Origin of the sequence: Streptomyces sp. NPDC049585, from assembly GCF_040675615.1 — a bacterium.
Classification (GTDB): domain Bacteria; phylum Actinomycetota; class Actinomycetes; order Streptomycetales; family Streptomycetaceae; genus Streptomyces; species Streptomyces luteosporeus.
This window is the reverse complement of the sequence record NZ_JBFAPE010000001.1, coordinates 394,506-491,302: the sequence shown is the minus strand read 5'-3', so window position 1 is coordinate 491,302 and position 96,797 is coordinate 394,506. Positions and strand designations below refer to the sequence as shown.

The following is a 96,797-nucleotide window of genomic DNA, read 5'->3' as shown; positions in this document are numbered from 1 at the left end:
GCATAGACCGCCACACTGGCGATCCCCGCATCCCGGCACGCACGAGCGACACGGACAGCGATTTCGCCACGGTTGGCGATGAGCACCTTGCGCACGATGGCTCCCTCCTTGAAACAAGGTGAGTTTAGGTACTGGCGACACTCTGTGCCGACCCGAGTTCCGGGGTGACCTTGCCCACACGGAGCGTGAAAAGGGAGCCGTGCCCGGGCCCAAGTCCCCAGATCATCCACGGTACGCCCGGTCCGTCGGAGCGTCGGTCGCGCCTCGGTGTGGTCAAGCTCTCGGGAGCGGGCCGGGAGTGGCACCGCCGAATTTTTGTGGAGTCCCTACGAACGGGTGACGCAAAGTTTGCGGTCCGTCCCGCACGGTAGGGGCGCTTTCCTCAGGTCTACCCGTCAGTAGAGGGGCTGATGTCCGCCGCATTCGGAAACCTCGCCACTTCCACCGCCACCTGGCGCAGCGCCTCGGCGACCGCCGGCCCGCGCCGGCGGAAGTCGGCGAGCGGCAGCGCCGCCGAGACGGCGGTGAGCACACCGCGTACCGGCACCCGTACGGCCACGCAGGCCACGCCCGCCGCACTCTCCTCGATCTCCACCGCCACCCCCTCCCGTCGCACGCCCGCGAGCTGCGCGTCCAGGTGCTCGGGGGAGGTGATCGTCCGCGGAGTGAGCGCCCGCATGCCCGCCGCGTCCAGATAGCGGTGCCGGGCGGCCCGCGGCAGCGCCGCGAGCAGCACCTTGCCGTGCGCCGTGGCATGCGCGGCGTCGTCCTGACCGGTGCGGAAGCCGCCGGTGGGCGGGTCGGCGGCGGTCGCGCCCGCGAGGACGGCGATATCGCCGTCACGGTAGGCGCTGTAGTACGTGTCCGCCCCGGACGTGCGGCGCGCCCGCACCAGCAACTCCTGCACCTCGTTGCCCAGACGCATCTGGCGCTGGAAGGAGCGGTGCAGCTCGGGCGTCCGGTAGCCCAGCACGTACCCGGCGGGCGTACGGACGAGGTGACCCCGGGCCGTCAGGGCGCCCAGCAGCTCGTACGCCGTGGACAGGCCGCAGCCCAGCCGCCGGGCGAGGGCCTTGGCCGGTACGGGACCGGGCGAGGCGGCGACGGCGTCCAGGAGGTCCAGGGCGCGGTCCACGGACTGCGGCATGACGGGCGGGGCTCCTTGCTGTACGGGGTCGGTTGTTCGGTGGCGGGGATCAACTGAGGCCACCGGGGCGGGAGTAGGCACCGGTGGTGCAGTGCATCGTGACCGATATTCCCCGACATCGTTGATGAAGTCATGATCAAGCGCATTGCTGCCGCTGCCGTTCTGGCCGGCGCCGCACTTTCCGTGTCCTCCGTCGCCACCGCCTCCGCCGAGCCCGCCGCGCCCACGCCGGTGGCCCCGCCGCCGTCCTCCAGCGCCGGGCCCATGACGGTGACCGCCCCGTCCCAGGGGACCCCGGCCAAGCCGGTGCCGAAGGCGTCCAAGGCGCCCAAGGACTCGAAGGGCTCGAAGGGCACGAAGGGAGCGCCCCACAAGGGCGCACCGGCGAAGGCCGCCCCGGCCAAGGGCGCCCCTGCGAAGGCTGCCCCCGCGAAGGCCGGCTCGGCGAAGAGCGGCTCAGCCGGGAGGGCGGCCCCCGCGCCGGCCGTCCGCGGCGAGTCCGCGCCGGCCGGTGCCCCGGACATGTCCAAGCCGCCCGCCGGCATCCCCACCGAGGAGGAGATGGCCCCCTCGCAGGACCAGAGCATCTACCCCGGTGCCGTCAGCCAGCTCGGCAAGCTCAAGAAGCTCCGGGAGCTCAAGCAACTCGGCAAGGTGACCAGCGCGCTGCCGCTGTAGACCGTCACGCCCACAGGTCCGTGATGCCGACGCCGAGGTCCGCGAGCAGCCGCCGCAGCAGCGGGAGCGACAGGCCGATGACGTTCCCGGGGTCGCCGTCGATGCCCTCGACGAACGGAGCCGAACGGCCGTCCAGGGTGAAGGCACCCGCCACGTGCAGCGGCTCGCCCGAGGCCACATAGGCGGCGACCTCGGCGTCGGACGGCTCGCCGAAGCGGACCGTCGTCGAGGCGGTCGCCGAGGCGCGGCGACCGGAGGCCGTGTCGATCACGCAGTGGCCGGTGCGCAGGACGCCGGCGCGGCCGCGCATCGCCTTCCAGCGGGCGGTGGCCTCCTCGGCGTCGGCGGGCTTGCCGAGGGCCTGCCCGTCGAGCTCCAGTACGGAGTCGCAGCCCACGACCAGCGCCCCCGCCGCCGCGGGCATCGCGGCCACGGCCGCGGCCTTGGCCTCGGCGAGCACGAGGGCCAGCTCGGCGGGGGTGGGCGCGTCGAGCGCGTCCTCGTCCACACCGCTGACGATCACCTCGGGGGCCAGTCCTGCTTGGCGCAGGAGGCCCAGCCGGGCGGGGGACTGCGAGGCGAGGACGAGGCGGCGGATGCGGTTGCTCATGGGGTCAGCGTATTTGGTTCGTCGTATTTGGTTCGTCCTCGAACGCCGGACGGGCTGCCATGCAGCCCGTCCGGCGTTCGAGGGCACCGGCTACCGCGCCAGCACCGCCTGCATGACCTTCTTCGCTATCGGGCCCGCCAGCTTGCCGCCGGAGATCTCGTCGTCCGGGACGCTGTCGTCCGGGTCGACCATGACCGCCACCGCCACCGGCGAGCCCTCGTCCGTCTTGGCGTAGGAGATGAACCACGCCAGGTTCTTCTGGTCCTTGCCGCGCTCCGCGGTGCCCGTCTTGCCGCCGACCGTGACGCCGTCGATCAGGGCGGCCTTGCCGGTGCCCTTGGTGGCGGTGTCCTCCATCATCTGCTGCACCTTCTTGGCGACGTCGGGGGATGTGGCCTGCGAGAGCTGTTCGGGCCGGTGCTTCTCGATCGTCCTGAGGTCGGGGCCGCGCAGTTCCTCGACCATGTACGGCTTCATGAGCTTGCCGTCGTTGGCGATGGCGGCCGTCATCATGGCGACCTGCAGCGGGGTGGCGGTCAGGCTGCCCTGGCCGATGCCGGCCATGGCGGTCTGGGACTTGTTGATGTCCTTGGGGAAGACGGACTTGCTGGCCCGCACGGGGGTGAAGACCTCGTCGTTGAAGCCGAACTTCTCTGCCGTGGCGCGCATCTTGTCGCGGCCCAGGTCCGAGCTGACCTTGCCGTACACCGTGTTGCAGGAGTTCTGCATGGCGACGTTGAGGGAGGCGTTGCGGCAGGGGGCGTTGGGGTTCTGGTTGGGCAGCTTGGTGACCGTGCCGGGCATGATCCAGGGGTCGGGGGAGTCGGTGGCCGCGTTGACGTCGGTGTAGAGGCCGTTCTCCAGGGCCGCGGCCGCCGTCACGATCTTGAACGTGGAGCCCGGCGGGTACGTCTCGCGCAGGGCCCGGTTGTTCATGGGCTTGCTCTTGTCGTTCTCCAGGGCCTTCCAGGCCTCCTGGTCCGTCTTCGAGCTGCCGGCGAAGACCGAGGGGTCGTACGACGGGGTCGAGGCCAGCGCCAGGATCCTGCCGGTCCGCGGGTCGAGGGCGACGACGGCGCCCGTCCGGTCGCCCAGCCCCTCGTACGCGGCCTTCTGCGCCTTGGGGTCGATGGTCGTCACCACGTCGCCGCCCCGCCGCTGCTTGCCGGTGAGCATGTCCGCGGTGCGCTGCAGGAAGAGCCGGTCGTCGGTGCCGCTGAGCAGCTTGTTGTTGACGCCTTCGAGGAAGGTGCTGCCGTAGCTCTGCGACGAGTAGCCGGTGACGGGCGCGTACATCTTGCCGTCGGTGAACGTGCGCTTGTACTTGAGGTCACCGCCGGTCCCGGCCGAGCCCGTGATCGGCCGGCCCCCGACGATGATGTTGCCGCGCGGCTGGGAGAAGCTCGCGATGGCGACCCGCCGGTTCTTCTCGTGCGACGACAGCTCCTCGCCGCGCACGAACTGCACCCAGGTCGCCCGCACCAGCAGCGCGAGCACGAGCACTCCTGTGAAGACCGCTATGTGGCGTACAGGCTTGTTCATGTACGTCATGACGGAAATCGGACGAATACGGTTGCGGCCTGGCCAGACCTATGAGGCCACTGTGACGCCCGTTGCGACCTCACGGCCTCAAAGTCTCAAGACCTCACGGCCTCAAGCCCTCAATACACTCCCAGCACCAGGAACAGCACCACCATCCCCACCGCCAGCACCACGCCCGCCCGCCGGAGCATGGCCTGCGCCTCGCGCAGTTCCTCGGGCGGTTCGTCGGACGGGTCGGACCAGAGCATGACCTCCATGCTCCGACCGGAAGGCGCGCGGCGCCTGAGTACGCGTACTCAGGCGCCGCGGTCGAAGCGGGAACCCGCCGGTCAGGCGGGCCAGTACGTGGTGCGCCAGGCACCCGGCCCCGGGCGCGGCGCACGCCGCGCCGCGGCGAGGCGGGCCGGGCCCGACCACTGCGTCAGGGCGGGGGCGTCCGGCGGGGCGGCCGCGCCCGCCGCCGCCCGCGCCTGGACCACCGCCAGTGCGGCGGCCAGCTCCTCCGGCGTCGGATTGCCCCGTACGACCTTGATCACTGCACCCTCCCTCGGGCCTCGATGCGGATCCGGATGCGGATCTAGAGCGGAATGTTCCCGTGCTTCTTCGGCGGCAGCGCCTCGCGCTTGTCGCGCAGGGCGCGCAGCCCCCGCACGATGTGGCGGCGGGTGTCCGACGGCATGATCACCGCGTCCACGTAGCCGCGCTCGGCCGCCACGTACGGGTTGAGCAGCGTGTCCTCGTACTCCGCGAGCAGCTCCGCGCGCAGCGTCTCCTGCTCGTCGGGCGAGGCGGCCGCCGCCAGCGAGCGGCGGTGCAGGATGTTCACCGCGCCCTGCGCGCCCATGACCGCGATCTGCGCGGTCGGCCAGGCCAGGTTGAGGTCGGCGCCCAGGTGCTTGGAGCCCATGACGTCGTACGCGCCGCCGAACGCCTTGCGAGTGATCACCGTGATCAGCGGGACCGTGGCCTCCGCGTACGCGTAGATCAGCTTCGCGCCGCGCCGGATGATGCCGTTGTACTCCTGGTCGGTGCCCGGCAGGAAGCCCGGGACGTCGACGAAGGTGAGCACCGGGATGTTGAACGCGTCGCACGTGCGCACGAAGCGCGCGGCCTTCTCGCTCGCGGCGATGTCCAGGCAGCCCGCGAACTGCATCGGCTGGTTGGCGACGACGCCCACCGGCCGGCCCTCGACCCGGCCGAAACCGGTGACGATGTTCGGGGCGAACAGCGCCTGCGTCTCCAGGAACTCGCCGTCGTCCAGCACGTGCTCGATGACGGTGTGCATGTCGTACGGCTGGTTCGCCGAGTCCGGGATCAGCCCGTCCAGCTCCCGGTCGGCGTCCGTGAGCTCCGTGTCCGCCTCCTCGGGGAAGGCCGGCGGCTCGGAGAGGTTGTTCGACGGCAGGTACGACAGCAGCGCCTTGACGTACTCGATGGCGTCCTTCTCGTCGCCCGCCATGTGGTGCGCCACGCCCGAGGTGGCGTTGTGCGTGCGCGCGCCGCCCAGCTCCTCGAAGCCCACGTCCTCGCCGGTGACCGTCTTGATGACGTCCGGGCCGGTGATGAACATGTGCGAGGTCTGGTCGACCATGACCGTGAAGTCCGTGATCGCCGGCGAGTACACCGCACCGCCCGCGCACGGCCCGACGATCAGCGAGATCTGCGGGATGACACCCGAGGCGTGCGTGTTGCGGCGGAAGATCTCGCCGTACATGCCCAGGGAGGCCACGCCCTCCTGGATGCGGGCACCGCCCGAGTCGTTGATGCCGATGACCGGGCAGCCCGTCTTCAGGGCGAAGTCCATCACCTTGACGATCTTCTGGCCGAACACCTCGCCGAGCGCGCCGCCGAAGACCGTGAAGTCCTGCGAGAACACCGCCACCGGGCGGCCGTCCACCGTGCCGTACCCGGTGACGACGCCGTCGCCGTACGGGCGGTTGGCGTCCATGCCGAAGTTCGTCGACCGGTGCCGGGCGAACTCGTCGAGCTCCACGAACGAGCCCTCGTCCAGCAGCAGATCGACCCGCTCGCGCGCCGTCAGCTTGCCCTTGGCGTGCTGCTTCTCCACCGCCCGGGCCGAGCCGGCGTGCGTCGCCTCCTCGATCCGGCGCTGCAGATCCGCGAGCTTGCCCGCGGTGGTGTGGATGTCGAATCCATTGACGTCAGTCTCGGACACGGGATGCGGCTCCTGCTCGTCCGGAGGGAGGGTTACCGGGTCGTAGCGTAACGGCGGGACTCCACCGCGGCACTGCGTCCTTGGCCACACCGATTCCTCCCCGCTCGCCTCCTATGGTGGGTCTCATGACCCCCTCCGACGCCCCCCGGGGCCGCTGGTCCGACCTCGAACGGCCCCCGCTCAACGCCACCGCCCTGCGCCGGGCCCTGCTCCGCCCCGGCGGCCTGTGGACCTCCCTCGACGTCGTCGAGCGCACCGGCTCCACCAACAGCGACCTCGTCGCCGCCGACGGCCCCGAGGGCGCCGTCCTCGTCGCCGAGGAACAGTCCGCCGGCCGCGGCCGCCTCGACCGCACCTGGAGCGCCCCGCCCCGCTCCGGCCTCTTTTTCTCCGTACGCCTGACCCCCGGCCCCGGCGTCCCCGCCGACCGCTGGGGCTGGCTGCCCCTGCTCGCCGGCGTCGCCACCGCCACCGCCCTCGCCCGCGTCGCCGGCGTCGACACCGCCCTGAAGTGGCCCAACGACCTGCTGGTCACCGTCGGCGACGAGGAGCGCAAGACCGGCGGCATCCTCGCCGAGCGCACCGGCGACAGCGTTGTCGTCGGCATCGGCCTCAACGTCACCCTGCGCGCCGACGAGCTGCCCGTACCCACCGCCGGTTCCCTCGCCCTCGCCGGCGCCGAGGTCCTCGACCGCGACACCATCCTGCGCGCCGTGCTGCGCTCCCTGGAGGAGTGGTACGGCACCTGGCGCGCCGCCGCCGGCGACCCCGCCGCCAGCCGCCTGCAGGAGGCCTACGCCGCCGGATGCGCCACCCTCGGCCGCACCGTGCGCGCCGAACTCCCCGGCGGCACCGACCTCGTCGGCGAGGCCGTCGCCGTCGACGGCGACGGCCGCCTCGTGCTCGCCACCGCCGACGGCGTCCAGGAACCGGTGGGGGCGGGTGACATCGTCCATTTGCGGTCCGCCGCCTCGTAAACGTCGTAAAGAGTGAGCACTGACCCGTGGGGAGAGTGAGCTACGGCACACCTGACGTATCGTTGTGCGCGGAACCTAAGCGAGCAGCGATCGGCAGGGCAGTGCGCACGGATCGGACAGGGGGCGGGCGGTGACCGCCGACGACGGGGGCACCTCCCGTGCCGTCAAGGCCACGGGGGAGGACGACGCCGCGCACGGCGCGGCGACCGGCAGCGGGCACGGCCGCTTGGGCGGGACGCACGGCAACCACGACAACGGCCACGCCGAGGAGGGCGACCCCCTCGCGCTCCGGCTCGAATCCCTCATCCTCGGCGCCGAGCGCCGCTACACCCCCTTCCAGGCCGCCCGCGCCGCCGGCGTCTCCATGGACCTCGCCGCCCGGTTCTGGCGCGCCATGGGCTTCGCCGACATCGGCCAGGCCAAGGCCCTCACCGAGGCCGACGTCCTGGCCCTGCGCCGGCTCGCCGGCCTCGTCGAGGCCGGGCTGCTCAGCGAGCCCATGGCCGTCCAGGTGGCCCGCTCCACCGGCCAGACCACGGCCCGGCTCGCCGACTGGCAGATCGACTCCTTCCTCGAAGGCCTGACCGAACCTCAGGAAGGCCTCAGCCGAGCCGAGATCACCTACCCGCTCGTCGAGCTGCTCCTGCCCGAGCTGGAGGAATTCCTCATCTACGTCTGGCGGCGGCAGCTCGCCGCCGCCACCGGGCGCGTGGCCCAGGTCGCCGACGACGCCGAAATGGTCGACCGGCGCCTGGCCGTCGGCTTCGCCGACCTCGTCGGCTTCACCCGGCTCACCCGGCGACTGGAGGAGGAGGAGCTCGGCGAGCTCGTCGAGGCCTTCGAGACCACCGCCGCCGACCTCGTCGCCGCCCACGGCGGCCGGCTCATCAAGACCCTCGGCGACGAGGTCCTCTTCGCCGCCGACGACGCCGGCACGGCCGCCGAGATCGGCGTACGGCTCATCGAGACCCTCTCCCACGACGACACCATGCCGGAGCTGCGCGTCGGCATCGCCTTCGGCACGGTCACCACCCGCATGGGAGACGTCTTCGGCACCACGGTCAACCTCGCCAGCCGCCTGACCTCGATAGCACCGAAGGACGCGGTGCTCGTCGACGCGGCCTTCGCAGAGGAACTCTCCCGCAGCGGGGACGCGCCGACGTCGGAGGCGGAGGTGCCGGAAGAGGAACGCGCGAAGTACCGCTTCGCGCTACAACCGATGTGGCAGCGCCCGGTGCGAGGCCTCGGCATGGTCGAACCCTGGCTCCTCACGCGCCGGGCGTAGCGCCTGCGGCGCGCTGTGCGCCTGCGGCGCGGGGTGGCGCGGCCCGGTGGGCCGGTTTGTGCCCGCGCCACCGTGCCCCGAAGGGGCGCGCGGAAGTGCCGATCTGCGGCTGCCGCCGCGTGGGCGCGACAAGCCACGACGCACCCGCGGACGGAGTGCCGGGGCGGCATCTCGGCTGCCGGCCGTCGGTGGCCGATCGCGCAGTTCCCCGCGCCCCTGACGGGGCACTGCATGCCGCCCCGAACCATCCGCCGGCCCGCACACGCCCGTCCCGGCCCCCGCCCGCACCACGGCGCCCCGTGAGGGGCGCGGGGAACTGCATGACGAGCCACGACGCACCCGCAGTCGAAGACGGGTATGGCCACCCGCGGAGCGGCCCGGCATGATCGGGGGCACCATCGCCCCGACACCGAAAGGGTGACCCCCGTGAGTGAACGCCGCTTCGGCGAGTGGATCGCCGTCCGCCGCCACGACGACGGCCACGTCGCCGAGCTCGTCCTCGACCGTCCCAAGGCCATGAACGCCGTCTCCACCGAGATGGGCCGCCTGATCGGCGAGGCCACCGCGGCCCTGGCCGCCGACCGGGACGTCCGCGTCGTGGTCCTGACCTCCACCCACGAGCGTGCCTTCTGCGTCGGCGCGGACCTCAAGGAGCGCAACTCCTTCACCGACGCCGACCTCGTCCGCCAGCGCCCCCACGCCCGTGCCTGCTACACCGGCGTGCTGGAGCTGCCCATGCCGACGATCGCCGCCGTGCACGGCTTCGCCCTGGGCGGCGGCTACGAGCTGGCGCTGTCGTGCGACGTCATCGTGGCCGACCGCACCGCGGTCGTCGGCCTGCCGGAGGTGTCGGTCGGCGTCATTCCCGGCGGCGGGGGTACCCAGCTGCTGCCGCGCCGCGTCGGCGCGGCCCGCGCCGCGGAGCTGATCTTCAGTGCCCGCCGCGTGGAGGCCCCCGAGGCAAAGGAATTGGGCCTGATCGACCAGCTCGTGGACGAGGGCCGGGACCGTGACGAGGCCCTCGCGCTCGCCTCCCGCATGGCCCGTAACTCGCCCGTGGGGCTGCGCGCCGCCAAGCGGGCGCTGCGCCTGGGCCACGGCCTGGACCTGCGGGCGGGGCTGGAGGTGGAGGATTCCGCCTGGCGTTCGGTGGCCTTCTCCGGCGACCGTGCCGAGGGCGTGGCGGCGTTCAACGAGAAGCGCCCGCCGAACTGGCCGGGCGAGTAGCACCCGGCGTTCTTACCCTGGAATGCGGGACGTGCGGGACGTGCGGGACGTGCGGGACGCGAGTGCGTGGGATGTGAGGCTCGGGTGGCTGGTGCCGGGGAGTTCGACGACCGCCTGCGCGCCGTGGTGGAGCTGGCGCAGGCGATGGCGGCGGCCCCCACCCCGCTCGAGAGCGTCGAGGCCGCGGCGGAGGGTGCCCGCCGGGCGCTGGGCGGCACGTTCGCGGCCGTGTCGGTGTGGGAGCGGGAGCGGGGGCGGCTGCGGGTCCTGGCCAACGCCGGTGAGCTCGCCGAGGAGGAGGAACGTTTCCCCCGCGACGAGTCGTACCCCGTCGACGTCTTCCCGGAGATCGCCGAGTTCCTGCACGAGAACTGGCTGGGCGGCCAGCCGCACGCCTGGGTGGAGACCGCCCGCGCCGAGGAGGAGGCCGGGCCGCCCTCCCAGCGGGTCGCCGCCCTGCGCCGGCGCGGCCGCGGCTCCTGCGTGGTCGCCCCGATCGTGCTGCACGGCCGGGCCTGGGGCGAGCTGTACGTGGCGCGGTCGGTGCGGGCGCCGGTCTTCGGCCCGGGCGACGCCGACTTCGCGACCGTCCTCGCAGCTGTCGCGGCCTCCGGCATAGCGCAGAACGAGCGGCTGGAGGAGGTACGGCGGCTGGCCTTCACCGACCCCCTCACCGGCCTGGCCAACCGCCGGGCCGTGGACACGCGGCTGGACGAGGCCCTCGAGCGGCACCAGCGCGACGGCACGGTGGTCAGCCTCATGGTGTGCGACCTCAACGGCCTCAAGCGCGTCAACGACACCCTCGGGCACGCGGTGGGCGACCGGCTCCTGGAGCGGTTCGGCTCCGTGCTCTCGCTGTGCGGCGCCAAGCTGCCGGGGGCCCTGGCGGCCCGGCTGGGCGGGGACGAGTTCTGTCTGCTGGCGGTGGGTCCGACGGCGGACGAGGTCGTCCGGGTGGCGGACGAACTGTGCCGCCGGGCGGGGGAGTTGGAGCTGGGGGAGGGTGTCGCCTGCGGCGTCGCCTCCACCGGCGACCCCATCGGGCCCGTCCGCTCGGCGCGTCGGCTCTTCCGCCTGGCGGACGCCGCGCAGTACCGGGCGAAGGCCGCCCGCGCGCCCAAGCCGGTCGTCGCCGGCCGCGAGGGCGGTGGCCCGGGCCGGGAGGACCCGGTGGTGCGGCTGGCGAACCGGCCGCCGGAGCGCCCGCAGGCCGGCGAGCGCCGCCGCTTCCGCGGCCGCGGCGACCGGGACTGAGCCGGTCGCGCTCCGCATTCGCAGTCGGTCGCGCTCCGGCCTCGCAGCCGGTCGCGCTGCGTACCGGAATGGTTGCCGCCCGGACGACTAGTGACAGCTAGCGATTCAGTCTCTAGGGTGCCTGAATATGGATATGCACACTGTGGTGGTGGGGACGTCCGGCACGACCGCCGAGGACGTCCTCGCCGTGGCCCGCGGGGGTGCCCGCGTCGTCGTCTCGGAAGAGGCCCTCGCGGCCGTGGCGCGCTCGCGGCAGGTCATCGACGACCTCGCGGCCAAGCCCGACCCCGTCTACGGCGTCTCCACGGGCTTCGGCGCCCTCGCCGTCCGGCACATCAGCCCCGACCTCCGTACCCAGCTCCAGCGCAACATCGTGCGCTCGCACGCCGCCGGCATGGGCCCGCGCGTCGAGCGCGAAGTGGTGCGGGCCCTGATGTTCCTGCGGCTGAAGACCCTCGCCTCGGGCCACACGGGTGTGCGGCCGGTCGTCGTCGAGACCATGGCCGCGATCCTGAACGCCGGCATCACCCCCGCCGTCCACGAGTACGGCTCCCTGGGCTGCTCCGGCGACCTCGCCCCGCTCTCCCACTGCGCCCTCACCCTGATGGGCGAGGGCGACGCCGAGGGCCCCGACGGCACCCTGCGCCCGGCCGCCCACCTGCTGGCCGAGCACGGCATCGAGCCCGTCGTCCTGCGCGAGAAGGAGGGCCTCGCCCTCCTCAACGGCACCGACGGCATGCTCGGCATGCTCGTCATGGCCTGCTCCGACCTCGCGCGCCTGTTCACCTCCGCCGACATCACCGCCGCCCTGTCGCTGGAGGCACTCCTCGGCTCGGAGAAGGTGCTCGCCCCCGAGCTGCACGCCATCCGCCCGCACCCCGGCCAGTCGGCCAGCGCCGCCAACATGCTGCGGGTGCTCGACGGCTCCGGCCTCACCGGCCACCACCAGGACGAGGCGCCGCGCGTGCAGGACGCGTACTCGGTGCGCTGCGCGCCCCAGGTCGCCGGCGCGGGCCGCGACACGCTGGCGCACGCCCGGCTCGTGGCCGACCGCGAGCTCGCCGCCGCCGTCGACAACCCCGTCGTCCTGCCCGACGGCCGGGTGGAGTCCAACGGCAACTTCCACGGCGCCCCCGTCGCGTACGTCCTGGACTTCCTCGCCATCGCCGCCGCCGACCTGGCCTCCATCGCCGAGCGCCGCACCGACCGGCTGCTGGACAAGAACCGCTCCCACGGGCTGCCGGCCTTCCTCGCGGGCGACGCCGGCGTCGACTCCGGGCTGATGATCGCCCAGTACACCCAGGCCGCCCTGGTCAGCGAGCTCAAGCGGCTCGCCGTGCCGGCCTCGGTGGACTCCATCCCCTCCTCCGCCATGCAGGAGGACCACGTCTCCATGGGCTGGTCGGCGGCGCGCAAGCTGCGCACGGCGATCGACGCGCTGACCAAGGTCGTCGCGGTGGAACTGGTCGCGGCCACGCGGGCCGTCGAGCTGCGAGGGCTGTCCGCGGCCGCCCCCGCCGCGCGCGCCGTGGTGCAGGCCGCGCGGGCCGCGGGCGTCGAGGGCCCGGGCGAGGACCGCTTCCTCGCCCCCGACCTCGCGGCGGCCGAGGCCTTCGTCCGCAGCGGCGCCCTGGTCGCCTCCGTCGAACCGGTGACCGGCCCCCTCGCCTGACGACGCGCCGTCTGCGGGCCGCCGGTGGCCGATCGCACCCACGCGGCGGCAGCCGCAGATCGGCACTGCCCGGCGCCCCGCCAGGGGCGCGGGGAACTGCGCGACGAGCCACGATGCGCCCGCAGGCGGAGTGCTGCCTCGTGCGGGCGGTCGGTGGCCGATCGCGCCCACTGCCCCGCGCCCCTTAAGGGCGCTACGCGCCGTCGCGGTTCCGGTGCCCCGTCAGGGGCGCGGGGAACTGCGCGACAAGCCACGACGCGCCCGCAGGTGGGGTGGGTCCCGCGCCCCTACAGGGCGCTGCGGCGGGACGTCCGTACCGCGGTCGTGACCAGGGCGCCACCCGCCGTGACGAACGCGATGCCGCCGATGACGTACGGCGTGGTGTCCACGCCCCCGGTGTCGGCAAGGGCCACCTGCGGCTGCGCCCCCTGCGCCTCCCGCGCGGCCCGCGGCGGGTGCTCGGGCGTGGCGTCCGCGGTCGGTACGAACCACAGGGCGCTCAGCACCGTACCGGCGACGACGGCAGTGATCAGCGGACGGCGTGCGGTCACGGGGAATCTCCCTGGGCGCGGCGGAGATTGACGGGGGATCGGCGGGGCCGATCGGCGGGCGCTGACAGGATGTTAGTGAGAGCGCGCCCGCCGGGAAAGCCGCGTGCGCCATCGGCCCCGTATTCCCCCATCCGTCCCTGCCGCGTTTGTCAAGAGCCGGGTTGCACCGACCTCCCCCCGAGGGGCTTTACTGGCGTGGTCTTCCCCACACATGGCCGAGCGCTGGAACGGCTGGGGCTCCACAGGCGTTCCCTGAGTAGTAGCCGGGATACGTGTAGCCCCATGAGCCCCACGACCGGCTCGGGGGATTCCGGGGTCCAGGAGCAATGGAGAAGCGTGTGATGACGTACGGCAAGCGCCGCAAGGGCCTGGCGGCCGCGGCCGCTGTGCTCGGCGGCGTACTGACTCTGGCCGCGTGCAACGGCGACGGCGGTGACGACGCCAAGGGCGGGGGCGACGGCAAGGGGGCGTCGCAGGGCCAGATCGATGCCGCTGCCGCCAAGGAGGCATCCAAGGCGCAGATCACGATCACGCCGAAGAGCGGTGTCACCGACGCCGGCATCACGCCCGAGGCCGTGAAGGTCACCGTCCGTGACGGTGAGCTCACGAGCGTCAAGATGACGACGGAGAAGGGCACACCCGTCGAGGGGACGATCTCCTCGGACAAGAAGTCCTGGAAGCCGAACGGCCAGCTCGAGCGCTCGACCAAGTACAAGGTCGTGGCCGAGGCCAAGGACTCCAAGGGCCGCAAGGCCACGGAGAACTCCTCCTTCTCCACGGTCTCGCCCCAGAACAGCTTCATCGGCTCCTTCACGCCGGAGGACGGCTCGACCGTCGGCGTGGGCATGCCCGTGTCGATCAACTTCAACAAGCCCATCAAGGACCGCAAGTCCGTCCAGTCCCATGTTCAGGTCACCAGCAGCAGCGGCCAGCAGGTCGTGGGTCACTGGTTCAACGACCAGCGCCTGGACTTCCGTCCGCAGGAGTACTGGAAGGCCGGTTCGGACGTCACCCTGAAGATGGATCTCGACGGCGTCGAGGGCGCCCCGGGCATCAAGGGCGTCCAGAAGAAGACCATCAACTTCAAGATCGGCCGCAGCCAGATCTCGACCGTCGACGCCAAGACCCACAAGATGACCGTCACGCGCGACGGCCAGGTGGTCAAGACCATCCCGATCTCGGCCGGCAGCTCGAAGAACCCGACCTACAACGGCAAGATGGTCATCTCCGAGAAGTTCGTCGAGACCCGCATGGACGGCTCCACCGTCGGCTTCTCCAAGTCCGACGGCAAGGGCGAGTACGACATCAAGGACGTCCCGCACGCCATGCGGCTGTCCACCTCCGGCACGTTCATCCACGGCAACTACTGGGGCGGCGGCGTCTTCGGCGTCACCAACACCAGCCACGGCTGCATCGGCCTGGAGGACAAGCAGGGCGCCGACGACCCCAACACGCCGGGCGCCTGGTTCTTCAGCCAGTCGATCGTCGGTGACGTCGTCGAGGTGAAGAACTCCGACGACAAGACCATCTCCCCGGACAACGGCCTCAACGGCTGGAACATGGACTGGCAGCAGTGGGTCGCCGGCAGCGCCACCGGCGCCTGACCGACCCCGGCACCACCACACCCCCAAGGGCCCTCCCGGCATCGCCGGGAGGGCCCTTGGGGTATCACCGGCCGATCAGCCGTACCAGGTGACGTTGCAGATGTAGACGCAGTGATGGCGGGGGACGGCCAGGAAGCTGATGAAGCCGCGGCCGGCAAGAATGTCGAATTCCCTCAGCCCGCCTTCCCGGTCGGTGGGCCGGCCGACGCGCATCGCCTCCTGCCCCAGTGACGCGAGCTCCGTCGCCAGCCGTTCCACTTCGGCCACGACACCCGGCGGCAACTTCGCCGTGACGTACTCTTCGCCGGGGTTGTAGTCCCACGTCCAGTCCGTCACAGGCCGGCCTCGGCTTCGGCGGCTTCGTGGATCCGCCTGATCTCGTCGATGGCCTCCGCCGGATCCTGCGTTCCCTCGTCCACCAAGCGCTCCAGCTCGCGCAGGCGGGCCGCACGCTGTGGATGACGTTCGATGGCGACGAAGACCGCCCATGAGTGGACGAACGCCCGAAGAGGAGCCAGGTTCTGGCTTTGCTGGGCATGCGTGGTCGCCTCGAAGAGGTGCTGTGTGAGCGCGGGAATCCGGCTCGGTGCGATCCGGGCGACAGCGGTCCGCAGGGCCTCCGGCGTCAGCTCGGGCATCGGGATCAACGGCCCGTACGGGCCGTCGGGCTGCGCACTCACGATGACCTCCGATGGATCGAAGCAGTTCCCACCACCGTACCCGCAGGGCCCCTCGTGACTTGGGCGTAACGGGCGCGCGTGCGTGCGGTGCGTGGGACGCTTGAGCGCACGCCGCATGCCGCATGCGCGTGTCGGGGTTCGGGAGAGCGGGGAGAGCCGTATGAGCAGCGGCCAGGGGTTGCCGCCGGAGAAGGAGTGCGACGACTGCGGGGGCGAGGGCAGCGTCGTGTGGGAGACGTACGACGGGGGCCGTGTGACGACCTCGTGCAGCTCCTGCGGCGGTACGGGCACGGTGCTCGCATGAGCCTGTTCCCCGCGCAGACCTACGCCGCCGAGCTGCCGCCCGAGCGGGTGCCGCTGGGGCAGGCGGCCTGCCCCAAGTGCGAGGTGCGGCCCATCAAGCTCGCCGGGGTGCGCAGCTGGCTGTGCCTGCACTGCTATGCCGCCGAGTGCCGGGAGCTGGCCCGGCAGGCCGGCCGGGGCCAGAAGTACGCGGCGGCGATCGTCGCCGGGCCGGAGTGCCCGGTGTGCGGGGGCAGCGAGGTCGACGCCAACGGGCGGCTGTGGTGGTGCCGGCCCTGCGAGCTGGTGCAGCGGGTGCGCGACTGAGGCACACGGTTTCGGCCGCCCGTCCGCGCGTACGAGAAAATGGAATCTCCTGCCCCACAAGGAGAAACCGGAGAACCCCGTGCACAGCACCGAGTCGCCCCTGGAGACCGTCGCGGCCGCCGTACGGGGACTGCGAACGGTCCGCGGGGACGCGCTCGACGACGCGGTGTACGCGGCCGCGTCCGTCCTCGCCGCCGCCCCCGCCGGCTACGAGGCCGTCAGCGCCGCCGTCGTCCGGCACGCCTCGGCCACCCTGCGCCGCTGCTGGGAGCACGGCTGGCAGCCCGCCGACGTCCTGCGCGTCGTACGGCGCGAACTGACCCCCACCGACGTGCGCTTCGCCGTCGACCTCGTCGCCGCCGAGGCCCGGCGCTACGCGCCCGACACCCTCGGCGCCCGCTGGTCCGCCCAGCTGGAGGAGCTCACCGAACCGGTGTGGTGGGACACCGACGACACCTTCCTCGACGGCTTCGCGCGCCGCGAGCGGCTGAGCCGCTTCGAGACCGCCGCCTGCGCGCTGGGCACCCTGCGCCTGATCGACGGGCTGCCCCGCCTCGGCGCCGTCGGCCCCCTGCCCGGCCACGCCGGCCGCCCCCGCCCCGGCGCAGCCGCCGCCGCGCCGCCGCGCATGCTCGGCCGGGTGCGGGCACTGCTGGCCAAGGCCGAGTCGACGCAGTTCCCCGAGGAGGCGGAGGCGCTGTCCGCCAAGGCGCAGGAGCTCATGGCGCGCCACTCGATCGACGAGGCCCTGCTGGCCGCCGGCACCTCCGCCACGGCGGACGACGGCCCCGGCGCCTGCCGCATCGGCATCGACGGCCCGTACGAGTCGGCGAAGGCACTGCTCCTCGACGCGGTGGCCGCCGCCAACCACTGCCAGGCGGTGTGGTCGAGCGAGTACGGCTTCTCCACCGTCGTCGGCTTCGACGCCGACCTCGAACTCGTCGAACTCCTCTACACCTCCCTGCTGGTGCAGGCCACCACCGCCATGAACCGCGAGGCCGACCGCCACCACGCCCGCGGCCGCGCCCGCCGCACCCGCGACTTCCGCGAGTCCTTCCTGATCGCCTACGCGGGCCGCATCGGCGACCGCCTGGCGGCGGCCGTCCGCGACGTCGCCGTCCAGGAGGCCCGCCCCGAGGTGCTCCCCGTCCTCGCCGCCCGGGACGTCGCCGTCGGCGAGACGGCGGGCCGCCTCTTCCCCGAGACGACGTCGTACCGGCTGCGCGGCCGCGACCTGGACGGCTGGGAACGCGGCACCGCCGCAGCCGACGCCGCCCGCCTGGCCCGCGGGGGCGCGTAGCAGGCGCAGCGACGGCCGAGCTGCGCGCACCGGGGGATCGGCGCAAGCTGAAAACATGGCTGTGGCGAGCGGCTTTCTCGACTACGCGAAGGTCCTGGCATGGCCGGTCGTGGTCGTGGGTATCGTCTGGATCTTTCGCCGGGAGTTCGTCACGCTCCTCGGAAGGCTGGAGGCGTTCGAGGGCTTCGGTTTCCGTGCCAAGTTCAAAGCGCTGGACGAGCAGCGCCGGCAGGCCACGAAGAGGCTGAAGAAGAAACAGGAAGCGGAGGCGAGGAGAGGGCCGTCCGAGCCGCTCGGGAAAGAGGCTGTTCCGTCTTCGCCCCCGCCGCCTCCCGCACCTGCTCCTCCTCCGACGGTCCCCTCTCCTGCCGGTCCGCCTCCGGCTCCCGAGCCGGCTCCGTCCTTCGAACGAAGCCCCGCTCTCGAACGAGCCGAAGCGCTGGCCTCCGTGGACCCGCTCGGAGCCGTGCGTACGGCTTGGGCGTACGTGCAGGAAGCCGCCCGCCGGCTGCTCGGCGACAACGAGATGTCCCTGCCGCCCGGTTTCGAGGACAGGATGGAAGTGCCGCTCGCGATGGCCGGTCTCTCCCGCGACAGCGCGGATCTCTACGCTCAGCTGCGCCGACTGGGACAGTTGTCGGAATACCGCGCCGACTTGGACGGGACGACTGCCAGGGAATACATCGAAAGCTGCGAGGTCCTGCTCAAGGAGCTCGCCGCCACCGAACCTCAGCACCCTCCCGGTGCCTGAGCCGCGCGTGGCATCGACCGTCCACCGAGTGGCGGGGGAGCCTCCCCCCTCGGTCACGCCGGTCACGCCGATCGTGCCGGTTGCCGAGGCCCGGTGACAGGCGCAGCCTGGAAGTAGGCGGGCGTCGTGGGGAGCTCACCATGAACACAGACCCGGTCCAGGACTCGCTGAATGCGATAGCGGCGGCGATGAGGATCGTGCCCGAAGAACCTGGTCGACCCAGGCCGGGGGAACCCCTTCACTTTCACGTCACCCCACCGGTGCCCCCGGACCTCGAAACGGTGGTCACGGGGGCGCTTTCACTCGTTCCCGGAGACCTTTCCCTCACTGCGCTGGACAAGAAGGTGTCCTTCGGCAACCCGGCGTTGGCCATCCCTCCGGACCTGAGCGGGAACCTCGACATAGCCGGAGGACTCCCCCTGCCCCCGGGGACGCGTGCGGGGAATACCGCCGGAGTCATCGCCCAAGCCGCAGGCAAGCTGCCCAGCATCACGGGCAGTCTGCCCCTGCAGGTCGATGTTCCCCTCACGGTGGAGGTCGTCTGGTCACTGTTCGTGCTGCGTCAAGGGCGGAAAACTCCGGCAGTCGAGAATCGCGACTTCGCCGCACCACTGGGACTGCGTAACACCTCACTGGAGGTGCTTCTCGCCCCGCCGTTCTACGAACTCACCCAGGCCACGTTGCTGAGTCCGCCCTTCTTCACCTACAGCATCAGAGCAACAGTGACCCTCACGGCCAACGTTCCGGTGAGGGGCCCCGTTTCCAGTCAGCCCACAGCGCTGCCGGACATCTCGCTGGCCGTGCCGGGAATCGGGATACCGACGGTGTCCGTGTTCTTCCGGCACTCCGACTACCAGCCGTACGACCCTCCACCTACCGACAACCCCGGTTGGGCCTTCGTCGTCCTCCCGACCGACACCCCCCTGGTCGGCTCCCCGACGGGAAGCCTTCCACGTGACGACCTGCTCTCAACCATCAGCCGCTTCGCCGACCCATTGCAGCCCCTCGCAGCTGTCATACCTTCCGTGGCCCTCATGCTCGGCGGATTCGGCCTGCTCGCCGGCGCCCTCAGACGCTTCGTCCCTGACAGCGGCAACGAGGAGGAGCCCCGGGTCGGCCTGTGGATCCGCGATCGGATCGACGACCTGAATGACGAGGACCCGCTGGATTTCGGCATCTACCAGGGGATCAGCTCCCTGATCCTGGTGTCGGCGGGGCGTGACCTGGAAGTCTTCAACGAGGGAAAGGGCAGCTTCCGGGTGTTCACGTCGGGGCAGGGCATCGCGGCGATCAGGGACCTCAACGGAAAGACTCCGATTGCCGACCCCGCCTTCACCGCAAGCACCGGCATAGCGGTTACTCAGGACCCGGATGACAAGTTCAATGATCGAACGAAGGGGTTCCGGTACAGCTGAGGGGGGTTCCGGAAAACTTGGGGAAAAGATGACCAGATCTATTGTAGTGGCAGGAGACTCTCTCGCGGATTGGATGATTGCGCAAAGCAGAGAGAGTGAGCCGCGCAGAACCATGGGGTCCAAGTGGACAAAGAAGGTGGTCAGCCAACACGAGATCCCGGGTGGGGCGCGGCTGCTTGCTGAGCTCATAAAAACCATGACCAATCGTCGAAGGTTCGGACTGCGAGGGCGTTACTGGCGGAAGGTGGTCAGTAGTGCAGGGGCGCTCAGTCATCACCACGCAATTTTGTCGGAATTTCCCGAATCGTCCGAGGTGGTGGATTTTAAAGAAAAAGGAAACTTCCGTTGGCGTATTTCAGAGAACATGGGCATTCAGAAGGCGAGTCATGAGGAGTGTTTCTCAAGGCGTCGAGGCGGTGGGGCCTGTCGTGTGCGTCAAGACGACCGAAACGCGGAACTAGTGGTCCTTGTTGATTCCGGGCTTGGATACTACGAAAAACACGATGCCCCGAAGGCGGTAGTCCGCACAGGTCAGACCCCGTGGATTGTTGTCAAACTTGGCGGCACTGGATTGCTTGACCGGAGCTGCAACTTGTGGATACGCGACCTCCCACGCCACCGCGACAGAGTGGTGGTCGTGACAACAGCCGACGATTTGCGGCAGGCGGCGGGAGTCGAGATCAGCAAGGGTACTGCATGGGAACTGGCGGCGGCTGACTGCGCACGTCTGCTGCGGCGAAAGGAGCGTCTTAATCAGTTCCGATTCGTGCTCGTATCGTTCGGTCCTGCCGGCGTTGTGTTGTTTGACCGAGAAAAAATGGGTGCTGGAAGTGATTGTTTGCTCGTCTTTGACTCCGGCAGGGTGGAAGGCGCGCCGGATTTTTGGCTCAATGGAAAAATGTGGGGGTACACCTCCGTTCTGACGACTGCACTAGTTTATGAAATCATAAGGGATCTGCAGGGCGGTGAAAATATAACCGGGGACACCGCTGAGCATGCCGTCAGGCGCGGCCTGACTGCAATGAAGGCGCTCTACGACGAGGGCTTCGGTCGTGTCGTCACCAACGGCAAAGAGAAGAAGCGCTCGATTCCGGTTTTCCCTTATCGGTCTGTGAGGGAGGCGATAGAAGGAAACCCTAGGGAGTTTGCGAAGGCCGTGATAGAGGCGGAAGAACCGGCAGCGCGAACCCTGGGCCTCCGGCCTTCTTGGGCGATAGCGCAAAGCGAAGATCCTCATGAAGTCGCCCGCAACATCGTAAACCTAGGTATCGAAAAAGCGCTTGAGGGTGTACCCCGGCTGAGATGCGATTCCATCGTCACGGTGGATCGCCGTGAAATTGAAAGCTTCCAGTCCGTCAGGGCGCTGGTCAGGGAATATGCAGAGAAAAGGGTGACGCGGGCGCAGCGATATTGGGAGAAAAGTGTCGCGACTCCGACTCCCCTCTCGATAGCCATATTTGGTGCGCCCGGCTCGGGTAAGTCGACTGCTGTCCAAGGGGTCATCGGATCCGTGAGGATTCCGGAAAAAGATTTCCAGTTCGAAGAGTTCAACCTATCGCAGTTCCGCGGTACCACGGAACTTGTTGGCGCCTTTCATCGGATACGCGACGATCAACTGCGTGGGAAAATGCCAGTGGTGCTCTGGGATGAATTCGATACTACTTTCGATGGTGGTGCGCTCGGATGGCTCCGCTACTTCCTGTCTCCCATGCAGGACGGAGTCTTCCAGGAAGGGCAGGACCTGCATCCGACCGGGAGGGCGGTCTTCGTATTCGCAGGAGGTGTCTCCACGAGTCTTGAGAACTTCAAGTCTCTGCCTAATTATGTCCAATTCAAGGGGCCGGATTTCCTGAGCAGAGTCCGGGGGATCATGGAACTTCAGGGGATAGACGAATCATATGGCGATAGTCAGTGGGTGATCAGGAGGGCTATTCTTCTCAGGGGGATTTTGGAGAAGGAGACTCGCATATTTGAAGACGGTGCTTTCGGTGAAGACGCCATCGACCCCCAGGTCGTCAACGCCTTCCTGGGGGTTTCGAGCTTCAACCACGGTGTCCGCTCGATGAAGGCCATTGTGCAGAACAGTTCCCTCCTGGGGGAGCACTACTTCGGCAGGTCGGCTCTCCCCAGCGAAACACAGCTTGCTCTGCACGTTAATGCAGTGGCTTTCTATAATGCCATGGACAAATGATGTTGGCGTCCATGTCGAATCGGCGGTGCTGGCGGTCACTGCACCTCGAAGAGCCGGTCCGGCTGGCCGTCTGCCTTTGATGCAGACGGCCAGCATTGAACGGGTGCCATACAAAGGGGCAAGGGGCCCTGCATCAGCCGCCGCAGGTGTCCAGCATGTCGACGAGAGCCTCCTGCTCGGGCTTGGTGACGTTCAGGTCGTACGTGTGCTTCACGTGCGTCCAGGCCCGGGCGTACGTGCACCAGTAGGACTTCAGCGGCGGCTTCCACTGGTCCGGGCTCTGGTCGCCCTTCTGCCGGTTCGAGGCGGCGGAGACCGCCACGAGCTGGGGGCTGTCCAGGTCGTTCGCGAACCGCTTGCGCCGCGGGGTGTCCCACTTGTCGGCCCCGCTGCGCCAGGCGTTGGCGAGCGGGACGACGTGGTCGATGTCGAGCTGCCCGGCGACGGCGAACTGTTTCCCGTCGTACGGGCTGACCCAGCTGCCGGCGACCGCCCGGCACTGCGCGTCGGTACGCACGTCCCTGCCGTCGCGGGCCAGCACCGTCTCGCGGGTGTCGCACTGCCCCTGCTGGGTGGCCCAGTGCGGGAACTTGGCCCGGCTGTAGCCGGTCATGGAGTGCGGGGCCTCGACGTCGAGCTCGGCGAGCTCGTCGCGGGCGACGTCCGCGGAGGGCGGTTCGGGCAGGTCGAACCGGGCGGCGGCCGGGGCGGCCCGGGCAGCCGTGGCGGGGGAGACGAGGGCGGAGGACAGGCACAAGGCCGCTGCGGCGATGACACGGGCCGGGCCCCTGCCCATGAGGAAACGTTTGGTCATGCCGCAACGGCTACCGGTTCCGCCTCGTGCACCGACGGAATGTCACTCAAAGGAAGACGCGTCTTGAATGGCCTGTTGACCCCCTGAGCCGGGTGGGCGAATTGGAGTGCCGACGGAATACCGGAGGGGGCGCCGGGGGAGTCACCACCGGTCGGCTCCAGAAGGGTGGTTGAGTGGCAATGCACGCGACGATCGGTGACCGGGTCCGCATCAAGGGCCGCAACGTGGGGATGAGGGAACAGGTCGGCGAGGTCGTCGAGGTGCGGGGGAGGAACGGCGAGCCGCCGTACCTGGTGCGCTTCGTGGACGGCCGCGAGACGCTGATCTACCCCGGCCCGGACTGCGTCATCGAACCGGGCGTCCTGGAGAACTGACGGGACCCACGGGGGTTGTCCCCACCCCCGGGCGGCGGTTCACCGGATGGGCGCCGAGGCCGTGCGACCCCGAGGATCTACGGAAGACATCGACTTTCCGGGATTGCGGAATTGCGGGATCGCGGGATCAGGGGGGAACGGCCATGGAGACGGTGAACCGTCGTACGGTGCTGGGCGGTGCGGTGGCGGCCGCGGCGGGAATCGTGTGGGGCGGTACGGGGTGGGCCGCCGCAGCGCCCCGCCCCGTACCCGCTTCCCCACCCGACCTGATCGCACTGCGGCGCGACCTGCACGCCCACCCCGAGGCGCCGGGCCAGGAGGCGCGTACGGCCGCGGTGGTCGCCGGCCGCCTGCGGGCGGCCGGGCTGGCCGTCACCACGGACGTGGGCGGCCACGGCGTCGTCGCCGTCCTGCACGGCACCCGCCCGGGCCGCACGGTGGCGTACCGCGCGGACATGGACGCCGTACCGCCGCAGGACATCGTCGGCGGCGGCACCGCCCCCGCCCACCTCTGCGGCCACGACCTCCACACCACGGTGGCCGTCGGCGTCGCCGAGGCCCTCGCACGACAGCGGCACCGGCACGGGCTGAGCGGAAACGTCGTCTTCCTCTTCCAGCCCGCGGAGGAGGCCCTGGCCGGGGCCCGCGCCCTGCTGGACGCGGGTGTGCTGGAACGGCACGGCGTCGAGGAGATCCATGCCCTGCACTGCGGGCCCTTCCCCGTCGGGCGGTTCGCGGTGACGCCCGGCTACGGGCTGCCCGGCCAGGACCGCGGCGAGATACGGCTGACCGGCCCGGACGCCCCGGACGCCGCCCGCCGCCTGGCCGCCGACATCGCCGCGCTCGCCACCGTGACCCCACCGCAGACCCCGGCCGAGCTGGAGAGGATGGTCGCCGACGTCCAGACCCCGAACGGGCCCCTCGCCCGCTTCGTGGCCGTCCGGGCCAGGGCCGAGGACGCCACCGTCCGGGTGTCCTTCCGCTGCTGGCCGCAGGAACGGTACGTCGAGATCCGCGAGCACATCCGCCGCCTGGCCGGCGCGTACGCGGGAGCCTCCGTCACCTTCCCCGCCGCGCCCTTCCCGGCCATGGTCTGCCCGGAGCCCGAGGCCCGCGCCCTCGCCCGCCACCTGCGCGGCGCCCTCGGCCGGCAGGCGGTCACCGAACTCCACGCCGCCTTCCCCTTCAACGGCGAGGACTTCGCCCTCTACCTCGACCGCGTCCCCGGCACGTACACCTTCCTCGGCGTCCGCACCCCCGGCGCCCCGGTCACCACCGCCTACCCGCACTACCCCGGCTTCACCCCGGACGAGCGCGCCATCGGCACGGGCGTGCGCGCGATGACGGGCTGGATCACGGAACGGGTCGCAGGTGGCACGGGTGTCACGACTGTCACAGGTGTCGCAGGTGGCTCATGTCGTTGAACATCACGACGGAGGACGGCCGCCCCGGCGCGTAACGGATGACGGTCAGCGCGGCGTTGCCGTGGTTCAGGCCCAGCCAGCGCCACGCGGGGGCGTCCAGGGCATCCCGTACGAGCCAGCCGATGAGGAAGTTGTGGGTGACGACCAGCTCGTGCCGCTCCTCGCCCCCGGCCACCGGCCCCGTGAACCGCTCCAACGCCCGCTGCGCCAGCCCGGGGCCGTGCTGCCGGTCCTCAGCGGTGGACTGGGAGAGGAAGTCCAGCAGGTGGTCGGCACAGTCGGCCGGCAACTCCTCCCGGCCCGGGAAGTACGGCACGTAGTCGCCGGCGACCTCGTCGGCCCTGACGACGGCACCCTCCAGGTGCTCACCGATCACCCGCGCGGTCTGCTCGGCCCGGGCCAGCGGCCCGTGATGCACCACCGACAGGGGCACGCCCGCCAACCGCCGCCCGACGAGCTCGGCCTGCCGACGTCCCTTCTCCGACAACCCGCTCTCGTCCGGCAACGCCTCGCCGTGCCGGACGAGGTAGAGGTGGCGAGTGGCGGTGCCGGTGCCGGTGGTCTTCGTCGTGGCCGTCATGCCCGGGGTGACGCCACGGTGATTGATCTTGGTTCCTGGCTGGGAAGATCGGTGGATGAGCCAGCAGGAGTGGGACCGGTTGACCGCGTCGGAGCAGGCCTTCATGGTCAACACGTACGAGAGCGACGTCCTGGCGGGCGTGTGGGGCGACCTCGACGAGGCCGACCAGGCACTGCCGGCCGGGCACGAGCGCGTGACGGGGATCCTGCTCTCGCTCGTCGACCGCGGCTGGGTCGAGGTCCGCCGGGGCGCAGAACGGATACCGCGCGACCGGCTTGCGTCCGTCCTCGCGGAACCGGCGGAGTGGGAGTACCCGGAGGACGACTGGAGCAGTGCGCTGACCCTGGTCACGACGGACGCGGGGCGGAGGATCACCCACCGCAGCGAGTAGCGGTGAGCAGCGCAGAGGGCGGCGGTCGTGCGACCGCCGCCCGTGAGCGTGAGCGTGAGCGTGAGCGTGGGCGTGGGCGTGAGCCGGGTGCTCTACTCCGCGTCGATCGGGCGCACGAACTCCAGCGTGAACGTCTCCTGGAATTCCGGCTTGGGCGGCACGATCTCGATCTGCGCGCCCCGGTGCCCGGCGCGCAGGGCGAGGCCCTTGTCCGAGAGGATCTTGACACCGCCGATGACCCGCTCGAAGGTGAACTTCGCCCACTCGTCGCGCGGGACGCTGTTCACGTACAGCTTGTCCTCGGCGATCACCAGCCCCGCCGTCTCGTGCTCGGCGAGACGGATCACGTACGGAGCCCCGGGCACCTGCTCGGCGGGCTCGATGAGCCACTCCTGCTCGATCGGGAGCGGGTTGAAACGGTCGGTGATGACGGGAGCGCCGTGCTTGACCGCGTGCTCGGTGGCCGTCACCAGGCTGCTCGGACCGATGATGTGGGCGTGGATCTTGTAGATGCCAGGCTTCACCGGGATCGGAGGCATGCGCGAACGTTCCTCTCACTCGGTCCACTTCCCCGGCGGCGAACCACCACCGGGCGCCTCCACCATCGGGGAGCGCCCGGCCACGACACAGGGCAGGAAACCGCCAAGTCGAGGACGGCGCGGACCGCTCGATCGCAGGAGCGAATACCGCGGCGTAGGTGGCGTCGGTACGTTCGGCTCAGGGAGCGATCGGCAGCTGCCGCTTGTGCTCGGTGAGCCGGTAACGGCGGACGATGGCCTCGAACGCGGCCTCGGCGACCGGCGCGCCCTCCAGGAAGTCGTCGATGTCGTCGTACGTGACACCGAGCGCCACCTCGTCCGGCTTCCCCGGATCCAGCGTTTCCAGGTCGGCGGTAGGGGTCTTCTCGGTCAGCGACGCCGGCGCGCCCAGGACGCGCGACACGGCCCGTACGCGCCGCTTCGTCAGCCCCGTGAGCGGAACCACATCCGCCGCGCCGTCCCCGAACTTCGTGAAGAAGCCGGACACCGCCTCGGCCGCGTGATCGGTCCCCACGACCAGCCCGTCGTGCGCACCCGCAACGGCGTACTGCGCGATCATGCGCTGCCGGGCCTTGATGTTGCCGTGCACGAAGTCCTGGTGGTGCGCGTCACGGAACACCGTACCGGCGGCCACCGCCGCCTCCAGCGCGGCGTCGCTGGCAGGCTTCACGTCCACGGTCAGAACGCGGTCGGCCCGGATGAATTCGAGCGCCAGCTGCGCGTCCTTCTCGTCGGCCTGCACCCCGTACGGCAGCCGCATCGCGAAGAACGTCGCCTCGCGTCCGGTGGCCCGCACCCGCTCGACGGCGAGCTGGCACAGCCGCCCGGCGGTGGTGGAATCCACCCCGCCACTGATGCCCAGCACCAGGGAACGCAGCCCGGAGGAGATCAGCTGGTCGGCGAGGAAGGCCACCCGCCGCTCGACCTCCTGCTGCGCGTCGAAGGACGCGCTCACCTGGAGATCCCGGGCGATCTCCTGCTGCAGGGATATGGGCGTCGCCAGAGCCTGGTCGGTCACGGTTGCTGCTCCTTGGTAAGGCGGGCGCGTAGCGCGTAAAGGGGCCGCAAGCACTCTAAGCGAGCGGGGGCGGGTGCCTGTCCGTGGGCTTTGTCCGTGGGCTGGTGCGGGTCAGAGCTTTGGCTGGCTACGAGGGGAGGGGTGGGGGGCGCGGGCCGGTTCCCGGTCTGCGGGTGGGCTTGGTGTTGGCCGCCGTTCTCGTGCCGTCGCGGATGCGGGTGCGTGAGGAGACCGCGCCCTGGCGTCGTGGCTGAGGGGGAGCTGGCTGCTGCCGCGATGTGGCTTGCGCCGGTGGAGACGCTCCGCTCGTGTCACCCGCGATGGGGCTGGGCGTCCGGCTGCGGGCCGTCCGTGGTGACCGCAGAAACCTTCATCGATGGGTGGGGATGAGGGGTGGAACGACTGGTTCGTGTGATCCGCACTGCCTGAGCGCCCCCGTGTGGCTACTTTGAGTAGTAGCGATGGGAAGGGGTGGCTCAATGACGGTGGAGTCCCAGCCGCCGATCGGCTGGCGGTACTGCGGGGACCAGCTGAAGCGGTGGCGGCAGCGGGCGGGGATTTCGAGGGAGGAGCTCGCGAAGGAGGCGTGCGTCGGTGTCGAGCTGATCAAGTCGATCGAGCAGGGGCGGCGAAGGGCCAGCCTGAGGATCCTGCAGATCGCGGACCAGCTGTGCGGCGCGGGCGGGTTGCTGGAGGCGGCCTACCAGTACCTGAAGCCGGAAGAGCCGCGGTCCACGTTTCATGACTTCTTCCGGTACGAAAGGGAGGCTATCGCCTTCAGCTCTGGGGAGCCCATGTTCATTCCGGGGCTGTTGCAGACCGAAGAAACCATGCGCGCGTTGTTCAACGCGGCCTGGCCGCCTGTGGACGACGCAACGGTTGAGGAACGGGTTGCCATCCGACTTTCGCGGCAGGCGCTCCTCGATAAGCAGGCAGTGGCGTTCTCCTTCGTGATCGGTGAACTGCCTCTGCGCTATGGGATTCTCGAGGGTGAGGCCCAGAAGCGGCAGCTGCTGCACCTCTTGGAGATGGGACAGCGGCGGAACGTCACGACGCAGATCATGCCGCTGGACCGGTACAAGGACGGGCTCGACAGGGCGGTCACGGTGCTGGAGCTGCCGCGGCACGAGCGGATCGCCTACGAGGAGGGGCATGCCTGGAGTGCGCTGATCGGCGACCCGGCTAAGGTGAGCATGTATGCGCAGTGGCAAGCGCTTGTAGGCCAGTTGGCGCTGCCGCCGCGAGAGTCTGCGTGTTTCATCCGAGAACTCGCGGAGGAGTTGTGAGCACCCTTATGTGGTTCAAGTCCAGCTACAGCACGTCGGAAGGGAATGCCTGCGTAGAGGTGCGCTCCGCCCCCCGGCACATACGTGTCCGTGATTCGAAGCGAATACCGGGCCCGGAGGTGAGTGTTTCTGCTGCCTCGTGGGCGGCGTTCCTGACTGCGGTCACCCGCCACCATCTGCAGCCGGACGCTCAGCCACATCACACCTGACACGAGCGGAGCGTCTCCACCGGCGTCAGCCACATCGCGGCAGCAGCCAGCTCCCCCTCAGCCACGATCAAAGGGCGCGATCTCCCCACGCACCCGCATCCGCGACGGCACGAGAACGGCGGCCAACACCCCACCCACCCGCAGACCGCAAACACACCCCGGCCCCCCCACCCCTCCCCTCGTAGCCAGCCAAAGTTCTGACCCGCACCAGCCCACGGACGGAGACCCAACCCGGAAACTCAGCGATACGGGCCCCCTGCCCCGTGGGTTACTCCCTCAGGTTCTTCACGCCGCGCTCTACCGGTCGTTGCGGACCGCGTACGGGATCTTGAGCCCACTCGCAGGCCATGGCAGGCTCATGCCGCATGATCGATGAATTCGCGAAGGACACCCTGCACGGGAGACTGCGGCGGGACCGCGAGGCGCTGCTCTGGAAACTCGACGGCTTGTCCGAATACGACGCGCGTCGACCTTTGACAGCGACCGGGACCAACCTCCTTGGCCTGGTCAAACACGTGGCCACCGTCGAGGCCAGGTACTTCGGCGAGGTCTTCGACCGCCCTTCCCCGGAACTGCTGCCCCGGTGGCAGGACTACGACGGCAGCGATCTGTGGGCGACCGAGGACGAGACCCGCGAGCAGATCATCGGGTTCTACCGGCGCACGTGGGAACACTCGGACGCGACGATCAACGAGCTTCCCCTCGACGCCCCCGGCCACGTGCCGTGGTGGCCGGAGCCTCATCCCAACACCAACCTGTTCGCCATCATGGTCCATGTCCTGGGCGAGTCCATCAGGCATGCCGGGCACGCCGATATCCTGCGCGAGGGCCTCGACGGCCGGACCGGAGTGCGCGCCGAACACGAGAAGCTGATCGACGCGGAAGCCTGTGCAGCCTACTGCGCGAAGATCGAGCAGGCCGCCAGGTCGGCCGCACAAACCAAGGCTTAGAGGCTGTCTCACGTGCCGTGATTGTTCGTGCGGCATGCCGGTCGTGGGTAGTGATCCATCGAAACGCTTGGTTCCTGATGAACTCGGTCGGCTGTACCGGTGCTGGGGTTCGAAGCGAACACCTGGGCCGCAGATAGGTATTTCCGTGGTCTCGTGGGCGACATTCTTGACCGTGGTCGCCCGCCATGGTCTGCAGCCGGACGCTTAGCCACCCACCCACCGGAAACGAGCGGAGCGTCTCCACCGGCCCCAGCCACATCGCGGCAGCAGCCAGCTCCCCCTCAGCCACAAACAAACGGCGCGATCTCCTCACGCACCCCCACCCCGCGACGGCACGAGAACGGCGGCCAGCGCCCCACCCACCCGCAGACTGCAAACCGGCCCGCGCCCCCAACCCTCCCCTCGTAGCCGGCCAAAGTTCTGACCCCAGCCACAACCACCACCCGCATTCGAAGTCTGAGCTCCGGGCCCCGAGCTCTGTTTGCTAGGAATGGGTGGCGGGTCGCAACCCACCCTCCCACCCTGGCAGTTCACTTTCGGTGATTCGGTTGCGACGCGGTGTTTCGGCCGTCTAGCGTGCGGAGCAACAAACAACCCCGGCAGGTGTTAGCAGCACCTGACCGGGGTCTAACCACAAGATCGAACGAGTAGGGATCGATCCCATGGCTGTCGCCAACCCTAGCGCCGCCGCGCGCGCCGCGCACGCGTACCCCATGGCCCGCCCCGGTTACGGCAAGCGCACTGCGCCAGACCAAGCAGCCCGTACGGCCGCCGATTTCACCCATCTCCCGGCCCGGGAAGCCGAGATCGCCGCGTTCATCGACCGGCTCCCCGAGGGCGCGTCGATGGACGCGAAGTCCCTGGCAGCGCAGCTGCCCGCTTACGGGCAGGCCGCCTGCCGCACCGCCCTGCGGCGCCTCTCCGAAGCCGGGCACCTCAGGCGGGTGAAAGAACACCGCAAGGATGACGACGGGGTCTACCACTGGGTGACCCGCACCTACTTCTCCCGCACCGCCCGCCCCGACGACTGGTGGACCGCCGCCCTCGGCGGCAATGTCCCCCGGGCCGTGCGACCCGCACCCTCGCGCGCGTACCGAGCCCTCGCGCTGCTCGGACGCACCGACTCCCGCATGACGCTCTCCCACGCCGACTGCCGCGCCCTCGAACCCCTCGCCGCCCAGTGGCTCGAACGTGGAGCCAGCGAAGCCCACCTGATCCGCGAGCTGACAGTCGGACTGCCGGCCCAGGTCCATCACGCTGCGGCCCTCGCCCGCCGCCGCCTCACCGACAAACTGCCACCCGCCCTCCCGCCCGAGCCGACACGGGCCGAATCCCCTCTCCGTCTCGTCGAGTGCACCGTCTGCGGGGCACCCGGCCGCCCCGAAGCGCTCCCCGGCGGCCTGTGCCGCGACTGCCGCGACTGCGGTGGCCCAGGCCGCCGTGAGGAGCTGACGGCTGCGGCCGCCGAGCGGGTGCGGGCCCACGCGGCGCGGGTGCGGGCTGCGATGCGGGCGTAGGTGCGTCGACCGCTGGCGGTGCTTGCTGGCTGGGGTCAGAACTTTGGCCGGCTACGAGGGGAGGGTTGGGGGCGCGGGCCGGTTTGCAGTCTGCGGGTGGGTGGGGCGCTGGCCGCCGTTCTCGTGCCGTCGCGGGGTGGGGGTGCGTGAGGAGATCGCGCCGTTTGTTTGTGGCTGAGGGGGAGCTGGCTGCTGCCGCGATGTGGCTGGGGCCGGTGGAGACGCTCCGCTCGTTTCCGGTGGGTTGGGTGGCTGGGCGTTCGGCTGCGGGTGGTTCGTGGTGGCAGCAGAAACCTTCACTGGTGGGGGGGATCGAGGGAGTGGAACTGCTGGTTCGTGTGATCTGCTCTGTCTGATAGCTTCCATCTGGCTACTCTGAGTAGTGGCGATGGGAAGGGATGGCTCGTCGATCGGCTGGCGGTACTGCGAGGACCAGCTGAAGAGGTGGCGGCAGCGGGCGGGGAGAGATCGAAACGCTCGTTGCCGCCAGGCTCGAACGTCAGGCGCTGCTGGACAAGCGGACGCGGGTGTACAACTTCGTGATCGCGGAACTGGCGCTGGGTGAGCCCCTTGCGGAGCGGGAATCCCACAGGCGGCAGCTCCTGCATCTGGAGGAGCAGGGCAAGCGGCGGAACGTGACCGTTCAGATCATGCCCGCCGGGAGCGGCGTGCACCCGGGGCTCGACGGGCCCTTCGTGCTCCTGGAGATGCCCGATCACAAGCGCTTGGCCTACGAGGAAGGGCAGCAGTCGGGCGCGCTCTACGCCGATCCTGGCAAGGTGCACGTCGTGTCCCAGCGTCATGTCATGATCGCGCAACGAGCGCTCAGCCCAGGAGATTCCGTAAGTTTCATCAGAAGGTTGGCGGAGGAGCGGTGAATACCGACTGGATACGGTCCAGCCACAGCGGAGGAGCGGGCGGTGATTGCGTCGAGGTGGGCTCCGCCCCGCGGCGCATACGTGTCCGTGATTCGAAGCGAATACCCGGCTCGGAGGTGAGTGTTTCCGCGGTCTCGTGGGCGGCCTTCCTGGCCGCGGTCACCCGCCACCATCTGCCGTCGGACGCTCAGCCCCGTCACACGTGACACGAGCGGAGCGTCTCCACCGGCGTCAGCCACATCGCGGCAGCAGCCAGCTCCCCCTCAGCCACGACGCCAGGGCGCGATCTCCTCACGCACCCGCATCCGTGACGGCACGAGAACGGCGGCCAGCAACCCGCCCACCCGCAGACCGGGAACCGGCCCGCGCCCCCCACCCCTCCCCTCGTAGCCAGCAAAGTTCCGACCCGCACCAGCTCACGGGCGGCAACCCGCACCCCGAAGTTCCGGGCTGCGGGCTGCATGCCCCGCGGGCTCCGTGCTTCGCGAGGGCCGTGGGCTACCGGCCCCAGATCCGCCAGGTCACGTCCGCGTTGTTGCCCGAGCCGCCCTCGCGCACGAACAAGAACTCGTCACCACGCTCGCTGTACTGGTTGGAGCCGACGTACGGGTTGTCCCAGTGCAGCTCGATCTCCTTGTAGTTGAGCGCGGGGTTTCCACAGTTACCGGTCTGGAAGGTGGCGCGGCCTTCCGTGCCGGTCATGAATCCGTTGCTCTCCGAGGCCCAATCACGCCTCGACCCATCGCGCACGATCTGCGGCACCTCGACGGTCCAGATCCCGTGGTCGAGCGACTGGTTGGTGCGGTAGAGGTCGCAGCCCGTCCGGTTTTCGAGGTGGATGCTGGTGCTTCTGGCGGCGTTGATGGTGACGGGGGCGGCACTGGCGGTGCCGGCGGTGCCGACGGTTGCGAGGGCGGCCAGGCCCATGGTCAGGGCGGCGACGGCCGCGGTCTTGGCGGTCTTCTGGCGACGCATGTGCATCTCCCTAGCCTTCGGGGACGAGGCGAACCCCGTCCTGTTCGTTGCGGTGACGTTTCTGTCACCACGTCGAAGACTCCCGGCTGCGTATCTCCGCAGTGTGAACGTGCGCTCAACGACCCGACCGACACCCGCGCCCTGCCGTGTGATTGTGGGCGCCGACTGTCGGACAAGGGGGGAGGGATGATGCGCGGAGGCCACGCGGGCCCGCTGGGCTCGCTCATCACGCGGCTCCTGGCCAAGGACCCTAATGTCAGACCCACGGCCGAAGCGGCCCTGGACGTGCTCAAGGAATCCCCATCTGATGTGCCGTCAGCGAACGAGGGCCCGTTCGCCGGGTCGGCAGTGCAGGCTGGGCGCATGGACGTGATCGAGGTACTGCCCAGGCTGCTCATGCTCCGCTTCCCTGTGGGGGCGGCTTATCTGTGGCGGGACGACGACGAGCTGACCCTGATAGATGCCGGGGCGGTGGGCTGCGGCGAGAAGATAGAGGAAGTTCTGGACGGCGAGCTGCGGCGGATCGTGCTGACGCACTGGCACGAGGACCATACGGGCTCGGCTGCCGAATTGGCCGCCCGGCACGGCGCGGAGGTGGTGGCGCATCGGCTGGAGGCGCCGGTGATCCGGGGCGAGGTGGCCGGGGCGCCACCGGTACTCGAGGAATTCGAGGTGCCGATCCGGGCAGCCGTTCCGCCCCTGCCCCCGGCCCCGCCGTGCCGGGTGGATCGTGAGGTGGAGGACGGCGACGTGCTGGAATTCGGCGGCGGGGCTGTGGTGGTCGCGGTGCCCGGGCACACGGACGGGTCGATAGCGATCCATCTCCCGGGCTCCAGGGTGCTGTTCACCGGGGATGCGGTCGCCAACGTCGGCCGGACCATGCTGGGTGTCTTCAACACCGACCGCGCCCGGGCCATCGAGTCGCTCCACCGGCTTGCCGAGCTGGACGTCGACACGGCGGTCTTCGGTCACGGCGACCCCATCACGCACGGTGCGGCGGCCGCCCTGCAAGCGGCAGCCTCGGCAGTGTGACGGGGGGCAGGGTTCCGGCGGGCTGAGCGGCCGCCATGAGGGCAGCGCAGGTGCAGGCACGCCGAGGGCCGCACCCCACCCGGGGGTGCGGCCCTCACCGCTGCGAACTCCGGGCATCTTCGACGGCGGTGGGCCCTGCTGTGCTGCCAGTCGACGGCTGGCTTCTCTGGCACACTCACCTTACCGTGAGGTCGCGGCTACGCTACGTGGGCTGGAGTGGCGACATGGGGAGGTTCGTGCATGCGCAGGATCCGGCTCGGTGCTTCCGTGGTGGTGCTGGTTGCGTCGATCGTCAACCTTGTCACCGCAGCCCCGGCACAGGCGGATTACGGGAGGCCGATCCGCAGTGGACTCAATCCTTCCCGGCTGTGCCTCGACGTCCGCGGCGGGATCGGCGCCGCGGGCCAGGACGTGCAGATCTGGGACTGCAACGGCGGTGCCAACCAGCGCTGGTCCTTCTGAACCCTCACTCGCGTGGGTGATTGTCCGGGCTACGCTGGGAGAGAAGGATTCGGGCGAAAGCGGATTGCCGTGGTTTGACGCACTGTTCGCCCCAGGAGGTCGTCATCAGACGGTACGTGTCGCGTGGTGTTGTCGTCGCCGGTTCAACGCTCCTGACCCTCGCCCTGTCCCTCCTGCCCTCGTCCGCGGCCGCCACCTGCGAGGTGAGGTGGTTCGCGGGCGGCATCACCTGGATCTCGCCGGGGATGGCCGCCGGGTCCTGCCACACCACCGGGGCCGACGGTGCGGAGTGGGTGGATTCGACCCCGCGGTCCGCCGAGTGGAGCTTCTACCCCTCCCCTGACTGCACGGGTGACCCCGTGGCCCTCGGCAACGGCTTCCGGCGGTTCTCTCCTCCCGGGCAGCCGTTGCACTTCGGGTCCGTGAAGATGGACACCTGCCCCTGAGGCTCCACTGCCGTTTCGGAGGCCGTCATGCCGCTGATTCATCGGACAGCACGCACCCTCACGTCCGTTGCCGCCCTCACTCTGACTCTCGTCGTCGGCACTGCAACCGCCGCGGCGCCCGCCGGAACGTGTACGTTGCGCGTCCAGTCCCACGGCACGTCCAGCTTCCGCAGTGGGCTGACGGCAGGCAGCTGCGTCAACCCCTCCCTGCGGACGGACGTCGACAACATTGCCGCAGGAAACAGCACCGGCAAGGCCGACTTCACCGTCTTCAGTGGCTCCAACTGCACTGGCACGGTGCTCGCGCAGGCCTTGGGCGAGGCGTTCTTCGTACCGCCCATCGACATCGGCTCGGTACGGATCGACAGCTGTCCCTGAGGAAACGGCGCACCGGCGGTTGCAGGTCAGGCCGCGACCCGGGGCGTGAGGCGGGGGAGCGCTATGTCGTCGTCCTCGGGCACCCCTCGTACTACCCCCGGTTCGGCTTCACCCGCGCCTCCGCGCACGGCATTGGGGTGACCATCGACGTCCCGGACGAGGCCCTGATGGCCCTCGCCCTGGACGCCGGCCACCCCCTGCCGAGCGGAACGGTCCGTTACGCCGCACCGTTCGGCATCTGATCCCTCCCCGGGCGCGCGGTTGCTGTTACCGCAGCCGCGCGTCCGCGTAGACCGTCATCGCCTCCTGCTGGTACGCGGCCAGGCCTTCGGCGATCTTGTCGAAGTTGGCGCGGAACTGCGGGTCGTCGGCGTACGTCCGGGCCAGGCCCTTGTACGCCTCCGCGTTCGGGGTCCAGAAGCGGCACACGCCCTGGTAGTGGGCGTCCACCTGGGCCTGCACCGCCGGGTCGGCGGCCGGGGTGCCGGCGACCATGAACTCCGCCATGCGGATCATCTGCGCCGTCGCCTCGCGCTGCCAGCGCTCGGTGTCCTCGGGGGACATCGCCTCGACGGCCTGCCGGGACTGCTCCCAGGCCTGCGGCCACCGCTCCCGTACCTCGGCCTCCATCTCGGCGTCGTGCCGGGAGGGCTCGAAGCCCTCGAAGAGGTTTTCCGGCCTGTTGATGCGCGCCATGTCGTCGTCCCTGCTTCCTTCCAGTTCCGCGATGGTGCGGTCGACGGTGCGGACGAGTGTCGCGAGCCGCTCCTGCTCGGCCACCAGATGGGCACGGTGCTCGCGGAGCACGGTCACCCGGTCGGCCCGGCTGTCGAGTACGGCGCGGATCTCCCGCAATCCCAGTGCCAACTCTCGCATCAGGAGAATCTGTTGCAGGCGCAGCAGCTCGGTCTCCGTGTAGTAGCGGTGCCCGTTGCTTCCGGTCCATGCGGGTGGCAGCAGGCCGATCTCGTCGTAGTGCCGCAGCGTTCGTGAGGTCACTTGGGACATCCGGACCACGTCCGCGGTCGACCAGGCCATCGTCAGCCCCGCCTCTTCCGTTTCCCTCGCCGGCCGGTCCTTCCGGCCGCACGGAGGACGTTAGAAGTTGACGTAACGGCACTTGCAAGTGGTGACAAACGCGCGTTCGTGCTCTTCGATGTGCGTGTTCGATGCAACTTCAGTCCGTACAGGAGTGATCACATGCTGCGTGCGTTACGCGCCCTCGGTCTCGCCGCCGTTCTGACGGCGGGCCTGACCCTCACCGCGGCCCCGGCCGCGACCGCCGCCGCCCCCGCTGCGGCCCCGGCCACCTCCACCAGAGCCCTGACGCCCATCGGCGGCGGCACCGGCATCATCTTCCGGATGGCCCCGTCCCCGGAGGACCGGCAGGGCTTCTACGTCTGCACCCTCACCGCCGTCGGCCGGGACAACGCCGGCAACCTGGTCGGTCTGACCAACGCCCACTGCTTCATCGACGAGAAGGGCAACAAGCTCGTCGGCGAGAAGGTCTACCGCGACACCTCGCCCGCCGGCACCGCCGCCGCCCCCGCCGACCTCAACGCCAGCCGCCCCGACCTGGAGACGGGCGCCATCGGCACCGTGACCTACGTCAGCACGCCCAACAACCTGCTGAACACCGGCCCCAAGGGCCTCGACTACGCCGTCATCAAGCTGGACGAGACGCGGGTCGCCCCCACCGCCACCGTCGGCGGCGTCACCATCTCCTCGATCGGCGCCCCGCCCGCCAACGGCGTCCGCATGTGCAAGCAGGGCCACCGCACGGGCCTGACCTGCGGCATCAAGCTGGGCACCCACAACATCTGGTTCACCCACCTCATCTGGACCCAGGGCGGCGACTCCGGCTCCCCCGTGGTCAGCGGCCAAACCCTGGTCGGCAACGCGTGGGGCGCCCAGCACAGCTCCGCGATCGTGGACATCATCGCCGAGATGGACGCCAACGGCGGCGTCGGCGCCGGCTTCCACCTGGCGACCTGAGCCCCGGCGCCACGCCCGGCGAAGGCGGCACTCAGCCCCCCGCCTTCGCCACCCCCACCGGACAGCTGACCCCCGTGCCGCCGATGCCGCAGTAGCCGTTGGGGTTCTTGCTCGGTGACAGGTACTGCTGGTGGTACGGCTCCGCGTAGTGGAAGGGCGGGGCCGGAGCGATGGTCGTGGTGATGGGGCCGTAGCCCGAAGCCGTGAGGACCTTCTGGTAGGCCTCGCGCGAGGCCTCCGCCGCCGACTGCTGGGCGGCGGAGTGCGTGAAGACCACCGACCGGTACTGGGTGCCGATGTCGTTGCCCTGGCGGTTGCCCTGGGTGGGGTCGTGGGACTCCCAGAAGAGCTTCAGCAGCGACTCGTACGACACGACGGCAGGGTCGAAGACGACGCGGACGACCTCGGCATGTCCGGTCAGGCCGCTGCACACCTCCTCGTACGTGGGATACGCCGTGCGGCCGCCCTGGTAGCCGACCAGGGTCGTCCACACGCCCGGCGTCTGCCAGAACTTGCGCTCCGCCCCCCAGAAGCAGCCGAGACCGAAGTCGGCGGTCTCCAGGCCCTCGGGGTAGGGGCCGGCCAGGGGCGTGTCCAGGACGGTGTGGCGCTCCTGGAGGGGGAAGTCGGGGGCGGCGCGGTCGGTGAACATCATCGGGCTCCTCGCTTCGGCGGTCCGTCGGGGACAACGTACGAGCCGCCGCCGGGATTCCGGCCCCGGGCGGCGGCCCGGGCGGATCGTCGGATCCTATGCGCCCGCCCCGTACGCGGCGCCCGCCCCGCCCCCCGTACGCGCGGGCGTCAGCCGCGCTGCGCGCCCGCCACCGCCATCGCGCGGAAGGCGGTGTACGCCGCGACCGGGTCCTGCTCGTACGTCCACGGAATGGCGCCGATGTGGCCGTCGACCTTGTGCAGCTGCTCCAGTGCCTCGCCGTAGCGCTCGGCGCGGACCAGGAACCATGCCAGCAGGTGGCGGACGTGCGGCAGTACCGGGTGGTCCTGCGGGGCGTGCAGCACCGCGAACTGCGCCGCCTCGATGGCGTCGGTGATCACCGCGCTCTGGAAGAGGCTGCGCACCAGCTGGACGTCGGGCAGGTGGTCGTGGACCGCGAACAGCGGCAGTGCCGGGAGCAGGCTGCCCTCGGCGGCGCCGGCGGCCGCGCGGCGGGCGAAGTCCTCGGCCCGGTCCTGGGAGCCGTGCCAGCTGGCGCTCCAGTAGCGCAGGGCCGCGAGGTGGGCGCCCATGTGGCCCGGGGCGCGCGAGACGACGGTCTCCCACAGGGACTGGAACTCCGCCTCGCTCGCCCCCAGGCCGCGGGCCACGTTCAGCGCGACGATGTGCGGTACGACGTCGTCGGGCGCCAGGCGGGTGGCCTCGGCGCACACCGTACGGGCCTCCTCCAGGATCATGCGGTAGTCCTGGGAGGAGGGGTTGCGCATAGCCTGCTGCACCAGGAACTCCGCCTGCACGGCGGCGCCGCCGGCGTCCTCGGGGGCCACCACGCGCCAGTGCCGCAGCCACACGCCGCCCGTGCCCGGCGTCTCGGCCAGCTCCTGCGCCGCTGCGCCGGCCAGGGTCTGCACCCGCTGCCAGCGCAGCTCGTCGGCGCTGCCGGCGGGGGTGCGGGAGAGCAGGTCGGCCGCCGGCTTCCAGTCCTGGGTGCGCCGCGCCTCGCCCACGGCCGCCAGCAGGTCGTCGTCGGGGCCGGGCAGCCGCAGGTCCAGGCGCTCGGGCGGGACGAAGCCGTACGCGCCGTACGGGTCGACGGCCGCTCCGGCACCGGCCGCGGCGTCCTGCAGGGCCCGGCGGCGGCGCGCCGCCGGGACGACCAGGAACCCGCAGACGATCACGACGGCGAGCAGGATGAAAAGAAACTCCATGGGCCTTCCTGACGAAAGCGACGAGTGCGACGAGGCAGACACTGTTCATCCGCCTGCAACAAGTGAACAGGACCGTTCACGTGAACGGGGTACTACTCTCGGGACAATGAGCGACCAGCACAGCTTCGAGACCCTCGCCATCCACGCGGGGCAGGAGGCGGACCCCCTGACCGGGGCAGTCGTACCGCCCATCTACCAAGTGTCCACCTACAAGCAGGACGGCGTGGGCGGGCTGCGCGGCGGCTACGAGTACAGCCGCAGCGCGAACCCCACCCGTACCGCCCTGGAAGAGAACCTGGCGGCCCTGGAAGGCGGTGTGCGCGGCCTGGCCTTCGCCTCGGGCCTGGCCGCCGAGGACTGCCTGCTGCGCACCCTGCTGGCCCCGGGTGATCACGTGGTCATCCCGAACGACGCCTACGGCGGCACGTTCCGCCTCTTCGCCAAGGTCGTCGGCCGCTGGGGCGTGGAGTGGTCGGTGGCCGACACCTCCGACCCCGCCGCGGTGCGCGCGGCGATCCGTCCGCAGACCAAGGTGGTCTGGGTCGAGACGCCCTCCAACCCGCTGCTCGGCATCACCGACATCGCCGCGGTCGCGACCGTCGCCCACGAGGCCGGCGCCAAGCTGGTGGTCGACAACACCTTCGCCAGCCCCTACCTGCAGCAGCCGCTGTCGCTGGGCGCGGACGTGGTCGTGCACTCCACCACCAAGTACATGGGCGGCCACTCCGACGTCGTCGGCGGCGCCCTGGTGACGGCCGACGCCGCTCTCGGCGAGGAGCTGGCCTTCCACCAGAACGCCATGGGCGCGGTGGCCGGGCCGTTCGACGCGTGGCTGACCCTGCGCGGCATCAAGACGCTCGCGGTGCGCATGGACCGGCACACGGCCAACGCCGAGCGCATCGTCCAGATGCTGGTCGCCCACCCGAAGGTGACCCAGGTCTACTACCCGGGCCTGCCCGAGCACCGGCTGCACGAGGTGGCCGCCAAGCAGATGCGCGCCTTCGGCGGCATGGTCTCCTTCCGCGTCGCCGGCGGCGAGGAGGCGGCGGTCGAGGTGTGCAACCGGGCGAAGCTGTTCACGCTCGGCGAGTCGCTGGGCGGCGTGGAGTCGCTCATCGAGCACCCGGGCCGCATGACGCACGCCTCGGTGGCGGGCTCCGCACTGGAGGTCCCGGCGGACCTCGTGCGCGTCTCGGTCGGCATCGAGTCGGCCGACGACCTGGTGGCGGACCTCACCCAGGCGCTGGGGTAACGATTCCCCTCCCGGTCCTCCCCCTCGGGGGAGGACCGGCCTGCTTTTTCACGGGTTCGGCCTCACCGGTTCGGCCTCACGGGCACGGCCTCACGGGTACGGCCTCACGGGTACAGCCCGTCGTTCGCCTCCGGCGCCACCCACGGCTCGGCGACCGCCGCCCACAGTGCGAAGGCCACCACGGCGACCAGCAGCAGCGCCCAGCCCACCGCGGCCAGGGCGCGGCGCCGGCGCAGCAGGCGCCGGCCCTCCTCGGCGGCCCGTGCCGCCAGCTCCGGCGGTACCACCGGCCGCACCTGCCGCAGTCGCCGCAGGGCCTCGGCCTCCCGGCGGTCCAGGCCGCTCACCGGGCGACCAGCGTGCGCACCGCCCGCGCGCACAGAATCCGTACCCGCTCGACGGGCAGCCCCAGCACCGCGGCGACCTTCTCCTCGGCGACGTCCTCGGACAGCCGCAGCACCAGCACCACCCGCTGCAGCGGGGACAGCGGGCCGAGCAGGGCGCCGGGCACCTTGCCGTGGCGGCGGCCGGAGCGGGCGAAGGCCTCGACCAGCTCGGTGCGGGCACGCTCGTACGGGTCCTCGCCGCGCAGGCGGTCCCAGGCGGCGTACGTACGGGCCAGGGCGGCCGTCAGCAGGCGTTCGGCCGTCGCGGGCTCCCCGGTGAGCAGCAGCGCGATGTGCAGCAGCCGGCCCCCCGCGCCCCCGACGAACGAGTCGAACTCCCGGGTGCGCAGGCGCTCCTGGTCGGCCCGCCGCTCTCGCACGCTCCCAGGACACGGCAGGTGCGCGGGGCGGTCAAGGGCCCGGGCGCGACGGGGTCAGGAGGCGGGCGGCACCTGTGCGGGCTGCCCGAAGTGGATGTGGGACAGGGCGGTGTTGAAGCGGGTGAGCAGCGAGCAGAAGACGGCGCGCTCGTCCTCCGACCAGTCGGCGGTGACCAGGCCCATCAGCTCGCGCCGCGAGGTGCGCACCTCCTCCAGGCGGGCCTTGCCGCGCGGGGAGAGCTGCAGCACCACGGCCCGGCCGTCCTCGGGGTGCGAGGTGCGCTTGACCAGGCCGGTGTCGACGAGCGGGGCCACCTGGCGGGTCACCGTCGAGGAGTCGATGCCCATGCCCCCGGCGAGGGCCTTGACGCCCATGGGGCCTTCCTGGTCGAGGCGGTTGAGCAGGAGGTAGGCGGCGCGGTCCATCGAGTTGTGGACCCGGCCGACGCCGCCGAGGCGCGTCTGTTCCGCGCGCCGGGCGAAGACGGCCACCTGGTGCTGGAGGGCGTCGAGGACACCGGGGGCGAGGTCGGTCGTCATGTCCTGAGAGGTGGGCATGGCCTGGGGCTCACTTCGTGCGGTGGGCAGGGGACGAGGTGCAAAGTGCAGGGGTATTGCTCGCAGAGAATGCCGACAGGGTACGCGGCCTGCGGGCTGCTTGTACCAGTGCTCCACAAACCGGTCGGTATGTATGTATGAGGCGCCCGGAAGGCCCGGGTTCGTCCACCCGGAACGTCGTATTCACCCAGGTACGGGGCCCGCCCGCGCACGAGGAACCAGCAACCGGTGCACAGGGAAATCGCGCACGGTATATGCGTCATATGCGGGGGGATGCATTCAGAGGGCGGAAAGGGGATGTCGAACGTAAAATCAACCATTACGTCACCCGAACGGGGAGAACACCCATGACAGGTGCCATATATGCCGAAGGCCTGGTCAAGTCCTTCGGCGACGTCAGGGCTCTGGACGGCGTCGACCTCGACGTTCCCGAAGGCACCGTGCTGGGTCTGCTCGGCCCCAACGGCGCCGGCAAGACCACCGCCGTCCGCGTCCTCACCACCCTCATCCGGCCCGACCGCGGACGGGCCGTGGTCGCCGGCATCGACGTCCTGAAGAAGCCCAACGAGGTCCGGCACGCCATCGGGCTGTCCGGCCAGTTCGCCGCCGTCGACGAGTACTTGACGGGACGTGAGAACCTGCGGATGGTCGGGCAGCTCTACCAGCTCGGCGCCCGCGACGCCAAGGCCCGCGCCGTCGAGCTCCTGGAGCGCTTCCACCTCACCGACGCCGCCGACCGCCCCGCCCGCACGTACTCCGGCGGCATGCGCCGGCGCCTGGACCTGGCCGCCGCCCTCGTCGTCAGCCCGCCGGTGATGTTCATGGACGAGCCCACCACCGGCCTGGACCCGCGCAACCGCCAGCAGCTGTGGGAGGTCGTCCAGGAGCTCGTCGCCGGCGGCACGACCCTGCTGCTGACCACGCAGTACCTGGAGGAGGCCGATCATCTCGCCCACGACATCTGCGTGATCGACCACGGCCGGGTCATCGCCCGGGGCACCTCCGACCAGCTCAAGGCCCGCACCGGAGGCGAACGCGTGGAGCTGGTGGTGCACGAGCCCGGCCACCTGGAGCCCGCGCTCGACGTCGTCCGCGCCTTCGGCGAGGGCGAGCCCACCGTCGACCGGCACACCCGCAGGGTCACCGTCCCGGTCTCCGGCGGCGCCCGGCTGCTCGCCGAGATCATCCGCGAACTGGACGCCCGCGCCATCGAGATCGACGACATCGGCCTGCGCCGCCCGACCCTGGACGACGTGTTCATCTCGCTCACCGGGCACGCGGCGGAGGAGATCGCGGAGGGCCCCGCACCGCGCCAGGAGGCGGCACGATGAGCACCACCGGCACCACGGGCACCACCGGCACCGCCCTCGCCCGCCGGCCGGCCCCCGTGGGCCGCGGCGGCCCCCTCGGGTCCGTGCGCGACTCCCTCGTCGTCGCCCGCCGCAACCTCATCCGCATGCTGCGGATCCCCGAGGTCGTGGTCTTCGGCCTCGTCCAACCGATCATGTTCGTCGTGCTGTTCAGCTACGTCTTCGGCGGCTCGATCGCGGTCGGCGGCAGCACCGATCCGGGCACCTACCGCGAGTACCTGATGGCGGGCATCTTCGCCCAGACCGTCACCTTCGCCACCGCCGGCGCGGGCGCGGGCATCGCCGACGACATGCACAAGGGCCTGATCGACCGCTTCCGCTCCCTGCCCATGGCCCGCGGCGCCGTCCTGACCGGTCGCACCCTGGCCGACCTCGTGCAGACCGCGCTGACCCTCGTCGTCCTGGCGATCGTCGCCGTGATCGTCGGCTGGCGCATCCACAACGGCCTCCTGCGCGCCCTCGCCGGCTTCGCGCTGCTGCTCCTGCTCGGCTACGCCTTCTCCTGGATCGGCGCGCTGATCGGCCTGTCGGTGCGCACCCCGGAGGCGGCCACCTCCGGCGGCCTGATCTGGCTCTTCCCGCTGACCTTCGTCTCCAACGCCTTCGTACCGGCGGACAACATGCCCACCGTGCTGCGGACCGTCGCCGAGTGGAACCCCTTCAGCGCCACCGTGCAGGCGGCGCGGGAGCTGTTCGGCAACCTGCCGCCGGACTACCGCACGCCCGCCGCGTGGCCCATGCAGCACCCGGTGTGGGCGTCACTGCTGTGGTCGGTGCTGATCGTCGTGGTCTTCCGGACGCTGGCGGTACGCAAGTACCGCTCGGCGACGGCTTAGGGCGTGTCCGGCGGATCTTCGTCACGCAGCCACCACGGCGCCCCGTCAGGGGCGCGGGGAACTGCGCGACAAGCCACGACGCGCCCGCAGATCGGGTGCCGCGCTTAGCCCCCGGCGCGTCGACTGCGGGCCGTCGCCGGCTGATCGCGCAGTTCCCCGCGCCCCTGACGGGGCACTGCATGATCCGCCGGACACGCCCTAAGGGACGGCATGAGACATGCCAAAGGCCCCGGCCGCTCCCGAAGGAGCGGCCGGGGCCCGGCGCGCAGTGCTGCGCGGTGGCTCAGCCCTGGTACGGCTTGGCGTCGAGGATGCGCACGGCGGCCTTCTTGCCGTTCGGCAGCTCGTACACGGCGTCCTCGCCGATCTTCTTGCCGTTCACGCCCGTGCCCAGGGGGGACTGGGGCGAGTAGGTCTCGATGTCCGAGCTGGCGTACTCGCGGGAGGCCAGCAGGAACTGCAGGGTGTCGTCCGGGTCGCCGTCGAAGGCGATCGTGACGACCATGCCGGGGGCGACCACACCGTCGGCCGCGGGGGCCTCGCCGACCTTGGCGGACTCGAGCAGCTGCGTCAGCTGGCGCACGCGGAGCTCCTGCTTGCCCTGCTCCTCCTTGGCCGCGTGGTAACCGCCGTTCTCTCGCAGGTCACCTTCCTCGCGGGCCGCCGCGATCTTTGCGGCGATCTCGGTGCGAGCGGGACCAGACAGGTACTCCAGCTCGGCCTTGAGCTGGTCGTACGCCTCCTGAGTCAGCCAGGTGACGTTGTCGCTGGTCTGGGTCACAGGTGCTCCTCGTCGGTACTGGGGGAATGCCGGGTGTACATGTCGATACAAATGAACGCCCTACTCAGAAGGGTGCACCTTCAAAGCGGGGCGAAACCACGAGCCTAACAATTACGTCCGGAAAGGGGGAAGGAGTAAGCGGGGCGAACGCCGCAAGAATCGCGTCAGTGCAGGTCAGCGGCTGTGACCCGGAGTACGCGCCGGGCCGGTGTCACCGGGTGCGGCCGGAGGCGGTGCGGCAGCCCTCCAGCTGCGTGGCCGCCGCGTGCTCCGTGGTGCGGAACGTGATCCGCTCGGTGTAGTTCTCCGCACGGCGGTCGAAGGTCACATCCTTGCGGCCGACCTCCCTGCCGTCCGCGCCCAGGGAGTACAGGGTGCACACGCCGACCGTGTCCGCGTCCTTGCGGACCTCCACCACGACCTGGACGGAGGTGTCCGAAACCGTCTGCGAACGCAGCAGCTGGCCCGTGACGTCCGACTTCGTGACGTAATGCACACCCGCCCAGCCGACGAAACCGACCAGTGCGGCGCCCAGCACCCAGGCGGCGATCCTGAGCTTGCGGTCGGCCCGCTCGTCCGCCGACCGGCCGTAGCGCCCGGCGGGCGGCGCGTCGTGCTCCGCTGCCATGATCGTTCCCTCCTGGGCGCCGGTTGATGAACGCGGAATGAAACGGTGCCCGCTTCGGTCACTATAGGAGGCGCCCCGCATGTCCATGGGAGGGGCCATGAACCAGTGACTGAGGATCGAGCCTTGACTGAGCAGCTGCGAATGATGGCCGTTCACGCCCACCCCGACGACGAGTCGAGCAAGGGCGCGGCCACGATGGCCAAGTACGTGTCCGAGGGGGTGGACGTGCTGGTCGTCACCTGCACGGGTGGGGAGCGCGGCTCCATCCTCAACCCCAAGCTCCAGGGCGACCCCTACATCGAGGCGAACATCCACGAGGTACGGGCCAAGGAGATGGCCGAGGCCCGCGACATCCTGGGCGTGAAGCAGGAGTGGCTGGGCTTCGTCGACTCCGGCCTGCCCGAGGGCGACCCGCTGCCCCCGCTGCCGGAGGGCTGCTTCGCCCTGCAGGACGTCGAGGAGGCCGCCGGCCGCCTCGTGAAGAAGATCCGCCAGTTCCGCCCGCACGTGATCACCACGTACGACGAGAACGGCGGCTACCCGCACCCCGACCACATCATGACCCACAAGATCTCGATGGTGGCGTTCGAGGCCGCGGGCGACCCCGAGCGCTACCCCGAGGCCGGCGAGCCCTGGCAGCCGCAGAAGCTCTACTACAACCAGGGCTTCAACCGGCAGCGCACCCAGGCCCTGCACGACGCGCTGATCGAGCGCGGCATGGAGTCGCCCTACGGCGAGTGGCTGGAGCGCTGGCACACCATGGGCCGCGACCGCACGCTGACCACCTTCGTGCCCTGCGGCGACTTCTTCGAGATCCGCGACAAGGCCCTGATCGCCCACGCCACCCAGATCGACCCCGACGGCGGCTGGTTCCGGGTGCCGCTGGACCTCCAGCGCGAGGTCTGGCCCACCGAGGAGTACGAGCTCGCGAAGTCCCTCGTGGACACTTCCCTCCCCGAGGACGACCTCTTCGCGGGCATCCGCAACAATTGACACCATGATGAGCGCGACCGCCTCCCTCGCCGCCACGCTGCCGCTCGCCGCCCAGGACCTCGACCAGGACAAGGTCACCCCGGGTGTGCTCGGCTTCATCGTCTTCGCCGTCATCGGCGGAGCCGTCTGGCTGCTGATGAAGAGCATGAACAAGCACATGAAGCGCGTGGACTTCGAGGAGGCGCCGGAGACCCCCGGCGAGGCCGGCAAGACCGCGGCCTAGCCGCCCCCGCGCCCGCCTCCCCCGCCCGCCGGGCCGCCGCCCGTACGGCCGACGCGTCAGCCGTACGGCGAGGCGGCGGCCGACGGGCGGCGCCGGCGTGCGCAAGGATGGGCCCATGCCCAACCGCCTCGCGCACGAGACGTCCCCCTACCTCCTCCAGCACGCGGACAATCCCGTCGACTGGTGGCCCTGGTCGCCCGACGCGTTCGCCGAGGCGCGCCGGCGTGACGTGCCCGTCTTCCTCAGCGTCGGGTACAGCTCGTGCCACTGGTGCCATGTCCTCGCCCACGAGAGCTTCGAGGACGAGGCCACCGCCGCGTTCATGAACGAGCACTTCGTCTCGGTGAAGGTCGACCGGGAGGAGCGGCCCGACATCGACGCCGTGTACATGGAGGCGGTCCAGGCCGCCACCGGGCAGGGCGGCTGGCCGATGTCGGTCTTCATGACGCCCGACGGCGAGCCCTTCTACTTCGGCACCTACTTCCCGCCCGCCCCGCGCCACGGCATGCCTTCCTTCCGGCAGGTCCTCGAGGGCGTCCGGGCCGCCTGGCAGGACCGGCGTGAGGAGGTGGGCGAGGTCGCGCAGCGGATCGTGCGCGACCTCTCCGAGCGCTCCCTCGCCGTGGACACCACCCGTCCGCCCGGCCCCGACGACCTGCACGCCGCCCTCATGGGCCTCACCCGCGACTTCGATGCGTCCCACGGCGGCTTCGGCGGCGCCCCCAAGTTCCCGCCGTCCATGACGCTGGAGTTCCTGCTGCGCCACCACGCGCGCACCGGGTCCGAGGGCGCCCTGGAGATGGCCGCGGCCACCTGCGAGGCCATGGCCCGCGGCGGCATCTACGACCAGCTCGGCGGCGGCTTCTCCCGCTACTCCGTCGACGCCACCTGGACCGTCCCGCACTTCGAGAAGATGCTCTACGACAACGCCCTGCTCTGCCGGGCGTACGCCCACCTGTGGCGGGCCACCGGCTCGGAGCTCGCACGGCGGGTCGCCCTGGAGACGGCCGACTTCCTGGTGCGCGAGCTGCGCACCGACGAGGGCGGCTTCGCCTCCGCACTCGACGCCGACAGCGACGACGGCTCGGGTCACCACCGCGAGGGCGCGTACTACGTGTGGACGCCGCAGCAGCTGAGCGAGGCCCTCGGCGAGCAGGACGCGGCCCTCGCGGCCGAGCACTTCGGCGTCACCGAGGAGGGCACCTTCGAGGAGGGCGCCTCCGTGCTGCGCCTGCCCGACACCGAGCAGCTCCTCGACGCCGGGCGGCTCGCCTCCGTACGGCAGCGACTGCTGGCCGCCCGGGACCGGCGCCCCCGGCCCGGGCGCGACGACAAGATCGTGGCGGCCTGGAACGGCCTGACCATCGCGGCGCTCGCCGAGACCGGCGCCTACTTCGACCGCCCGGACCTCGTCGAGGCCGCCACCGATGCCGCCGACCTGCTGGTGCGCGTCCACATGGACTGGAACGGGCGACTCGCCCGCACCTCCCTCGCCGGCACCGCCGGCCGCAACGCGGGCGTCCTGGAGGACTACGCCGACGTCGCCGAGGGCTTCCTCGCCCTGGCCGCCGTGACCGGCGAGGGCGTGTGGACGGAGTTCGCCGGGCTGCTCCTCGACACCGTGCTCACCCACTTCACCGCCGCCGACGGCACCTTCCACGACACTGCCGACGACGCCGAGTCCCTCATCCGCCGGCCCCAGGACCCGACCGACAACGCGGCGCCCTCCGGCTGGACCGCGGCCGCCGGCGCCCTGCTGACGTACGCCGCCGTCACCGGCACCACGGCGCACCGCGAGGCGGCGGAGAAGGCCCTGGGCGTCGTGCGCACCCTCGCCGGCCGGGCCCCGCGCTTCATCAGCTGGGGCCTGGCGGTCGCCGAGGCGCTCCTCGACGGGCCGCGCGAGGTCGCCGTCGTCGGCCCGCCGGACGACCCGGCCACCCGCGCGCTGCACCGCACCGCCCTGCTGTCGACCGCACCCGGCCTGGTCGTGGCCGCCGGCGAACCGGATGCCGACGAGGTACCGCTGCTGGCCGACCGCCCCCTGCTGAACGGCCGCCCGGCGGCGTACGTGTGCCGCAACTTCACCTGCGACGCGCCGACGGCGGACCCGAAGGTGCTGGAGGGGCAGCTGGGCCGTAGCGCCCCGTAGGGGCGCGGGGAACTGCGCGACAAGCCACGACGCGTCTGCAGACGTTCGACTGCGGGCCGTCGGTGGCCGATCGCGCCCACGCGGCGGCAGCCGCATATCGGCACTGCCCCGCGCCCCTATGGGGCGCCGTTACAGCCGCAAGCCGCCCGCCAGCAGGCGCAACGCGCGGTCGGCCAGCGGCAGCAGGTCCGCTTCGGTGCCCTCCCGGCCCCTCTCGATCCAGTGCATCATCGTCTCCTGCAGCGCCCCCAGCACGGCCGCGACCATCACGCGCAGCTCCAGGTCGTCGGCGGGGCGCCCGGTGCGCCCGGCGAGGACGGCGCACAGTGCGCGGCCCGATTCCGCCAGGCACTCGGCCGTCCGGCCGCGCAGTGCCGGCACCTCGTGCACGAGGGCGGTGCGCTGGCGCAGTTCGGCGGGGTCGTGTTCCACGATGTGGCCCAGGACGTCCAGCACGGCCCGGTGGACGGACTCCAGTGGCGGCTCGCCGGCCGGCCGTGCCCGTACGGCGGCCGCCAGCATCTCGTCGTACTCGTCGGTGAGCACGATGTCTTCCTTGGTGGGGAAGTAGCGGAAGACGGTGCTGGGGGAGACGTCCGCGGCCTCGGCGATCCGGTCGACGGGCGTGGCGTCGTACCCGTGCTCGGCGAAGAGCCGGTAGGCGGCCCGGCGGATCGCCTGCCGGGTCCGGATCTTCTTGCGCTCGCGCAGGCCGAGCCGGGGCACGGTGGTGCCGCGCGGTACGGCGGGGGAGGTCTGTGCAGAGGCCATGCAGGCATTCTCGCCGGGCCGCCGCATTGACGGGACCCTGATTGTCAGTGGTGCATGTGACCCTGAGTACGGGGCAGGTGAACGGTCGGTTCGACCGGAGGGGGTTCGTCGTGTTCTTGGGTGCTTTGGTGGTCGCCGTGCTGTGCCTCGTGGGCTTCGTGCTCGGCGGAGAGGCGGCCGTGCTCGTCGTGGTGGTGGCCGGCGTCGGCGGCCTGACCTGGCGCGTGGCCGCGGCCTCCAGGCCGCGGCCACTGCGCAGGGGCTCGTCCACCCGCCTGCCGTCGGGCGTGCTGCGGTCACGCGTGCGAATAGGCCACCAGGGAGATGCCGACGTAGTGCGTGATGAACGCGGCCAGCGTCAGCGAGTGGAAGACCTCGTGGAAACCGAACCACCGCGGTGACGGGTTGGGGCGCTTGATCCCGTAGATGACGCCGCCCGCGGAGTAGAGCAGGCCGCCGACGACCACCAGGACGAGCACGGCGATGCCGCCCTTGCGCAGGAAGTCCGGGAGGAAGAAGACGGCGGCCCAGCCCATCGCGATGTAGCAGGGGGTGTACAGCCAGCGGGGCGCGCCGACCCAGAAGACGCGGAAGGCTATCCCGGCGAGGGCGGCGGCCCACACGGCCCACAGCAGCAGCTGCCCCCGGCTGCCGGGGATCAGCAGCATGGTCAGCGGGGTATAGGTGCCGGCAATGATCAGGAAGATGTTCGCGTGGTCGAGGCGGCGCAGCACGGCCGTCGCCCGCGGGCTCCAGTTGCCGCGGTGGTACAGCGCGCTGATGCCGAAGAGCAGACAGGCGGTCAGCATGTAGACCGCGCAGGCGATCCGGCCGCGGGTGCTGTCGGCGAGCGCGGTCAGGAAGACGCCGGAGACCAGCACCGCGGGGAACATGCCCGCGTGCAGCCAGCCGCGCAGCCGGGGTTTGACCGGCGGGGAGGCGCTGTCGTCGGCGGCAGGGGCGGTGATCGGTGCGGCGGTGGCCGCCCCGGCGGAAGCGGAGTGCGCGGGCAGCGCTGCGTCGGGCGCGGGAGTCATGGCGGTCATGCTACCTACGCCACCGTAGGTTACGGATCAGTACCGGGTGGCGATGGTCACCCGGGCGCCCCCTGGACAGATCGGATGAGAGGTCGGATGATCAAATGAGTGCGGGCGGCACCGGATGAGCGAACACACGAGAGCGTCTGGGTCGCAGCCCCCAAGGGGCAACACAAGTGCAAAGGCGGACCCGGACGTCCCTGGCTGACGACGAGGGCCCGCGACCACCCTCAACATCTGACGCCGGACAGCGGGTTCCGGCGGAACGGAGTGATCGTGGCGCGCAGCAGTGCGGCTCCCACCACACCCACCAACCACCAGGAGCTCATCGCCTGGGTCGACGAGATCGCCGCTCTCACCCAGCCCGACCGCATCGTGTGGTGCGACGGATCCGAGGCCGAGTACGAGCGTCTGTGCGAGGAGCTCGTCGCCAAGGGCACCTTCCGCAAGCTCGACCCGGTCAAGCGCCCCAACTCCTACTACGCCGCCTCCGACCCCACGGACGTGGCGCGCGTCGAGGACCGCACCTTCATCTGCTCCGAGAAGGAGGAGGACGCGGGCCCCACCAACCACTGGAAGGCCCCCGCCGAGATGCGGGAGATCTTCGCGGGTGAGCAGGGCATCTTCCGCGGCTCCATGCGTGGCCGCACCATGTACGTCGTCCCCTTCTGCATGGGCCCCCTCGGCTCGCCGCTCTCCGCCATCGGCGTCGAGATCACCGACTCCGCCTACGTCGCCGTCTCGATGCGCACCATGACCCGCATGGGGCAGCCCGTCCTCGACGAGCTCGGCGACGACGGCTTCTTCGTCAAGGCCGTCCACACCCTCGGCGCACCGCTCGCCGAGGGCGAGGCGGACGTGCCCTGGCCGTGCAACTCCACCAAGTACATCTCGCACTTCCCCGAGGACCGCGAGATCTGGTCCTACGGCTCCGGCTACGGCGGCAACGCCCTGCTCGGCAAGAAGTGCTACGCCCTGCGCATCGCCTCGGTCATGGCCCGCGACGAGGGCTGGCTCGCCGAGCACATGCTCATCCTCAAGCTCACGCCGCCCACCGGTGAGGCCAAGTACGTCGCCGCCGCCTTCCCGTCCGCCTGCGGCAAGACCAACCTCGCCATGCTGGAGCCCACCGTCTCCGGCTGGACGGTGGAGACCATCGGCGACGACATCGCCTGGATGCGCTTCGGCGAGGACGGCCGCCTCTACGCCATCAACCCCGAGGCCGGCTTCTTCGGCGTCGCCCCGGGCACCGGCGAGCACACCAACGCCAACGCCATGAAGACCCTCTGGGGCAACGCCGTCTTCACCAACGTCGCCCTCACCGACGACGGCGACGTGTGGTGGGAGGGCATGACCGAGGAGTCCCCCGCCCACCTGACCGACTGGAAGGGCAACGACTGGACGCCGGCCTCCGGCACCCCCGCCGCCCACCCCAACGCCCGCTTCACCGTCCCCGCCTCGCAGTGCCCGATCATCGCCCCCGAGTGGGAGGACCCCAAGGGCGTCCCGATCTCCGCGATCCTCTTCGGCGGCCGCCGGGCCAGCGCCGTTCCGCTGGTGACCGAGTCCTTCGACTGGCAGCACGGCGTCTTCCTCGGCGCCAACGTCGCCTCCGAGAAGACCGCCGCCGCCGAGGGCAAGGTCGGCGAGCTGCGCCGCGACCCCTTCGCCATGCTGCCGTTCTGCGGCTACAACATGGGCGACTACATGGGTCACTGGGTCCGCACGGGACAGGGCCGCGACGAGGCGAAGCTGCCCAAGATCTACTACGTCAACTGGTTCCGCAAGGACGCCGACGGCCGCTTCGTGTGGCCCGGCTTCGGCGAGAACAGCCGCGTGCTGAAGTGGATCGTCGAGCGTCTCGACGGCAAGGCGGACGGCGTCGAGACCCCCATCGGCATCCTGCCGACGAAGGAGGCCCTGGACACCGACGGCCTCGACATCGCCGACGCCGACCTCGACCTGCTGCTCACCGTCGACCGCGAGGTCTGGCGCGAGGAGGCCGCGCTGGTGCCCCAGCACCTGGAGACCTTCGGCGACCACACGCCGAAGGAGCTGTGGGACGAGTACCGGGCCCTCGTGCAGCGCCTGGGCTGAGACCCCGTGCGGGGACGGCCGTCCCCGACCCCGCCGGACGGGCCGAGGCGTGTCGGCCCGTCCGGCGTTTTTCGTCGGACACCCTCTAAGGGGTGGGCAGGCCCAGGGCATTCGCGTGGGCGTGCAGGCGGGCGGCCGCCAGGGTCGTGGCGCGGGTGTCCGCCCGCTGGGTGGCGACGACCAGGGCCTGGCCGGCCAGCATGTGGGCGCGCTGGTGCAGGGCCGACCGCGTGGCCAGGCCCGCCGTCGGCTCGGCCCGCAACGGGTGGTGGTCGCTCAGCCGCTCGACCTCCGCGGTCAGCCGCGCCGCCGCCTCGTCCAGCGCCGGTGACGGCTCCAGGGCGCGCAGCTCGTCGGTCACCGTGAGCAGGGCGGTGAAGTGGCCGGCCAGGCGGTTGTCCAGTTCTTCCGCGCGGCTGCGGTGGGGCCCGTGCGCGCGGACCGCGTGTCTGGTGCGGGTCGGCTCGTACATGGATGGCCTCCTGAACTACTTCTGAAGGCCATCCTAACTTAGACAGCGTCTAAATTGGCATCCGCATCATTGTCCGTAGCCGTCCAGGAAGTTCCCGATCCGGGTCACCGCGTCCGCCAGATCCTTGGCGTTCGGCAGCGTGACCAGGCGGAAGTGGTCCGGCTCCGGCCAGTTGAAGCCCGTCCCGTGCACGACCATGATCTTCTCGGCCCGCAGCAGGTCCAGCACCATCTGCCGGTCGTCCTTGATCTTGTAGACCTTGGGGTCCAGGCGCGGGAAGGCGTACAGCGCACCCTTCGGCTTCACGCACGTCACGCCCGGGATCTGCGTCAGCAGCTCGTGCGCGACGTCGCGCTGCTCCAGCAGCCGGCCGCCCGGCAGCACCAGGTCGTTGATCGTCTGCCGGCCGCCGAGGGCCGTGGCCACCGCGTACTGGGCGGGCATGTTGGCGCACAGCCGCATGTTCGCCAGGATCGTCAGGCCCTCGATGTAGCTGTCGGCGTGGGCCTTCGGGCCGCAGACCGCCAGCCAGCCGCTGCGGTAGCCGGCGACCCGGTACGCCTTGGACAGGCCGTTGAAGGTCAGCGTCAGCAGGTCGGGGGCGAGGGCGGCGGTCGGCGTGTGCGTGACGCCGTCGTAGAGGATCTTGTCGTAGATCTCGTCGGAGCAGACGATGAGGTTGTGGCGGCGGGCGATCTCCGTCAGCCCGCGCAGCATCTCCTCGTCGTAGACCGCACCCGTGGGGTTGTTGGGGTTGATGATGACCAGCGCCTTGGTGCGGTCGGTCACCTTGCTCTCGATGTCGGCCAGGTCCGGCATCCAGTCCGCCTGCTCGTCGCAGCGGTAGTGCACGGCCTTGCCGCCGGCCAGCGACACCGACGCCGTCCACAGCGGGTAGTCCGGGGCCGGGACCAGTACCTCGTCGCCGTCGTCCAGCAGCGCCTGCATCGACATCTGGATCAGCTCGGAGACGCCGTTGCCGAGGTAGACGTCCTCGACGGTCAGCTCGATGCCCTTGGTCTCGTAGTGCTGCACCACCGCGCGCCGCGCGGCGAGCAGACCCTTGGCGTCGCCGTACCCGTGGGCGCTGCCGACGTTGCGCAGCATGTCCTCGAGGATCTCCGGCGGGCACTCGAAGCCGAAGATCGCCGGGTTGCCGGTGTTGAGCTTGAGGATGCGGTGACCTGCCGCCTCCAGCCGCATGGCCTCCTCGAGCACCGGGCCACGGATTTCGTAGCAGACGTTGGCGAGCTTGCTTGACTGGATCACCTGCATGACGGCCACCATACGGGCCCGCCGCCCGGGTCGCCCGCGGTTTCTCCTGCGACTTTCGCCCCACCCGTCCCGCCCGCGGAGGCGTCAGCTCCGGGTCCGGGGATGCCGCACCGCGCGGCCCGCGAGCACGTCCGTCCGGCGACCGTCTTCCATCACAAAGCGTCCCGCAATCAGGACATAAGGAATGCCGGTCGGAAGCGTCCGCGGGGCTTCGAAAGTGGCACCGGCGGCCACGGTCCTTGGATCGAAGAGAACAAGATCCGCGCGGTATCCCTCCCGTACGAGGCCCCGGTCCGTCAGCCCCAGCCGGGCCGCCGGACGGGACGTGAGATGCGCCACGCACTCCTGCAGGGAGAGGACGCCCAGCTCACGGACGTAGCGGCCGAGGTAGTGCGGAAATGTGCCATAGGCGCGCGGGTGCGGCTTGGCGCCGTGCAGGATGCCGTCGCTGCCGCCGGTGTGCACGCGGTGCCGCATGATCGTACGGACGTTCCTCTCGTCGCCCACGTGATGCAGGATCGTCGGGCCCAGGCGGTCGTCGATCAGCAGCCGCCGTGCGAAGGCCCACGGCTCCTGCCCGGCCGCCCGGGCCGCACCGGAGACCGTCCGGCCCGCGTACCGCGCATGGCGGGCGTCGGCCACGCCCGAGATCTCGACCGTGTCCCAGTCCACGGGCAGCCCGTGGCAGCCGTCCGATCCCGACACCTCCAGGGCGTACCGGATCCGGGCCGCCGCCCCCTCGTCGCGCAACCGCGCCACCACCGCCTCCGGACCGCCGGCACCCGCCCAGCCGGGGAGGAGGGAGGCGAGCGTCGTGCAGCCGGGCGTATAGGGGTACGTGTCGAGCGAGACGTCCACGCCGTCCGCGAGGGCCGAGTCGATCAGCGCGAGGAGCTCGGGGGCGCGGCCGGCGTTGACGGGGAAGTTCATCACCGCGTGCGCCAGGTGCAGCGGACACCCGGCCTCCCGGGCGACGGCCAGCGTCCGCGCGTACGAAGCGAGCGCGCCGGCACCGTACGAACGGTGATGCGGGCAGTAGTAGCCGCCGTACGCCGCCACGACGCGGCACAACTCGACGAGCTCCGTGTCGTCGGCGTACATGCCCGGCGCGTACGTCAGCCCCGCCGACAGGCCCATCGCGCCCTGCGCCATGCCGCGGGCGACCAGGTGCTTCATCCTGGCCAGTTCGGCAGGGGAAGGAGGACGGTCCTCCCAGCCGACGACGAGGGCGCGCAGGGTGCCGTGCGGGAGGAGATAGGCGGCGTCGACGGCGATGCCGCGGTCCAGGCGTTGCAGGTACGCACCGACGCTCGGCCAGCCGGCGTGCTCGCCGCCGCCGTTCCAGCCGGCGATCTGGGTACGGATGCCGTCCGCGACGGCGTCGTCGACGGGGGCGTACGACAGGCCGTCCTGGCCGAGGACCTCCAAGGTCACGCCCTGGGCGACCTTTGCCACGTGGGCGGGGTCGGTGAGGAGGGCCAGGTCGCTGTGGGCGTGCATGTCGATGAAACCGGGGGCGAGGGCGAGGCCGGTGGCGTCGAGGATGCGGCGGGCGGAGGGGCGGGGGCCGGTGCCGGGGCGATGGACCTCGGCGATCCGGCCCCGGCTGATGCCGACGTCGGCGGGGTAGGGGGCGGTGCGGCCGGTGCCGTCGACGACGAGGGCGTTGCGTATGACGGTGTCCACGGTGGGGGTTGTTCCCCCTTTCCGGGGGCTTCGCCCCCGGACCCCGGGCGGAGCCGTCAGAAGAACGTGCGGACCAACGCCGAAACCGTGCCGTCCTCCTCCACCACCGGAATCATCGGCCACTTCTCGAACACCGTGCACGGGTGCGAGATGCCCAGGGCCACCCAGTCGCCGACCTCCAGGGGAGTGGCGTCCGGCGCCACCTCCACGAACGCGTGCTGGTCCGCGAGGCGCAGCACCGTCAGCCCCTGCGCCACCCGCAGGGAACCGTCGCGGGCCGAGCGGACGAGCTGGGGCTCGGGCAGGCCGAGATCGTAGGAGACGTCGCGCTTGCCCGCGTTGAGGTAGGCGCGGCCCGCCTCGGGGCGGGAGACGACCTGGGTCCAGACGTGGAGGGCCGGGCGCAGGGCGCCGCCCGTCGGTTCGGGGAGGCGGTTGAAGGGGGTCTTCGTGCGGTACTGCCCGTCGTCGTGCGTGACGTACGCACCGGAGCGCAGCAGCTTGAGCACCGGTGCGGACAGCTGCGGCAGCTCCGCGAAGACCTCGGCGACCGCGTCGAACCACGAGCTGCCGCCCGCGCTGACGACGATCTCGTCGAGGCCGGCGAAGCGGCCGGCCTTGTCGAGGGCGACAGCGAGGCCCGTGAGGCGGTGCAGCCACGCCCGTACGGTGGCGCCGTCCGCGTCGGGGATCTCCGCTTCGTAGCCGGCGACGCCGACCAGGCGCAGGGTGTCGGTGGCGGCGACCGCCGCGGCGACGGCTTCGCATGCGGCCTCGGTGCGCAGGCCGGTGCGGGCGCCGTCGGAGCCGAGTTCGAGGACGACGTCGAGGGGGCGCGTGGTGCCGGCCGCGGTCAGGGCGGCGTCCATGAGTTCGACGCCGCGCAGGGAGTCGACGTAGGTGACGAGCCGGAAGTCGGGGTCGGCGGCGAGCTCGCCGGCGAGCCAGCGCAGGGCGGCCGCGTCGACGACCTCGTTGGCGAGGAAGATGCGGCTCACGCCGAAGGCGCGGTAGACGCGTGCCTGGGCGGGGGTGGCCGCGGTGATGCCCCAGGCGCCGCGTTCGAGCTGGCGGGCGAAGAGCTGCGGGGCCATGGTCGTCTTGCCGTGCGGGGCGAAGGCGAGGTCGTGTTCGCCGGCGTAGCGCTCCATGACGGCGAGGTTGTGGTCGAGGGCCTCGGCGGAGAGGGTGAGGACGGGGGTGGTGAAGCCCCCGGTGAACAGCGAGCGCCGTTCGGCGGCCAGCTCGCCGGCCGTCGTGCCGTCGGCGTCGGGCGGCAGGCCCTTGAAGCGGTGGTCCAGCCGTTCGTCGGCGAGGCGGGCTACGGCGTCGGCGGCTATGGCGGCCAAGGGGACCTCCCGTTGTCTCACGTGCAGTGCGTCAACGGTACGCAATGTTCCGGAAAGGTCCCCGTGGCGTCCGTCAGACGGACCAGCGCTCGCGCATCGACAGGACGGTGTCGCCCTTGTCGTTCAGCGTGATCTCGTAGATGTTGCCGTAGCAGGCGTAGGGCTGCTTGACAACGTTGTAGTCGTTGCGCAGGCAGCCGTCGATGTGCTTGGAGAGCTCCTCGCGGTTGACCGCCTTGTACTGGCCGGGGCCGGCGCTGAGGGCCAGTTCGCCCTTGACGTCGGCGGGGATCTTGTAGCCCTTGGAGTCACCCTCGCCGTGGTAGATCCAGTCGTTGGGCGTGCACTTGGGCTTGGCGTCCATGGCCTCGATGGCACCGGCGTCGCGGTGCAGGCCGACCTGGATCATCCTGGTGCCGGCCGGCAGCGTGGGCGGCTTGCCGCAGTCGCCCTCGCCGGCCTGTCCGCCGTGGCCGGAGTGGCCGTGGTCGCCCTTGGGGTTCTGCGCCTGCTGACCGGAGGAGGTGGCGCTCGACGACGTGCCCTCCGCGTTGTCCTCCTCCTCGGGCCCGCAGGCGGTCAGGCTGCCGCCGAGGGCGGCGAGGAGTGCGACGGTACCGATGGCGCGCCGGGCGGAACGCGTGCGGAGCATGAGGAACTTCCCTCGTATGAAGAGCTTTTCTTGATCATGTTCGATCGACGTCGAGTTCTACCTCAGGGGGACCGTCAAGATCCAATTGTGATCGCGCACGATCAAAGCGTGATCGCCGTCCCCGGCGCCGGTCGTCGCGGACCGGCGCCGGGCGGGCGTCAGCTGCAGTACTGCGCCGCCTTGCCGATCGAGCGGTACATGCAGTCCGCGTTCTCCAGCAGCTGCAGCACGGCCTCCCGGTTGCGTGCCGTCTCGCGGTCGATGACCTCGTCGGGCGGGTAGAAACCGCCGCCGGCGCCGCTTTCGTCCGGATACATCTCGAAGGTGTAGGCGAAGACCTTCTGGGCGCCCCACAGCCAGTCGTCGATCGACCCGTCGGTGATGTACAGGTCGCTGGACTGCTCGGGCTTGTAGCCGTTGCTCGCGGCCATGGACCTGCCGACCGTGGCGAAGGCGTCGCGGTCGTCCTGCGTCATGCCGGGCGCGGTGTCGTCGTACGTCCAGCCGAACGGCCACAGCACCAGCTCGCTGTAGGTGTGGAAGTCGATGGCGGCCTTGATCTGCTGCTTGCCGCCGACGACGCGGCTGCGCACGAAGTCCGCGACGACCTTGACCTCGGGTGCCGACTCGGCGGCGCGGCCGCGGTAGGTCTCCGAGCCGGGGCTGCCGGAGGAGCCGCCGCAGCAGCCCCACTTGTAGTCCCAGTTGCGGTTGAGGTCGGTGCCGCGGCTGTTGGAACCGGCGTTCGGCTGACGGTTCTTGCGCCAGCTGCGGTACGAGCCGGTGGCGATGTCGTACTCGCCGCCGTCGGGGTTGAGGTCGGGCACGATCCACACCACGCGGCTGTCGAGCATCTTCGTCACCCGTGCGTCCTTGCCGTACTGGGTGCCGAACTCCTTGAGCAGGTACAGCGCCATCTCGACGGTCAGGTGCTCGCGGGCGTGCTGGTGGTGGGTGAAGAGCACCTCGGGCTTGGCCGCACCGGTGGGGGTCGTGCGGGTCGCGTTGTTGGTGACCTTGACGGCAACGATGTCCCGGCCCTCGTAGGACTTTCCGATGACCTGCTTGCTCATGAGGTTCGGGTGGGCGGCGACGTCCGCGTCGATCTCCGCCGTGGCCTCGGCGTAGTTGTGGTACTTCGCGTCCTCGGGCGGGAAGTCGTACGGGGTCGCGGTGCGCCCGCCGCTGCGGTCGGGCGGGCCGGGCAGTTCCTTTACGGAGTAGCCCAGTTGCCGTACGCGCTCGGCGCGGGCGGCGTCGGCGGTGATGACGACGGAGCGGTCGCGCACGGCGTCGATGGCGACGCCGGTCCGGGCGATCGCGGTGCGCTGGGCGGCGGTGCGCGGCCCGGTGACCTCGTAGGCGTGCGTCGTGGGGTCCGTGGTGGAGTGGGACGACGCGGGTGCGGCCAGGGCGAGGGTGAGCAGGGCGGCGGTGGCGGCACCGGCCCATCTGCCGTAGCGCCTGCGGGTGGGGGAGTGGGGGGCGTGCGGTCGCATGCTGCCTCCTGCAGGGGCGTCCGTGCGACGAGTGAGGGGGGTTCGGTCCGGTACGGACCTTTTCCAGTGTTCGAGGAATGACATGAGCAGGTCAACCATCCGGCCCGGGGGAAACAAGCCAACTTCTCCATCTCTTCAGACCGGTTGATTGCCGGGTGGTATCACCAGCCCCAACAATGCACATGTCAAAACTCGGTTCGGACCGCATTCGGAGAGGACCACCCCCCATGAGACGACCTCTCGCCGGCGCACTCGGCACGCTCCTGCTCGCCGGTGCCACCGTCGCCGGCACGGGCACCGCCACGGCGCAGACGCCCAAGCCGCCCGCCAAAGCCGTCGACTTCGCCGGCACCGTGGCGCTCAGCAACTGCTCGGGTTCGCTGGTGCGCATGCCGAACTCGGCCGACGGCGACCCCGCTCTCGTCATGACCAACGGCCACTGTCTGGAGACGGGGATGCCGGGCCCGGGCGAGGTCATCACCGACCAGCCCTCCAGCCGTACCTTCAGTCTGCTGAACTCCACCGCGGGCAAGGTTGCCACGCTGCGTGCCGTCAAGGTCTCGTACGCCACGATGACCGACACCGATGTCACCCTCTACCAGCTGAACACCACGTACGCGAGCATCAAGCAGCGGTACGGCATCAGCGCGCTGGCCCTCTCCGGTGACCACCCCACCACCGGCACCTCCATCAAGGTCGTCTCCGGCTACTGGAAGCGCATTTACTCCTGCAACGTCGACGGCTTCGTCCACGAGCTCCGCGAGGGCGACTGGACCTGGAAGGACTCGCTGCGCTACACCCCCTCCTGCAACACCATCGGCGGCACCTCCGGCTCGCCCGTCGTCGACACGGCGACCGGCAAGGTCGTGGCCATCAACAACACCGGCAACGAGAACGGTGAGCGCTGCACGGAGAACAACCCGTGCGAGGTCGACGAGAACGGCAACGTCACCGTCCGCCAGGGCATCAACTACGCCCAGGAGACGTACGGCATCACCAAGTGCATAGCCGCCGGCAACAAGGTCGACCTCGACCTCCCCGGCTGCACGCTGCCCAGGCCGTGAGACGGCGGTGCCGGTCCGGCGCACCCGCCGGACCGGCACCGGGCGCCCCATCAGGGGCGCGGGGAACTGCGCGATCGGCCACCGACGGCGTGCAGTCGACGTGCTACCCCGGGGGGGCCGGGCGCAGCCCCGGTACTCCCTGTGCGGGCGCGTCGTGGCTTGTCGCGCCCACGCGGCGGCAGCCGCACATCGACAACGCCCCGCGCCCCCTTCGGGGCACCGCGGTGGCCGCGTGACGCAGACCCGCCGGGCTACGGCAGCCCGTGCACGTGCGGGCCCACCGCGCCGGACCAGGCGTTGCCGGCGCTCGCATCCCAGTTCGTCGACCAGGTCATCGCACCGCGGATGTCCGGATACGTACGGGCGGGCTTGAAGGATCCGCAGCCCGTCCCCGTGGCCAGGCAGTCCAGGGCGCTGTTGACCACCGAGGGCGCCACGTAGCCGCTGCCCGCGCCGCGCGGCGAGGCGGGCACGCCGAGGCCGACCTGCGAGGGTGCCAGGCCCCCCTCCAGCTGGATGCAGGCCAGCGCCGTGAGGAAGTCGACGGAGCCCTGTGCGTAGACCTTGCCGTCGCAGCCGTTCATCGAGCCGGAGTTGTAGTACTGCGTGTTGACGACCGTCAGGATGTCCTTGATGTTCAGCGCGGTGCGGAAGTAGGCGGAGGACGGCGACTGCATGTCGATCGTCTGCGGCGCCATGGTGATCACCAGCTTGCCGCCCGCCTTGGCGGACAGCGCGCGCAGCGCCTGCGTCATGTAGGTCGGGTTCAGCCCGTTCTCCAGGTCGATGTCGACACCGTTGAAGCCGTACTTCTGCATCAGTGCGTACACGCTGTCGGCGAAGTTCGCCGCCGAGGCGGCGTCGTTGACCGAGACGGTGCCGCGCTCGCCGCCCACCGAGATCACCACCGACCGGCCCGCCGCCTGCTTGGCCGCGATGTCGGCCCTGAACTGCGCCTCGGTGTAGTGCAGCGCCGGGTCGAGGGCGAAGGTGACCGCGCCGGGCGTGGTCGTGGCGTCCGCGAAGGCGACGGCGATGATGTCGTACGCGGCCGGCACGTCGGAGATCCGCTGCACGGTCGCGCCGTTGTCGAAGTTCTGCCAGTAGCCGGTGACCGCGTGCCTGGGCACGCCGGGCGTGCCGCCGCTGCCGCCGGAGGTCGTCGCGGTGACCGCGGCCGACTTCGCCGACTCGCCGCCGGGGCCGGTGGCCGTGACCTGGAAGCGGTACGCGGTGGCCGCGGCCAGGCCGGTGACGGTGGCGGAGGTGCCGGTCACCGACAGCGCCCTGGCGCCGTCCTGGTAGACGGTGTAGCCGGTCGCACCGGGGACGGTGTTCCACGACAGGGCGACGGAGGAGGCGGTGACCGCCCCGGCCGCCAGCCCTGCGGGGGCGTCGGGGACGCCCGGCCCGGGATCGCCGCCGCCGGGGCCGGTGAGCACGATGTCGTCGGCCGTGTAGGCCGGCTGCCCGTACCAGCCGTGGGTGTGGACGGTGACGGAGGTGGTCGTGGGACCGGTCGTGAAGCTCGTGGTCAGCTGCTGCCAGTCGGTCGCGGCCGGTGTCCAGGCGGAGACGTCCGTGGTGCCGGTGCCGCTCGCGCCCAGGTACACGTAACTGCCCTGCACCCAGGCGCTGAGCGTGTACGAGGAGTTGGGCTGCACGCTCACCGTCTGCGCGCAGCGGGCGTTGCCCGAGGCCGACGGCGCGGCGTGCAGCGCGGCCGTACCGGAGTGGACGGGGGAGCCGGTGGTGGTGCCGCTGTCGTCCGTACAGGACCAGCCGGACAGGCCCGACTCGAAACCGGGGTTGCGGACGAGGTTGGCGTCGGCGTGCGCGGCCGGTGCGCCCACGGCGCCGAGGCCGGCCAGGGCGAGGGACGCGGCGGCCAGGGCGCCGCGCAAGCGGCGCGAGGGACGTCTGTGACTGCCGATGCGATGCACTACTGCCTCCGGTGGGAAGGGAGTTGAGGCGGGGGCCGGACGGTCGTGCGGGGATGTGAGGGGGGTGCGGCGACGACCGTCCGTGGCGTGGAGGATGGTTCAGACCAATCCGCCCGTCAAGGGGCCGGGCGCCCGACCACCGACGGGTGGGGCAAACCTCGAAGAACGGTTCTCAGCCGCTCCGATCGTGGATAAAGTGCGGAGGCGCAAGCAGTGGGCAGTATCGATCTGCGACCGCCGGAGCCCCCGCGGCCGGAGTGAACGGGGAAGCCGACGTGCCGATTGCGATAGCGGTGACCAGTTCCGACCTGGTGCTCCCCCCGACCGAGGGGCCCGCACCGGCCGCCGCCGTGCTGCAGCCGCCCGAGGAACAGCCACTGGAGACCGCCGTCACCCAGGCCGCCGCACTGCTTCAGGAGTGCGGCCACCTCGTCGTGCTGTACCCCGACTCCCTGCCCGCCGGCCATGTGCGCCGCCTGCACACCGTGCGCGCACTGCTGGAGAGCACCCGCGTCGCCCTCCTGCCGCTCGCCCTGCCCCCGCTCGCCGTCGCCGTCCTGGCCCGCCAGTTACGGCAGTTGTCCCTGTCCGACCTCGGGCCCGGCGTGCTCGCCTCCGCCGCCCGGCTGCTGACCCACTACGTCCACGCCGGCGCCGAACTGCCCTCCCTCACCCGGCTCGACCGCATCGACGTCCCCCTCGGCGCCCACCTGACCTCCCTCGTGCCCGGCGCCCACTTCGGCGTCCTCGTCCACCCCAGACGGCACCTGCTGCGGGTGGGTGCCGAGCCACCGCCCGGCGGCCCCGGCTTCCCCACCCGGCTCACCGTCGCCCGCGGGCGGCCCCGCCGCGACGCCGACTGGGTCACCGGCACCCTCGCCCCCCACTGGCGGGTCCAGGGCATCCAGGAGATCACCCCGCTGCCCGCCGCATCGCGGCGCTGGTGGGGCACCCCCCGGGCCGTCGAGTTCGCGGCCGCCATCCCCGACCCCTCCGTGCTCTACCAGCTCATCGCCTCCGTGCGCCGGGAGCAGTGCCGCTGGTGCGGGCTCGAACTCATCGGCGACCGCTGCGGCTTCTGCTCCGCGCCCGTCGCACGCGCCGCCGCGCTCCCCGCCGCCCCCGCCACGGCCACCCCCACCGCCGTCGCCCCCGCGGCCCTCGGCCCGCCGGCCGGGGCGCGCCACGCGGCCCCGACGGGCTCCGTCCGCTGAGGCGGTCCGCCGTGCCGCAGCCCCCGCTCCCGCACACCGCCGTTCCGTACGAGGCCCGAACGAGGTCGGTCGTCCCATGAACTCACGCCAGCGACGCGGGGTCCTCCTGCTGCTCCTGTCGGCCCTGTGCGCCCTCGGCGCCGTCGCCGGGGTGTTCTCGGTGATCTCGGACGCCGAGGCCAAGGTCGGCCCCGAGACCACCGCCTACCGGCTGCGCACCGACGTACCCGCCTACCGCGACCTGCCCGCCGACGCGTTCGAGAAGATCTCCATGCCCCGGCGCTGGCTGCCCGCCACCGCCGTCACCGACCTCGCCGCCGTACGCGGAAGGATCGCGGTCACGCCGCTGCACAAGGGCTCGCTGCTGCAGGAGGACATGCTCGTCGCCCGCCCGGCGCTCGCCCCCGGCCGGCAGGAGATCGCCATCATGATCGACGCGGCCACGGGCGTGGCCGGCAAGATCCGCCCCGGCTCCAAGGTCAACATCTACGCCACCTTCGACGCCAAGGACCAGGGCGCCAAACCCGTCTCCCGCGTCATCGTCAGCGGCGCCCAGGTCATCGACGTCGGCAAACTGACCCCCTTGGCGCGCGACGGCGACAGCCGCCCGGGCGGGGCCACCACCCGGCAGCCCGGCGAGGCCGTACCGATCACCTTCGCCCTCGACACCAAGGACGCACAGCGCGTCGCCTACGCCGAATCCTTCGCCTCCCACGTACGACTCGCCCTCCTCGCCCCCGGCGGCGAGGAGACCGTGCCGCCCGGCGACCGCACCTACACCCTCGACGCGGACAAGTGAACGGAGGCAGGCCACCGGTGACCATCACCCTCCTCCCCGCCGTCGGCGACCCCGACACCGACCGCCTCCTCGGCGATCTCCTGCTCCGGCTCCCAGGCGTGCGGCCCCTGCAGAGCGTGGGCGACTCCGCACGCCTGCTCGACACCCTCGCCGTGCTCGGCGCCGGCCCCCTCGACGACCTGCCCCACGTCGTCCTGGTCCACGAGCGCATCGGACCCGTGCCCGCCCTCGAACTCGTCCGCGAGATCGCCCTGCGCTTCCCCGCCACCGGCGTCATCCTCGTGACCGCCGACGCCGGCCCCGCCCTGTACGCCGCCGCCATGGACTGCGGCGCCCGCGGCCTGGCCGTCCTGCCGCTCACCGCCGAGGACCTCGGCGCCCGCGTCCAGGCCGCCGCGCACTGGGCCGTCGGCGTCCGGCGCCACCTCGGCGGCGGCGACAGCGGCGGTTCCGCGGCCGCCGGCGGCCCCGCGCCCGGCGGCACGCTCGTCGCCGTCGCCGGCGCCAAGGGCGGCGTCGGCACCACCGTCACCGCCGTCCAGCTCGCCCTCGCCGCCGGCGCCGCCGGGCGCACCGTCGCCCTCGCCGACATGGACCTGCAGTCCGGTGACGTCGCCTCCTACCTCGACGTGCAGTTCCGGCGCTCCGCCGCCGACCTCGCCGGCATCAGCGACATCTCGCCGCGCGTCCTGCAGGACGCCCTCTACCCCCACCCCGCCGGAGTGGCCCTCCTCCTCGCCCCCGCCGAGGGCGAACGCGGCGAGGACGTCGGCGACCTCGCCTCCCGCCAGATCACGGCCGCCCTGCGGGCACGCTACGACGTCGTGGTCGTCGACTGCGGCACGCAGATCACCGCGGCCGGCGCGGCGGTCATCGAGACCGCCGACGTCGCCGTCCTCGTCACCACGCCGGACGTGGTCGCGGTACGCGCCGCCAAACGCATGGTCAGGCTCTGGGAGCGGCTGCGCATCCGTACGCCCGAGGAGACGACCACCGTGGTCAACCGCCACACCCGCCACGCCGAGATCCAGCCCTCGCTCGTCGCCCGCACGACGGGCACGCGCACGGCACGCACGACCGTTCCGGCCGGATACAAGGAACTCCAGGGCGCGGTCGACGCCGGCCGCATGCAGGACCTGGACCCGCGCTCCGCGGTACGGCAGGCGCTGTGGGGCCTGGCAGCCGAACTCGGCCTGACCGCGCCGCCGCGGCGGCGGCACGCACTGGAGGCCGCCGCACGCGGCGGCACCGGCGCCGACCAGCTCACGCCCGTACCGGCGGGCGGCCGCTTCCGGCGGCGGTTCGGCGACCGCGGCCAGACGACGGTCGAATTCGTCGGCATCCTGCCGCTGATCCTCGTGGCCCTGGCCGTGATCTGGCAGTGCGTCCTGGTCGGCTACGCGTACTCCCTCGCCGGCCACGCGGCCGACAAGGCCGCCCGAGCGGGCGCGGTGGGCCGCGACTGCACGGCCGTCGCCCGGGCCGACCTGCCGGCGGCGTGGCATGCGGAACCCGACTGCGGGACATCGGGCCCGGTCTACCGGGCGACGGTGCGGGTCCGGGTGCCGGTGCTGTTCCCGGGGGCGGTGAACCTGCCGTGGAGCGTGACGGGCACGGCGGGCGTGGCGCGGGAGGATTGACGTGCGGACCGTCCGCGTTCGCCGGGGCTGCGCCCCGGGCCCGGAACGCCTGCCCACAAACCGGCGGGTGCCGTATCCGGCCCGTCCGGCGTTCGAGGACACCGGGCGGAGCCCGGTCCGGGGGTCCGAGGGGCGGAGCCCCGGTTTCGGGAAAGGGCGGGGTGGGGGAAGGCCCCCGGCAGGGCCCCACCCGCACCCCCGCGACCGCGGCTCCGCCTCCATCGAATTCCTCGGGTTCCTGCCGCTGCTGCTGCTCGTCGCGCTCGGCGCCGTCCACCTAGGCCTCGCCGCCTTCGCCGCGCAGCAGGCCGGCACGGCGGCCCGCGCCGCGGCGCGTACGGCCACGGTGGACGGTCCCCGCGGCGGCGGGAGCCCCGTCGCCGCGGCGCGGGCCGCCGTGACCGGCTGGGTCGCGGACCGGGCGGCGGTCGAGGCGACCCCCTGCCAAGCGGCGGCGGCGGGCGCCGCCACCGCCACGGTGACGGTCGACGTGCCCGCCCTGCTGCCCGGCACCGGCTTCTCCGTGACCCGCACCGCCACGATGGCGTGCCCGGCGCAGGGGGCGGGCCCGTGAGTCTGCGCGCCCGTATGCCCGCCGCGCCCGCGGCCCCCGGTGCCCGGGAGGCCGTGGCGGCCCACCTGGTGCCGGTGTACCGCACGAAGCTGCTGGAGGAGATCGATCTCGCCGAGATGTCGGCGCTGACGGCCGACGAGCGGCGGTCGCGTCTGGAACGGGTGCTGGGGCACATCATCAGCCGTGAGGGCCCGGTGCTGTCGACCGCCGAGCGGGACCGGTTGATCCGGCGGGTCGTGGACGAGGCCCTGGGCCTGGGCGTGCTGGAGCCGCTGCTGGAGGACCCCTCCGTCACCGAGATCATGGTCAACGGCCCGGAGCACGTCTTCGTCGAGCGGGCCGGCCGCGTCGAGCGCGTGCCCGTCCGGTTCGCGTCCACCGAGCAGTTGATGCAGACGATCGAGCGGATCGTCTCGACCGTCAACCGCCGTGTGGACGAGTCGAATCCGATGGTGGACGCGCGGTTGCCGACGGGGGAGCGGGTGAACGTCATCATTCCGCCGCTCGCCCTGGACGGCCCCACGCTCACCATCCGCCGCTTCCCGCGCGCCTACACGCTGCCGGAGCTCGTCGCCGTGGGCACGCTGGACGAGCAGATGGTGGTGCTGCTGTCGGCCCTGGTGCGGGCGAGGTTCAGCCTGGTGGTGTCCGGTCCGACCGGTGCCGGAAAGACGACGCTGCTGAACGCGCTGTCGGGGCTGATCCCGGACGGGGAGCGCATCATCACCGTCGAGGACGCCGCCGAGCTGCAGTTGCAGCAGTCGCACGTCATCCGGCTGGAGTCGCGCCCGCCGAACGTCGAGGGCAAGGGCCGCATCACCATTCGCGATCTGGTGCGCAACTCCCTGCGCATGCGCCCCGATCGCATCATCGTCGGCGAGGTGCGCGGCGGCGAGACGCTCGACATGCTGCAGGCCATGTCGACCGGTCACGACGGTTCGCTGGCCACCGTGCACGCGAACAGTGCCGAGGACGCGCTGATGCGGCTGCGGACCCTCGCGTCCATGTCGGAGGTGAAGATCCCGTACGAGGCGTTGCGCGACCAGATCGACAGCGCTGTCGACTGCCTGGTCCAGCTCGCCCGGCACCCGGACGGCACCCGCCGCATCGCCGAGATCGCCCTGCTGGAGCCCGGCCACCGCCTGGTGCCCGTGGCGCGCTTCGAGGCCGAGCCGATGGGCGCCGACCGGCTCGTGCGCGGGCGGTTCGCGCACTTCCCCCTGCCCCGACGGGCCGCCGAACGGCTCCGGCTCGCCGGCGAGGCCGTACCCCAGGCCTTCGCGGCCACGGCAACGGCCACCGCAACGGCCACCGGAACGGCCACGGCAACGGCCACCGGAACGGAGAGGTGAGGCACCCGCCCATGGACCACTCGGCACTCCTGACCACCGCCACCACCGGCGCCACCCTGCTGTGCGGCGCCCTCGCCGTCACGGGCGTACGGGCGTACCTCACCGGGCGGGACCGGCACCAGGCCCTGGTCGAGCGCCTGACGGACACCGGGCCCCCGGCGTCCGCCGGGCGCGGGCGGCCCTTCCGTCGCATCGACCGCCGGCTGCGCGCCACGCGCGCCGGGCGGTGGCTGGAGCGCCGCATCGCCTCGACGGGACTGGACGTGACGGTGGGTGAGTTCGCCGCGTACACGGTGGTCGCGGCGGTGGGGCTGTGGCTGCTGGCGGCCACGGCCCTGGCACCGTTCTTCGGGCCGCTGGCGGCGGTGGTCGCCGTCTGGTCGGCGCACGGCTTCCTGGCCTGGCAGCGGCGCAAACGGATCGAGAAGTTCATCAACCAGCTGCCCGAACTCGCCCGCATCCTCGCCAACGCCACCCAGGCCGGCCTCGCCCTGCGCACGGCCCTGGGCATGGCCGCGGAGGAGATGGAGGCACCGGCCGGCGAGGAGCTGGCCCGGGTCGCCGACCGGCTGGCCGTCGGCCACTCCGTCGACGAGGCCCTCGGCGAACTCGCCGACCGGCTCCCCTCCCGCGAACTGGTCGTCCTCGTCACCACCCTCGTCCTCTCGCACCGGGCCGGCGGCACCGTCGTCACCTCCCTGCGCAACCTCACCACCACCCTGGAGGAGCGCAAGGAGACGCGGCGCGAGGTGCGCACCCAGCTCTCGCAGGTGACCGTCACCGCCTACGTCGTCCCGCTCATGGGTATCGGCACGCTCCTGCTGATGGACCGCATCGCCCCCGGCTCGATCGACCGGATGACCGCCGACTGGTGGGGGCGCACGGCGGTGGTCGTGGCGTTCGCCCTGTACGGGGCGGGGTTCTTCCTCATCCGCAGGCTCTCGAAGATCGACGTGTGAGGAGTCGCCGATGGAGCCGATCGCACTGCTGCTGGCCCTCCTTGCGGGCGTGTCCGTCGCGGGCGCCTGGTACGGCATCGCGCTGCTGCGCAGCGACGCGCGGCTGCCACCGGACCTCGCCGTCGCCCTGGAGGTCGGCGCGAGCCGTACGACGGCCGTGGGCTCCGCCGTCGACCGCCTCGGCATGCGCTGGGCGCCGCTGGTGCTGCGCCTGATGGGCGAGGGGCGCGTGGCCCGGGTACGCCGCCGGATCGACCGCGCCGGCAACCCGGGCGGCCTGACCGTCGACCGCTACGCCGCCCGGCGCGCCGTCTACGGCGCGCTCGGCTTCGGCGGGGCCCTGGTGATGCTCGCCAAGGGGCAGCCGGTGGCCGCCGCAGTGCTGGTGGCCTTCGGTCTGTTCTGGATCGAGGTCGGCATCCGGGTCGCCGTGCGTGAGCGGCGCGACGCCATCGAGCGCACCCTGCCGGACTTCCTGGACGTCCTCGCCGTCGTCGTCAGCGCGGGCCTGGGGTTTCGGCAGGCGCTGGACCGGGTGGCCGAGCGCTACGAGGGCCCGTGGGCCGACGAACTGCGCATCACCCTGCGCCAGCTGGACATGGGCGTCGGCCGGCGGCAGGCCTTCGAGGAGCTGCGCCGGCGCAACGACTCCGAGCAGGTCGCCCAGTTCGTCACCGCTCTGCAGCAGGGCGAGGAGCTCGGCACCCCCATCGTCGACACGCTGATCGGCATCGCCACCGACATGCGCCGCACGGACGCCCAGCAGGCGCGGCGGCGCGCGGCCCGGGCCGTGCCGAAGGCGACGATGGTCATCACGACGTTCATGGTCCCGGGGACGATGATCCTGCTGATCGCGGGCTTCTTCCTGGGCTCGGGCACCGACTTCGGCTCCATCACGGGGGATTGAGCATGCCAGGACCGGTGAGAGGAGAGTCGCCCCGATGGCGAACGCGTCCCAGCACACCCACATATCCCCCCACCACGCCGCACCCTGCTCGGAGCACGGACCGCAGGACGGCGCGGCGCCCGCCGGGCAATTGCGCGAAGACCGTGAAGGGCCTTCGCGGCTGCAACGCGATGTGGGACAGTCGTCGTCCGAAGGCGTCGCCGCCGAGCGGGGGTGAGTCCCATGGTGTCCCAACTCCCCCACAGGGGAAGGCAATGGGCTCGTACGCACACAGTCGAAGCCTCCCGAGGAGGGAATCATGAGGCGCAACCGTTGGCGGCAGGACCGGGGCCAGACGTCGATCGAGTACCTCGGCATCATCGCGGTGGTCGTGGCGATCATCCTGGTGCTGACCACCACCGACTTCGGCACGATGATCGCGACTGCGATCACCAACCAGATCAGCAAGATCACCGGCTGAGCGCCGGGTCCCGTCCGCACCGCGACGCGGGCCAGGCGTTCCCCCTCTACATCACCGCCGTGGCGGCCCTGCTCTTCCTCGCCCTGGCCTTCTACGCCGTCGGCCGGGCCGGGGCCCTGCGCAACAGCGCCCAGACCGCGGCCGACGCCGCCGCCCTGGCGGCCGCCCAGGACTACCGGGACCAGCTGCGCACCGGCTTCCTCGCCGCGCTGGGCGCCGGCACCGGCTGGGCCGACTGGCTGGCCGGCCGGGGCGCGCGGGACGGGCAGGCGTGCGCGGCGGCCGACACGTACGCGGGCGCCAACGGCGCGCGCCCCGGCGTCAGCTGCGGGCCCGGCAACGCGCCCGGCTCGTTCACCGTCACCGTGACCTCGCAGCGCACCGTGGGGGACTCCGTCGTTCCGGGGACGCAGACGCGGCACGCGACGGCGACGGCCGAGGCGGTGGTGGAGCCGCGCTGCACGGCGGCCCCCGCCCCCACGCCGACCCCCACCCCCACCCCCTCCCCCTCCGCCTCGTCGACGGCATCCCCCGCGCCGCCGACGCCCGGCGCGCCCGGCGGCGCGGTGCGGCTGCTGTGCGACGGCAGGGTGCTCGTCGTCGGCCCCGGGCAGCCCCCGGCGGCCGTCCGGGCCGCGGACCTGTTCACCGTGCGCCTCACCGAATGAGCCGGGCCGGGTCCGCGTGCGCGCCGAACGCGCCGAACGAGCCGAACGACCAGCGACCAGCGACCAGCAAAGGACCAGCGACCATGACCTCGCGGATCGCCGGAGCAGCAGCCCTCGTGACAGTGACAGCGACAGCCCTCGCCCTGGCCGGATGCGGAGGCGGGGACGACGCAGGGAAGAAGAACATCGACCTGCAGTCGGCCGGCAGCCCCACCTCGGGCGCCGGCGCCGCGCCCACCCCCGCCCCCACCGCCGTGCTCGGCGAACTCAAGGGCCCCGAAGGGGTGGTGGTCACCCTCACCTCCGCCGTCCGCGACAAGGGCGGCTTCCTCACCGTGGGCGGCACGGTGACCAACCGGGGCACCAAGCCCTACACGCCCGTCGCCTGGCGCTCGAAGGAGACGGAGATCAAGTCGCAGTCCTCCGTCTCCGGGGCGTCCCTCGTCGACCCGGCCGGCCGCAAGCGCTACCTGGTCCTGCGCGACACCGACGGCGAGTGCCTGTGCACCACCGGCCTCGTCGGCATCCGGCCGGGCGAGAGCCGCGCGGTCTACGCCCAGTTCCCCGCCCCGCCGGCCGCCGTCACCGAAGTGGACTTCCAACTGCCGACCATGCCGTCCGTCCGCATCAGGATCTCGGGGTGAGATGGCCGTGCCGACGCATACCCACGCCCGTACGGCGGTGCTCACCGCCGCGACCGTCCTCGCGCTGTCCGCACCCCCGGCCGCCGTGCCCGCCACCGCGGCCGGGCCGGGCACCGCGCCCGGCACCACCGCGCCCGTCCGCATCGACCCCACCGCCCCCGGCCTGAAGCTGCGCCGCGGCGCCCGCCTCGCCGCGGGCCGTGTGCTCGACGTCAAGTCGGTCGTCGAGACGGACGACGGCGACGAGCGCCGCGTGGACACCAACACCGACGTCACCTTCGCCCTGCAGGCCGAGGTCCTCTTCGAGAAGGACAGCTCCGGCCTCGGCCCGGCGGCCGTCTCCCGGATCCGTACGATCGCCGACGAGGCCCGCCGGCAGCACGCCAGGACCGTGCGCGTCTTCGGCTTCACCGACGACCTCGGCCCGACGGACCACGGCACCGCCCTGTCCAAGGAACGCGCCAACGCGGTGCAGCGCGAACTGGCCAAGAACCTCGGTTCCTCCGCCGTCCGCTACGAGATCCGCGGCTACGGCGAGCAGTACCCCATCGCCGACAACGCCACCGAGGAAGGACGCCGCAAGAACCGCCGGGTGGAGGTCACCTTCCCCCGCGGCGGAGGCTGAGCGCGGACCGCGGTGACCTGCCCTTTTGATCCTGAGTTGTAGCCCTTTGTCGCAGCGCGAACACTGAAATCATGACCAGGAACGACATGATCGGCCTCCCCGACAGCACCCGCGCCCCGATCGCGGACGCGCGCCCCCTCGGGCCGGTCGACGATTCCGAGCAGATCGAGGTCACCCTCACGCTGCGGCGCCGCGCCGGGGTGCCCGCCGGCCTCGTCCAGGGGCCGCAGACCGTCTCGCGGGACGAACTGGCCGAACGCTACGGCGCCGACCCCGCCGACGTGGACCTCGTCCGACGCACCGCCGAGCAGCACGGGCTGCAGATGGTGGACGCCCCGCACCCCCGCCAGGTCAGGCTCAAGGGCCCCCTCGCCCGTATCCGGCAGGTCGTCGACCCCGGGGCGATGGAACGCGTCGAGAGCCCCGATCCGGCGACCGGCGGCCAGGTCGAGCACCGCCAGCGCGAGGGCGAGCTGCGCATCCTGCCCGAGTGGCGAAACGTCGTGGTCGGCGTGCAGGGCCTGGACGACCGGCCGCAGGCCCGCCCCCACTTCCGGCGCCGGCGGGCGGCCGCGCCCACCTCGTACGCCCCGTCCGACCTGGCCCGCGTCTACGACTTCCCGCAGGGGACCGACGGCAGCGGGCGGACCCTGGCGCTCCTCGAATTCGGCGGTGGGGCGCGGCAGCACGACCTCGACGCGTACTTCTCCGGCCTGGGCATCAGCCCCGCCCCCACCGTCGTCCCCGCCGGCGTCGACGGTGCCAGGAACGCCCCCGACGGCAACCCCGACGGACCCGACGGAGAAGTGATGCTCGACATCGAGGTGGCCGGCGCCCTCGCACCCGGGGCCCGGCAGGTGGTCTACTTCGCCCCGAACAGCGCCCAGGGCTTCGTCGACGCCCTGGCCACCGCCGTCGCCGCGGACCCGACCCCCGCGGCGGTCAGCATCAGCTGGGGTGCCATGGAAGCGAACTGGACCGCCCAGTCCAGGAACCTCTTCGACGAGGCCCTGGTCGACGCCGCCGCCCTGGGCGTGTCCGTCTTCGCCGCCTCGGGCGACGACGCCAGCACCGACGGCGCGCACGACGGCAAGCCGCACACCGACTTCCCCGCGTCCAGCCCGCACGTCGTCGCCTGCGGCGGCACCCACCTGGACGCCGACCCCGTGCACGGCACCATACGGTCCGAGACGGTGTGGCACACCGACGGCCAGGGCACCGGGGGAGGCGTGAGCCACGCCTTCCGGCTGCCGACCTGGCAGTCCCAGGCCGGGGTGCCGACCGTGCCCGGCCACCCCGCCGGACGGGGCGTGCCGGACGTCTCCGCCGTCGCCGCCCCCGAGACCGGCCATGAGGTCCTCGTCGACGGTCAGCGGCAGGTCGTCGGCGGGACGAGCGCGGTGGCACCGCTGTGGGCGGCCCTCGCCTGCCGGCTCTCCGAGGCCCTCGGGCGCCCCCTGGGCCTGCTGCAGCCCTTGCTGTACCCGGGCGCGATCCCCGGACACACGGCTCCCGGCTTCCGCGACATCACCCAGGGCGACAACGGTCACTTCACCGCGACGAGCGGCTGGGACGCCTGCACCGGCCTCGGCACCCCGAACGGCACCGAACTCCTCGACCGGCTGCGGGCCGCCGTCCCGGCCTGAGGGGGCCGTCATGTCCTCGTCCTCGCCCTCACCCCCGCCCACGCCCCGGCTGGACCCGGACGGCGCAGGCGACGTTGCCGCCAAGGGAAGCCCGCAGGCGTGGCGGCAGCGCGCCAGCGCCCACATCGCCCATCTCCAGGCGCAGATGGACCGGATCACCGCGCAACCGCTCACCCCCGGGGACGACGCGCTCGCGAAGAAGGCCAACGCGCATCTGGCGGCGGCGCGAAACGCCGTCAACGACCGTCCCCGGTCCGCGAAGAGTGCGACGGTCGACCGGATCTTTTCGAACGTCCACAAGGCCGAGGTGAAGATCGTTCGCCTCGTCCCGAGGGACGAACTGCGCTGGTACGGCATGGTCGTGCTCGCCCAGGCGCGTCAGCACCTCGGCGCCGAGGACCCTCGGCTGAGAGCCCTCGAAAGCGAGCTGAAGACCTCCAACAACCAGCTCGGCCCGCACCTGAGGGAGCTGGCCATCACCACGCTCCTGGCGGCGCACGACGCCGAGGAGACGGAGCGCGCCCGGGTGCGCAGCTTCCGCAACATCCTGCTGATTTCGGTGATGGCGACCGGCCTGATCGCAGCCCTGTTCGTCATCTGGGGGTACGCCGCGCCGCACGTCGTCCCCCGCAACCTGTGCTTCGAACAGCCGCCCACCCCGGACAACCTGCACCCCGCCGTCGCCTGCCCGGTCGGACCCCATGCCTCCGGGCGCGACGTCCTGCTCGTGGAGCTGTCCGGCCTCGGCGCCGCGGCCCTGGCGGGGGCCGTCTCCCTGCGGGACATCCAGGGGACCACCACGCCCTATTCCGTCCCCATGATGCTGATCCTGCTCAGACTCCCCGTCGGTGCCCTGGCCGCGCTCTTCGGCGTCTTCCTGATCCACGGCGGCGTCGTCCCCGGCCTGACGGCCCTGGACAACGGCCCGCAGATCGTCGCCTGGGCGGTCATCTTCGGCGTCCTGCAGGAGTCGGTGACCCGGCTGATCGACCGGCAGGGGAAGAAGGTCCTCGACAGCGCGCGCGACTCCACGCGAGGGGTGGAGGGGAAGTGACCGGGGCCGAGCGGCACTCGCCACCCGCTCCCCGGCCCGTTGTCACAGCAGGTGGTCGGCCTTGCCGGCTTTGATGTCGCGGATGAGGGTGCGGAGTGCTTCGCGGGTGTCGGTGAGGTAGTGGTCCTCGTCGCCGGCGACGGCTATGTAGCCGTTGCCGGCCTCGTCGGTGCCTAAGCGGAAGCAGTTGTTTCCTGCGCCGCAGAAGGGTGCTTCCCAGGTGATGTCATCCATGGTGAGTGCCTTCTTCAGAGGTCGCTTGCGACGTCGTGGATGAAGCCTCGCGAATGGGCCGGATCGAGCGCGGACCGTTCCATCCAGTCGAGATGTGAGCGGTACCGTTCCAGCTGCGATTCGGCGTGGACGAAGATCGGGCCGTCCGCCGAGTCGAGCTGCACGGTGTCGAGCTGCCGGACCGGACCTTCCGCGTACAACATCGCGTGGCCGGCCCCGGGGAAGGCGCCCGTCTCGACCGGGACCACACGGAGCACGATGTGGTCCCGCTCGGACATGAGCAGCAGGTGGTTCAGCTGCTGGCGCATCACCCGCCGTCCCCCGAACTGCATCCGCAGCGCCGCTTCGTGGATGAAGCCCACGTAATCCTGGGCTCGTTCCCGTTCGAAGACCTGTTGCCGTTGCATGCGATGTGCCACGTGGAGCTCGACCTCCAGCCGAGGCATGGGGGGCAGGACTGCTGCAAAGATCGCACGGGCGTAGTCCTCGGTCTGCAGCAGGCCAGGCAGGTGCATGACCTGTGAGGTCAGTACCCGTGTCGCGTGCCACTCCAACTCGGCGATGTCCAGCATGCCTGCGGGCACCGTGCCCCTGAAGTCCTCCCACCACCCCTGCCCCCGCTCGTCGGCCATGGCAGCCAGGGCCTCGATGTACTGGTCGTCCGGGCAGGCGTAGTTACAGGCGAGCGAGCGGACGCGTTCCGGAGTGATGACTCGCACGCCGGCCTCGATGTTGGAGATTTTCGTGCGGTCAATGCCGAGCAATCCCGCTGCGTAGTCGGTCGATCGGCCTGCGGCGAGCCGCATCCTGCGCAGTTCGGCTCCCAGCCGCTTCTGGCGCTCGGTCGGTGTCTTCCTGGGTGGCATGCCACCTTCCTACCGGTGGGACCGCGCAGCCGTACTCTTGCGCGCAAACCGTCACTCGATAGGGGCAATAGCCACATCTTTGGTGGCACCGTGCCACTGGCGCGGTCTAGCTTCGAGCTCGCACCGCCAAAGCCCCGCGCAGCGGAAGCGCATCCGCCGCCCGTTCCACGGGTGGGGGACAGGCCACCGCGAGGGCCGGGGCGCGCGTGCTCATCACTCACTCACCCCCACGGGAGCGCCGCATGGCATCCGTCAGCCTCTGCCCGGTCGTCCACCCCGCCGCGTCCGATGCCGCCGATCACGTGCGGCAGAGCCCGGCCCCGCACCGGGACCCGTACGACCTCGCGTGCACCTATGCCATTCCCGGTGAGCCGCACGCCGCAGCCGTGGCCCGGGCCGGGGTGTACCGGGCCCTGGAGGCGCACGGGCTCGGGGACCTCGTGCCGCCCGCCCTGCAGGCGACCGGTGAGCTCGTGGCGTGTGCGGCGCTGTTCGAGCCCGGTCAGGTGTTGTACCTGTCGTTGCGGTGGCGGCACGAAGTGGAGGGGGTGTGCATCACGGTGTGGGATCCACACACCGGCCACTCCGATGTGGACAGTTCCGCGCAGTGTGCGGCGCGCCGGAACAAGATGCTGTATCTGCTGGCGTGCGTCGTGCACGAGTGCAAGGGGAAGTGGGGCGTGGTCCGGCCGGCACCTGCCCGCGAGGGGACGAAGGTATGGGTGAACCTGCCCAGGGAGGGGGCCGCTCAGTACGCGGCGGCCCTGAGCTGAACAGGAGCGGCCCCAAGACGAACCGCTCCGGCCTCCTGTATGGAAGGGCCGGAGCGGTCGCTGTCAGGAGCCGATCAGGGGGCGATCAGCCGCCGAAGGGGCCGCTGGTGTTGTGGTCGGCGGCCTCGCACTGCTGGGCGCGCTTCTCGAGCTGGTAGGCGCGGTCGAGGGTGTGGCGGGCGGCCTCGCGCTGGCCCTGGCTCTTCTGGCGGGCGGCCTCGCGCTTGAGCTGGTCGGCCTCCTGGTGCAGCTTGCGGACGTCGCAGGTCACGCCTGCGGCCTGGGCGGCCGGGGCGAGGGTGGCGGCGACGCCACCGGCGAGGGCGGCGGCGAGAACAATGGCGGTCATGCGGCGACGCATGGTCGCTCCTTTCGAATTGCCGATCAGTTCCAGCCATAGCCGTGGCTGGAACTGATCGGTAACCGTACAGGAACGTCAATGCCGTTGAGGACGCGGTACCCCCGCTTCCGGTTCCAATCGGCGGACCGAACAGGCGATTTCGGTTTCATCGGGCATCGGGCGTCCCGCTCGTCGCCCAACTCGCCCCGCCCGACCGGGGCGTACGCTCGCGCGCCCGTCCTCCGCGCGGCAGGATGGGGCCTGCGCGGCGACGGGGGACGGCAGGGGAGCGCGGTGAGGGAGGCGGGAGATGAGGGGCCGGCTCGTCGTGGCGGCGACGGCGTTCGGGGTGGCGGGAGTGCTCCACGCGGGAACGGCGGGCGGACAGTCCGCCGAGGGACCGGCCGCCTACCGGCCGGCCGCCGGGGCGAGCCCGGTGCGGGGGGCCACCGGCACCGGCGGGAACGCCCCCGTGCTCGCGGCGGACCCGGCGGCGTACACCGACAGCATCGCCCCCGGTGAGAGCCGGTCCTACGGCGTGGAACTGGACGACCGCGCCAGCGCGTACGTCTCCGCCGTCGCCGTGCCCCGGCCCGGCAGCCGGATGGGCCTGCGGGACGGCATCGACGTGTCGTTGCTGGCCCCCGACGGCACCGCCTGCGGCGGTGTGCGGCACCGCTCCTTCGCCTCGGCCGGCGGCGCGTACCCGCTGGCCGACTCCGCCGAGCGCGTGGTGAAGGCGGCGGGCGGGGCCTGCGCCACGGCCGGTACGTACCGCTTCGTGGTCCGGCGCGGCGATGCGACGGGCGGCGACGCCGCGCCCGTGCAGCTGGAGCTCAAGTACACCTCCGGGCCCCCGCGGCACACGATCGCCGCCGCGCTGCCGAGCGCACCCGGCGGCTGGAGCTCGCAGGCGCCGTCGCCGCGGCCGACGGGCCGCGCCCGCGCGGTGCGCGGCGGCACGGGCTTCGACGACGCCGCCGAGATCGCCCCCGGGGCGTGGCAGGACCGGATCCGTCCGGGCGAGACGCGTTTCTACCGGGTGCGGGTCGATGCCGGCGAACAGCTCTTCGCGGACGCCGAGTTCGGATCGGGCGCGGCGGCCCACGGCCCGTACGTCGTCGGCGGGCTGCGGGTCGGCCTGAACAACCCCGGGCGCGGGTACGCCATGAACCGCACCGGCAGCTATCAGGGGCGGCCGGCCACCGTCTCCCTGGCCACGCCCCCGGCCGCGAACGACGGTGGCGGTGACGGCGGGGAGGCGGCCCGCGGGATGAGCCTGCCCGGCTGGTACTACCTGCAGGTGAGCGTGAGCCCCAAGGTCCGCGAGGACGGGGGAGTGCCGGTCGCGCTCGCCGTGTCCGTGGCCGGCGCGCGGCCGGCGGTCGCCACGGGCGGCGGCGCGGGCGGCGGGGGCCGGCAGGTCACCGGGGTGGAGCCGGTGGCGGCGGCCGGGCCGGCGCGGCGCGGCGAGCGGCTGCGGATCCTCGGCTACGCGGGCATCGGCACGGGCAGCGCCCTGCTGATCGGGCTCGGCGCATGGAGCCTGGCGGCGCGCCGCCGCGACGAGTGAGCGGTGGGCCCGGCCGGACCCACCGCAGGAAGGGGCACCTGTCAGGTGCGGTACGCGAAGTAGGCCGCGTCGGGGTTGGAGGCGATGATGCTCGCCACCGACTTCCGGAAGGTGTTGGTGGAGTGGTACGTCACGTACGGCACGCCCATGCGGCTGCGGTAGGTGACGATCATCGAGTGGTCCTTGGACCCGTCGCGGTCGAAGTCCATCTGCAGGATGTCACCGACGTCCATCTGGTAGACGTTCTGCAGGTTGGTCGCGCGCTTCTGCGACAGGGTGAACCACGACCACTCGTTGGCACCGACCCAGGAGGTGCTCAGGCTCCGGTTCGAGGAGTTGTACCACCACTTGGTGTAGTCGGAATCCGAGCCCGGCACGTCCTTCCAGCCACCGGCCTTCAGGGCCTGGCTGATGAAGTTCGTGCAGTCGCCGCCGCCCTTGTTGAAGCTCGGGTAGGCGGGGTTGTACCGGCTCCAGTACTTCTCCGCATAGGCCGCCATGGCCTTGTAGTCGTAACCGCCGGCCTTCTGCGTCTTGGGCGCCGGGCGGGCCGGCCAGGTGATGGCGGCCGGGGTCGCCTTCGGGTAGCCGTCACCGTCGGTCGCGGGCGCCGGAGTCGTCACCGGCTGGTTGACGGCGCGCGGGCCCTCGTCCTTGGCGCGGATGGTCGACAGCTCCCAGCTGCCCTTCGAACCGCGGGTGAACGTCATCTCGTGGTGGGCCTGGAAGCCGGTGGTCGTCGGCTCGTCGCCGCGCACCTTCTTGTACGTCAGGACCGTGGTCTCGGTGACCTGGACGGTGGCCGTGCGGCCCTTGATACGGACGCCGTCCGTGCTGACCTTGGTCTCCGCGTTGCTGTAGACCTCGCCCAGCTGCTCCAGGACCTTCTTGCGGTCGCGCAGCGAGCTCAGGCCGGAGGTCTCGGTGCGGGCCAGGCCCGAGGCCACGCGCACCTTCTTGTCGTGCAGGTCGCCCGGTCTGGTGACCCGGCGGCCGTCGAGGAGGGCCGCGGTGCGCTCGTTCAGCACCGCGTCGGCGAGGCGGCCGAAGGAATCGGTCGTCGCCCTGTCCACCGTGTTGTTGTCCTGTGCACCGATGGCCGTGGACGGCAGCAGAACACCCGCGGCAGCCACGGTGAGTCCTGCTCCGATAACGGATATGAGCGTCTTTCGCTTCACGAAGTTTCCTCTTGTCAAACCGGCCTGGGCTGACCGGTGAGTCGGAATCTTCGCACGAAGTTTCGCCATATTGAATGCGTGCCGGAATCCCGGACCGAAGGCGAAGTCAATCTGATATAGCGGTCGGTGGGCGGCGGATGACGTTTTGTCCGGGTGTTTCGTGGTGTTGTCCCACGACTGTCACGATCTTGTTCCGGTTGTGTTCCTGTCCTGTTCCTGTGTCCCCTCCCGGGGGACGAGCTCCAGCCGGTCGCCCGGCCGCAGACCCCAGGCGCTCATCGCCCCGGCCGCGGCCTCCAGCACCATGCGCGCCCGCAGGCGCGGCAGGCCGATCCGGCCCGGCGGCATGGTGCGCACGGCGAGGACGGTGAAGTCGCGGCGCAGGTAGGCCACGTCGATGGAGAAACGCATGCCCAGGGTGTGCACCCCGGAGGCGGGGACGAGCAGCAGACCGCCCTCCACCCCGTCCCGCCCGAGGAGCCCGCGGGTGCGGGATCGTGCCGAGGCGGCCACCTCGACCCGCACCGTCACACCCGAGGCGGGCAGACGGAGTTGGGCGGAACCGTCCTGCGCCAAGCTGTTCTGTGTCGAACCGCGCTGCCGGCGAGCCATGGCCAGAGGGTAGCCGGAGTTTTCCACAGGCCCGGACGGAATGCGCCGGACGTGCGTAACCTCGCGGCATGTACTCGCTGTTGATCGCCGCGTGCGCTGTGTACGGAGCGCTGGCCGGCGCCCTGGTGGCGCGGGCGCGGTACCGGCTGGCCGTGGCGCCGCAGGAGCCGTGGCGCACGGCCGCGCCGTGCGGCCACGCCGTCCCGGGCTGGCTGGGCCCGGCCCGCTGCGCCGTGTGCGGCGGGCGGTACGGGCCGGGGGCGCCGTGGTCCGCCGCCGCGACGGCCCTGGCCTGCGCGGCGCTGGCAGCAGTCGCCGGGGCGCGGCCGGAGCTCGGGGTGTGGCTGCTGGCCGCACCGGTGGGGGTGGTGCTGGCGGGCGTCGACTGGTCGGTGCGCCGGCTGCCGGACGTCCTCACGCTGCCGCTGGCGGCGGGCGTGGTGCTGCTGCTCGGCGTCGCCGCCCTGATACCGGGCGCGGCCGGTTCCTGGCCGCGGGCCCTGCTGGGCGGAGCCGTGCTGGGCGGGGCGTACCTGGTGCTGTTCCTGCTGCATCCGGCGGGCATGGGCTTCGGCGACGTCAAGCTCGCCCTGGGCCTGGGCTGCGTGCTGGGCTGGTACGGCTGGGGTGCCCTGCTCGCGGGAGCCTTCGCGGGCCTGCTGCTCGGCTCCCTCTACGGCAATGCCCTGCGCCTGGCGGGCCGCGCGGCGCGCGGCGCCACGATCCCGCTGGGGCCGTTCCTGATCGCCGGAGCCTGGGTGGGGGTGCTGCTGAAAGCCGGGGGATGACGTCATGGACGCGCCCGCGGCGCGCGCCGCGCCCGTACATGCCGCCATCCGGGTGTGATGTCGGCTACGTTCCCGCCATGATCACGTCCAAAATGCGGAATGGCGTCAAGCGGATGATGACTTTGCAAGACATTTTCGGCTGACACGCCGTACGTCTTTGAACAACGCGCCAGGATGGCCGGTTCTACACCGTAGGCCCAGTACTGAAGGGTCCCCCGGCCTTCGGCGGGACCCTGCGCAGAGGCGTATTCAAGATCGAATAGGGGGCTCCGGGTCAGCACGCCACGGATTGTCACCCCCCTCGATGCACCGAACACGGCCCCGGACCGGTTATGGTGGAAACCCCCCCTCGGGCCGGTCCGTATCCCCCCCACGGACCGGCCCGTTTTTCTTTCCCTCCGGTCACCCTCCGTGACGGGCTGTGCGGAGCCCGGTTCCGCGGGCCTCGGGTCAGCCCCGCTGGGCCCAGATGTTGACGCCCTCGGCACTCACGGCCAGGGCATCGATTTCGGCCAGCTCTTCCTTGGTCAGCGGCGCCCCGCCCAGTGCGGCCACGTTCGCCTCCAGCTGGGCCACGCTGGAGGCCCCCGTCAGCGCCGAGGTCATCCGCTCGTCCCGCAGCACCCAGCTCAGCGCCAGCTGCGCCAGCGTCTGGCCCCGGCGCTGCGCGATCGCGTTCAGCCCGCGCAGCCGCTCCACGACCTGGCCGGTCAGCAGCGCCGGGTCCAGCGAGGTGCCCCTGGAGGCGCGTGAGCCCTCGGGGACGCCCTGGAGGTACTTGTCGGTGAGCAGGCCCTGCGCCAGCGGAGCGAAGGCGATGCAGCCCATCCCCTCGTCCTCCAGCGTGTCGAGGAGCGCGTCGTCCTCGGTCCACCGGTTGATCATCGAGTACGACGGCTGGTGGATCAGTGCGGGTACGCCCATTTCGCGCAGCAGCCGGGCCGCCTCGCGCGTCTGCTCGGCGTTGTAGGAGGACACCCCCGCGTACAGCGCCTTGCCCTGGTGCACCGCGGACGCCAGCGCGCCCATCGTCTCTTCGAGCGGCGTGTGCGGGTCGAAACGGTGCGAATAGAAGATGTCGACGTAGTCCAGACCCATCCGGCGCAACGAGGCGTCCAGCGACGACAACAAGTACTTGCGGGAGCCCCACTCGCCGTACGGGCCGGGGTGCATGAGGTAGCCGGCCTTCGTCGAGATGACGAGTTCATCCCGGTAGGGCCGGAAATCCTGCTCCAGCAGCTTGCCGAAGTTCAGCTCGGCCGAGCCGGGCGGCGGCCCGTAATTGTTGGCCAGATCGAAGTGGGTGACCCCCAGGTCGAAGGCGCGGCGCAGGATCGCCCGCTGCGAGTCGAGGGTGCGGTCGTCGCCGAAGTTGTGCCACAGTCCCAAGGAGATCGCGGGCAGCTTGAGCCCGCTGCGGCCGGTGCGCCGGTACTCCATGGAGTCGTAGCGCGCCGGGGCCGCCCGGTAGAGCGAGGGATCGGTCATGTGCACCTGACTATCACGGTCTTGTGACAGGGCTAGTTGGGTCCTCGCGACACGCTGGCAGTAGGGTGGCGCCCTCGGGGCGACCGCCGTGGCATGGAGGGGCAGGAAGAGTGAAGTTGCGCGACCTGGTGTACAGGCTTTACGCACGCCGGGTGGAGGGCCGCCTCGACCATGCCCAGGTGCCCAAGCACATCGGCGTCATCCTCGACGGCAACCGCCGCTGGGCGCGGGCGGACGGCCGGACGACCGAGCAGGGCCACCAGGCCGGCGCGGACAAGATCTCCGAGCTCCTCGGCTGGTGCGCGGAGACCGACGTCGAGGTCGTCACCCTCTGGATGCTCTCCACGGACAACCTCGACCGTCCGGCCGAGGAGCTCATGCCGCTGCTCGCCATCATCGAGAACACCGTGCGCGGCCTGGCCGCCGACGGCCGCTGGCGCGTGCACCACGTGGGCAACCTCGACCTGCTGCCGGGGCGTACGCAGCAGGTGCTCAAGGAGGCCGAGCAGGACACGCTCGACCGCGAGGGCATACTGGTCAACGTCGCCGTCGGCTACGGCGGCCGGCAGGAGATCGCCGACGCGGTGCGTTCGCTGATCCTGGAGGCGGCGGAGAGCGGCACCTCCTTCGAGGAGCTGGCCGAGATGGTCGACGTCGACCACATCACCAAGCACCTCTACACCAAGGGCCAGCCGGACCCCGACCTCATCATCCGTACCAGCGGTGAACAGCGGCTGTCCGGCTTCATGCTCTGGCAGAGCGCCCACTCCGAGTACTACTTCTGCGAAGTGTTCTGGCCCGCCTTCCGGAAGGTCGACTTCCTGCGGGCGCTGCGCGATTACGCGGCACGCCACCGGCGGTACGGCTACTAGGGCGTGTGCGGCGGATCTTCGTCACGCGCCACCGCGGCGCCCCGTAGGGGCGCGGGGCGGTGTCGATCTGCGGCTGCCGCCGCGTGAGCGCGACAAGCCACGACGCGCCCGCAGACGAAGTGCCGTGCTGCGCCCGGACCCCGCGGGGGTGATACGTCGTCTGCAGGCCGCCGGTGGCTGATCGCGCAGTTCCCCGCGCCCCTACGGGGCGCTCCGCTACGCGGTCCAACACCGCGGCGAGGGGCGCCGTTGTGCGAACGGCAGTACGGGCAACGGGGTGTCGATCGTTCACCTGCTCGTCGCATATGCCGTTGCATGGTCACGCGAAGGAGCGGGAATATCCCCTGCAGGCCGGCGGTCTTCAGCGGGACCGTCGCTCTGCCAGCGGGTGGCATGGGGCCGCCCGCCCGGGAGGCCCTTTGCACCAGGACGATGCCCGTGGGCACCGAGCGGCGCCAAGCGCCCGCACGGCCGACGTGGCGGGCCGGAGGTCCGGCAACCCTGGCAGGGCCGGCACCCGGTCCGTTCCCCGCGCCCCCGTGCCTCACGCCGGCGGCGCGTCTCACCTCTGCACGAGGGGGTACGTCCACCCGTGGTGACCAGCAAGAAGCGCCGTGACGGCGACCGGCGCACCTTTGTCCTCGACACCAGCGTCCTGCTGGCCGACCCAGGAGCCATGACCCGCTTCGAGGAGCACGAGGTCGTGCTGCCCGTGGTGGTGGTCACGGAGTTGGAGGCCAAGCGGCACCATCCGGAGCTCGGTTACTTCGCCCGCAAGGCCCTGCGCCTGCTGGACGACTACCGGGTGCAGCACGGGCGGCTGGACGCACCCGTGCCGATCGGTGAGCTGGGCGGCTCGCTGCGCGTCGAGCTGAACCACTCGGATCCCGGCATACTGCCCGCCGGTTTCCGCCTCGGCGACAACGACACGCGCATCCTCGCGGTCGCCCGCAACCTGCAGGCCGAGGGGTACGACGTCACCGTCGTCTCCAAGGACCTGCCGCTGCGGATCAAGGCGTCGGCGGTGGGGCTGCTGGCGGAGGAGTACCGGGCGGAGCTGGCCGTCACCGACTCCGGCTGGACGGGCATGGCGGAGCTGACCGTCAGCTCCGAGCAGGTGGACGAACTCTTCGCCGCCGAGCGGGTGTCCGTGCCCGAGGCCGCGGAACTGCCCGTGCACACCGGGCTGGTCCTGCAGTCCGAGCGGGGCAGCGCGCTGGGCCGGGTGACGGCCGACGGTGCGGTGCGGCTGGTGCGCGGCGATCGCGAGGCGTTCGGCATCCACGGCCGCAGCGCCGAGCAGCGCGTGGCGCTGGATCTGTTGCTGGACCCGGAGGTCGGCATCGTCTCGATGGGCGGCCGGGCCGGTACGGGCAAGTCGGCGCTGGCCCTGTGCGCGGGGCTGGAGGCGGTCCTGGAGCGGCGCCAGCACCGCAAGGTGATGGTCTTCCGACCGCTGTACGCGGTGGGCGGCCAGGAGTTGGGCTACCTGCCCGGCACCGAGGCCGAGAAGATGAGCCCGTGGGCGCAGGCGGTCTTCGACACCCTCTCGGCGGTGACGACGGCGGAGGTCATCGAGGAGGTGGTGGGCCGCGGGATGCTCGAAGTGCTGCCGCTGACCCACATCCGGGGCCGCTCGCTGCACGACGCGTTCGTCATCGTGGACGAGGCCCAGTCGCTGGAGCGGAACGTGCTGTTGACGGTGCTCTCGCGCATCGGGGCCAACTCCCGGGTCGTTCTCACCCATGACGTGGCGCAGCGGGACAATCTGCGGGTCGGTCGGTACGACGGTGTGGTCGCCGTGGTAGAGAAGCTGAAGGGGCACCCCCTCTTCTCGCATGTGACGCTCACGCGTTCGGAGCGCTCGCCGATCGCGGCGATGGTGACCGAAATGCTGGAGGACGGCCGCATCTAGCGGGATTGGTTCCCGGGTCGGCGCGCGGCGGGCGGAGCAGCCTAGCCGCGCGTCGTCGTGTGCCGCGGCTCTTTCCGCGAATCGGTCGGGATAAACGAGGTGTGAGCTTTCCCACGTACCCAAGAATTGCTTCGCGGCGTGTCGTTCGGGCAGAGTCTGGTTCCTGTCAGGCCCCGCATACGGCACTTGGGCCCCTTCGGGGGCACTGCGTATCACACACAACTGAAGAACGTCGCCGTATGCCGCCCGAGCACTGAGCGGACCTCCCTCACGGAGGGCCCACCGGGTCAGTGCCTCCCGTGACCGGCCGGCCCTTCGGGGTCCGGTGCCTTCGGAGGCCAGCGCCAGGGGCACGATCGCGTCCGCGAGGTCACCTATGCGGGCGATGCTGGAAGGAAACCGTGTGAGCCGGATTTCGGTCCGGGGATTCGCCGTGGCATCCGCCACCGCGGTCACCACCGTTGGCGCCGTTGTCGGTGTCGCCGCGGGTCACGACCAGGGTACGACCGACCGGGTCGAGGCCACCGCCGCGGACACCACTGTTCTCGCGGGTATTCCCGTCGCACAGAACGTCCAGGCGCAGTCCGCTTCCCTCACGCAGCAGGCCGAGTCGCAGACCGAGGCCGCCGACGCCGCCGCCAAGAAGGAAGCCGAGGAGGCCGCGCGCAAGCAGGCCGCCGAGGACGCCACCGCCAAGAAGGAAGAGGCGGAGAAGAAGGCGAAGCAGGAGGCGGAGGAGAAGGCCGCCAAGCGCGACCAGGAGGACATCGCCAGCCGTTCCGCGGCGCGCGACGCGTCCTCGTTCGCGGTCAAGGGCTCCTACTCCGTCGCCGAGGTCCAGGCGATGGCCCGGCAGATGGTCCCGGGCGACCAGTTCCAGTGCTTCAGCAACATCGTGAACAACGAGAGCACCTGGGACTACACGGCCACCAATGCCTCCTCCGGCGCGTACGGCCTGGTGCAGGCGCTGCCCGGCACCAAGATGGCCTCGGCGGGCGCCGACTGGCGCACCAACCCGGCCACCCAGATCAAGTGGGGCCTGAGCTACATGAACGAGCGCTACGGCAGCCCGTGCGGCGCCTGGTCGTTCTGGCAGGCCAACCAGTGGTACTAGGTCCTTCCGGACCCCGCTGACATGACGAGACCCCGACCGGTACCGGTCGGGGTCTCGTCACGTCCGGCCAGGTAACGTCTCAGCAGGGATGGCCACGGGGGAGTGGGGTAGAGGAAGAAGAATGTCCAGATTGCCACGATGGGTGGGCGGGCTGGGAGCGGGTCTGACACGGCTCGCCGAGCGGCTCGAAACCCGCAGGGCCGCCACCGAGTCCGGCACACAACCCGGGCCCGTACCCACGCCTGCCCGCGTCACGGCGCCCGAACCCACCGAACCGCAGCCCGTCGCCGCGGCCCCGGCCGGGCCCGCCGCGGCCCCGGCCGCACGGCACGAGGCCGTACGGCCCGACCCGGTCACGGCCGTCCCCTGGGGCATCCGCGTCGCGGCCGAGGTCGCCTGGCGGCTGCTGATCCTCGCGGGCACCCTGTACGTGCTGATGCGTGTGATCAGCGCGGTGCGGCTGGTGGTGCTGGCCTTCGTGGCCGGCCTGCTCATCACGGCCCTGCTGCAGCCCACCGTGGGCGCGCTCAAGCGGCGCGGCGTCCCGCGCGGCCTGGCCACGGCCATGACCTTCGTCTCCGGCTTCGTGGTGATGGGGCTGGTCGGCTGGTTCGTGGCCTGGCAGGTGACCGAGAACCTCGACGACCTGTCGCAGCAGGTGCAGCACGGCATCACCGAGCTCAAGCGCTGGCTGCTCAACAGCCCGTTCCACGTCACGCAGGACCAGATCAACAACATCGCCGACAAGCTCAGCGAGGCCATCGGCACCAACACCAAGGACATCACCTCGGCGGGCATAGAGGGCGTCCAGGTGATCATCGAGGTGCTCACGGGCATCCTGCTCGCGATGTTCTCGACGCTCTTCCTGCTCTACGACGGCCCCCGCATCTGGCAGTGGCTGCTGAAGCTGGTGCCGGCCGCCGCCCGCGAGGGTGTGGCGGGCGCCGGCCCGCGGGCGTGGACGACGCTGACCGCCTATGTGCGCGGCACGGTGATAGTGGCCCTGATCGACGCGATCTTCATCGGCATCGGGCTGTTCTTCCTGAACGTGCCCATGGCCGTGCCGCTGGCCGTGTTCATCTTCCTGTTCGCCTTCATCCCGCTGGTCGGCGCGGTGGTCTCCGGCGCGCTGGCGGTCGTGGTGGCGCTCGTCACCCGCGACGTCTTCACGGCGATGATGGTGCTCGTGGTCGTGCTCGCGGTGCAGCAGATCGAGGGCCACGTCCTGCAGCCGTTCATCCTCGGCCGCGCGGTGCGCGTCCACCCGCTGGCGGTCGTCCTCGCCGTCGCCGCCGGCTCGATGATCGCCGGCATCGGCGGCGCGGTCGTGGCCGTGCCCCTGGTGGCGGTGACCAACACGGTCGTCGGTTATCTACGGGCGTACGCGCGGGAGAACGCCGTCGGCGCTCCGCCGGGAGACGGCGAGAAGTGAACAAGGAAGCGGGCCCCCGACCGAAGGTCGGGGGCCCGCTTCCTTGTGACCGCAATCAGCCGTTCAGCACGGCTTCCGCGTCCAGCGTCGCGCCGACGGCCTGGAGCACGGCGGCAATCTTGAACGCTTCCTGGATCGTCTCCCGGTCCACGCCGGCCTTGCGCAGCACCTGCTCGTGCGAGTCGAGGCACATGCCGCAGCCGTTGATGGCGGAGACCGCCAGGGACCACAGCTCGAAGTCGACCTTCTCCACGCCCGGGTTGCCGATGACGTTCATCCGCAGGCCGGCCCGCAGGTTGCCGTACTCCGGGTCCGACAGCAGGTGCCGGGTCCGGTAGTAGACGTTGTTCATCGCCATGATGGCGGCGGCGGCCTTGGCGGCCTCGTAGGCCTCCGGGGAGAGGTGGGTCTTGGCCTCCGGCTCCAGCTCGCGCAGCACGATCGGCGAACGGGTCGCGATCGCGCAGGAGAGCACGGTGCCCCACAGCTGCTGCTGGGGCAGGTTGGAGTTGCCGATGACCGAGCCGAGGTTCAGCTTCAGGTCCTTGGCGTAGCCCGGTATCGCGGACTTCAGTTCATCGAGGGCCATGGAGGATCAGCTCACTCGCCGGCGAGGAGCTTGACCGCGTCGAGGGTCTCCTCGCCCTTGGACCAGTTGCAGGGGCACAGCTCGTCGGTCTGCAGGGCGTCGAGGACCCGCAGGACCTCCTTGGGGTTACGGCCCACGGAACCGGCGGTCACCATGACGAACTGGATCTCGTTGTTCGGGTCGACGATGAAGACGGCGCGCTGGGCGTAGCCGTCCTCGCCCTCGACGCCGCAGCCGCGCATCAGCTCGTGCTTGGCGTCGGCGAGCATCGGGAAGGGCAGGTCGCGCAGGTCCTTGTGGTCCTTGCGCCAGGCGTGGTGGACGAACTCCGAGTCGCCGGAGACACCGAGGATCTGGGCGTCACGGTCGGCGAACTCCTCGTTCAGCTGGCCGAACGCGGCGATCTCGGTCGGGCAGACGAAGGTGAAGTCCTTCGGCCAGAAGAAAACGACCTTCCACTTGCCCTCGTAGGTCTTGTGGTCGATCTGCGCGAAGGCCTTGTCGGCCTCGAGCGAGACACAGGCGGTCAGGTCGAACTCGGGGAACTTGTCACCGACAGTGAGCACGCGCTCTCCTTGCAACGAAGGAAACCCACTGATTCGGGGGTTTCCTGCGGGTTGGACAAGAACACAGTGCCACAGGAGGCATTGATAGGGGAAATAGGTAGACTGGGTGATGTTGATTGGAGGTGGTTATCAGTGACGTCGTCGACCTCGTCCATAGCCCCCGGACGCCCCCGCCAGCCCAGCCTCGCCCAGCTGCGCGCCTTCGTCGCCGTGGCCGAGCACCTGCACTTCAGGGATGCCGCGACGGCCATCGGCATGAGCCAGCCCGCGCTCTCCGGTGCCGTCTCCACCCTCGAGGAGACCCTCGGAATTCAGCTTCTCGAGCGTACGACGCGCAAGGTGCTGCTCAGCCCTGCGGGTGAGCGGCTCGCCGTCCGGGCCCGCGCCGTCCTGGAGGCGGTCGGCTCCTTCATGGAGGAGGCGGAAGCCGCCCGCGCCCCCTTCACCGGCGTCCTGCGCCTGGGCGTCATCCCCACCGTCGCGCCGTACCTGCTGCCCACCGTGCTGCGCCTGGTCCACGACCGCTACCCGCAGCTGGACCTGCAGGTCCACGAGGAGCAGACCGGCTCCCTGCTCGACGGGCTCGCCCAGGGCCGGCTCGACCTGCTGCTGCTCGCCGTGCCCCTCGGCATGTCCTGGATCACCGAACTGCCCCTCTTCGACGAGGACTTCGTCCTGGTCACCCCGCACGACCACTGGCTGGCCGGGCGCGGCGACATCCCGCGCGAGGCCCTGCGCGAGCTGGACCTGCTGCTGCTCGACGAGGGCCACTGCCTGCGCGACCAGGCCCTGGACGTGTGCCGGGAGGCCGGCCGCACCGAGGGGGTCGCCGCGACGACCAGCGCCGCCGGGCTCTCCACGCTCGTCCAGCTCGTCGGCGGCGGCCTCGGGGTGACCCTGCTGCCGGCCACGGCCCTGCAGGTGGAGACCGGCCGCAGCGAACGGCTCGCCACCGGCCACTTCGCCGACCCCGCGCCCTCGCGCCGGATCGCCCTGGCGATGCGGACGGGGGCCGCTCGCCAGGGCGAGTTCGAGGCGTTCGCCGCCGCCCTGCGCACGGAGCTGCGACGCCTGCCGGTACGGATCGCCCCGTAGGGGCGCGGGGAACTGCGCGACAAGCCACGACGTGCCTGCAGCCGAGGGCGACACGTTATTCGGCCCGCAGGCCGTCCGGGCGCATCATCCGCCACAGCGCCGGCAGCGCGGCGAGCGTGACGAGGGCGACGACGCCCAGGCCCGTCCCCACGATCGGCACGAAGCCGAACCAGTCGGCCACCCGCAGCGGCGTCATCGTCATGACCAGCCGGCCCAGCCCCAGACCGAAGGCCACGGCCAGCAGCATGCCGAGGACCACCGGCACCGCCGTCTGCCACACCACCGACCACACCACGACCGACCGGCCGGCGCCGAAGGCCGCGAGGACCGACAGCGCCGACCTGCGCTCACCGAGCTGCTCGACGGTGGCCAGCGTCAGGCTCGCCGCGATCAGGGCGAGCGTGAGGGCGGTTCCGGCGGGCAGCAACCGCAGCAGCGACACGTAGTCGGAGTCGCGTACGCCGGACACGGTGCCGGTATCGATGACGAGCGCGGCCGGATCGATCGTGGCGACGGTGTTGCGGACGCGCTCGACGGCGTCCGGCGCCCCGGGGTCCAGCCGGACGGTGATCCTGGCCTGGGCGTCGCGTACGTCGGTCCGTACGGCCGACGGCGTGGCGAGGATGCCGGTGACCGCGTACCCCAGCCCGTCCGGGGCCTGCGGGTCGACGACGCGGGCCGACGCGGGGACGGTCCAGGGCTCCCCGCCGCTCCTGCCGTCGCGCACGGTCACCTCCATGCCGGGGCGGACCGAGAAGGGCCGTGTACCGGGGCGTTCGGTGACCAGGAAGACGTCGCCGTCGCGGCACGCGTCGACCTTGGCGAGTACGCGGGCGCTGTCGCAGTCGGCGATCGTCATGCGGCCGTACCCCTTGGTGCCCACGGTGTCGACGGTCGCGGTGATGTGGCCCGCCACCGCACGGACGCCCTCGATGCCCCGGAACCTCTCCACGTACGACCGCGTCCGCTCGCCCGTCCCCGGGCCCGTCGACACGTACACGCTCCTTGCCGCAGCGCCGCCCCCGGACGTGGTTTCCACGGCGCGGGCGCCGTCGAAGACCATCTGCACGGACACCGCACCGGCCACGGCGACGAGGATCCCGACGACGGCGCGCGAGGCCGGGCCGCTGTCCAGCTGCAGCCGGCGCACGGCGAGCTGCCACGCCGGCGCCCCGCCCTGCAGCCGGCCGACGACCGCCTGCACCAGCCAGGGCAGCAGGGCCGTGACCCCGAGCAGGACCAGCACGGCCGCGGCCGGCACCAGCAGCCACTTGTAGCCCGCGACGTACAGGTCGAGCACATTCGTGGCGATGCCCACCAGCAGGACCAGGCCCGCCAGCGGCAGCAGCGGCCGCCACCACAGCCGGCGCCGGCGCGGCGCGCCCCGCACCACGCCCAGCGGCTCGATGGCCACGTCCCGCAGCGCGAAGAGCGACACGGCGACCGTCACCAGCGGTACGGCGACGGCGATCACGACGGCGGAGGAGAGGGAGGGGAGGAGGTCGGCGGGGAAGATCCCGACCCTGTCGAGGCGCACCGACGGGCCGCCCTGGCGCAGCAGGAGGAAGAGACCACCGCCGACGACCAGCCCGAACAGCGCACCGGCCAGTGCCTCGCCCGCCGCCACCCGGCGCGTCGTGCGGCTGTCCGCCCCCAGCAGGCGCAGTGCGGCCAGCCGCCGGTCGCGGCGCTCGCCACCGAAGCGGGCGGCGGTGGCGATCAGCACGCCGACCGGCAGCAGGACGACGGCACAGGCCAGACCGCCGAGGACCTTGACGTCGTCGTTCGGCGGGGGGACGGCCCGGTCGTGACCGAAGGAGTCGATCCGGTGCGGGTCGGTGGGCAGGTAGTAATGGACGGCGAGCTTGTCGCTGCTCGCGTAATAGAGGAGCTCGTCGGGGCCGACGAGGCCCTCGGCGGCGATCGTCCCGGTGACGCGGTGCGGCAGCCGCTCGCGCAGCAGTGCGCCGGCGGGGGAGTCCAGGAGGTCCTTCAGGGCGGGGGAGACCACCATCTCGCCGGGCCGCGGCAACGCCGCCACCCCCGGCGGCACGGGGGCCTTCGGCCCCTCCGGGCGTACGAGACTGCCCTCGATCCGCCGCCCGCGGTACTCGGTGTCGGTCTGCTGGATCAGCATCGTCCGCGCGCCCGGCGCGGTGAGCGGTGCGCTCGCCCCGCCGTGGCGGGCCACCTGGCGCGCCTCGCGGGCGTCCACCGCCTCGGGCAGCGCGGCCAGCACGAGCAGTAACGCCACGCCGATGCCGACGCCGGCGGCTGTCAGCGCCGTGCGCAGCCACCCCGCGCGACCACCGGTGACGGCGAAGCGGGCACCCATGGCCAGGTCGCGCGCGTACGTCCGTGCGTACGTCCGTGCGTACCTCTGCAGGAAGGTCATCGCAGCGCCCCCGCCATGTCACGGACGCGGCCGTCGCGCACGACGACCTCGCGGTCGGAGTAGGCGGCCACGCGTGCGTCGTGGGTGACCAGGACGACGGCCGCCCGGCAGGCCCGGGCCGCATCGGTCAGCAGCTGCATCACGCGCTCGCTGTTGAGCGAGTCCAGGGCACCCGTCGGCTCGTCCGCGAAGATCACGGCCGGCTCGGTGACCAGGGCCCGGGCCACGGCCACGCGCTGCGCCTGACCACCCGATATCTCCGCGGGGCGCTTGCGCTCCACGCCGGCCACTTCGAGGACCTCCAGCCACTCGGCGGCCTTGCGCTCCGCCGCGCGGCGGCCCATGCCGCCGAGGCGCAGCGGCATCGCGACGTTCTCGGCGCAGGTCAGCTCGGGGATGAGCCGGCCGAACTGGAAGACGAACCCGAAGTCGGTGCGGCGCAGCGCACTGCGCTCGGAGTCCGGCATCGCCGTCAGCTCCCGGCCCGCGTACAGGACGGTGCCGGCGTCCGGGCGCACGATGCCGGCCAGGCAGTGCAGCAGCGTCGACTTGCCGGAACCGGAGGGGCCCATGACGGCCACGACCTCGCCGGGGTGCACGGAGAACTCGGCGTCGTCCAGGGCGCGGGTCAGGCCGTAGGCCTTGTGCAGGCCGGTGGCGGCCAGCAGCGAACCGGCGGGCGTCACGGGCGCACCACCGTGTCGGCGAGCCGGTCCAGGCGGGCGGCGGTGATCTCCAGCCAGCGCAGGTCGGCCTCCAGGTGGAACAGGGCGTGATCGCAGATCAGCTGGTCGGCGAGGTCCCCCTCGCGCTTGCGCTGCGTCAGCTCGCGCATCAGCCGCAGGTGCTCCGCGCGCTGCGCGTCGAGCACGCCGGTGGCGTCGCGGTTGGTCATCAGGGCGAGGACGACCTTGGTGTAGAGGGTCGACTGCAGGTACGGCTCGGGCTTCTCGGGTCGCTCCAGCCACGAGGCGACGTCGGTGACGCCGGCGTCGGTGATGGCGTACCGCTTGCGGTCGGGGCCGTCCCCCTGCTCGATGCCGTCGACTTCGACCAGGCCGTTCTTCAGCAGACGGGACATGGTGGCGTAGACCTGGCCGTAGTGGAGCGGGCGGTCGTGACCGAAGCGCTCGTCGAAGGCGCGCTTGAGGTCGTAGCCGTGGCGGGGGCCGGCCTCCAGAAGGCCGAGCAGGGTGTGTCCGATTGACATGGGCGGGACTCTACATCGTGTGTATACACGATGTGTATAGTCGCGCCGCGAATCGCCGGGCGGGCCTACCCGGGGGCCGGCCCGCCCGGCGACCGGGGACGGGAGGTCAGGGAAAGGAGGTCAGGGAAAGGAGGTCAGGAATCCTTCGGCGGACGCCCGCGGCGGGGGATGGCGGAGACGTCCGAGGGCAGGCGGCCCGCCTCGTGCAGCGCCTTGCGCAGCAGGAACTCGATCTGCGCGTTCGCACTGCGCAGCTCGTCCGCCGCCCAGCGCGTCAGCGCGTCGTGCACCTGCGGGTCCAGCCGCAGCAGCACCTGTTTGCGCTGCTGCGGCCTGCGCGGTGCGGCTCCCGCGCCCTCCTCCGTCACTGGTAGAGGGTGCCGGTGTTCAGGACGGGCTGGGCGGCCCGGTCACCGCACAGCACCACCATCAGGTTGCTCACCATGGCCGCCTTCCTCTCCTCGTCCAGGGCGACGATGTCCTGCTCCATGATCCGCTCCAGGGCCATCTCGACCATGCCCACCGCGCCCTCGACGATCATTTTGCGGGCCGCGACGACCGCGCCGGCCTGCTGGCGCTGGAGCATCGCCGAGGCGATCTCGGGGGCGTACGCGAGGTGGGTGAAGCGCGACTCGATGATGCGCACGCCGGCGGCCTCGACGCGGGCGTGCAGTTCGATCGCCAGCTTCTCGGTGATCTCCTCCGCGTTGCCGCGCAGGGACAGCGCGTCCTCGTCGTGCGCGTCATAGGGGTACTCGATGGCGATGTGCCGCACGGCCGCCTCGGTCTGGGTGGCCACGAACTCCTGGAAGTCCTCCACCTCGAACATCGCCTGCGCGGTGTCCTCGACCCGCCACACCACGACCGCGGCGAGCTCGATGGGGTTGCCGTACGCGTCGTTGACCTTCATGACGGCGGTCTCGTGGTTGCGCACCCGGGTGGAGATGGAGCGTCGGCTGGTGAAGGGGTTCACCCAGCGCAGGCCCTCGGTGCGGATCGTGCCGCGGTAGCGGCCGAAGAGCTGGACGACCTGGGCCTCGCCGGGGGAGATGGTGTTCAGGCCGGCCATGGCGATGAAGGCGCAGACGCCGATGGTGATGCCCACGGCGATGAGGGCGACGGTCACCCCGTCCGGGGCGTGCGAGCTGGTGACGCCGCCGGCGACGACGAGGCCGATGCCGACGAGCAGGCCGATCAGGCCGAGGAGGAGCGCGAGCCCGCCGCCTATGTCGCTGGCGGGCTTCTCCGTCACGCGCGGGCGGTCGGCGAAGGGCGGAACGCCGGGGCCGGCGTCGGTCGTCTCGGTCATGGGAGGTCCCCCGGTTCGGTCGGTGCCGTGCACCCTCGTGCACTGCTTATCAAAGTGATAGCACATTATCGTCCTTGATCGCTCCTGTACGGTTTCCCGCGCGACTCCGTACCGGGTTCCCGCCACCCGGGGTGCTGTATGTCACGTCCGTTATTGCCGTGATCGATGGGCGTTTGGTGGCAGTTGCGGTGTTAGCTTCATGAGCTGGGTTGGGGGCGGACGGACTGGAGCTACAGGAGAAATGGGCCGAGCTGAAGCGCGACGAGCGCAGAAGAAGGGCGGCCGCCCGGCACGGGGCGGCGGGAAACCCAGAAAGACCGGCATACGCCGGTTCTTCACCTGGAAGTTGCTGCTGGCCTACTTCGTGGCCCTGATCGGCCTCGCCGCCGGTGCGTTCTACGCGCTCTACCTGTACGTGGACGTGCCCGGCGAAGGAAACAAGGCCGCGCAGGCGCAGAGCAACGTCTACAAGAACCAGAAGGGCGAGATCATCGCCCGCCTCGGCGAGGTCAACCGCGAGGAGGTGCCCCTCTCCAAGGTCCCCAAGGACGTCCAGAACGCGGTCGTCGCGGCCGAGAACAAGAACTTCTGGACCGACCCCGGCGTCGACCTCAAGGGCACCGCGCGCGGCATCCTCAACACCGTCATGGGCCGCGGCAAGCAGGGTGGCTCCACCATCACCCAGCAGTACGTCAAGAACTACTACCTGGACCAGCGCCAGACCGTCACCCGCAAGGTGAAGGAACTGATCATCTCGCTGAAGGTCCAGGACCAGAAGCCCAAGACCGAGATCCTCGCCGGGTACCTCAACACCAGTTACTTCGGCCGCAACGCCTCCGGCATCCAGGCGGCCTCCCGCGCGTACTACGGCAAGGACGTCGACAAGCTCAGCCTGGAGGAGGGCGCCTACCTCGCCGCGCTGCTCCAGGCGCCGAGCCAGTACGACTGGGGGACGGCCACCGACGCCGGCAAGCGCAACGTCGAGGCGCGCTGGAACTACGTGCTCGACAAAATGGTCGAGCAGAAGTGGCTCGACCCCGAGAAGCGCAAGGCGATGCAGTTCAAGCCGCCGGGCCAGCCCAAGCCCCCGGCCGGCCTCACCGGCCAGAACGGCTACCTCGTCCAGGCCGCGCGCCAGGAGATGATTGGCGAGCTCAAGCGCCAGGGCCGCCCGGAGAGCGACTTCGCCGCCGGCGGCTGGACGATCACGCTGAGCATCGACCCGAAGAAGCAGGCCGCGCTCGAGAAGGCGGTGAAGAACCAGCTTCTCGACGACCTGGACCCGAAGGCCCGCGAGGTCGACGGCCATGTCCAGCCGGGCGCCGTCTCCGTCGACGCCAAGACCGGTCACATCGTGGCCCTCTACGGCGGCCAGGACTTCCTCAAGCACCAGCTCAGCAACGCCACGCGCGGCGACTACCAGCCCGCGTCGACGTTCAAGCCGCTGATCCTGGCCTCGGCCCTGCAGAACGAGTCGAAGACCCAGAGCGGGCAGCCGATCACACCGTCGACCACCTACGACGGCACCAACAAGCGTCCGGTCGTGGGTCCGGGCGGTGACGGCTTCGCCCCGGAGAACGAGGACCAGTACTCCGAGCCGGCGATCAACGTCCAGATGGCGATGAACAAGTCGGTCAACACGGTCTTCGCGCAGATGGCCGTCGACGTCGGCCTGTCGAAGGTC

Annotated in this window: 102 protein-coding genes and 1 pseudogene (1 of these 103 only partly in view); 58 read left to right on the top strand and 45 right to left on the bottom strand. The window is 71.3% G+C overall.

The features are described 5' to 3' along the window. On the bottom strand, positions 1-95 hold a 95-nt coding region (locus tag AB0K17_RS02365), incomplete at its 3' end, for a biotin carboxylase N-terminal domain-containing protein (protein ID WP_279617129.1). A 293-nt stretch (positions 96-388) separates the two neighbouring features. Further along, a complete protein-coding gene (locus tag AB0K17_RS02360) occupies positions 389-1,147 on the bottom strand; it encodes an IclR family transcriptional regulator C-terminal domain-containing protein (RefSeq protein ID WP_365966869.1) in 759 nt (252 codons plus the stop codon). Between the two features lie 132 nt (positions 1,148-1,279). On the opposite strand from AB0K17_RS02360, the gene AB0K17_RS02355 reads away from it, so the two are divergent. After that, positions 1,280-1,825: a hypothetical protein gene (locus tag AB0K17_RS02355; RefSeq protein WP_365966867.1), complete on the top strand. Its 546-nt coding sequence runs from the start codon at positions 1,280-1,282 to the stop codon at positions 1,823-1,825. Positions 1,826-1,829: 4 nt separating this feature from the next. Here the strand turns inward: AB0K17_RS02355 and AB0K17_RS02350 are convergent, their stop codons facing one another. From AB0K17_RS02350 to AB0K17_RS02330, 5 genes are all read right to left on the bottom strand, one after another. Continuing rightward, positions 1,830-2,435 (bottom strand): nucleoside triphosphate pyrophosphatase, encoded by a 606-nt coding sequence (locus AB0K17_RS02350; protein WP_365966866.1) that lies wholly within the window; start codon positions 2,433-2,435, stop codon positions 1,830-1,832. 90 nt (positions 2,436-2,525) lie between these two features. Beyond that, positions 2,526-3,977 (bottom strand): penicillin-binding transpeptidase domain-containing protein, encoded by a 1,452-nt coding sequence (locus AB0K17_RS02345; protein ID WP_365981819.1) that lies wholly within the window; start codon positions 3,975-3,977, stop codon positions 2,526-2,528. 119 nt (positions 3,978-4,096) lie between these two features. Beyond that, positions 4,097-4,234, bottom strand: a complete 138-nt coding sequence (locus tag AB0K17_RS02340; protein WP_365981835.1) for a hypothetical protein — start codon at positions 4,232-4,234, stop codon at positions 4,097-4,099. 72 nt (positions 4,235-4,306) lie between these two features. Further along, the gene (locus AB0K17_RS02335; RefSeq protein ID WP_365966863.1) at positions 4,307-4,513 is read right to left on the bottom strand and encodes an acyl-CoA carboxylase epsilon subunit; all 207 of its coding nucleotides are present in this window, start codon (positions 4,511-4,513) and stop codon (positions 4,307-4,309) included. Positions 4,514-4,554: 41 nt separating this feature from the next. After that, entirely contained in the window at positions 4,555-6,153 is a 1,599-nt protein-coding gene (locus tag AB0K17_RS02330) for an acyl-CoA carboxylase subunit beta (RefSeq protein ID WP_365966862.1), read from the bottom strand. Between the two features lie 125 nt (positions 6,154-6,278). Between AB0K17_RS02330 and AB0K17_RS02325 the strand changes: the two genes are divergently transcribed. The 5 genes from AB0K17_RS02325 (at position 6,279) to hutH (ending at position 12,568) form a co-directional block, all read left to right on the top strand. Beyond that, entirely contained in the window at positions 6,279-7,130 is an 852-nt protein-coding gene (locus AB0K17_RS02325) for a biotin--[acetyl-CoA-carboxylase] ligase (protein WP_365966861.1), read from the top strand. 226 nt (positions 7,131-7,356) lie between these two features. Beyond that, positions 7,357-8,415: an adenylate/guanylate cyclase domain-containing protein gene (locus AB0K17_RS02320; RefSeq protein ID WP_365966882.1), complete on the top strand. Its 1,059-nt coding sequence runs from the start codon at positions 7,357-7,359 to the stop codon at positions 8,413-8,415. Between the two features lie 426 nt (positions 8,416-8,841). Further along, positions 8,842-9,642: an enoyl-CoA hydratase-related protein gene (locus tag AB0K17_RS02315; protein ID WP_365966860.1), complete on the top strand. Its 801-nt coding sequence runs from the start codon at positions 8,842-8,844 to the stop codon at positions 9,640-9,642. Positions 9,643-9,786: 144 nt separating this feature from the next. Continuing rightward, a complete protein-coding gene (locus AB0K17_RS02310) occupies positions 9,787-10,896 on the top strand; it encodes a diguanylate cyclase (protein WP_365966881.1) in 1,110 nt (369 codons plus the stop codon). A 133-nt stretch (positions 10,897-11,029) separates the two neighbouring features. Next, complete coding sequence (gene hutH / locus AB0K17_RS02305; RefSeq protein WP_365966880.1) at positions 11,030-12,568, top strand: histidine ammonia-lyase; 1,539 nt, start codon at positions 11,030-11,032, stop codon at positions 12,566-12,568. A gap of 287 nt (positions 12,569-12,855) precedes the next feature. Here the strand turns inward: hutH and AB0K17_RS02300 are convergent, their stop codons facing one another. Beyond that, positions 12,856-13,119, bottom strand: a complete 264-nt coding sequence (locus AB0K17_RS02300; RefSeq protein ID WP_365981818.1) for a hypothetical protein — start codon at positions 13,117-13,119, stop codon at positions 12,856-12,858. 326 nt (positions 13,120-13,445) lie between these two features. On the opposite strand from AB0K17_RS02300, the gene AB0K17_RS02295 reads away from it, so the two are divergent. Further along, a complete protein-coding gene (locus AB0K17_RS02295) occupies positions 13,446-14,723 on the top strand; it encodes an Ig-like domain-containing protein (protein WP_365966858.1) in 1,278 nt (425 codons plus the stop codon). Between the two features lie 75 nt (positions 14,724-14,798). Here the strand turns inward: AB0K17_RS02295 and AB0K17_RS02290 are convergent, their stop codons facing one another. Continuing rightward, the gene (locus AB0K17_RS02290) at positions 14,799-15,059 is read right to left on the bottom strand and encodes a hypothetical protein (protein WP_365981816.1); all 261 of its coding nucleotides are present in this window, start codon (positions 15,057-15,059) and stop codon (positions 14,799-14,801) included. Beyond that, entirely contained in the window at positions 15,056-15,403 is a 348-nt protein-coding gene (locus AB0K17_RS02285; protein WP_365981815.1) for a DUF6247 family protein, read from the bottom strand. The genes AB0K17_RS02290 and AB0K17_RS02285 overlap by 4 nt, the downstream gene beginning before the upstream one ends. A gap of 160 nt (positions 15,404-15,563) precedes the next feature. Here AB0K17_RS02285 and AB0K17_RS02280 point away from each other — a divergent pair, with 160 nt between their 5' ends. From AB0K17_RS02280 to AB0K17_RS02255, 6 genes are all read left to right on the top strand, one after another. After that, positions 15,564-15,707: a hypothetical protein gene (locus tag AB0K17_RS02280; protein ID WP_365966857.1), complete on the top strand. Its 144-nt coding sequence runs from the start codon at positions 15,564-15,566 to the stop codon at positions 15,705-15,707. Continuing rightward, positions 15,704-16,012 (top strand): hypothetical protein, encoded by a 309-nt coding sequence (locus AB0K17_RS02275; RefSeq protein WP_365981814.1) that lies wholly within the window; start codon positions 15,704-15,706, stop codon positions 16,010-16,012. Before AB0K17_RS02280 ends, AB0K17_RS02275 begins: the two co-directional genes overlap by 4 nt. Positions 16,013-16,091: 79 nt before the next feature. After that, the gene (locus AB0K17_RS02270; RefSeq protein ID WP_365981813.1) at positions 16,092-17,312 is read left to right on the top strand and encodes a DUF2786 domain-containing protein; all 1,221 of its coding nucleotides are present in this window, start codon (positions 16,092-16,094) and stop codon (positions 17,310-17,312) included. A 55-nt stretch (positions 17,313-17,367) separates the two neighbouring features. After that, positions 17,368-18,063, top strand: a complete 696-nt coding sequence (locus AB0K17_RS02265; protein ID WP_365981812.1) for a hypothetical protein — start codon at positions 17,368-17,370, stop codon at positions 18,061-18,063. Between the two features lie 140 nt (positions 18,064-18,203). After that, positions 18,204-19,478 carry a hypothetical protein gene (locus AB0K17_RS02260; protein ID WP_365981811.1) on the top strand — a complete coding sequence of 425 codons (1,275 nt, stop codon included), beginning with the start codon at positions 18,204-18,206 and terminating at the stop codon, positions 19,476-19,478. 364 nt (positions 19,479-19,842) lie between these two features. Then, a complete protein-coding gene (locus AB0K17_RS02255; protein ID WP_365981810.1) occupies positions 19,843-21,669 on the top strand; it encodes a hypothetical protein in 1,827 nt (608 codons plus the stop codon). 133 nt (positions 21,670-21,802) lie between these two features. Here AB0K17_RS02255 and AB0K17_RS02250 read toward each other — a convergent pair whose 3' ends face one another. Continuing rightward, positions 21,803-22,483: an HNH endonuclease family protein gene (locus AB0K17_RS02250; protein ID WP_365981809.1), complete on the bottom strand. Its 681-nt coding sequence runs from the start codon at positions 22,481-22,483 to the stop codon at positions 21,803-21,805. Between the two features lie 179 nt (positions 22,484-22,662). On the opposite strand from AB0K17_RS02250, the gene AB0K17_RS02245 reads away from it, so the two are divergent. Together AB0K17_RS02245 and AB0K17_RS02240 are read left to right on the top strand one after the other, a co-directional pair. Further along, entirely contained in the window at positions 22,663-22,857 is a 195-nt protein-coding gene (locus AB0K17_RS02245; RefSeq protein ID WP_365981808.1) for a DUF1918 domain-containing protein, read from the top strand. A gap of 143 nt (positions 22,858-23,000) precedes the next feature. Next, positions 23,001-24,281, top strand: a complete 1,281-nt coding sequence (locus AB0K17_RS02240) for an amidohydrolase (RefSeq protein WP_365981807.1) — start codon at positions 23,001-23,003, stop codon at positions 24,279-24,281. On the opposite strand, the gene AB0K17_RS02235 is transcribed toward AB0K17_RS02240, so the two are convergent. Continuing rightward, the gene (locus AB0K17_RS02235) at positions 24,250-24,861 is read right to left on the bottom strand and encodes a histidine phosphatase family protein (RefSeq protein ID WP_365981806.1); all 612 of its coding nucleotides are present in this window, start codon (positions 24,859-24,861) and stop codon (positions 24,250-24,252) included. The genes AB0K17_RS02240 and AB0K17_RS02235 overlap by 32 nt on opposite strands. Before the next feature lie 55 nt (positions 24,862-24,916). Between AB0K17_RS02235 and AB0K17_RS02230 the strand changes: the two genes are divergently transcribed. Further along, positions 24,917-25,252, top strand: coding sequence for a hypothetical protein (locus tag AB0K17_RS02230; RefSeq protein WP_365981805.1), 336 nt, complete (start codon positions 24,917-24,919; stop codon positions 25,250-25,252). 92 nt (positions 25,253-25,344) lie between these two features. Here AB0K17_RS02230 and AB0K17_RS02225 read toward each other — a convergent pair whose 3' ends face one another. Next, positions 25,345-25,791, bottom strand: coding sequence for a hypothetical protein (locus tag AB0K17_RS02225; protein WP_365981804.1), 447 nt, complete (start codon positions 25,789-25,791; stop codon positions 25,345-25,347). Positions 25,792-25,969: 178 nt separating this feature from the next. Further along, positions 25,970-26,794, bottom strand: coding sequence for an ammonia-dependent NAD(+) synthetase (gene nadE / locus AB0K17_RS02220; protein ID WP_365981832.1), 825 nt, complete (start codon positions 26,792-26,794; stop codon positions 25,970-25,972). 494 nt (positions 26,795-27,288) lie between these two features. On the opposite strand from nadE, the gene AB0K17_RS02215 reads away from it, so the two are divergent. The 6 genes from AB0K17_RS02215 to AB0K17_RS02190 all read left to right on the top strand — a co-directional run bounded on the left by AB0K17_RS02215 (position 27,289) and on the right by AB0K17_RS02190 (position 31,855). Continuing rightward, positions 27,289-28,095, top strand: coding sequence for a helix-turn-helix transcriptional regulator (locus AB0K17_RS02215; protein ID WP_365981803.1), 807 nt, complete (start codon positions 27,289-27,291; stop codon positions 28,093-28,095). Positions 28,096-28,103: 8 nt separating this feature from the next. Continuing rightward, positions 28,104-28,304 carry a DUF397 domain-containing protein gene (locus tag AB0K17_RS02210; RefSeq protein ID WP_365981831.1) on the top strand — a complete coding sequence of 67 codons (201 nt, stop codon included), beginning with the start codon at positions 28,104-28,106 and terminating at the stop codon, positions 28,302-28,304. Positions 28,305-28,669: 365 nt separating this feature from the next. Next, positions 28,670-29,254: a DinB family protein gene (locus AB0K17_RS02205; protein ID WP_365981802.1), complete on the top strand. Its 585-nt coding sequence runs from the start codon at positions 28,670-28,672 to the stop codon at positions 29,252-29,254. A 662-nt stretch (positions 29,255-29,916) separates the two neighbouring features. Then, a complete protein-coding gene (locus AB0K17_RS02200) occupies positions 29,917-30,771 on the top strand; it encodes a hypothetical protein (RefSeq protein WP_365981801.1) in 855 nt (284 codons plus the stop codon). A 467-nt stretch (positions 30,772-31,238) separates the two neighbouring features. After that, entirely contained in the window at positions 31,239-31,649 is a 411-nt protein-coding gene (locus AB0K17_RS02195) for a DUF5753 domain-containing protein (RefSeq protein WP_365981830.1), read from the top strand. Beyond that, on the top strand, positions 31,646-31,855 hold the full coding sequence (locus tag AB0K17_RS02190; protein WP_365981800.1) for a DUF397 domain-containing protein: 210 nt from the start codon (positions 31,646-31,648) through the stop codon (positions 31,853-31,855). Before AB0K17_RS02195 ends, AB0K17_RS02190 begins: the two co-directional genes overlap by 4 nt. Before the next feature lie 292 nt (positions 31,856-32,147). Here AB0K17_RS02190 and AB0K17_RS02185 read toward each other — a convergent pair whose 3' ends face one another. Further along, positions 32,148-32,624, bottom strand: a complete 477-nt coding sequence (locus AB0K17_RS02185; RefSeq protein WP_365981799.1) for a hypothetical protein — start codon at positions 32,622-32,624, stop codon at positions 32,148-32,150. Positions 32,625-32,987: 363 nt separating this feature from the next. Here AB0K17_RS02185 and AB0K17_RS02180 point away from each other — a divergent pair, with 363 nt between their 5' ends. From AB0K17_RS02180 to AB0K17_RS02160, 5 genes and pseudogenes are all read left to right on the top strand, one after another. Beyond that, positions 32,988-33,656, top strand: a complete 669-nt coding sequence (locus AB0K17_RS02180; protein WP_365981798.1) for an MBL fold metallo-hydrolase — start codon at positions 32,988-32,990, stop codon at positions 33,654-33,656. Positions 33,657-33,896: 240 nt separating this feature from the next. Beyond that, on the top strand, positions 33,897-34,118 hold the full coding sequence (locus AB0K17_RS02175; RefSeq protein ID WP_365981797.1) for an RICIN domain-containing protein: 222 nt from the start codon (positions 33,897-33,899) through the stop codon (positions 34,116-34,118). Positions 34,119-34,234: 116 nt separating this feature from the next. Next, positions 34,235-34,564: a hypothetical protein gene (locus tag AB0K17_RS02170; protein WP_365981796.1), complete on the top strand. Its 330-nt coding sequence runs from the start codon at positions 34,235-34,237 to the stop codon at positions 34,562-34,564. Positions 34,565-34,699: 135 nt separating this feature from the next. After that, a complete protein-coding gene (locus AB0K17_RS02165; protein WP_365981834.1) occupies positions 34,700-34,942 on the top strand; it encodes a hypothetical protein in 243 nt (80 codons plus the stop codon). A gap of 53 nt (positions 34,943-34,995) precedes the next feature. Further along, a pseudogene (locus tag AB0K17_RS02160) lies at positions 34,996-35,184 on the top strand (GNAT family N-acetyltransferase); the annotation flags it as partial. A 25-nt stretch (positions 35,185-35,209) separates the two neighbouring features. Here the strand turns inward: AB0K17_RS02160 and AB0K17_RS02155 are convergent. Further along, positions 35,210-35,980: a MerR family transcriptional regulator gene (locus AB0K17_RS02155; protein ID WP_365981795.1), complete on the bottom strand. Its 771-nt coding sequence runs from the start codon at positions 35,978-35,980 to the stop codon at positions 35,210-35,212. Positions 35,981-36,142: 162 nt separating this feature from the next. On the opposite strand from AB0K17_RS02155, the gene AB0K17_RS02150 reads away from it, so the two are divergent. After that, complete coding sequence (locus AB0K17_RS02150; protein WP_365981794.1) at positions 36,143-36,937, top strand: trypsin-like peptidase domain-containing protein; 795 nt, start codon at positions 36,143-36,145, stop codon at positions 36,935-36,937. Positions 36,938-36,968: 31 nt separating this feature from the next. On the opposite strand, the gene msrA is transcribed toward AB0K17_RS02150, so the two are convergent. After that, on the bottom strand, positions 36,969-37,592 hold the full coding sequence (gene msrA, locus AB0K17_RS02145) for a peptide-methionine (S)-S-oxide reductase MsrA (RefSeq protein ID WP_365966842.1): 624 nt from the start codon (positions 37,590-37,592) through the stop codon (positions 36,969-36,971). 146 nt (positions 37,593-37,738) lie between these two features. Continuing rightward, the gene (locus AB0K17_RS02140) at positions 37,739-38,818 is read right to left on the bottom strand and encodes a hypothetical protein (RefSeq protein ID WP_365981792.1); all 1,080 of its coding nucleotides are present in this window, start codon (positions 38,816-38,818) and stop codon (positions 37,739-37,741) included. 106 nt (positions 38,819-38,924) lie between these two features. Between AB0K17_RS02140 and AB0K17_RS02135 the strand changes: the two genes are divergently transcribed. After that, complete coding sequence (locus AB0K17_RS02135; protein ID WP_365966840.1) at positions 38,925-40,070, top strand: cystathionine gamma-synthase; 1,146 nt, start codon at positions 38,925-38,927, stop codon at positions 40,068-40,070. Positions 40,071-40,174: 104 nt separating this feature from the next. Here AB0K17_RS02135 and AB0K17_RS02130 read toward each other — a convergent pair whose 3' ends face one another. The 3 genes from AB0K17_RS02130 to AB0K17_RS02120 are packed head-to-tail and all read right to left on the bottom strand — an operon-like array spanning position 40,175 to position 41,394. Continuing rightward, a complete protein-coding gene (locus AB0K17_RS02130; RefSeq protein WP_365981791.1) occupies positions 40,175-40,417 on the bottom strand; it encodes a hypothetical protein in 243 nt (80 codons plus the stop codon). Beyond that, positions 40,414-40,836 (bottom strand): sigma factor-like helix-turn-helix DNA-binding protein, encoded by a 423-nt coding sequence (locus AB0K17_RS02125; protein WP_365981790.1) that lies wholly within the window; start codon positions 40,834-40,836, stop codon positions 40,414-40,416. The genes AB0K17_RS02130 and AB0K17_RS02125 overlap by 4 nt, the downstream gene beginning before the upstream one ends. Before the next feature lie 54 nt (positions 40,837-40,890). After that, positions 40,891-41,394: a MarR family transcriptional regulator gene (locus AB0K17_RS02120; protein ID WP_365966837.1), complete on the bottom strand. Its 504-nt coding sequence runs from the start codon at positions 41,392-41,394 to the stop codon at positions 40,891-40,893. Positions 41,395-41,741: 347 nt separating this feature from the next. Here AB0K17_RS02120 and AB0K17_RS02115 point away from each other — a divergent pair, with 347 nt between their 5' ends. After that, complete coding sequence (locus AB0K17_RS02115) at positions 41,742-42,725, top strand: ATP-binding cassette domain-containing protein (RefSeq protein WP_365966836.1); 984 nt, start codon at positions 41,742-41,744, stop codon at positions 42,723-42,725. Then, positions 42,722-43,600: an ABC transporter permease gene (locus AB0K17_RS02110; RefSeq protein ID WP_365981789.1), complete on the top strand. Its 879-nt coding sequence runs from the start codon at positions 42,722-42,724 to the stop codon at positions 43,598-43,600. The genes AB0K17_RS02115 and AB0K17_RS02110 overlap by 4 nt, the downstream gene beginning before the upstream one ends. Positions 43,601-43,883: 283 nt before the next feature. Here AB0K17_RS02110 and greA read toward each other — a convergent pair whose 3' ends face one another. Continuing rightward, positions 43,884-44,381: a transcription elongation factor GreA gene (gene greA, locus AB0K17_RS02105; RefSeq protein WP_365966834.1), complete on the bottom strand. Its 498-nt coding sequence runs from the start codon at positions 44,379-44,381 to the stop codon at positions 43,884-43,886. 211 nt (positions 44,382-44,592) lie between these two features. Further along, positions 44,593-45,009, bottom strand: coding sequence for a DUF4307 domain-containing protein (locus AB0K17_RS02100; protein ID WP_365966833.1), 417 nt, complete (start codon positions 45,007-45,009; stop codon positions 44,593-44,595). A gap of 123 nt (positions 45,010-45,132) precedes the next feature. Here AB0K17_RS02100 and mca point away from each other — a divergent pair, with 123 nt between their 5' ends. The 3 genes from mca to AB0K17_RS02085 all read left to right on the top strand — a co-directional run bounded on the left by mca (position 45,133) and on the right by AB0K17_RS02085 (position 48,377). Beyond that, the gene (gene mca / locus AB0K17_RS02095; RefSeq protein ID WP_344439916.1) at positions 45,133-46,002 is read left to right on the top strand and encodes a mycothiol conjugate amidase Mca; all 870 of its coding nucleotides are present in this window, start codon (positions 45,133-45,135) and stop codon (positions 46,000-46,002) included. A gap of 4 nt (positions 46,003-46,006) precedes the next feature. Then, on the top strand, positions 46,007-46,225 hold the full coding sequence (locus AB0K17_RS02090) for a hypothetical protein (protein ID WP_365966832.1): 219 nt from the start codon (positions 46,007-46,009) through the stop codon (positions 46,223-46,225). Between the two features lie 115 nt (positions 46,226-46,340). Continuing rightward, on the top strand, positions 46,341-48,377 hold the full coding sequence (locus AB0K17_RS02085; RefSeq protein ID WP_365981788.1) for a thioredoxin domain-containing protein: 2,037 nt from the start codon (positions 46,341-46,343) through the stop codon (positions 48,375-48,377). 129 nt (positions 48,378-48,506) lie between these two features. Here the strand turns inward: AB0K17_RS02085 and AB0K17_RS02080 are convergent, their stop codons facing one another. Both AB0K17_RS02080 and AB0K17_RS02075 read right to left on the bottom strand, forming a co-directional pair. After that, the gene (locus tag AB0K17_RS02080) at positions 48,507-49,148 is read right to left on the bottom strand and encodes a TetR family transcriptional regulator (protein WP_365981787.1); all 642 of its coding nucleotides are present in this window, start codon (positions 49,146-49,148) and stop codon (positions 48,507-48,509) included. 296 nt (positions 49,149-49,444) lie between these two features. Further along, on the bottom strand, positions 49,445-50,185 hold the full coding sequence (locus AB0K17_RS02075; protein ID WP_365981786.1) for a hemolysin III family protein: 741 nt from the start codon (positions 50,183-50,185) through the stop codon (positions 49,445-49,447). A 276-nt stretch (positions 50,186-50,461) separates the two neighbouring features. Between AB0K17_RS02075 and AB0K17_RS02070 the strand changes: the two genes are divergently transcribed. After that, positions 50,462-52,282, top strand: coding sequence for a phosphoenolpyruvate carboxykinase (GTP) (locus AB0K17_RS02070; protein ID WP_365966828.1), 1,821 nt, complete (start codon positions 50,462-50,464; stop codon positions 52,280-52,282). Positions 52,283-52,367: 85 nt separating this feature from the next. Here the strand turns inward: AB0K17_RS02070 and AB0K17_RS02065 are convergent, their stop codons facing one another. The 6 genes from AB0K17_RS02065 to AB0K17_RS02040 all read right to left on the bottom strand — a co-directional run bounded on the left by AB0K17_RS02065 (position 52,368) and on the right by AB0K17_RS02040 (position 59,215). Continuing rightward, the gene (locus tag AB0K17_RS02065) at positions 52,368-52,754 is read right to left on the bottom strand and encodes a hypothetical protein (protein ID WP_365966827.1); all 387 of its coding nucleotides are present in this window, start codon (positions 52,752-52,754) and stop codon (positions 52,368-52,370) included. A gap of 66 nt (positions 52,755-52,820) precedes the next feature. Further along, positions 52,821-54,029, bottom strand: coding sequence for a pyridoxal phosphate-dependent aminotransferase (locus AB0K17_RS02060; RefSeq protein ID WP_365966826.1), 1,209 nt, complete (start codon positions 54,027-54,029; stop codon positions 52,821-52,823). 84 nt (positions 54,030-54,113) lie between these two features. Further along, positions 54,114-55,715 carry a D-aminoacylase gene (locus AB0K17_RS02055; protein WP_365981785.1) on the bottom strand — a complete coding sequence of 534 codons (1,602 nt, stop codon included), beginning with the start codon at positions 55,713-55,715 and terminating at the stop codon, positions 54,114-54,116. A gap of 56 nt (positions 55,716-55,771) precedes the next feature. Then, positions 55,772-57,055 carry an alanine racemase gene (locus tag AB0K17_RS02050; RefSeq protein WP_365981829.1) on the bottom strand — a complete coding sequence of 428 codons (1,284 nt, stop codon included), beginning with the start codon at positions 57,053-57,055 and terminating at the stop codon, positions 55,772-55,774. Positions 57,056-57,137: 82 nt separating this feature from the next. Further along, entirely contained in the window at positions 57,138-57,716 is a 579-nt protein-coding gene (locus AB0K17_RS02045) for a hypothetical protein (protein WP_365966824.1), read from the bottom strand. Positions 57,717-57,874: 158 nt separating this feature from the next. Then, a complete protein-coding gene (locus AB0K17_RS02040; protein ID WP_365981784.1) occupies positions 57,875-59,215 on the bottom strand; it encodes a M14 family metallopeptidase in 1,341 nt (446 codons plus the stop codon). A 227-nt stretch (positions 59,216-59,442) separates the two neighbouring features. Here AB0K17_RS02040 and AB0K17_RS02035 point away from each other — a divergent pair, with 227 nt between their 5' ends. Continuing rightward, positions 59,443-60,279 (top strand): serine protease, encoded by an 837-nt coding sequence (locus AB0K17_RS02035; RefSeq protein WP_365981783.1) that lies wholly within the window; start codon positions 59,443-59,445, stop codon positions 60,277-60,279. Positions 60,280-60,530: 251 nt separating this feature from the next. On the opposite strand, the gene AB0K17_RS02030 is transcribed toward AB0K17_RS02035, so the two are convergent. After that, entirely contained in the window at positions 60,531-62,183 is a 1,653-nt protein-coding gene (locus AB0K17_RS02030; protein ID WP_365981782.1) for a glycoside hydrolase family 18 protein, read from the bottom strand. A 314-nt stretch (positions 62,184-62,497) separates the two neighbouring features. Here AB0K17_RS02030 and AB0K17_RS02025 point away from each other — a divergent pair, with 314 nt between their 5' ends. The 13 genes from AB0K17_RS02025 (at position 62,498) to AB0K17_RS01965 (ending at position 74,764) form a co-directional block, all read left to right on the top strand. Next, positions 62,498-63,436, top strand: a complete 939-nt coding sequence (locus tag AB0K17_RS02025; protein WP_365981781.1) for a hypothetical protein — start codon at positions 62,498-62,500, stop codon at positions 63,434-63,436. A 76-nt stretch (positions 63,437-63,512) separates the two neighbouring features. Continuing rightward, positions 63,513-64,235, top strand: coding sequence for a Flp pilus assembly protein CpaB (gene cpaB, locus AB0K17_RS02020; RefSeq protein WP_365966820.1), 723 nt, complete (start codon positions 63,513-63,515; stop codon positions 64,233-64,235). Positions 64,236-64,252: 17 nt separating this feature from the next. Beyond that, positions 64,253-65,875, top strand: coding sequence for a P-loop NTPase (locus AB0K17_RS02015; RefSeq protein ID WP_365981780.1), 1,623 nt, complete (start codon positions 64,253-64,255; stop codon positions 65,873-65,875). A gap of 67 nt (positions 65,876-65,942) precedes the next feature. After that, positions 65,943-66,449, top strand: coding sequence for a TadE/TadG family type IV pilus assembly protein (locus AB0K17_RS02010; RefSeq protein WP_365981779.1), 507 nt, complete (start codon positions 65,943-65,945; stop codon positions 66,447-66,449). Then, a complete protein-coding gene (locus AB0K17_RS02005) occupies positions 66,446-67,801 on the top strand; it encodes a CpaF family protein (RefSeq protein ID WP_365981778.1) in 1,356 nt (451 codons plus the stop codon). Before AB0K17_RS02010 ends, AB0K17_RS02005 begins: the two co-directional genes overlap by 4 nt. Before the next feature lie 11 nt (positions 67,802-67,812). After that, the gene (locus AB0K17_RS02000; RefSeq protein ID WP_365981777.1) at positions 67,813-68,760 is read left to right on the top strand and encodes a type II secretion system F family protein; all 948 of its coding nucleotides are present in this window, start codon (positions 67,813-67,815) and stop codon (positions 68,758-68,760) included. A 10-nt stretch (positions 68,761-68,770) separates the two neighbouring features. Continuing rightward, complete coding sequence (locus tag AB0K17_RS01995; RefSeq protein ID WP_365981776.1) at positions 68,771-69,667, top strand: DUF5936 domain-containing protein; 897 nt, start codon at positions 68,771-68,773, stop codon at positions 69,665-69,667. Between the two features lie 298 nt (positions 69,668-69,965). Further along, positions 69,966-70,127, top strand: coding sequence for a hypothetical protein (locus AB0K17_RS01990; RefSeq protein ID WP_365966813.1), 162 nt, complete (start codon positions 69,966-69,968; stop codon positions 70,125-70,127). Next, complete coding sequence (locus AB0K17_RS01985) at positions 70,124-70,795, top strand: pilus assembly protein TadG-related protein (RefSeq protein ID WP_365981828.1); 672 nt, start codon at positions 70,124-70,126, stop codon at positions 70,793-70,795. Before AB0K17_RS01990 ends, AB0K17_RS01985 begins: the two co-directional genes overlap by 4 nt. Before the next feature lie 83 nt (positions 70,796-70,878). Next, positions 70,879-71,439, top strand: coding sequence for a hypothetical protein (locus tag AB0K17_RS01980; RefSeq protein ID WP_365981775.1), 561 nt, complete (start codon positions 70,879-70,881; stop codon positions 71,437-71,439). Position 71,440: 1 nt separating this feature from the next. Then, on the top strand, positions 71,441-72,064 hold the full coding sequence (locus AB0K17_RS01975) for an OmpA family protein (protein WP_365981774.1): 624 nt from the start codon (positions 71,441-71,443) through the stop codon (positions 72,062-72,064). 71 nt (positions 72,065-72,135) lie between these two features. Beyond that, positions 72,136-73,710: a S53 family peptidase gene (locus AB0K17_RS01970; protein ID WP_365981773.1), complete on the top strand. Its 1,575-nt coding sequence runs from the start codon at positions 72,136-72,138 to the stop codon at positions 73,708-73,710. Between the two features lie 10 nt (positions 73,711-73,720). Further along, complete coding sequence (locus AB0K17_RS01965; protein WP_365966809.1) at positions 73,721-74,764, top strand: hypothetical protein; 1,044 nt, start codon at positions 73,721-73,723, stop codon at positions 74,762-74,764. 42 nt (positions 74,765-74,806) lie between these two features. Here AB0K17_RS01965 and AB0K17_RS01960 read toward each other — a convergent pair whose 3' ends face one another. After that, a complete protein-coding gene (locus tag AB0K17_RS01960; protein ID WP_365966808.1) occupies positions 74,807-74,998 on the bottom strand; it encodes a hypothetical protein in 192 nt (63 codons plus the stop codon). A 14-nt stretch (positions 74,999-75,012) separates the two neighbouring features. Further along, a complete protein-coding gene (locus AB0K17_RS01955) occupies positions 75,013-75,864 on the bottom strand; it encodes a helix-turn-helix transcriptional regulator (protein WP_365966807.1) in 852 nt (283 codons plus the stop codon). Positions 75,865-76,106: 242 nt separating this feature from the next. Here AB0K17_RS01955 and AB0K17_RS01950 point away from each other — a divergent pair, with 242 nt between their 5' ends. Continuing rightward, positions 76,107-76,637 (top strand): ATP-binding protein, encoded by a 531-nt coding sequence (locus AB0K17_RS01950; RefSeq protein WP_365966806.1) that lies wholly within the window; start codon positions 76,107-76,109, stop codon positions 76,635-76,637. A gap of 85 nt (positions 76,638-76,722) precedes the next feature. On the opposite strand, the gene AB0K17_RS01945 is transcribed toward AB0K17_RS01950, so the two are convergent. Beyond that, positions 76,723-76,998 carry a hypothetical protein gene (locus AB0K17_RS01945; protein ID WP_365981772.1) on the bottom strand — a complete coding sequence of 92 codons (276 nt, stop codon included), beginning with the start codon at positions 76,996-76,998 and terminating at the stop codon, positions 76,723-76,725. A 289-nt stretch (positions 76,999-77,287) separates the two neighbouring features. On the opposite strand from AB0K17_RS01945, the gene AB0K17_RS01940 reads away from it, so the two are divergent. Next, a complete protein-coding gene (locus AB0K17_RS01940; RefSeq protein WP_365981771.1) occupies positions 77,288-78,550 on the top strand; it encodes a hypothetical protein in 1,263 nt (420 codons plus the stop codon). A 41-nt stretch (positions 78,551-78,591) separates the two neighbouring features. On the opposite strand, the gene AB0K17_RS01935 is transcribed toward AB0K17_RS01940, so the two are convergent. Together AB0K17_RS01935 and AB0K17_RS01930 are read right to left on the bottom strand one after the other, a co-directional pair. Beyond that, positions 78,592-79,683: an amidase domain-containing protein gene (locus AB0K17_RS01935; protein WP_365981770.1), complete on the bottom strand. Its 1,092-nt coding sequence runs from the start codon at positions 79,681-79,683 to the stop codon at positions 78,592-78,594. Positions 79,684-79,908: 225 nt separating this feature from the next. After that, positions 79,909-80,340, bottom strand: coding sequence for a DUF192 domain-containing protein (locus AB0K17_RS01930; protein WP_365981769.1), 432 nt, complete (start codon positions 80,338-80,340; stop codon positions 79,909-79,911). A gap of 68 nt (positions 80,341-80,408) precedes the next feature. Between AB0K17_RS01930 and AB0K17_RS01925 the strand changes: the two genes are divergently transcribed. Next, positions 80,409-81,128, top strand: coding sequence for an A24 family peptidase (locus tag AB0K17_RS01925; RefSeq protein ID WP_365981768.1), 720 nt, complete (start codon positions 80,409-80,411; stop codon positions 81,126-81,128). A gap of 450 nt (positions 81,129-81,578) precedes the next feature. Here the strand turns inward: AB0K17_RS01925 and mgrA are convergent, their stop codons facing one another. After that, the gene (gene mgrA / locus AB0K17_RS01920; RefSeq protein ID WP_365981767.1) at positions 81,579-82,616 is read right to left on the bottom strand and encodes an L-glyceraldehyde 3-phosphate reductase; all 1,038 of its coding nucleotides are present in this window, start codon (positions 82,614-82,616) and stop codon (positions 81,579-81,581) included. Between the two features lie 110 nt (positions 82,617-82,726). Between mgrA and AB0K17_RS01915 the strand changes: the two genes are divergently transcribed. The 4 genes from AB0K17_RS01915 (at position 82,727) to AB0K17_RS01900 (ending at position 87,949) form a co-directional block, all read left to right on the top strand. Beyond that, positions 82,727-83,488 (top strand): isoprenyl transferase, encoded by a 762-nt coding sequence (locus AB0K17_RS01915; protein ID WP_365981766.1) that lies wholly within the window; start codon positions 82,727-82,729, stop codon positions 83,486-83,488. 592 nt (positions 83,489-84,080) lie between these two features. Then, positions 84,081-85,403, top strand: coding sequence for a PhoH family protein (locus AB0K17_RS01910; protein WP_365966798.1), 1,323 nt, complete (start codon positions 84,081-84,083; stop codon positions 85,401-85,403). Positions 85,404-85,788: 385 nt separating this feature from the next. Then, positions 85,789-86,517 carry a transglycosylase SLT domain-containing protein gene (locus AB0K17_RS01905; RefSeq protein WP_365966797.1) on the top strand — a complete coding sequence of 243 codons (729 nt, stop codon included), beginning with the start codon at positions 85,789-85,791 and terminating at the stop codon, positions 86,515-86,517. 121 nt (positions 86,518-86,638) lie between these two features. Next, a complete protein-coding gene (locus AB0K17_RS01900; protein WP_365966796.1) occupies positions 86,639-87,949 on the top strand; it encodes an AI-2E family transporter in 1,311 nt (436 codons plus the stop codon). Positions 87,950-88,004: 55 nt separating this feature from the next. On the opposite strand, the gene AB0K17_RS01895 is transcribed toward AB0K17_RS01900, so the two are convergent. Together AB0K17_RS01895 and AB0K17_RS01890 are read right to left on the bottom strand one after the other, a co-directional pair. Continuing rightward, positions 88,005-88,538, bottom strand: coding sequence for an alkyl hydroperoxide reductase (locus tag AB0K17_RS01895; RefSeq protein WP_365966795.1), 534 nt, complete (start codon positions 88,536-88,538; stop codon positions 88,005-88,007). Positions 88,539-88,549: 11 nt separating this feature from the next. After that, the gene (locus AB0K17_RS01890) at positions 88,550-89,104 is read right to left on the bottom strand and encodes a peroxiredoxin (protein ID WP_344436679.1); all 555 of its coding nucleotides are present in this window, start codon (positions 89,102-89,104) and stop codon (positions 88,550-88,552) included. Positions 89,105-89,236: 132 nt separating this feature from the next. On the opposite strand from AB0K17_RS01890, the gene AB0K17_RS01885 reads away from it, so the two are divergent. Continuing rightward, positions 89,237-90,199, top strand: a complete 963-nt coding sequence (locus AB0K17_RS01885) for a LysR substrate-binding domain-containing protein (RefSeq protein ID WP_365981765.1) — start codon at positions 89,237-89,239, stop codon at positions 90,197-90,199. Between the two features lie 55 nt (positions 90,200-90,254). Here the strand turns inward: AB0K17_RS01885 and AB0K17_RS01880 are convergent, their stop codons facing one another. The 5 genes from AB0K17_RS01880 to AB0K17_RS01860 form a co-directional block, all read right to left on the bottom strand. Beyond that, positions 90,255-92,594 carry an FtsX-like permease family protein gene (locus AB0K17_RS01880; RefSeq protein ID WP_365981764.1) on the bottom strand — a complete coding sequence of 780 codons (2,340 nt, stop codon included), beginning with the start codon at positions 92,592-92,594 and terminating at the stop codon, positions 90,255-90,257. Beyond that, complete coding sequence (locus AB0K17_RS01875; RefSeq protein ID WP_365981763.1) at positions 92,591-93,280, bottom strand: ABC transporter ATP-binding protein; 690 nt, start codon at positions 93,278-93,280, stop codon at positions 92,591-92,593. The genes AB0K17_RS01880 and AB0K17_RS01875 overlap by 4 nt, the downstream gene beginning before the upstream one ends. Continuing rightward, the gene (locus AB0K17_RS01870; RefSeq protein WP_365966791.1) at positions 93,277-93,804 is read right to left on the bottom strand and encodes a PadR family transcriptional regulator; all 528 of its coding nucleotides are present in this window, start codon (positions 93,802-93,804) and stop codon (positions 93,277-93,279) included. Before AB0K17_RS01870 ends, AB0K17_RS01875 begins: the two co-directional genes overlap by 4 nt. Before the next feature lie 134 nt (positions 93,805-93,938). After that, positions 93,939-94,172, bottom strand: coding sequence for a hypothetical protein (locus AB0K17_RS01865; RefSeq protein WP_365966790.1), 234 nt, complete (start codon positions 94,170-94,172; stop codon positions 93,939-93,941). Beyond that, positions 94,169-95,113: an SPFH domain-containing protein gene (locus tag AB0K17_RS01860; protein ID WP_365981762.1), complete on the bottom strand. Its 945-nt coding sequence runs from the start codon at positions 95,111-95,113 to the stop codon at positions 94,169-94,171. The genes AB0K17_RS01865 and AB0K17_RS01860 overlap by 4 nt, the downstream gene beginning before the upstream one ends. A gap of 241 nt (positions 95,114-95,354) precedes the next feature. Here AB0K17_RS01860 and AB0K17_RS01855 point away from each other — a divergent pair, with 241 nt between their 5' ends. Next, on the top strand, positions 95,355-96,797 hold the 5' portion of the coding sequence (locus AB0K17_RS01855) for a transglycosylase domain-containing protein (RefSeq protein ID WP_365981761.1). Its footprint extends 849 nt past the window's final position; 1,443 of the gene's 2,292 nt are visible here — the first part of the coding sequence; it begins with the start codon at positions 95,355-95,357; the stop codon falls past the right edge of the window.

Bases quoted from the DNA above. Each gene is read 5' to 3' on its own strand.
- AB0K17_RS02250 (WP_365981809.1), bottom strand. From the start codon at position 22,483: ATGACCAAACGTTTCCTCATGGGCAGGGGCCCGGCCCGTGTCATCGCC.
- AB0K17_RS02245 (WP_365981808.1), top strand. From the start codon at position 22,663: ATGCACGCGACGATCGGTGACCGGGTCCGCATCAAGGGCCGCAACGTG.
- AB0K17_RS02215 (WP_365981803.1), top strand. From the start codon at position 27,289: ATGACGGTGGAGTCCCAGCCGCCGATCGGCTGGCGGTACTGCGGGGAC.
- AB0K17_RS02045 (WP_365966824.1), bottom strand. From the start codon at position 57,716: ATGCTCCGCACGCGTTCCGCCCGGCGCGCCATCGGTACCGTCGCACTC.
- AB0K17_RS01860 (WP_365981762.1), bottom strand. From the start codon at position 95,113: ATGACCGAGACGACCGACGCCGGCCCCGGCGTTCCGCCCTTCGCCGAC.
- AB0K17_RS01990 (WP_365966813.1), top strand. From the start codon at position 69,966: ATGAGGCGCAACCGTTGGCGGCAGGACCGGGGCCAGACGTCGATCGAG.
- AB0K17_RS02280 (WP_365966857.1), top strand. From the start codon at position 15,564: ATGAGCAGCGGCCAGGGGTTGCCGCCGGAGAAGGAGTGCGACGACTGC.
- cpaB (WP_365966820.1), top strand. From the start codon at position 63,513: ATGAACTCACGCCAGCGACGCGGGGTCCTCCTGCTGCTCCTGTCGGCC.
- AB0K17_RS01955 (WP_365966807.1), bottom strand. From the start codon at position 75,864: ATGCCACCCAGGAAGACACCGACCGAGCGCCAGAAGCGGCTGGGAGCC.
- AB0K17_RS02295 (WP_365966858.1), top strand. From the start codon at position 13,446: ATGGAGAAGCGTGTGATGACGTACGGCAAGCGCCGCAAGGGCCTGGCG.
- mgrA (WP_365981767.1), bottom strand. From the start codon at position 82,616: ATGACCGATCCCTCGCTCTACCGGGCGGCCCCGGCGCGCTACGACTCC.
- AB0K17_RS02135 (WP_365966840.1), top strand. From the start codon at position 38,925: ATGAGCGACCAGCACAGCTTCGAGACCCTCGCCATCCACGCGGGGCAG.
- AB0K17_RS01950 (WP_365966806.1), top strand. From the start codon at position 76,107: ATGGCATCCGTCAGCCTCTGCCCGGTCGTCCACCCCGCCGCGTCCGAT.
- AB0K17_RS02200 (WP_365981801.1), top strand. From the start codon at position 29,917: ATGGCTGTCGCCAACCCTAGCGCCGCCGCGCGCGCCGCGCACGCGTAC.
- AB0K17_RS02075 (WP_365981786.1), bottom strand. From the start codon at position 50,185: ATGACTCCCGCGCCCGACGCAGCGCTGCCCGCGCACTCCGCTTCCGCC.
- AB0K17_RS02260 (WP_365981811.1), top strand. From the start codon at position 18,204: ATGAACACAGACCCGGTCCAGGACTCGCTGAATGCGATAGCGGCGGCG.
- AB0K17_RS02175 (WP_365981797.1), top strand. From the start codon at position 33,897: ATGCGCAGGATCCGGCTCGGTGCTTCCGTGGTGGTGCTGGTTGCGTCG.
- AB0K17_RS02110 (WP_365981789.1), top strand. From the start codon at position 42,722: ATGAGCACCACCGGCACCACGGGCACCACCGGCACCGCCCTCGCCCGC.
- AB0K17_RS02115 (WP_365966836.1), top strand. From the start codon at position 41,742: ATGACAGGTGCCATATATGCCGAAGGCCTGGTCAAGTCCTTCGGCGAC.
- AB0K17_RS02225 (WP_365981804.1), bottom strand. From the start codon at position 25,791: ATGCCTCCGATCCCGGTGAAGCCTGGCATCTACAAGATCCACGCCCAC.
- AB0K17_RS02310 (WP_365966881.1), top strand. From the start codon at position 9,787: ATGGCGGCGGCCCCCACCCCGCTCGAGAGCGTCGAGGCCGCGGCGGAG.
- AB0K17_RS01940 (WP_365981771.1), top strand. From the start codon at position 77,288: ATGAGGGGCCGGCTCGTCGTGGCGGCGACGGCGTTCGGGGTGGCGGGA.
- AB0K17_RS02360 (WP_365966869.1), bottom strand. From the start codon at position 1,147: ATGCCGCAGTCCGTGGACCGCGCCCTGGACCTCCTGGACGCCGTCGCC.
- AB0K17_RS02275 (WP_365981814.1), top strand. From the start codon at position 15,704: ATGAGCCTGTTCCCCGCGCAGACCTACGCCGCCGAGCTGCCGCCCGAG.
- AB0K17_RS01975 (WP_365981774.1), top strand. From the start codon at position 71,441: ATGGCCGTGCCGACGCATACCCACGCCCGTACGGCGGTGCTCACCGCC.
- AB0K17_RS02255 (WP_365981810.1), top strand. From the start codon at position 19,843: ATGGGCATTCAGAAGGCGAGTCATGAGGAGTGTTTCTCAAGGCGTCGA.
- AB0K17_RS01980 (WP_365981775.1), top strand. From the start codon at position 70,879: ATGACCTCGCGGATCGCCGGAGCAGCAGCCCTCGTGACAGTGACAGCG.
- AB0K17_RS02240 (WP_365981807.1), top strand. From the start codon at position 23,001: ATGGAGACGGTGAACCGTCGTACGGTGCTGGGCGGTGCGGTGGCGGCC.
- AB0K17_RS02120 (WP_365966837.1), bottom strand. From the start codon at position 41,394: ATGCCCACCTCTCAGGACATGACGACCGACCTCGCCCCCGGTGTCCTC.
- AB0K17_RS02325 (WP_365966861.1), top strand. From the start codon at position 6,279: ATGACCCCCTCCGACGCCCCCCGGGGCCGCTGGTCCGACCTCGAACGG.
- AB0K17_RS01900 (WP_365966796.1), top strand. From the start codon at position 86,639: ATGTCCAGATTGCCACGATGGGTGGGCGGGCTGGGAGCGGGTCTGACA.
- AB0K17_RS02085 (WP_365981788.1), top strand. From the start codon at position 46,341: ATGCCCAACCGCCTCGCGCACGAGACGTCCCCCTACCTCCTCCAGCAC.
- AB0K17_RS02140 (WP_365981792.1), bottom strand. From the start codon at position 38,818: ATGGAGTTTCTTTTCATCCTGCTCGCCGTCGTGATCGTCTGCGGGTTC.
- AB0K17_RS01970 (WP_365981773.1), top strand. From the start codon at position 72,136: ATGACCAGGAACGACATGATCGGCCTCCCCGACAGCACCCGCGCCCCG.
- AB0K17_RS02180 (WP_365981798.1), top strand. From the start codon at position 32,988: ATGGACGTGATCGAGGTACTGCCCAGGCTGCTCATGCTCCGCTTCCCT.
- AB0K17_RS02265 (WP_365981812.1), top strand. From the start codon at position 17,368: ATGGCTGTGGCGAGCGGCTTTCTCGACTACGCGAAGGTCCTGGCATGG.
- AB0K17_RS01870 (WP_365966791.1), bottom strand. From the start codon at position 93,804: ATGTCAATCGGACACACCCTGCTCGGCCTTCTGGAGGCCGGCCCCCGC.
- AB0K17_RS01960 (WP_365966808.1), bottom strand. From the start codon at position 74,998: ATGGATGACATCACCTGGGAAGCACCCTTCTGCGGCGCAGGAAACAAC.
- AB0K17_RS02100 (WP_365966833.1), bottom strand. From the start codon at position 45,009: ATGGCAGCGGAGCACGACGCGCCGCCCGCCGGGCGCTACGGCCGGTCG.
- AB0K17_RS01930 (WP_365981769.1), bottom strand. From the start codon at position 80,340: ATGGCTCGCCGGCAGCGCGGTTCGACACAGAACAGCTTGGCGCAGGAC.
- AB0K17_RS01995 (WP_365981776.1), top strand. From the start codon at position 68,771: ATGGAGCCGATCGCACTGCTGCTGGCCCTCCTTGCGGGCGTGTCCGTC.
- AB0K17_RS02150 (WP_365981794.1), top strand. From the start codon at position 36,143: ATGCTGCGTGCGTTACGCGCCCTCGGTCTCGCCGCCGTTCTGACGGCG.
- msrA (WP_365966842.1), bottom strand. From the start codon at position 37,592: ATGATGTTCACCGACCGCGCCGCCCCCGACTTCCCCCTCCAGGAGCGC.
- AB0K17_RS02350 (WP_365966866.1), bottom strand. From the start codon at position 2,435: ATGAGCAACCGCATCCGCCGCCTCGTCCTCGCCTCGCAGTCCCCCGCC.
- AB0K17_RS02235 (WP_365981806.1), bottom strand. From the start codon at position 24,861: ATGACGGCCACGACGAAGACCACCGGCACCGGCACCGCCACTCGCCAC.
- AB0K17_RS02155 (WP_365981795.1), bottom strand. From the start codon at position 35,980: ATGGCCTGGTCGACCGCGGACGTGGTCCGGATGTCCCAAGTGACCTCA.
- AB0K17_RS02355 (WP_365966867.1), top strand. From the start codon at position 1,280: ATGATCAAGCGCATTGCTGCCGCTGCCGTTCTGGCCGGCGCCGCACTT.
- AB0K17_RS02340 (WP_365981835.1), bottom strand. From the start codon at position 4,234: ATGGAGGTCATGCTCTGGTCCGACCCGTCCGACGAACCGCCCGAGGAA.
- AB0K17_RS01895 (WP_365966795.1), bottom strand. From the start codon at position 88,538: ATGGCCCTCGATGAACTGAAGTCCGCGATACCGGGCTACGCCAAGGAC.
- AB0K17_RS01925 (WP_365981768.1), top strand. From the start codon at position 80,409: ATGTACTCGCTGTTGATCGCCGCGTGCGCTGTGTACGGAGCGCTGGCC.
- AB0K17_RS02210 (WP_365981831.1), top strand. From the start codon at position 28,104: ATGTGGTTCAAGTCCAGCTACAGCACGTCGGAAGGGAATGCCTGCGTA.
- AB0K17_RS02090 (WP_365966832.1), top strand. From the start codon at position 46,007: ATGATGAGCGCGACCGCCTCCCTCGCCGCCACGCTGCCGCTCGCCGCC.
- AB0K17_RS02000 (WP_365981777.1), top strand. From the start codon at position 67,813: ATGGACCACTCGGCACTCCTGACCACCGCCACCACCGGCGCCACCCTG.
- AB0K17_RS01945 (WP_365981772.1), bottom strand. From the start codon at position 76,998: ATGCGTCGCCGCATGACCGCCATTGTTCTCGCCGCCGCCCTCGCCGGT.
- AB0K17_RS01880 (WP_365981764.1), bottom strand. From the start codon at position 92,594: ATGACCTTCCTGCAGAGGTACGCACGGACGTACGCACGGACGTACGCG.
- AB0K17_RS02185 (WP_365981799.1), bottom strand. From the start codon at position 32,624: ATGCGTCGCCAGAAGACCGCCAAGACCGCGGCCGTCGCCGCCCTGACC.
- AB0K17_RS02230 (WP_365981805.1), top strand. From the start codon at position 24,917: ATGAGCCAGCAGGAGTGGGACCGGTTGACCGCGTCGGAGCAGGCCTTC.
- AB0K17_RS02040 (WP_365981784.1), bottom strand. From the start codon at position 59,215: ATGCGACCGCACGCCCCCCACTCCCCCACCCGCAGGCGCTACGGCAGA.
- hutH (WP_365966880.1), top strand. From the start codon at position 11,030: ATGCACACTGTGGTGGTGGGGACGTCCGGCACGACCGCCGAGGACGTC.
- AB0K17_RS02060 (WP_365966826.1), bottom strand. From the start codon at position 54,029: ATGCAGGTGATCCAGTCAAGCAAGCTCGCCAACGTCTGCTACGAAATC.
- AB0K17_RS01905 (WP_365966797.1), top strand. From the start codon at position 85,789: ATGCTGGAAGGAAACCGTGTGAGCCGGATTTCGGTCCGGGGATTCGCC.
- AB0K17_RS02205 (WP_365981802.1), top strand. From the start codon at position 28,670: ATGATCGATGAATTCGCGAAGGACACCCTGCACGGGAGACTGCGGCGG.
- AB0K17_RS01965 (WP_365966809.1), top strand. From the start codon at position 73,721: ATGTCCTCGTCCTCGCCCTCACCCCCGCCCACGCCCCGGCTGGACCCG.
- AB0K17_RS02065 (WP_365966827.1), bottom strand. From the start codon at position 52,754: ATGTACGAGCCGACCCGCACCAGACACGCGGTCCGCGCGCACGGGCCC.
- AB0K17_RS02345 (WP_365981819.1), bottom strand. From the start codon at position 3,977: ATGAACAAGCCTGTACGCCACATAGCGGTCTTCACAGGAGTGCTCGTG.
- AB0K17_RS02080 (WP_365981787.1), bottom strand. From the start codon at position 49,148: ATGGCCTCTGCACAGACCTCCCCCGCCGTACCGCGCGGCACCACCGTG.
- AB0K17_RS02035 (WP_365981783.1), top strand. From the start codon at position 59,443: ATGAGACGACCTCTCGCCGGCGCACTCGGCACGCTCCTGCTCGCCGGT.